The organism is Sphingomonas psychrolutea (genome assembly GCF_014636175.1).
Classification (GTDB): domain Bacteria; phylum Pseudomonadota; class Alphaproteobacteria; order Sphingomonadales; family Sphingomonadaceae; genus Sphingomonas; species Sphingomonas psychrolutea.
Window position 1 is genome coordinate 1 of sequence record NZ_BMDW01000002.1, and the last position, 115,343, is coordinate 115,343.

Below are 115,343 nucleotides of genomic sequence, written 5' to 3' on the forward strand. Positions count from 1 at the left end.
ATCCCACACGCAGGCACTCGACCTTGGGCTATCTCAGCCCCATGGACTTCGAGAAGCAGGCTCATGTAGTCTAACTTGGTGTCCATGGGACCGGCAGCAACTCAAAAAGACTTTCGGCGGCGACCACCGACACGAGGCGCTTGCCGCCATCGAGCTGGCACAGCGCGGTGATGTCGGATAATTTCCCTGCCGTGCCGAACAGCGCGGGCACGGTGCCGACATCAGCCCGGGCGACGCGGAGCACTTCGTTGACGGCATCGACCGCGACCCCGATCGTCGCCCCGGCGGCCGACACGACGATGATCCGGCTGGAATCGTCGAGCGGGCGGTGCGTCAGGCCGAAGATCACGCGCAGATCGACCACCGGCATCAGCCGGCCGCGCAGTGTCGTCACGCCGACCAAATGCGCCAGCGAGCGCGGCATATGCACGATCGCCTCGGGCACCTGGACGATTTCCTGCACTTCGCCGATCGCAAAGGCATATTCTTGGCCGTCGACTTCGAAGCTCACGAGTTGGAGTTCGTCGCCGACATCGCTATCGGCATCGGCATCGGTTTCGGCGTGCCGGGCGGTGGTGCGGCTGCCGGTCGACGGCGCGCCGCTGCCCGCGATTTCCGAGAATTCGGCGTCGATCAGCTTGCTGATGTCGAGCACCATGATCATCGCATGACCGCCGACATCCTTGATGATGCCCGACAGCAACGCGGTATCGATCGTGCTGCTCATGGCACCGATCGCTTCGATCTGCGCCGGATCGACGCCGATCACGGTGGCGACGCGATCGACCACGAAGCCGATCGGCTGGTCGATATCGACAACGATGGCGCGTGTCGCCTCGTCATGCGCATGATCGGGGAAACCGAGCAATCGGCGTAGCGAGACGATCGGCAATACACGACCGCGCAAATTGGCGAGCCCGTCGAGCGTGGCGGGGGCGAGTGGCACCCGTACCACATCGGGCAGCCGGATGATTTCGCGCACCGGGGCCATGTCGATCGCGAACACCTCCTCACAGGCGACGAAGGTCACAAACTGGCGGATGTTCGACTCCTCGGCATCGGTTTCATCGATGCTGCGCGTTGCGGTCACGCGCTCCTTGGTTGCAGTCATCAGATAATCCTCAGATTGCGCTTTGAAGTTCGTCGGCGAGCGCTGCGATCTCTTCGATCGCCGCCGCCAGCTGCTCGGCCCCTTCGGATTGCTGCTGCGCCTCGCTCGCCGCTTCGGTCGCGGCCTTGTCAGCTTGCTGGGCGGCAGCCGAGATTTGCTCGACGCTGTTCTTCACTTGCGCGATCGCCGTGGAAATTTCGGTCGATGCGGCGAGGATTTCCTGCGTGCCGGTTTCCATTACGCCGATATCGGTTTCGATGATCACCAGGTTGGCGGTGCAAGCCTTCGCCTTTTCGACCTCACTCAAAGCGGAGGCGACGATTTCGTTGAGATCGCGCGCCACCACGCCGATCTGGTCCTGCACTGCCCGGACGAGATCCTTGATGCGATCGGCGTTTTCAGCCGAGTCATGCGCGAGATTGCGGATGTCGGTGGCGACGACGACGAAGCCCTTGCCAAACTCGCCCGCGCGCGCCGCTTCCACCGCGCCGTTGACGGCCAGCATGTTGGTCTGGATCGACACGGTCGAAATCGCGTCGACAATCTTGTCGATCCGTCGCGACACCAGTTCGAGTTCCTGCATCTGGTCGATACTGGCGCGCGACGCGGCGGCCGAGGTCGAAATGCCCATCAGCATGGCATCGACGGCGGTCTTGTTGATGGCGAGCAAGTCGCGGATCGCGGCGACTTTTTGCGCGCCGACGGTGGCCAGCGCTTGGGCGATTTCGACGCCCTTTTCGATCAAGCTCGTCGCCGCCGACGCTTCCTCGGTGCCGGCCGACTGGACTTCGGCACCTTTGCGGATCTGCTCAATCGCCGCCATGATTTGCGTGCCCGATCGGCTGATCTCATGCACCGACGAGGAGAGTTCCTCGGCCGCCGAAGCGACTTCCTCGGCGCTCTTGGCGACGTCGGACGAGTTCTTCAAATCCTCGGCCAATTCGGACATGGTATGCGCAGCCTGCTCGCACTCGGTCAGCGCCTGGCTTTGCTCGGCGACGGTCTTGGCGGTTTCCTCGGCCGCGGCCGATTGCTCTTCGGCGGCGGCGGCAATGTCCTGCGTGCCCTTGAGCGCTTGCTGCGCGGCGGTATTGGACTGGGCGGCTCCGGCGGCGATCTCCTGCACGCCGCGGACGATCTCGGCGAAATCGAGCCGGATCTGTTCAAGTTGTTCGGTGATGGTCTTGCCCTTTTCCACTTCCTGTTCGACCGCGCGGGCCGAATCGTTGATTCCGCCGGCGATCGATTTCACGTCGAGCTGGATTTGCTCGATCAAGTCCTGGATCTTTTTGGCGCTCGTCTCCGATGTTTCGGCCAGCGTACGCACTTCGTCGGCAACGACTGCAAAGCCCTTGCCGTGCTTGCCAGCGTGTGCGGCCTCGATCGCAGCGTTGAGCGCGAGCAAATTGGTCTGGTCGGCGATCCGCGCCACCGCCTTGACGATGTCACCGATGTTGGCGGCTTGCTTTTCGAGCTCGACGACCATCGCCACCGAAGCGATCTGACGGTGCGAGGCGACGGCGACGTTGGCGATCATGTTGGCGATTTCGGCGCCGGTCTGGGCGATGACGACTTGCGACACTTCGCCTTTGGCCTGGCTCGCATCGGCATTGAGCAGCTGGCGCGTGATTGCCCCGGTGACGCGCTGAAACGCCTCGAGCGAATTCTGCGCAGCGGTCGAGGCGACTTCGGCGCCATTGGCGATCTGGTCGGACGCGCGCTTCAATTGCTCGGCGGCAGAAGCTGCTTCGTTGATGCCCGAGGACAACACTCCAGTCGCGGCGGCGATGCGCTCGGCAACTTGTTGCTGCTTGGCCAAGGTCCGCGCGCGCTTGCGTTGGGCATCGGCATCGCGGACGATGGCCGTCGATGGCCGCGCGTCTGCATGGTTCGAGGCAGACGTGACGGCTTTCTTGACAAGTGCCATGCAAAAGTTTCCCGGCTTATGATGATTAAAAAATAACGCTGAATCGCTGGATCTTTGATCGAGCCATAGAAATCTTGTGCGGCCCGATATCAATATAGATCATGTTTTTTTGTCGCGTGTTTCGCGGTGTAAAATAGTTTTTTGAGCCGTGGGCGATCATCAGCGATCTTTTATTTGTACGATGAAATTACGGATTTTGCCGTCGTCATTTTATATTTATGCGCTGACCCACACACCGGATACGGCCACCAGGCGATGTCGCGGCCAAGTCGGGTGCCCTTCCGCAAAGCCGATTGGAACCGACCCGATCGGGCATGGCCGTCGCGCCGAAAATCATGCCCGCACGAAAATGGCATAGACCGACTGGCGGCGTGTCCCTGAAAAGAGCCGCGCCGCGATCAGCCGACGCGCTGGATATGAGGTGCTCGCGCCCGACAAAGCGGGCTTTCCCCGCAGCGTCGCGCCGTTTGGGCTCAACCGAGCGAAGGCGTTCCATCGCGTAAGCACGGGACGCCGTCCTGCGCGGCGGCGTCGCGCAGTTCGGGCGGCAACACGCCTTGCGCCAGATTTTGGTAGGATACCGGCCGCAGGAAGCGATCGATCGCCAAGCTGCCGACCGAGGTCGTGCGTGCGTCCGAGGTGGCGGGATAGGGTCCGCCATGCACCATCGCATGGCCCTTGACGACGACGGGACACCCGGCCGCCAGCGCAGAGGCGGTGTCGCCACCGGCGGTCGAAAAGGCGAGCGGAAAATTCGATGCGCCGAACACCGCAACCGGCCCGAGCGGGATCATCCGCAGGCGAAGGTCGGGGCGTGGCAGCGGCTGGCGTTCGGGCATGGCGGGGTCCACGCGAAGGCCGAGCCACGCGCCGCTGCGCACGACGCCGGCGAACAGCTTCAACTGCCCGACGGTACGCCCGCGTTCGCCCTCCAGTCGCGCCCGCGGCAGGCCGCTCTCGCGCATCGCGGCAACGATCAGATCGTCGCCAATCGCGACGATCTCCTCGCCGATCCGCTCCAGAAAGCGCGCACGCGTCTCGCGGTCGGACGCGCGGTACGTATCGAACGCGGCCTCGGCCGACGCGCAGGCCGCCGCGACATCGACCGGACCATGCGTCGCAAACGCCGCGCCGACGGGCTCGCCGGTCTCGGCGACAACCGAGCGGAAGCTGTTGTCAGCGCGGTCGCTCGTGGCGGAATCGGCGGTCATATCACTCTCCTGGATTACTCGGACATATGATTGAGCCGAGCGAAACGCAATGATTTGTCTTTTGGACTTGGGGACGGCCCTGTTACGGATGCGGGTTGGAGGGTTGAGGAATGCGTGACGACAGTACCGGCGGCGATCCGAAGCAACCTCCGGTCAACCCCACGCGCAAGCCGCGCGGCACCGGCCGTCGCCTGAACGGCGCGGTGGCGCACAAACTTGGCCTTGCAATCCTCGCGGGCGAATATGCCCCTGGTGATATCTTGTCGGGCGAGATCGCCTTTGCCGAGGAATTGGAGGTCTCCCGCAGCGCGTACCGCGAAGCGGTGCAAGTGTTGACGGCCAAGGGGCTGGTCGAGAGCCGCACCAAGACCGGCACGCGCGTGCTGCCACGCAGCCGCTGGAACTTGCTTGATCCCGACGTCCTGGCGTGGGCATTCGCCGGCGAGCCCGACGTGGATTTCGTCCGTAATTTGTTCGAGCTGCGTGCGATCGTCGAACCGGCCGCTGCCGCACTCGCCGCCGAACGCCGCGACAAGGTGGATCTGAAGGTGATGAAGGACGCACTCGCCGAAATGCGTCGCCATACGGTGTCAACCGAGCTGGGTCGCGCGGCCGACCGCGACTTCCACACCGCAATCTTGCAAGCAACGCGCAACGATGCGCTGCTGACGTTGAGCGCGAGCATCGGCGCAGCGGTCAATTTGACCACCGAGTTCAAGCAGCGCGGTCGAACGCTGCCACGCAATGCGCTGCCCGATCACCTGCGCGTCTACGAAGCGATCGCCGCTGGCGATGCGAACGAGGCGAGCCAGGCGATGCGCGTGCTGGTCGATCTTGCGCTCGACGATACCCGCGCAGCGATGAGTCGAGGGTAGCAATCACGATCAAGCCAAATTCGGTGCGCGATGATCTCGATCATCGATCCGTGGCGCGTGCCCGCCGGCATTTCGACCGGCTTGCGCTCGATTTATTTGTCGGACTATATACGCAATAAGGATGCGTCGATGGCATCCGCGTCACGGGAGGTCGGCGTGTCTCAGCGAAATCCGATCATCTGCTCAACGCGTGTCGGCGCCCGGCCGCCTGCCCAGCGCCTCCTCAGCTCCATTCAGGCTTCCCCTTGCCCGTGACGGAACCCTTCATGACCGATATCCCCGCCCCCAAGCTTCGTTCGCGCGCCTGGTTCGACAATCCCGACAATATCGACATGACCGCGCTGTATCTCGAACGCTATCTCAATTTCGGGCTGAGCCTCGAGGAGCTGCGCTCGGGGAGGCCGATCATCGGCATCGCGCAGACCGGCAGCGATCTTTCGCCCTGCAACCGGCACCACCTCGTGCTGGCCGAACGGATCCGCGAGGGCATTCGCGAGGCGGGCGGGATCGCGCTCGAATTCCCGGTCCACCCGATCCAGGAAACCGGCAAGCGCCCGACCGCGGCGCTCGACCGCAACCTCGCTTATCTCGGGCTGGTCGAATCGCTGTACGGCTATCCGCTCGACGGCGTCGTGCTCACCACCGGCTGCGACAAGACCACACCCGCCTGCCTGATGGCTGCCGCGACGGTCAATTTGCCCGCGATTGCGCTATCGGTCGGGCCGATGCTCAACGGCTGGCACAAAGGCGAGCGCACCGGATCGGGCACGATCGTGTGGAAGGCGCGGCAATTGCTCGCCACCGGCGAGATCGACGATGAGGGCTTCATCAAGCTAGTGGCAAGCTCCGCGCCGTCGACCGGTTATTGCAACACGATGGGTACCGCGAGCACGATGAACGCGCTGGCTGAGGCCTTGGGCATGATGCTGCCGGGGTCCGCCGCGATCCCCGCTCCGTATCGCGACCGCCAGGAGGTCGCCTATCGCACCGGCAAGCGCATCGTCGCGATGGTCGCCGAGGATCTGAAGCCCTCCGACATTCTCACCCGCGAAGCGTTCCATAACGCCATCGTAGTCAATTCGGCGATCGGGGGATCGACCAACGCGCCGATCCACCTGTCCGCGATCGCGCGCCATATCGGCGTCGATCTGCCGCTCAAGGATTGGGAGACGATCGGCCATAAAGTGCCGTTGCTGGTTAATCTCCAACCCGCCGGCGATTATCTCGGTGAGGATTTTTACCGCGCCGGCGGCGTTCCTGCGGTGGTCGCGCAGTTGATGGGCCAGGGTCTGATCAACGAAGACGCGATGACGGTCAACGGTCGCACGATCGGCGACAATTGCCGTGACGCCACGATCGAAGATGACAAGGTCATTTGCAACTTTGACTCGCCGCTGCTGACCGATGCCGGGTTCCTGGTCCTGTCGGGCAATGTGTTCGACGCCGCGATCATGAAGACCAGCGTGATCGATGCGGCGTTCCGCGCGCGCTATCTGTCCAATCCCGACGACCCCAATGCGTTCGAGGGGCCGGCTGTCGTGTTCGACGGACCGGAGGATTATTATCGCCGGATCGACGACCCCGCGCTGGGGATGACTTCCGCGACGCTGTTGTTCATGCGCGGTGCCGGGCCGATCGGCTATCCGGGCGCGGCCGAGGTCGTCAACATGCGCCCACCTGCCTATTTGATCACCGAGGGCGTCGCCGCTTTGCCTTGCATTGGCGATGGCCGCCAGTCGGGCACCAGCGGCAGTCCGTCGATCCTCAACGCCAGCCCTGAAGCAGCTGCGATGGGCGGCCTTGCCTTGCTGCAAACCGGGGACCGCGTGCGCGTCGATCTGGGGCGGGGTACGGTGAACGTCGCATTGTCCGACGAAGAACTGGCGGCGCGGCGTGCGGCGCTGGTAGCGAAGGGTGGCTATGCCTATCCCGCGTCGCAAACGCCGTGGCAGGAAATCCAGCGCGCGATCGTCGGTCAACTCAATACCGGCGCAATCCTTGAAGGTGCCGAGAAATATCAGCGCATCGCCCAGCGCCAGGGACTGCCGCGCGACAATCATTGAGGGATCCGGCACTGCGGAACTCCACGTGCACGACCAATTGGGCGAAGGTGCCTGGTGGTCGCCGCGCGACTGGGCGTTCGATTGGGTCGATATCCTGGCCCCCGCGCTCAACCGGCTACCTCCCAATCACGGCGCGCTGTTCGAGGTCGATGCGGGCGCGACGGGGTTGGCCACGCACGGGTTTTTCGGCTAGTTCCGGTCGGAAGCGGCGTTGCCGCGCACCCGTTTTCCCCGAATAGTCTTTGGTTTGGCGATGATCCGCGTCGGCAAGTCGATCGTCATCACCGCGCCTTTGCCCGGTGGCGCGACCGACTGAATACGGACTTGTCCCGACATTTTCATGACGATTTGACGTGAAATATAAAGGCCAAGTCCGGTGCCGCTTTCGGCGGGCTTGGTGGTCTCAAACGCGCCGAAGGCGAGTTCCGGATCGATCTCGACCAGTCCGGTGCCGTTATCGGTAATCGAGATATGGACGCCGAGATCGTCGTTCGTCACCGTGACCAGGATTTCGCCGTCGAGTCCGTTATTCTCCGTGTCCCGTCGCGCAGCGATGGCGTCGACCGAATTCTGCACCGCGTTGACCAGCAATTGCTCGATGCCAACGCGCGGTGCCAACACGAGCAAGGAAGCCGGCGTATCCGCGCGCGCGCGAACGTTCTTCTGGATCATGAGCGGTCGCATCAAGATGAGCGCTGTGTTGATGACTTCACCCAGATCGACGGGGTGGGGATCATTATCCTCAACCCGGGAGTAGCGAGTAATTCGCGCCATGATGTCGCTCGCGCGGCTTACCTGTTCGATGATCCGTTCGAATTTGGCGCTGGCCCCCGTCACGCCCGCGTCGGTGCCTTGGCCGATCAGCAAGCGACCGTTCTCCGCCGACAGCGAGATGGTGAACAGCGGTTGTTTTAGTTCATGGCTCAGCGCCGATGCCATCCCGCCGAGTTCGATCAGGCGCGCCTGTTGCAGCAGACGGTCATTGGCCAGTTTCGATTGTCGCAAACGCACGATCCACCCCGAACGCCAGCATCCAGGCTCTTCCAAGCCACGCACCGAAAGGAGATACCAATCGTCGCCGGCGCTCCCATCGATGCGAAACTCGGCAAAGGCGTCGTCCTCGGATGCTATCCCGCTGAGCGCCAGACAGTCATTCGGATGAACCGCGATCGTCTCGAGCCGCGCCGGGCTGTCGATATTGATCTCGCGCATCCGCAGCACGCCCCGTTCGCGATCGAAGACAATCTCGGTCACCAGGCGCAAATCCATCTCGGCCTTCAGCTCTCGTGTCGCATCTGCGAGACGACGCCGCTCGTCGACCAAGCTTGCAAACCGATTGTTCGCATCGATGATCGCGGCAAGCGGACCTTCGAACTCATAGAACATCGGGCCGATCGGCTGCGAGATTCCCGGCCTGCCGAACGCTTCTACAACGTGCCGCCATGCCAGAATCGAATGCTTCACGCTCCGGGTCAGCAAAAATTGAAGCAGGAGCGACAGGATCAGGATGATACCCGGCCCAGTCATTTCCAACAGCGTGTCGCGATACCCGCGCTCCGCCAGCGATCTGGTCGCGTACAGATAGGCATAGTCCTGGCGGCCGACCCTGACCTGGCCAAGCTGACAGGCGGCAAGCCAAAAGGCGAACGTATTGCGGTCGTTCGGGCCGGTGACGGGAGAGCCGTCGTCAATTCGGGTGCAGCCGAGATGATTCATGACATTCGCGCGCAGCAGCTGCTCCGCTTGTGGCGCTATCATCATGTCCGGCAAGCGCAGACTATCATTCGGCGCGGATGGCAGAAGCACGGCACCAACCGCTGGGGTGCCCCGGCGAATTTCCAGCTCGGCGCGCTCCATCACCTCAGCGCGCGAGCGAGCAAAGTCCTCGGGAAACCGCCTGACCTCGGCGACAAAAAGTGCGACGGATGAGCAAATGGCGATTAAAGTGACGGCGGCGGGCAGCACGCTTGCGAGATGCACTGTTCTGCGGCGGATAATCGCGCCACGCGCCAAATCAATCCCCGTGACCGAGCAAACGAGGTCCGCCAGCGTCGCCATGAGGACGTCATTCAGCAGCTTGCGGATCAAATTCAACGCGATGACGACGTCGGGTGCGCCGTAATACAGGCTGAGAAACAAATATACGCCCGCAGCCCCCACCGTCGTTTGAAACGCCAGAGTTGGCACCGTCAGATTGTGGCCCCGCCCGAACCGATCGATAAAAAGCACATGCGCAACCGCGAGGACGATGGAAATAATATGTCCCCACCAGAAATACGACGGCACCATCACCAATAGCGCTACGCCAAGTGCGAGTTTCAGACCGCCAGCGCGATAGGCAATCAGGTAGAAAAAGGGTCCAAGATAGAGTTCGAACCCCGGGGCAAGAACGATCCGTAATGAACTCGCCGCCAGGCTGACGCCGAGCAGCAGCGCGAGTACGAACCATCCGCGGGCCGATCCGGGAGAGGTGCAGGTGTGGCTGGCCGCGCTAGGATCGAGGCCGATGTCCTGCAACGCTTTCATAGCGGTTCGTATGGCTGGGGCGGCCCCAGCATCGACAACAGCATCACCGCATCAAACGGCTTGATCAGCATCGGCAGCCGCTCATGATCCAGCGCATTGCGTACCTGATCGGTGAGATCGGTGTGCCCGGTCATCATGATGATCGGGGTGACGTTGACCCGAAGATCCTCATCGCGCCGGAGCGCGCGCACAAGATCGAGACCGCTGCCCCCAGGCAGGCGAAAGTCGGTAATCAATGCACAGGGCAACCAAGGCTCGTGCAGCACCCGCTCGGCTTCGCGCATGTCGGCAACCGAGCGGACATCATACCCCCGCAATGCGAGAAATTCGCAGAGCTCTTCACGGACGGCGGGTTCATCTTCGACGAGAAGGACGCGCATGTGATGTTCCCGCCACAGTGCATAGTATTCACCATGGCTAGTTACCGAAGCGTAACGGGTCACTTACGTGAAACCCCTTAGACACGCGCCGGTGTCCTAAGGTTACAAATTCCCAATCTCGCAATTGACCCGGTTTCGCAACGAAACTGTCACAGGTCGCTCATAGCGCATGCGGCAACGGGACGGACACCGCTCAAGGGGAAATCATCATGTTGAATCGTACCAAGGCGCACTCGCGCCGTGGCAGTGTCAGTGCGCTCGCGCTGATCGCAGCGTTTGCCGCCAGTGCAGCACAAGCCGAAACCGCTCCCGCCGCTCCCGCCGCACCCGCTGCAAATGCAACTGCGCCTGCCCCCGAGGACCAGACGCAGAAGAGCGACATCGCCGAAGGCTCCGACATCGTCGTGACCGCCACCAAGGCCAACGAACTCGCGCCAGTCACCGCCTCGCTCCAGACAACGCAGCCGCAGGCAATCGTGTCGCGCTCGTTCATCGAGGATTCGCTCCCCGCAACCGCCGACTTCAACCAGATCGCGCTGATCACGCCGAGCGTGTCGAACTATGGCGGTAATAACGGCATCGGCCTTTCTGAATCCAAGGCGCAGATCCGTGGCTTCCAGGACGGCGAATATAACGTCACCTATGACGGCGTACCGTTTGGCGACACCAACGATCCGACGCACCATTCGACCACCTTCTTCCCGTCGAACACGATCGAGACGCTCGTCGTCGATCGCGGCCCCGGCAATGCCAGCCAATTGGGTCAGGCAACCTTCGGCGGCACCTTCAACCTGTTCAGCCGCGCCACGCGCGACACGTTCGGCGGTTCGCTCGAAGCGACCTATGGCAGCTTCAACACCTATCTCGGCCGCGCCATCGTGCAGACCGGCAAGATCGACAAGCTCGGTGGTGCCAGCGCGGTATTCACCGGGCAGTACGTCCATAGCGACGGTCGCTCGAGCTATTCCAAATATGAAAATTACAATCTGTTCGGGAAGGTCATCGTCCCGATCGGTCCCGACGTGACGCTCACGCTGCTCGGCACCTATAACAAGAACCACTTCAACCAGGCCGACAGTGACGGCTCGACGCTCGGGCAACAGGCCTTGTTCGGCAAATATTATGCGCTGAACACCGATCCGAAAACGTCGGAATATTATGGCTATAATCGCACCGTGAAGACGACCGATTTCGAACTCGTCAAGCTCGAGGCCAATCTCGCCCCCGGCGTCGTGTTCGAAAACCGTGCCTACACCTATTATTACGACAATGAGACGCTGTCGGCGAACGACGTGACAACCCTGCCGGGCGCGATCTACACGACGACGACTAACCCGAGCGGTGCTGCGCCGGCCACGCCGAATGGAAACATTCCCGGCTATACCAAGACCAACAAATATCGCGTGTTCGGCGATATCATGAAGCTACGCGCCGATCTGACGTCGTTTGCGACGCTGACCGTTGGTGCGTGGCTCGAATTCAGCAACACCTATCGCCAGCAACGCGACGTCGACCTCACCACCGGTCTCCCCAACTATATCGAAAAGGGGGTCACGGCACCGGCAACGGGCGTGAACCCCGGCCAAGTGACGCCGCGCAACATCAAGTTCGACCAGAATTCGCAAGGCAACCATACCGAGGAATTCGTCGAGCTCGAACTGCGCCCGATCGCCGGGTTAAAGATCACGCCCGGCTTCAAGCATGTCGATTTCGGTCGCAAGATCGACGCGACCTACAATCAGACGACGCGCTATGCGCAGCGCAATGCGAACGATTACAGCGCCGATTTGCCGTTCGTGACGATCAATTATCAGCCGGTCTCGAACCTGTCGGTCTACGGCCAATATGCCAAGGGCTTCCTCGCCCCGGCGCTCAGCCAGCTTTACGTCGCCAACACCACTTTCTCGAACGCGGTGCCGCAGAAATCGACCAATTATCAAATTGGCGCGGTCTATCATGGCAGCCATCTGTCGCTCGATGCCGATGTCTACGTCATCAATTTCACCAACAAATTCTATAGCTATACCGACACGTCGGGCCAAGGGCTGGGGACGATCTTCACCAATATCGGCGGCGCGCTGTATAAGGGTGTCGAGGCGCAAGCGACCTATGCGTTTGGCAACGGCATCGCGGTGTTCGCCAACGCGTCGCGTAACTATGCCAAGACGACCGTCTACATCGACCCGGTCACCAATCTGAGCGTGCCGCGCACCGCAATCGGCAAGGCACCATTCGCCACGGCGGCGGGCGGCGTTCTGTTCAAGCGTGGGCCGTATCGCTTCTCGCTCACCGACAAATGGACCGGCGCGCAATATGCCGACCTCAAGAACACGATCCGGATCAGCCCGTACAACACCGTCAACCTCGCCGCGAGCTACGATGTCGGGCCGTTCCGCGTCGGCCTCGACGTGACCGACCTCCTCGATTCGCAGAAGGTCAATCAGGTCTCGGGTTCGCAAATCTATTACCAGCCGGGCCGCGCGATCACGGGCCAGGTGACGTACAAATTCTGATGCAACGGGGACTGATCGCCGCAGCGTTGCTTTGCCTCGCTGCGGCCCCTGCGCCGAAGACCCAATCGCTGCTCACCGCGCGGGATCTTGATCCCGCGCTGGTGTTGCCGCCCCCGCCTGCCACTGACAGCCCGCAAGCGGCGGCGGAACTCGTCGAACTCCGCGCGTTCGAGAGACGCGATGCCGCCACCGAAGCCGATGCGCGGCTGGACGGCGACACCAAGAATGCGACGATTTTCGCGGTCGTCCTCGGCCCAAAATTCGATCTCGCGCACTTGCCCGCAACCGCCGCGCTGATGGCGCTGGTGCGCGCGAGCGAGAAAGACACCGTCGACCGCGGCAAGGATCATTTCCGCCGCGCGCGGCCCTATGTGTCCGATCCGACGCTCAAGGCGTGCAAGCGCAATGACGATCCGCTGTCGAGCTATCCCAGCGGCCATACCTCGATGGCCTTCTCGATGGCCGAGACGCTTGCGCGACTGGTCCCGGAGAAGGCCGAAGCCCTGCTCGCCCGCGCGGCGCGCTATGGCCAGAGCCGGATCGTGTGCGAACAGCATTTCCGCAGCGACGTGAGCGCCGGGCAAATGCTTGGGCTGTTGATCGCCGAGCGGTTGATGGCCAAGCCCGTTTTCCGCACCGCATTCGACGCCGCGCGACGGGAGTTGGTCACGGCCGGGGTGGCCAGGTGACACGGCGGAGATGGTTTGTTGTCGGAGCCTTGGCTTCAGTTGGTCTCCTCGCAACTGGTCTCATCACGAGGTCTATGCCGTTTAAGTTGCACTGGGCGGCCTATGCAGACGATCCCGCAGGTTTCGTGCTGGGCGGGGCGCTTTACGCCGTAATGGCACTTTCATGCATGTACGGAGCGTTCAGGTCGCGCTGATTGCAGCGCGCTCATGGCCCGAAGCCCCACGCCGCCCCAGAACCGCAATCATCGCGGGGAGGAACAGCAGCACCAGCGGCACCGCAGCGGTCAGCCCGAAGATGATCGCGGTCGCCAGCGGTTTCTGCAGTCCTGCGCCTCGGCTGATGCCGAGGGCGAGCGGGGCAAGCGTCAGGATTGCGATCAGCGCCGACATCAGGATCGGGCGTAGCCGCTTCGCTCCTGCTTCCCGCAGTGCCGCGACGTCGACTGGTGCATCCAACGGCAATTCGGCGAGGAAGAAAATAACTAACTCGCTCACCATCCCGATCACCATCGTCAGCCCCATCAGCGCGGAAATGTCGAGCTCGATCCCGGTGAGCCACAGCCCGCCCAACACCGCCGCCGCCGACAGCAACACCGTCGCGATCGCCGCGAGCGTCCAGCTCAGCCGTTCGAACAGGAAGGTCAGCAACAGCGCGGTCAGCAGCAGCGCCGCGACGAACACGATCGTCAAATCGGCAAAGCTCTGCTGCTGCTGCGCATAGAGCCCACCATAGGCCACACGGATCGCGGCGGGCAGGTGCAGCGCCGCCACGACGCGGCGCACGTCCTGCATCCCCGACCCGAGATCGCGCCCCTCCAGCCGCGCCGTCACGCCGATGAACGGTGCGAGATCCTCGCGCGTAATCTGTTCCTGGCCAGCCGCAACCGAGACGCTTGCGATCTGCCCAACCCGCACCACATGCCCGTCGGGCGCGACCAGCGGGAGCTGCGCCAGATCGGCGGCTCGGCTGCGCAGCGCAAGCGGCGCACGGACTCGCGCGGTCACCAATTGCTCGCCGATCCGGACCTTGGTCGCCACCGCGCCGCCGATCAGCGCGTCGAGCTGGCTTGCGACCGCCGCCGGATCGAGCCCGTGCAGCAGCGCTGTCGCCGGATCGACCTTCACCACCAGTGCATCGCCAGCCACGCGCAGGCCGTCGACCACTTCGACAATCCCCGGCACTTTCGCGATTCCCGCGCCGACGCGCTTGGCCGCGTCCTTCAGCGCGGCGGGATCGTCGCCGAACAGTTTGATCTCGACGGGCTGCGGCACGGCGGTCAAATCGCCGATCAGATCTTCCATCAGTTGCGCGGTCTCGATCGCGAGGCCGGGAACCCTCGCCTGCACTTGCTGGCGGACATCGGCCATCACCGCTTCGATCGGCCGACGCGATCCGCCCTTCAGCCGGATGAAGTAATCGCCCTCATCGGCCTCGCTCAAGCCGCCGCCAAGCTGCACGCCGGTCCGCCGCGAATAGCTCGCGACCTCGGGCGTCGCGGTGATGATTTGCTCGACCTGGCGCAGCAGCCGGTCGGTGTCGGACAAGGCTGCGCCGGATTGCGCTTTGTAATCGAGAATGAAGCCGCCTTCGTCCATCGCGGGCATGAAACCCGATGGGACATGGCTCCACGCTGCAACGCCGAGCACCGCCATGCCGATGCCGAGCAAGGCGACGAACAGCCCCGGTCGCGCGAGCGTGTGTTCGGCGGCACGGGCATTGATCCGGTCGAGCCGGTGGAGCGAAGCCCCCGCCCGGTCCGCCGCCGCAATGTCGGCGGGCCGCACCCAGCGCGCGGCGACCAGCGGCAGCAAATAGCGCGCGAACAGCAGCGACAGCCCCAGCGCCGCGACCATCGTCAGCGCCAGCGCCTTGAAGAACCCGCCTGTCAGGCCGCTGACAAAGGCGAGCGGGGTGAACACGACGATCGTCGCTGCGGTCGACCCGAACAACGGGCGTGCCATTTCAGCGGCAGCGTCGGCGACCTTGGTCGCCCCCTCCTGCAAGCGCCGCATGATGTGTTCGAGCATGACGACGGCATCATCGACCACCAGCCCGACCGCCGCCGCCATCCCGCCCAGCGTCATCATGTTGAAGCTCATACCGAATGCGAACAGCAACAGGCACGTCCCCGCGAGCACCGCGGGGAGCATCAGCCCCGTGATCAGCATCAGCCGCCCCGAGCGCAGGAACACGAACAGCACGACGCCTGCCAGCACCGCACCAAGCAGGATCGCATCGCGCACCGCATCGGCGGCAGCGGAGACGAGTTCGGATTGGTCGTAGAACGGCGTGACCGTCACGCTCGGCGGCAATCCCAGCGCTTTCAGTCGCGCATCGACCTCCTGCACGATCCGCACGCTGTCGCCGTCGGGCGACTGGCGAATGTTGACCAGTACCGCCTCGCGTCCGCCCGACGTGACCTTGGTAAAACCCGGCGTGACCGACGGATGGATCTCGGCGATTTGACCCAGCGTGACGAGGCCGGCCCCTGCCGTGCCGCCAGCCCTTACCGGCGTCGCGGCGAGATCGGCGATACCGCTCAGCCGGTTTTCCGCCAGCACAAGATACAACCGGTGCCGATCCTCAAGCCGTCCGACGCCGGTGACGCTGTTCGCCTTGCCCAACGCAGCGGCGATCGCATCGAGCGAGAGGCCGAGCGCTTGCGCCTTCGCCGGATCGACATCGACCGCAAGTTCCCGCGGTGCGCCGCCGAGGATGTCGATCCCCGCAACCCCCGGCACCGCGCCGAGCGCCGGGCGGACTTGCAGCTCCGCAATTTGGCGCAGCGCATTCTGGTCGAGCGACGCCGAGGTCAGCGCGATCCCGAGCACCGGGAAGATCGTCGGATCGGAGCGACGGACCTCGAAGCGCGTCCCGGCAGGCAAATCGGGCAGCGCCGTCGCGAGCGCACCCTGCGTCGCGAGCGTGGCGGCGACCATGTCCTGCTTCCACGGAAAATCGAGCGCAACCTCGGCCGCGCCGCGACTGGTGGTCGAGCGAATCCGCGTGACTCCGGGAACGCTGCGCAGTGCAGTTTCGATTGGGCGAGTGATCTCCGCCGCCATTTGCGTCGCGTCGCGCTCGCCCGCATCGATCGAGACCACGACGCGCGGGAAATCGATGTGCGGGAACAGGCTGACCGGCAAATGCGTCGCCGCAAACACCCCACCCAGCACAACCAACACCGCCGCCAGCCAAAAGGCGCGGGCGTGCCGCTCGATCGCAGAAATCACTTGGTCCGCACCTTCATGCCGTCTTCGACCGCAGTCCCTCCGGCGACGATCACCGCCTCCCCTGCCCGCACCGCGCCCAATACTGCGACGCGGTCGCCGCGTGCTGCGCCGACGGTGATGTCCCGGCGATGCGCGACCCCGCCCGACACGACATAGACATAGGCCTGCCCGCCGTCATCGAGCAACGCGGCATAGGGGATGGTCAACTGCGCAGCCCCGGCGCCCGGTGCCGCGCCGTCGGCGGTCGCGCTCAGCGTTTGACCCGCGCCGATGCCCGTGCTCGCGGGAAGTCGCGCGAACACCGAGGCGAGCCGCGTCTGCGCGTCGGCTGCGGGATTGATGGTCTCGATCGGAACATCGAACGACGCTGCCGCTCCGCTGGCGGTAACGTGCAACACCGTGCCCGGACGCAAGCTGCGGGCGAGCGCGGGATCAACCCCGAAGCGTGCGCGCAGATCGCTCGCGCGCGTAATCGTCGCGAGCGCCGCGCCCGGCGGGACGAGGTCGCCCGGTGCCGCCGTCACCGTCTCGACGATTCCGGCGGCTGGCGCGCGCAGCGTCAGCCCGCCGGTGCGCGCGGTCATCGCGGCACGTGTGGCATTGGCGCTGGTCGCCGCCGCGCGTGCCGTCTCGACTTCGGCATTGCTGCCCAGACCATCGGCCTTTAGCCGCTCGGCACGCGCAAGCGCGGCATTGGCGGCCTGCGCGTCACTCCCTGCCTTGACCAGATCGACCCGCGTCGTCGGCGATGCGGCGAGCCGGGCGACCACCGCGCCGGCGGCAACGCGCGTTCCGACGGGGGCGACGATCGCGACGACGGTCGCCTCCGCCGGTGCGGCCAAAGTCAGTCTGCCGCCCGGCCCCGCCTCGGCCATGCCGTAGAGCGTCATTTGCTCGGCCAGCGCTCCCGGCTCGGCGCGCGCCAGCGTCACGAGCGCGACCGGTGCGGTCGTGGTTTCTTCCTCTCCGGCGCTCCCCGAGCAGGCACCGAACAGTAGCGCCGCAAACAAAACGATCGATTTCGGGGTCACGTCCAAGCCTCTCTCAGCGTGCCGGTGAGCAATTCCAGCGCAATCATTTGTTCGGCAATGTCCTGCTCGCTTTGCAAGAGCAGCGCCTGCTTGTCGCGTTCGGCTTGCTCGGCGGTCTCGGCGGTCGCGATCGACAGATCACCCCGCGTCGCCGCGCGCCGCGTCGCCTCGGCATAGCGGCGCGCGGCGGGCACATCGCGCAGCACCGCGTCGCGCTGCCGCCGCGCGATCGTGATCCCCGCAACGGCCGCCGCGATCTGGGCGCGCGTCTGGAACAGCCGCGCATCATACTCGGCCTTGAGCGCAGTACGGGTCGCGCGCTCAACCGCAATGCCGCCGCGATTGCGGTTCCACAGCGGCAGCGTGAAATCGACCGACGGCCCGACGATAACATTGCCCGACGTGTCGCGGCTTGACCCGATGCTGAGGCCAAGCGTTGGAAACTGGTCGAGCACCGCCTTGCGCACCACGGCCTCCTGCGCAGCATAGCCCGCTTCCAGCGCGCGTAAATCTGTCCGGTTGGTGCGCGCGATCTCGAACAGCCGTGCCGAGTCGAGCGGGCGATCGCCATCCTGCATCGGTGCGAGGCGGAGGATCGCGGTCGGCGGCAAACCCAGCAGCCGCGTCAGTTCGAAGCGCGCCGTGGCGAGGTCCTTCTCGGTGCCGCGCGCTTTGACCTCGGCATCGGCGGCGGCGAGCCGCGCGGTCTGCACTTGGTCCGCCGCGAGATCGCCGCGCCCCGCCGCCCGCGTCGTGCGGTCGAGCAGCGACCGCGCCATGTCGCGCGACGCAGCGGTCAGTCCGACGCCGCGTTCGAGCGCGATGATGCGCACCGCTTGCAGCCGCGCTTGACCCGCCGTCTGCCACTCGCTCCACGCCAGATCGAGCCGCACTTGCTGCGCCGCGGCGCGCGCTTGCGCCAAGCGAACACCGCGCGTGCGCAGCATGTTGAGATCGAAGCCGAGCGCGCTCGTCAGATCGAGCAACGGATCGGGCCCGGCGAGCACTTGGCTGACACCAAAGCTCAGCGTCGGATCGGGCAGCAGCCGCGCGGCAAAAGCTTGCGCGTCGGCAACCCCAGCCCGCGCCCGCGCCGCGCGCAGATCGGGATTGGCGAGCACCACCAGCGTCGCCAAGGCGTTACCATCGAGCGGTTGCGCGAGATCGATGCTGACCGGCGTCGGATTCGCGCGTTCGACAGGCGTGGTGGCGAGCGGATCAGGGGTGTAGGCGGCACACCCGCCGAGCAGCAGCAAGGGGATCAGCAACCGCTTCATCATGCGACTTTCGGGAAGGTCAGCGTGACGCACAAGCCCGGATCGTTATCGGCAACCGCAACGCTCCCGCCATGCGCCGCTGCCACTGCCGCAACCAGGCTGAGGCCTAGCCCATTGCCCGGCGTCGTCCGGCTTGCCTCGCCGCGCGCGAAGCGTTGCAGAATGCGCGCATGATCGGCGACCGGCACGCCCGCTCCGTTGTCGGCCACCGACAGCTGCGCCGTCCTGTCATCCGCAACAAGCCTGATCTCGATCCGCGTCCCCGGCGGCGTGTGCAGGCGGGCATTATCGAGCAGATTGACCAGCGCCTGCGCAATCAGTTCGCGCTCGCCGAGCACCGCGATCCCCGGCGCGACCGACCAGGTGAGACGACGACCGCCATCGGCAAAGGCGGGCGCGAAGCTCTCGGCGATGTCGATCGTGAGCGCGCTGACATCGGCCAGCACGAAACTGCGCGTGAGCCCGCCACCCTCGACCTCGGCGATGCGGAGCAGCGCCGCGAACAAGGCGAGCACGGCATCGCCCTGCTCGATCGCGCGGGCGGCGGCCCCCTCGACCGTGCCGACTTGCTCGAGCTGATTGCGCAAGCGCAGCAACGGCGTGCGCAGATCGTGCGCCACGTCGCTCGATACCTGGCGCAGATTGTCCATCAACTGCCCGATCCGATCGAGCATCGTGTTGAGCGCCGCACCGGCGGCGTCGAATTCGTCGCCGCGCACGCCGACCGGCACGCGCTGCGCCATATCGCCGGACATGATCGCACGCGCGACCCCGCTGATCCCGTCGAGCCGCTTTTGCAGATAGCCGCCCAACACCAACGCGCCCACCACGCCGAACGCGATCACCAAAACGAACGCGCTGCCGAACAGGAGGACGATCGTGCGATCAATGCCTTCCATAATTTCGGTATCGCGCGCGACAACGAGGCGATAGCCGTCGCGCAAATCGCGCGCATCGGCGCGGGCGCTGTCGGGGCCTTCGATCGGATCGCGGAAGGCGATCATGCCCAGCCCGAGCGTCGGTCGGGCGGTATCGAGCGCCCCCGCGATCCGTCGGCCGGAATGATCGAACAGCGCATAGCCAAAGGCTTTGATCGAGCTTCCGGCCTCGCGCGTTTCGATCGCACTGACGATATCGGGTAATCCCCCTTCGTCATATTCCTGCGCAAGGTTTGCCGCTTCCTGTTTGAGCAGCCCATCCTGCTGGCGTCGGAAATCCGCATCGGCCACTTGGTACATCGCGGCGCCGAGCAGAACGACGGCCAGCGCGAAAGCGGCGGAATAGGTAATGGCGATACGATAGGCCGCGCTGGACTTGACCTTAAGCATCGACGCGCATCCGATAGCCCGATCCGCGAATTGTCTCGATCGGATCGTCGGTAAAGCCTTCGCGCAGCTTGGTGCGCAGGCGGCTGAGATGGCTTTCGACGATGTTCGTTTGCGGATCGAAGTGAAAGCCCCAGACCAGATCGAGGAACATCGTGCGCGTCACGATCCGTCCGGCATGGCGCATCAGTTGCTCCAGCAGCGCAAATTCGCGTGGTTGCAGATACACCGTCCGACCGGCGCGCGTTACGTCGCGTCGTAACAGATCGAGCACGATATCGCCGACCTCGAGCCGGGTCGGCGCATCGGCCCCAGATGAACGCCGCGCGAGCGCATTCAGCCGCGCGGCCAGCTCGACCAAAGCGAACGGCTTGACCAGATAATCATCCGCCCCGGCATCCAGCCCGTCGACCCGGTCGGCAATGCCGCCAAGCGCGGTCAGCAGTAAGACCGGCACGCGGTTGGACCGCGCCCGGAGCTGACGCAGCACCTCCAGACCCTCGATCCCCGGAAGCATCCGATCGAGGATGACGGCGTCGAAACTGCCGTCGATCGTCGCTTGCAACGCCGCGTCGCCGGTCGTGACATGCGTCACGCCGTGCGCGAGCGCGCGCAACCCATCGGCGATGAATCCCGCGGTTTCGACATCGTCTTCGGCAAGCAGCACATGCATCCGCCGTCCATAGCGCGCCTCGATGTGCGATGCGCATAGGATTTCCCAATGTTCGTTAACGCAGGGGAATTTGGCCGGTCGATTTATGAAAGATCCCAACCTCGCGCCCGATCGGCGTTTCGGCCTCGCCGCAAGCCGTGGCGTCCGGCAAAGACGCAGCGTGTCTCCCTGTCCGAAAGGCTCCCGATGCCGCATTTCGCCCGTTGTCTGCTCGTCACCCTCGCCGCAGGGGTAGCGATGGCTGCAGCCCCGGCACCCACTTACAAGACCGAGCGCAGCATTGCCGGGCCGGACGGCGGATGGGACTATGTCCAGGTCGATCCCGCGACGCACCGCATCTATATCGCGCACGGCGATGTCGTGACCGAGATCGATCCGCTGCATGGCGATGCGGTGCGCTCGTTCGGTTCGATCATGAAGGCGCATGCCGTGGTGCCGATTCCCGGCGGCACGACGCTGCTCGTTACCAGCGGGCGCGATGACAGCGTCCGCCTTTTCGGCCTGAATAACGGGACCGAGCGCGCGAAGATCGCAGTCGGCAGCGACCCGGATGCGGCCCTCTACGATACGGCCCGACAGCGCGCGGTCGTCATGAACGCCAAGGCCGGGACGGTTTCGCTGATCGATGTCGCCGGTGCCAAGGTGACCGGCACGATCGTGTTGAAGCCCGGCCTCGAGTTCGGCGTGCTTGGCGCGGGCGATACGCTCTACGTCAATAACGAGGATGAAAATGAAATCGAGACGGCGAACTTAGCAACCGGCAAAGCGGGTCCCGCGATCGCCTTGCCGGGCTGTACCGGCCCGACCGGGCTCGGCTTCGATGCCAAGACCGGCTATCTTCTGAGCGCGTGCGGCAATGGTAAGGCCGCGTTGGTCGACACGAAGACGGGCAAATTGGTCAAGCTGCTCGCTATCGGGCTCGGGCCCGACGCGGTGATCATGGACTCCGCCCGCCGTCTCGCCTTCATTCCGTGCGGCAAGGATGGCACGCTGGCGGTGATCGCGCTCGACACCGCCGGGGGCAGCACGGTCGTACAGACGATCAAGACCGAAGTCGGCGCGCGCACCGGCGCGATCGATCCCGCCGACGGAACGCTGTATTTGCCGACCGCGCGCTTCGCTCCGCCAGCGACGGCAGGCGGTCGGCCCGTGCCAGTCGCGGGGTCGTTCCATGTCCTCGTCGTCAAGCGCGGGTAAGCGCGGGCGTTCACGCCAGGCGGTGCGGCACCGACACGGCTTCCGCGACGATCGTCTCGGCGGTGCCGACCGCCTCCCACGGGAAGACGAACCAGCGTTTGTCTTCGGCGCGATCGATCACTTGCGCGCGATACTCGACGCGCGCTTTTGAGCGGATGTTGTCGAGCAGCACCGCGAAGTGGATCTTGCTCGCGTCGCACCCATGATCGACCAGCAGGCGGCGAATTTCGTCGATCGTGCCGCCGCTATCGTTGATGTCGTCGATGAACAGCAGCGTCGTACCGGCCGCGCTTTTCGCGGCGAGCTTGCCGAGCAATTCGGTCCCGAACGCGGCGACCTTCGACGAATGATCGACCGAAAGCGCCGGGACGTTGAGCGCGTGCGAGACATAGACCGCCGGGACGAGTCCGCCGCGCCCGACGCCAACGACGAAATCGGGCTTCCAGCCATCCGCGACAACGCTGCGCACCACGGCGCGGACGTCGCGCAAAAAGTCGGCATCGGTCACATAATAGAGCTGCGGTTCGGCGGCGGTGCCCATAATGCGATGATTCCGTTGGCGAGAGGACAACGCCGCGTACCGGGGCGCTCCGATCCGGGCAACTGCCGCGCTAGGCGTTAGAATCCGAACGCGCTCAATCCCGGATGATCATCGGGGCGACGCCCGAGCGGCCAGTGGAATGCACGCTCGGTTTCGGCGATCGGATGTTCGTTGATGCTGGCGATGCGGCGTTCCATTAGCCCGTCGGCATCGAATTGCCAATTTTCATTGCCGTATGCGCGAAACCAGTGACCGCTGTCGTCGCGATATTCATACGCGAAACGCACCGCAATGCGGTTGCCGGCGTGCGCCCAGACCTCCTTGATCAGGCGATAATCGAGCTCGCGCGCCCATTTGCGCGCCAGAAAGGCTTCGATCGCGTCGCGTCCGACGATGAACTCGGCGCGGTTCCGCCACTGGCTGTCGACGGTATAGGCCAAGGCGACGCGCGCCGGATCGCGGCTGTTCCAAGCGTCCTCCGCCAGCCGCGCCTTTTGCGCGGCGGTTTCATCGGTGAAGGGCGGCAGCGGCGGGCGGCTCATGGCGTAATTCCTTTGAGCGCGGCATTTTCGGCTTCGAGCTCGGCGATCCGGGCCTGCAGACCGGCAAGCGCCGATTCGACATCGGCAATGTCGATCTTGCGGGGAATATGTTGCGGGCAATTGACGTCCCACGCTTCGATCTCGAACAGCACCGCCTGTTCGCCCTGCGCGCGATATCCCTCTGGCATCAATTGCGCGATGGTCGCGGGATCGTCGCTGATCCGCGCCCGCCCCCACAGCTTGATTCGACGCTTATGGGCATAATCCATCAGAAACAGGAACGCCTTGTCATTCTCGGCCAAATTGCCGGTCGAGACATATTGGCGATTGCCCTCATAGTCGGCCCAGCCGAGCGTGCGCGGACCAAGCACCCGGATGAACCCTTTGGGTCCGCCGCGGTGCTGGGCGTAAGGCTGTCCGGCGGCGTTCGCGGTCGCGAGATAGGCGGTGTCGACTTGCGCAAGGAACGCGATCAGCGTCTCGTCGATCTGCTCGCGAAAACCGCCGCGCGCCTCCATCTTGGCATAAGCAGCGCGCGATCCGCGTTCGCTCTGCAACGCTTTCACGGTGGGGGTGAAGGCAATGTCGCTGCTGGGTGTCATGCGAAATGCTCCCGGAAATGGGGTGCCCCAGGGAAGCGCTGCTTCCCCGGGGCAACTCGGCTACTTTGCCGCAACGTAATCGAATTTGCCGGGCTGGACGATGAAGAACAGGCAGTCGGTCTTCGACAGGCAGCGCGTGACATGATCCTCCTCGCCGCGCTGGAACCAATAGGAGCCGACCGCGAGCGGCTTCGGCTTGGCACCGACCGGATCATTGGCGCCCACGCCCTTCACCACCACCGCATAATAATCCTCGGTATGCGTGTGAACCGCGCTGATGAAACCAGCGGGCATATGGATGAAAGTGCCGTGATGGCCGGTCTGCAAATTGCCATAAGCCGGACCAGCTTCGAGTTCGCCGGCGGCCGCCTTCACTCCGGCCTTGAAGAACTTGATATCCTTGGCCGGGATGCTGACCGAGTTGGTTTCGTGAACCGGGTGGGTAGGCGCGTCCTGTGCCTTGGCAAGGCCGGAAAGGCCGATCGCGAATGCGACGATGGCCGTGCGGAAAGCGGTGGTGCGTATCATGACGATGCTCCTCCCTGCCCGGCTCAGGCGGCCTTGCGGGCCGTAACGACCGGGAAGTCGATCTCGGTCTTCAGCGCTTCGTTGACGTAATTGGTGAAGGTGTTGAGCGCGACGTGGAGGAAAATCTCGAGGATCTGGCCATCGCTATACCCGGCGAGCTTGACCTCCGAGAGATCGGCAGCGCCGACCTGACCGCGTTCGCGCACCAGCGTTGCGGCAAAGCGCACGGCGGCATCGGCCTTGGGGTCGTTCGACGCGCCCGAACGGTTGGCGGTCATTTCCGCATCGTCGAGCTTGGCGAGGTTGCGGCCAAGATAGGTGTGCGCCGACAGGCAATAGTCGCAACCATTCACCTCCGCGACGGCGAGCGCGATCCGCTCGCGCGTGGCGGCGGGCAGCGCACCCTTGGCGAGGGCGGCGCCAATGCCGAGATACCCCTCAAGCGTGGCGGGGCTGTTCGCAATCAGGCGGAACATGTTGGGGACGACGCCGAGCTGCGCATTGACCATTTCGAGCAGCGGCTGCGATTTGGCGGGGGCGTCGGCGATGGTAGCGGGGGTGGCGATGCGGGACATGGACTGGCTCCTTGGTCACGGCCGGGACTGGCCATGGCCGAGAAATAGGACCTTCCGCTTTCACCCAGTATCCGGTACTTTCACAACTCACCCTTCCGCTTTATGAGAGGTTTATGGACCGGTTCGAGGCCATCCGAACGCTGCTCGCCGCTGTGGATGGGGGCAGCCTGTCGGCTGCGTCGCGCAGCATGGCGCTGCCCTTGCCGACGGTCAGTCGCCGCGTGTCCGATCTTGAGGCGCATCTCGACACGCAGCTTGTCATCCGTACCAGCCGCAAACTCATCCTGACCGAAGCGGGTGCGGCGTATGTTACCGCGATGCGGCGCGTGATCGAGCAAATGGTGGAGGCGGAGCGCGCCGCATCGGGCGAATATCGCGCACCGCGTGGCGAATTGCTCGTCACTGCGCCGATCCTGTTCGGCGCGTTGCACGTCGCCCCGATCATTCATGATTTTCTGGGGGGGTATCCGGAGGTTTCGGTCCGGCTGGTCCTGTCCGACGCGCTGGTCGATCTGACCGAGAACCACGTCGACGTCGCGCTCAGGATCGGCAAATTGCCCGATAGCAGCCTGGTTGCACGCCGTGTCGGCGCGGTCCGCTGGGTGATCTGCGCAAGTCCCGACTATGTGCGCCGACGCGGGGAGCCCGCCACACCCGCCGCGCTGAGCGCGCACGACTGCATCGCGTTTGAGGGGCTGCAGACCTACCGAAGCTGGCCGTTTGGCGCAGGTGCGCAGACCGTCACCATCCGCCCCCGCTTTTCGGTCAACACCGCCGATGCTGTGATCGCAGCGGCAGTGGCAGGGCTCGGGATCGCCCGAGTCATGTCCTATCAGGCATCACGCGCCGTCGCCGATCGTCAGCTGGTCGCGCTGCTGCTGCAGGACACGGTCGATCGCTTGCCGGTGCATCTGGTCCATGCGCCGCAACCGCTGTTGCCGGTCAAGCTGCGCGCCTTTCTGGACTTCGTAGCGCCGCGCCTCAAAATTGCGCTGGACCAGATCGAGGACACCTACGCCTGAGCGAGCGCCGCGGTCCGTTCAATGCCCCGCTGGAACGCCGGGCGCGCTTCGAGATCGGCATACCAGCGCGCGACGTTCGGCGCAGCGTCGAGCGAAACCTCGGCAAACGCCCTCCGCCACAGCCACCCGAAATGCGCGATATCGGCGATGCTGAGCGCGTCCCCCGCGACGAAGGGCGATCGGGCAAGGATCGCGTCGAGCACCCCGACAATCCGCACGGCTTCGTTCCCGAAGCGCTCGATTGCGAGCGGGATCGGCTCTGGCGCGAATTTGCGGAAGAATCCGACATTGCCAAAGGCGGGGCTGAGGCCCGAGGCATGAAAGAACAGCTGTTCGAAGACGCGAGCCCGGCCCGGCCCGGCGACCGGCAGCAGTTTCCCCGTCTTCTCCGCCAGATAGACCAGGATCGCGGCGCTTTCGGTCAGCGTCAGATCGCCATCCACCAAAACGGGTACCTTGGCGTTCGGATTGAGCGCCACGAAAGCGGGCTCCTTTTGGCTCCCGCTGCGAATGTTGACCGCGTGGAGCGTGTAGTCGAGCCCGAGCTCTTCGAGCGCGATCGGGACTTTGACGCTGTTCGGGGTGGCAAAGGCATAGATATCGATCATGCAAATTCTCCTGAATTTCGGGCGGAAGCGACCGTCGCCATCGTCGCGCGTGCGACAATGGCGCGCTGGCCGGTTCAGGCGGCGTGCTTCAGATCGATCGGCGCGGTCCATTCGGCACCCTTCATGAAGGCGTCATTGGGCGTGTCGGCGAAATGATTAGTGTAATTCGAAATCAGCTTCGTCGCGGCCAGCACCAACACATCGAGCATCGCGCGATTGTCATACCCCGCAGCCTTGAAGGCGGCGACCTCGGACGCGCTGACCATGCCGCGCTCCCGCGTGACCGTGGCGGCAAAGGTGCGCAATGCCTGGAGCCGCGGATCGGCAATCGCATCGCCGGCGCGTATGGCGGCGATCACAGCGGGGTCGACCTTGGCCATTTTCGACAAATTGGTGTGGCCCGCCATGCAATAGGTGCAGGCGTTTTCAAAGATGATCGCGAGATACACGACATTGCGTTCAACGGGCGTGAAGCTGGTCTTTTCAGCAATCCCCCACAGCGTTCCATACGCTTCGAGAGCAGCGGGGCTCTCGGCCAAGACGCGGTGCAAATTGGGCACGAAACCCCAGCCCGCCTGGACCTGATCGAGGATTGCGGACGATGCCGGATCGGCGGTGGTCGCGTCGTGGAGGATGAAACCGTTGGTGGTCATGGTAAATCCCTTCGATGAAAGCTTCGCGCCGTGATTGGCGTGACACCCAGATGGACCATTCCAATACCTTGGTGTAGAGAGGCTATGGCGATATCATCCATTCCCGGAAGGAATAGATTTGGACCGGATGCACGCGATGGAAGTGTTCGTCCGGGTGGTCGAGACCGGCTCGTTTTCTGCCGCTGCACGCGCCTTGCGGATTGGCCAGCCCGCCGTTTCGAAACTTGTCGCCGCGCTCGAAACGCGGCTTGATGTCCGTCTGCTGATCCGCTCATCACGCCATGTCGCGCCGACCGAAGCGGGTCAGGCCTATTATGAGCGCGCCAAGCGCGCGATTGCCGAGGCGGACGAAGCCGATACGGCGGCGCAGGGTTTGGGATTGGGGATCGAAGGACGGCTGCGCGTGTGCGCGTCGGTTACCTTTGCGCGGCTACATATCGCGCCAAAGCTTGGGGCTTTCCTCGCGGCGCATCCCAAGCTGCAGCTCGACCTCGTGATGGACGATCACAATGTCGATCTGTTGTCGCAGAACATCGATGTCGCGCTGCGCCTCGGCGATCTGGCGGATTCGGCGCTCACCGCCCGCAAACTCGGGTCGACTGCGCGGGTCCTGGTGGCTTCACCTGCGTATATTGCTGCCCACGGTCGCCCGACGGAGCCGGACGCGCTGCGCGCGCATGAAGCCATAGTCTATGCACAAGGCGGCAACAGCGGCGACGTGTGGCGCTTTCGCAAGGGAACGACCGAGGTTTCGGTCAGCGTGCCGTACCGGCTGGCCTGCACAGCCGCCGAAGGTGTGCGCGAGGCTGTGCTCGCCGGGATCGGCATTGCGATCGCGTCGGAATGGATGATGCCGGAAATCGTATCGGGGGGAGTTGAAACGCTTTTGCCGGACTGGTCGCTGCCGCCAGCCGATCTCTGGGCGCTCTATCCCGCGGGACGCCTTCCTAGCGCCAAGGCGCGCCTGTTCATCAGCTGGTTCGAGGCAAATCTATGAGGCCGATGCGCCGCGAACCCGACCGCGCGTCTAGGCGGGCTTGCCATAATCCGTTGCACACGGCTAACGCAGGTCGCGGGGGCCTGTAGCTCAACTGGTTAGAGCTGTCCGCTCATAACGGATAGGTTGCGGGTTCAAGTCCTGCCGGGCCCACCATTTTGCGCCGTTTGCGAGACAAAAGAGCGCAGCTCTTTCGCACGCAAACCAGCACGGCCAGCGCAGCAAAGCCGCGCCACCGGGCGCAGCTTTGCTGCGTCTGACGGCGCGGCGTGAAGCCCGCCTCACCCTCGCCCCGCCGCCGTGATAATCTGATCGAGCGACGCCGCGCGCACGCCGCGCCGCGCGAGATCGGCGAGCACGGCATCCCACCACCCGTGAAAGCGCGCCAGATCGGCGGCATCGCGGACATAGGGCGTGAAGCCCGGCGCCACCGACGGCGAGTGAAAAGCGAAGTTGAGTAGCCGCAGCCCCTCCCCGACCGCGACGGCGATCGCCTCGAGCGCGTCCTTCACGGGCATATCCTCCGGGGTCAGCGCGACGCGCGAGAGCAGCCCGGCGCGCGCAAACAGCCCACGCCCCTTCGGGACCGCAGCGAGCAGCCGGTAAAGCCGTGTTCCGCCGGTCCGGGCGCGGCCGGTATAGACGGTGGTCAGCGGCACTTCGATCATCGCCCCGGCGCGAAACGCGTGGTTCGAAATCTCGGCGAAATCCGGCCCGCCATCGTCGACATAGCGGTAGCGCGACCGCATCGAGCTATCGAGCAGATACCCGCGCGCGGCGAGCAGGCGCAGGGTGTTGGGTCCGATGCCATAACGGCCAGCGCGATACGCCACCGGGCGCGTGCCAAAGGCTGCAGTAATGGCACCGGTCAGCGCGTCGATCTTCGCCGCCTCGGTCGCTTCGGGCAAGTTTCCGGCATAGCTGTTGGCGGGCGTCAGCGCTTCGTCGAACGGCGGGTTGACCCAGGGGTGCAACTGCGTGCCGATCGCCGACACGCCGTCGGCAAGACAAGTGGCGAGAATGTCGATCGCCCGCGCGTCGGTCGCAATCGGGTAATCGACCATATAGGTCAGGGCCACGCCGCGATCGGCGAATCGGCGGTGTGCATCGGGCAAAGCGGTGATCGCGGAAACGCCGTGGCTTTGACGCCCAAGCGGCGCATTCCAGTCGAATTCTTCTTCGGTATCAACCAACACCGTGAAGCGCGTTCCGAAGTCATCGGGCCAATCGATCAAATCGCCGGGCGCGGGCGCAGGCGGACGGTATCGCGCGACGAGAGCGGTGGCGGATGGCTTAGCGACGGCCACGATCAGTTAGAAGAAGCCTGCTCCATCGCGGCAGAGAAGGCGGCGGGCAGGTGCAAAGTCAAGGCCTTGTCGCCAATCGTCAGGCTTCCGCGCAATTCGGCCGCCAGATTGCGCGCCAAGCGCAGGGCAAACCCGGTACCAAGCAACGGTGCGCCATCTCGCTCGGCTTCGGCCTCGGCATCGATCGTCAGCAACGTTTCCTCGGCATAGGCGGCGAGCGCTACCGGTCGGTCGAAAACGAGCACGACCGTGCCGTCCTCGCCCGTCGCGGAGACGCCGATCCGCTCACCCGCACTACCCGATGCGACCAAAGTCGCCATCAGCCGCGCCATTAACCGCTCGACCGCGCGATCATCGCCCAGAATCGAGAGCGCATCGTCGCTGACATAACGATCGAGCACAGCGCCGCGCAGCGTCGCGAGCGGCGCCAGATCGGCGAGGATCCGGTCGAGTAACGGTGCGACCGGGACATCGCCCGGCCGCAGATCGAGCGCGTGCGTTTCGATCCGCGCGGCCATGTCGATGTCATCGATCGCGGTAAGCAGCCCGCTCGCCTGTCCCCGGATCGCAGCGGCGTGTGCGCGGTACGGAGCGGGCACCGGCCCGAGCATTTGCGATTCGATCATTTCGGCAAAGCCCGCGATCGCGTTGGTCGGCGTGCGCAGTTCGTGGACGAGCTGTCGCAGCGCGTCGGCGGCGGGGTTGCGCGTCTCGCGCACCGGCTCGGCACTTTCATCGGCGCGCGGGCGGCGCGCGGTGCCGCGATAGCCGGTGAAACGCCCGCTCGCCCGGTCGAAAACCGGGATTCCGGTGATTCGCCATTGGCCGGCAGCATCAGAATGCCCGTCGACCAAAAGCCGCGCATTGGCGAAACCGGCGCGGCGCCGGAAGGCACCTGCCGCAGTGCCATCGACGCACGATCCGCCCGGACGCGGAACCAGATCAAGTGACAGGCCGATCAAGGGCGCCCGCGCTGCGCCCTCGACCCAGCGCACGACACCGTTCGCGTCGGTTTCGAAGCGGAAGGATTCGGCCTGATACGGCTCGCGCGCGAACAGCTCGGGCTGAATTTCAAGCGTCGGGGCATCGGCTGGAATCTGCTCGCGCTGACGCTGGTACGCATCGATCCGCGCGACCAGTTCGGAGATCTGGAACGTGCCGTCGGCACGTTGGCGATTGCCTGCAGAAAACGGCGCAATCGCCGGCACGGGAACGGAGCGTTCCGCCTGACGCAGCGCCTCGGCCACGACGGGCAGACCCGCGGCAACGTCCGCAATCGACACGAATGGCGACACTGGGGCGATCGTCTCGGGAAGGTCGCGCGCTGGCTCAGATGCCGCTTCGTCGACCGCGATTGGGGTGACAAATATTTCCGGCATCACGGCATCGCCGACCAGATCGGTCCAGTCGATGACCAGCGGCGCGTCGGAGACGGTGGGCTGCACTGGGCTCGCGGGCGCAGTTTCAACCGCAGCCTCGCTCAGCGGCTCTGGATCGGCCGCAGACAAGGGAATGGCAGACGGCAGGATTTTCGTAACCGGCGCGCCAAGTACAAAATCGACGCTTCCAAACGTCTCGAGTGCGCGCTCGACATCGGGCGATAGATCGCGGCGATGGCGCAAGATCGAACGCGCCGCAGGCGATAGCCGTGGCAGCAAGCTGCGCCACTCAGCCCCGGATAGCTGCGCCGCACGCAATACCGGTGCAGCCACTGCAATCTCATCTTCGGCAAACACGGCGACCAGGCCGACCGGCGGCCTGGCAAACGCCAGCGCGCGCGCGCTCGCCGCGCGAATCGGCGGCGGCACATCGCCGCGAATCATCCGCAACCGCGCGATCGCCGCGTCGTTCGCGGACACGCGCCCACGCCCGATCAGATCGACCAACTGCCGCCAAGTCGACTGTGCGCCGAACGGCGATGACATTTCTGCCGAAAGAACCGTTTCCAGACTGTCGTCGAAGCGCAATGCGATCCATTCCCGATCCGGTCGCGAAAGCGCCGTAACGATTTCTTAACTGTGCTTGGGCGCCGTTGTAACCCCAAGTTTTCGATGCGTCGCAATGTGGGACAATTGCGTTCGTCAGCAATTATCTTATGTTGAAGCGAGATGCGGCGATGCGAAACACGCATACCGGGGGAGCGGACTGTAATGCCTTTCGATTCGATCGACCGACGTATCCTGGAACTGCTGCAGGACGATGGTCGCATGACCAACGTCGATTTGGCCGAACGGGTTGGGCTGACGGCGCCGCCTTGTCTCCGCCGGGTACGCGCGCTGGAGGAAACCGGGGCGATTCGCGGTTATCATGCCGAAATCGATGCGGCGACGTTGGGCTATCCGATCACGGTCTTTGCGATGGTCAGCTTGCGCAGCCAGGCCGAGCATGATCTCGCCGCATTCGAAGGCCATGTCGGGACAATTCCCGAAGTCCGCGAATGCCATATGCTCAATGGCGAGATCGATTTCATCCTGAAGATCGTGGCGAGCGACCTGAAAAGCTTTCAGGACATCTTGATGACGCACCTGACACCGGCGCCCAACGTCGCCAGCGTCAAGACATCGCTGACGATCCGCACCGCCAAGGCGCTGCCGGGAATTCCGATCCGGCACACCTGACGCAAGAAAGGGCGGCCCGCGAGCCGCCCTCCGTGTCGGTTGCGTTCGGCCTACGCTGCAATCGGCGGGGTGGTGACGAACACCGTCCACAACCGCGCGATGGCCTTGTTCGGCTCGGCGTTCACCCGCGCGAGCGCGGCCTTGGCGCCCTCGCGATCCCCCGACAGCGCCAGCGCCATGCCGAGGTGGAGATTGTTGCGATCGGCATCCGGCGCGCCCTTGGTCTCGCACAAACGGTACATCTCGATCGCCTTGGCAAAGTTGCGCGTGCCGAAATATGCGTCGCCTGCCTGCTGCGCGAGATCGCCCTTGGCCCCGGCCAGCGCATTCTTTTCCTTGACCGCGAGCGGGGCACTGCCAGCGATTCCGGTCTTCGCGCGCGCCAGCAACTCGTTTCCGGTGATGTTCCCAGTCGGGATAACGCCGGCGGAGAAGCCTTCCTCGATCACGGTCTTGGTTTCGTTCGGCAGGCCGACCGTCAGAGCGGCATCACCGTAATCGATATATTCCTTTTGGCCGGCCATACTCTTGGACGCCCACAACAGCCGATAGAGATCGATCTTGTTCTTGCTGTATTTGATCGCAGCCGGGCCCTGGAACCCGAACGTATAAATCGCCCCGCGCCAATTCGGGGCAGTGCCATATTCGGTCAGCCACGCTGCCGTCCATTGATCGGCACCTTCCTGATCGCCCGCCTTGCCCAAGCGGCTGAACGCATATTTATACCATGCTTCGGGGGCCTTGCGACCGGCGGCCTTTTCTGCGGCAATCGCAGTACCGAGTTCGGCAATGCCGCCTTTCACGTCGCCCGTCTCGACCTTTGACTGCACGATTTGCAACAGCAGATCGGGATTGTTCACGCCGAGTTCGCGCGCGCGCATGAAGTACCGCAGCGCATCTGGGTACTTCTTGAGCGCATAGGCCAAACCGCCGCGTTCATTGTTGCGAATCGCGAGCTCTGCGGCCGGCGTAGCGGGATTGGCCAACAAGGCATCGAGGATCGGGATGAGTGCGGTAATCCGCTGCGCTTCCGGCTGACTCTTGGTCTGGGCGTTGACCAGCGCCAGCCTTATGCCCTGCGCAAGATAGCGCTCATAGTCGGTTTTGGCGACGCTATCCATTGTGTTGAGCGCAGCCTCTGCCTTCACCAGATCCTTCGGTGTCGCGGCGAGTGCGGTCTGCGCCTCAATGGCGGCTGCTCGCGCTTCCTTTGAGATTGACGGCGCGGCGGGGGCCTCTTCCTTCTTCTTGGCAATCGCGGGCGCGACCAAGGCCGCACCGTTCAACGCAACGACCAACGCGGCGGATAAGGCAAGTTTGGAAACCATCTTCATTGCGAACTCTCCTCATGCGGCGCGGCGCGCGCGGCGGATTGCTGGCGCTGCTCTAGCGCCGCCGCTTGTACCGTCAAGCAACCGCGTTGCCGCCCGAAGCCTTAACGTCGCTTGAACCCGTCGGCTCCCATCTGCGATCCACAAGGCTTTGACGGGAGCGCGCCACCCGCCTAACCGGCTCCACGATGATTGCCTTGCTCTCCCCCGCCAAGACGCTCGATTACGAGCGCGCACTGCCCCCCCTCACTGCGACCGAGCCGCGCTTTGCCGACACAGCAGAGGCGCTCGCGCGGTCGGCGGCAAACCTGACGCAGAAACGGCTGGCGCAATTGATGCACATTTCGCCAACGCTGGCGAAGCTCAATGCCGATCGTTTCGCTGGGTTCGCCGGTGCCCCTACACGGCCCGCGCTCTTTGCCTTTGCCGGGGACGTGTATACCGGGTTTGAGGCGCGCTCGCTCGACGAAGCGGCGGTTGCGTACGCGCAGGATCATGTGCGGATGCTGTCGGGGTTGTACGGCCTGCTCCGCCCGCTTGACGCGATGAAACCGTACCGCCTGGAGATGGGGACGCGTTGGGCCCCGCGCCGCAAGAATCTTTACGAATTTTGGGGCGATCGTATCGCAACTGCGGTCCGCGCCGATCTCGTGGCCGAGGGATCGGGCGCCGTCCTCAACCTTGCCAGCCAGGAATATTTCGCCGCCGTGCTCGGTAAACTGGACGGCGTGCGCGTGATCGACGTGGATTTCCGCGAACCCGGACCCAACGGCCCGCGCTTCGTCAGCTTCAATGCCAAGCGCGCGCGCGGGATGATGGCGCGCTGGCTGTGCGAACATCGCATCCACGACATCGAGGACATGAAGGGCTTCGACAGCGACGGCTATCGATTCGATGCCGCCGAAAGCGAAGCCGATCGCTGGCGCTTTTCCCGCGCATGAGCGGCTCTGCAGTCATCATCGGCGCATCCGGCGGGATCGGCGCGGCCTTCGTCGCCGCGTTGGAGGACGAAGGTGCGTTCGACATCGTCCATGGCTTTGCGCGAAGCTGGAGCGGCGCGCGGCATATCGACCTGACCGACGAAGCGAGCATCGCCGCTGCCGCCGCGCACGTCGCCACCGGCCCGGCGCCGACGCTGGTGATTGTCGCGACCGGCTTGCTGCATGATACGGTGCGTGGCCCCGAAAAGGCGATGCGCGAGCTCGATCCCGTCTGGCTCGCCCGGAATTTCGCGATCAACGCGATCGGCCCGGCCCTGGTCGCCAAGCATTTCCTGCCGCTCGGAGCCAAGGGCAAGCCCGCTGTGTTTGCCGTCCTGTCGGCGCGCGTCGGGAGCATTTCGGACAATAAGCTCGGCGGCTGGTACGGCTATCGCGCCTCGAAGGCCGCGCTCAATCAACTGGTGCGTACGCTCGCGATCGAGGAAAAGCGTCGCAACGATCGCAGCATCGTCGTGGCACTCCATCCCGGCACGGTCAACACCGCGCTGTCGAAGCCGTTCCAGAGCAATGTCCAGCCCGGCCGCCTGTTCGATGCTGAGCGCGCGGCGCTGCAATTGCTCGACGTGATCGAGGGATTAAAGGTTCCCGACAGCGGCAAACTGTTCGATTTCGAAGGCAAGGAAGTGCCGTTCTAAAGCCCCCCGACGACATAAAACATGACGGATTTGTCACCATAGTGCCATCGATAGGTCAGCGGTACGGTCGCATTCTCTTCATCTTCGGGATCATGCCCGAAGTTCTTGAGAGGATTGCCATGACCCGGTTCCCGATCGCGCTCGCCGCCACCGCTCTGCTGTGCGGCACCGCTGCCGTCGCTCAGATGAAACCTGCAACAAAGCCGACGCCGACAAAGGTGATCGCTGCCACGCCAGTCGCAAAGCCCACGCCTGCGAAGATGATGGCAGCCAAACCCGCCCCCGCAATGGCTGCCAAGGCAGTCGCTGCTGCGCCCAAGCCGAAGCCAGCCGCTGCTCCCGGCGGTCGGATGGTTTCGGCCAAGCTCGCGAATGGCAAGACCGTGACCTACAATTGCGCGCTCGCCGGGAACAAGACAAAGAAGGCCTGCCAATAACCCTGAAAAATCCGCCCCCGCGCGCGCTCCTAACGCGCGTGGGGCTGGCATTCGCGTTCGCGCTCGGCTAGGGTTGTCGCATTCCCGTAACACAGCCGAAGGCACCGCAAATTGACCGACGAGACCGTGCTCGCCGACCCATCCGATATTGCTCCGATCTCGATCGTCGACGAGATGAAGTCGAGCTATCTCGATTATGCAATGAGCGTGATTGTCGCGCGCGCGCTGCCCGATGTCCGTGACGGGCTGAAGCCCGTTCACCGCCGCATCTTGTGGTCTGCGTCGGAAAGCGGCTTCCTGTACAACCGACCGTATCGCAAATGCGCGCGCATCGTCGGCGATACGATGGGTAAATATCACCCGCACGGCGACAGCTCGATCTACGAAGCCTTGGTCCGCATGAGCCAGGACTGGTCGATGCGCGTGCCGCTGATCGACGGTCAGGGCAATTTCGGGTCGATGGACCCCGATAAAGCCGCCGCGATGCGCTATACCGAGGCGCGCCTGGCCAAGGTCGCCGGTTCGCTGCTCGAGGATATCGACAAGGACACGGTCGATTTCATCCCCAATTATGACGGGTCGGAGCGTGAGCCCGCCGTCCTCCCGGCGCGTTTCCCCAATTTGCTGGTCAATGGCGCAGGCGGCATCGCGGTTGGCATGGCGACCAATATCCCGCCGCACAACCTCGGCGAAGTGATCGACGCTACGCTCGCCATCATCGATTCGCGCACCGGCGCGCGCGAAGTGCCAAGCGACGAGGAATTGCTCGAGATCGTCCCCGGTCCCGATTTCCCGACCGGGGCGATCATCCTCGGCAAGGCGGGCGCGCGCTCGGCCTATGAAACCGGACGCGGCTCGATCATCATTCGCTCGCGCTACGTGGTCGAGGAAGGCCGCGGCGATCGCCGCTCGATCGTGCTCACCGAAATCCCGTTCCAGACCGGCAAGAACGGCCTCGTCGAAAAGATCGCCGAAGCCGCCAAGGACAAGCGCATCGAAGGCGTCAGCGACATTCGCGACGAATCGAGCCGCCTCGGCGTGCGCATCGTCATCGACCTAAAGCGCGATGCGACACCCGAAGTCGTGCTCAACCAGCTTTGGCGCCACACCCCGGCGCAATCGTCCTTCCCGGCGAACATGCTGGCGATTCGCGGCGGGCGCCCCGAACTGCTCAATCTGCGCGACATCATCACCGCGTTCGTCGTCTTCCGCGAGGAAGTGATCACGCGGCGTTCGAAGTTCGAGCTCGCCAAGGCGCGCGACCGTGCCCATTTGTTGCTCGGCCTCGTCATCGCGGTCACCAATCTCGACGAAGTCGTCCGCATGATCCGCGGCTCCTCAAGCCCGGCGGCGGCGCGCGAAGCGCTGATCTCGCGCGAATGGCCGGTTGCCGAGATCGCACCGTACATCAAGCTGGTCGAAGCGGTCGAAGCCGAAGTCACCGGCGACACCTATCGCCTGTCCGAACTGCAAGTCCGCGCGATCCTCGATTTGCGCCTCCACCGCCTCACTGCTTTGGGCCGCGACGAGATCGGCAACGAGTTGCAAGGCCTCGCCGATTCGATCTCCGAGCTGCTCGCCATCCTCGGCGACCGCGCGAAACTCTACGCGGTGATGCGCGACGAACTGGTCGCGGTGCGCAAGGAATTCGCCACCCCGCGCAAGACCGACATTGCGGCTGCCGCCGACGGGATCGACGACGAGGATCTGATCGAGCGCGAGGACATGGTCGTCACCGTGACGATGCAGGGCTATATCAAGCGCACCACGCTCGACACTTTCCGCTCGCAAGCGCGCGGCGGCAAGGGTCGTGCGGGCATGGCGACCAAGGATGAGGACGCCGTCACCAATTTGTTCGTGACATCGACTCATACACCGGTGCTGTTCTTCTCAACCCTCGGCAAGGTCTACCGGATGAAGGTCTGGAAACTGCCCGAGGGTGGCGCTGCCACGCGCGGCCGCCCGATGATCAATTTGCTTCCGCTGGCCGAGGGCGAGACGATTTCGACCGTGCTGGCGTTGCCTGAGGATGAGGCGGAATGGGCCAAGCTCCACGTGATGTTCGCCACCGCCAAGGGCAGCGTGCGCCGCAACTCGATGGACGCCTTCACCAACGTGCCGACCGCCGGCAAGATTGCGATGAAGTTTGAAGGCATTGACGAGGACGATCGTCTGATCGGCGTCGCCTTGCTGAGTTCGGACGACGATGTGTTGCTCGCGACGCGCGCCGGCAAGGCAATCCGCTTCGCCGCCGATGAAGTCCGCGAATTCCAGAGCCGCAACTCGACTGGCGTGCGCGGCATGGCGCTGAAGGGCGACGATGCAGTCATTTCGCTGTCGATCCTCCACCGCGTCGGCGCGACGCCCGATGAGCGCGAGGAATATCTGAAGTTCGCGCCGTGGAAGGAGCGTGAGGGTGAGCCTGCGATGGACCCAGCCCGCTATCAGGAATTGATCGCGCGCGAACAGTTCATTCTGACGGTTTGCGCTAACGGCTACGGCAAATTGTCCTCGGCCTATGACTATCGCCGCACCGGGCGCGGCGGCCAGGGCATCACCAACATCGACAACATTCCGCGCAACGGACCCGTGGTGGCAAGCTTCGCCGCGACCAAGGGTCACCAGCTGATGCTGGTGACCGACCAGGCGAAGGTGATCCGCACGACCTTAGGGTCGATGCGCGTGATCGGCCGCAATTCGGCCGGCGTGAAGCTGTTCGATGTGGCCAATAACGAACATGTCGTCTCCGCCGCCCGCATCGAAGAAGCCGAAGGCGAGGCCGAGGCCGATGTGCGCGACCTGACTGCGGTCGAGCTCGCGCCCGACGACACCGCAGACACGAGCGATGACAGCGCGGCTGGGCCGGAGGGCGGCGAATGACCGACCTGCCGACCACCGCCTATAAGGTGCTGACCGCCGAACAGATGGCGATACTCGAGACAGAGGCCAGCTTTGCCGGGGCGCCCGTCGATCTCGCCGATGGCTACATCCATCTCTCGACCGCCGAGCAGTTGACCGAAACGGTCGACAAGCATTTTGCAGGGCAGGCCGATCTGCATGTCGCCGCGATTGATCTCGGGTCGTTCGGCGCTGGTCTCAAATGGGAAGAATCGCGCGGCGGTCAGCTCTTCCCGCACCTTTACGGCGGCCCGCTACTGCTGGAGACGGTGATCGCCTATGGACCGCTCGAGCGCGAGACGACGGGGCAGGTCAAGCTGCCGGTCGCGGGATAGCGCTAAGCATATAAATCGACGACCACCGCGCCCTGCCCCTCCGCCGCGAGCAACAGCGTGCGGTGGCAATGCTGCGGGTCACGCTCATAGCAGAGCAATGCGCTCGGCAACGCCGCCGCCAAGGCGAGCATCTGCGCCGCCTGCGCTTGCGCTTCAGGCAGCTCGAGCTGGTCGGCATAGACCGCCGCGAGCGTTGCCACGTCACCCCGCTTGGCGGCATCGCGCCCGCGCTTAGGCGTGCCGAGCGCTTTCAGGTGAACATAGCCGATCCCGGCTTCGGCGAGCGACGCCGCCAGCGACGTCTTGGAGAATCCCGGCCGCCGCGACAGTGGCAGCGCGCGGACGTCGATCACGCGCTGCACCCCCGCCCGCGTCAACGCAGCGAGGAAGTCGGCCATTGTCGAGGCTTCATAACCGATCGTGAAAACCTTCATCGTGTGCGCTCGCTCGTCACCACCCCGACCGCGATCATCGCTTGGCCGGCCAGATATAACGGCCAGACCAGCAGATCGGGTACGATCGATCCGGCCAGTGGCCCTATCTGCGCAAAGATCAGCAAGTCGGACACCGCGAACAGCACCGCCCCAGCCCCGACCAGGCCACGCGGGAACCGACTGATCCACGCCGTCGCCGCCATCGCGCCGAGCGCAAGCCCGTAGAGCAACACACCGGGGCTGCCGAAGAGCGCATAAGCGGTAAGCGGAACGCCGAGCATCAACAAGATCGCGGGCGCAGTCCCGTCTCGCCCGGTGCGGCGCCGCGACCAGTACAAGCCGGTTGCGAGCAGATGCCCGATCAGGAACGCCAGCGCGCCCACCGTCAGCCCCGAGGTTTCCAGCAACACGTCGCCCAGCGCGCCGAATGCCAGCACAAGCGCGATCCAGCGCCCGGCGGTCGTCGGCGCGGACGTCAGGGCCCATAGCGCGAGCAAACCGACGCCCGTTCCCTTCCAAGCCGCCAGAAGCGCACCGGCGGGGAGGATATGGCTCGCCGCCCAATAACTGAGCCCGGCGAGCAAGGCGGCGGCGAACAGGGCGGGTTTGGGTATGCGCGACATCATCCTGCTGAGATGCAGCACGCGAGGCACCGCTACAAGTGCGCCTCATCATCCCCACCATCACCGTCACCCCGGGCCTTGAGCCGGGGTCCATCAAGCGGCTTGGCGAGGTTCGGGAGCGACAAAGCAATCCTATCGGCACGATGGACCCCGGCAGAAGGCCGGGGTGACGGGTGTTTATGGCGCGCTGCTGCCCCCCGGCTGGGAGGTATGAGTGGACCAATTGACTCCCCAGCGAATCCTGTTATTTCTGTTTTTACAGAAATTGGAGTTATGCGTGACCCTGCTCGACCATCCCGACGCCAAGGCCTTCATCCTGCATTGGGGGGAAATGGGCACGCATTGGGGCGTCAACCGTTCGGTCGCGCAAGTCCACGCCCTCCTCTATCTCTCCGAAAAGCCGGTTGATGCCGAAGCGATCGTCGAGGCGCTCGGCCTTGCCCGCTCCAACGTCTCGACTGCGCTGAAGGAATTGCAGGGCTACGCGATTGTCCGCCGCGTCCATGTCGAGGGCGACCGGCGCGACCATTTCGTCGCCGAGGGCGATCTTTGGGAAATGCTGATGCGGATCGTGGCCGAGCGCAAGCGCCGTGAGATCGACCCGACGATCGCGCTCCTCGCCGAATTGTCCGAGCGGTTGAAAGCCGATCCCGCAGCCCCCGCCTATCTGCGTGATCGCGTGGTGCGAATGCACGAATTCCTCTCCACGCTCGGCACCTGGTACGAACAGGTCAAGGCGCTCCCGAAATCGACGCTCGTGACGCTGATGAAGCTCGGCGGCAAGGTCGCGCGCTTCATCCCCGGCGCGAAGAAGGGCTGATCCGATGTGCCTGCCCATTGCTCCCCCTTAGCTACGCCCAGTTGTTTCATTTTTTACAGAAATAACAGGCATTGGAGTTTGTCATGGTCGAGACTGCCTCTCCTCCCACGCGCGACCGGCGCGCCGCCACGATCCGCGTCTCCGCCGCGTTCGGCTTCGCCCTCGCCTTTGCGCTCGGCGTGTACCTCCTGCTGGAGGCCGCGCGGCCCGACGTCGGCCTGATCAGCTTCTCCTTCCTGTTGATCTTGCCCGCCGCAATCTCCGCGTTCGTGGCCTATGTCGCCGATCCGTGGAAGGAACGCACCCGCCGCGCCTATCTGATGGTGCCGGTCTGGCTGTTGCTGGTCGTGATCGTCGCGTCGCTGGTAATCCTGCGCGAAGGGGTCATCTGCGTTCTGATCCTGTCACCGCTGTGGATGATCAGCGGCCTTATCGGCGCAGAGATGACTTACCGGCTGCGCCGCCGCATAGGCTCCAACGACAAGACCTATTGCAGCGCGCTCCTGCTATCGCCGCTGCTGGCGATGCAAGTCGAGCCATACATCCCCTTGCCGCAAACCGAAGCGACCGTGACGCGCAGCACCGTGATTGCAGCAACGCCCGAAAAGATCTGGCCCTTGCTCCGCGGCATCCCCGACGTGCAGCCGGGCGAAGGGCAATGGAATATCTCCGAGGACGTGATCGGCATCCCCCGCCCGCTCGGTGCGCAACTGGTCGGCAGTGGCGTAGGCGCCGAACGGCGCGCGAACTGGGGCGACAATGTCCGCTTCCGCGAACGCGTTATCGAGTGGCAGCCGGAGCGCCGGATCGGCTGGCGCTTCATCTTTGACGATATCGACGGGTGGAAATTCACCGACCGGCATCTGATGCCCGACAGCCCCTATTTCCGCGTCACCACCGGCGGCTATACGATGCAACCGCTTCCCGATGGACGAACGCGCGTCACCATCCATACGCGCTATTGGATCCAGACCCCGGTCAACGGCTACTCGCAACTGTGGGGTGAGCTGTTCCTCGGCGACCTGGAGGACAATCTGCTGACGCTGGTCAAGGGGCGGGCGCGAGCGGCCGGGTCCGCGGAGGGCTGATCCCCGGATATCTGGATATCCCGACCAAGCAAATCCGGCCCCGGGTTTAGCAATTGCGTTCACCTGCAAAGGATTGCATCATTGCCTTGGTGAGGCTTGCGGATAGGCAGAAAATGGCGCGGATCGAGCGGCTGGTGATCCTGGGCGGGGGCACTGCAGGGTGGATGACCGCAACTGCGCTTTCCAAGACCCTTGGCCCGACGGTGGCGATCGACCTGCTCGAATCCGACGCGATCGGCACGGTCGGGGTGGGCGAGGCGACAATCCCGACGATCCACTGGTTCAACGATCTGATCGGCCTCGACGAAGCCGAGTTCGTCCGCGCGACCAAGGCAAGCTTCAAGCTCGGTATCGAATTCGTCGATTGGGCGCGGCCCGGCCACCGCTATTTCCATCCGTTCGGGCGTTACGGTGTGGATTTCGGGCACGTGCCGTTCCACCAATGCTGGCTGAAGGGGGCAAGCGACGGCGGCACCGCACCGCTCTCCGCCTTTTCGCTGGCCACCCAACTCGCTGCGGCAAACCGCTTTGCCAAGCCGTCCAGCGATCCCGGTTCGATCCTGTCGACGCTTGGCTATGCCTATCATTTCGACGCATCGCTCTACGCGGCGCATTTGCGCGGCCTGGCCGAGGCGAGCGGCGTGGTTCGGCATGAGGGTCAGCTGGGATTGGTGGAGCGCGACCCCGCCACCGGCTTCGTCACTGCGCTCACCACCGACCGCGGCAAGCGGCTCGCGGGCGATCTGTTTATCGATTGCTCGGGCTTTCGCAGCGTGCTGATCGGCGACGAACTGGGCGCAAAATTTGAAGATTGGTCACACTGGCTGCCATGCGACCGCGCCGTCGCGGTGCCGTGCGTGCGCGCCGCCGAAACCACGCCCTTCACCCGCTCGACTGTGCGATCCGCCGGATGGCAGTGGCGCATCCCGCTGCAGCACCGCACCGGCAACGGCTATGTCTATTCGAGCAGTTTCATCTCCGACGACGAGGCGGTAGCCACGTTGCTTGCCAATCTCGACGGCGAAGCGCTCGCCGAGCCGCGGCAACTGCGTTTCAAGGCGGGGTTCCGGCGCGAAACCTGGGTCAAAAACGTCGTCGCGATCGGGCTATCGTCGGGGTTCCTCGAACCGCTTGAATCGACCAGCATCCACCTTATCCAGAGCGGCATCGCCAAGCTCATCGCGCTCTTCCCCAACAGCGATTGTGATCCCGCCCTCGCCCGCCAGTTCAACGATCTGTTCGGACGCGACATGGACGACATCAAGGACTTCCTGATCCTGCATTACCACGCGACGAAGGGCCACACGGCACCGTTGTGGGAGTATACCCGCACGATGACATTGCCCGACAGCCTGATCGAAAAAGAAGCGCAATACCGCCGCTCGGGTCGCCTGATGCTGTCGAGCGACGCGCTATTCCGCGAGGCGAGCTGGCTCGCGGTGCTCAACGGCCAGGGCATCGTCGCCGCCGATCACAGCCCGATTGCCGATACGCTGGATGCAGCGGCAAATCGCCATCAGCTCGATCAGCTCGCCGCGATCATCGCGCGCGCCGCGCCGACGTTGCCGAAGCATGACGCCGTGATCGCCGCCCTGATCGGGCGCGCGGTGGCGTGACGGCGAGCGTCACGGTCCACCGGATCGGGAATGAGCAGGAACCCGTCGCGGCCATCGAGAATTTCGCGCCCGACCCTACGGCATTGCGAAAAGCGGCGCGGACTGCCGTGTTCGCGGTTGCGGGCGAACATTATCCCGGCATCCGCGGTGAACTTCCGCCCGACTATCTGGCTGGCGTGCGCCCCTTGCTCGGTGCGGTCTTCCGCGACGTGTTCGGCGTAAGCGAAGCGGTTTCGGTGCTCGATTTGCGCTGGTCGATGGTCATCGCGCCGCCCGCGTCGCTGTCGGTCGAACAACGCCTGCCGCATGTCGATGCGCTGGAGCCGGGACGGCTGGCGCTCGTGCATTTTCTGGGCGCTGACAAGGAAGACGGCACGGCCTTTTACCGCCATCGCGGCACTGGTTACGAGACGATCGATCAGAACCGCAGCACGACCTATTTCGCCGCGCTCAACGAAGATATACGGCGGCATGGCCCGCCGCCGTTTGCTTTTCCAAATGGCGACACGCCGATCTTCGAGCGGATCGCGCGCTTCGAGGGTCGCCCCAACCGCGCCTTGGTCTATCGCGGGCGGCTGCTTCACTCCGGCGACATCGCGCCAGGCAGACCGCTCTCCGCCGATCCCTTGATCGGACGCCTGACCGTTACCGGCTTTTTCGCCGCGCGCTAACGGCCGCCGGTGGCCGCACCGCCAGATACACCGTGCTCCACAATTGCGCGGCGTTCGATTCGTCGACATCGGCCTTCCCCGCGCCGAACGCGACAGTCTGATACCGGCCGTTTGCATATCGCCAAGACCATAGTTCGGAGCTTTGCAGGCCGCGCGTCGCACCGATCACGCGCCACAAAGCGGCCTGCGCCGAGACCAACCGCGCGCGGACCGGCGCTGGCAGGTCCCGCCTTGCAAGCTGGCGCTCCAAACCGGCGGCGAGCAGCGCCTGCTGCCACGACCAGATCACCGCGCCGTGATACGCCCCTGGCGTGAAGCGCGCCTGCGCTTGCGGCCCGGCAAAGGCGGCATTGGCCACGACCAGCCCGGCATCGGTCATCAATCCGGCTGGAAACGGGCGCATCATCGCCGCGACATCGCGGTCGAGTTCCGCGGGGGCGGGGTTGCCGAACAGCAGCGCAAAGCCCTCGTCCGAGTTGAGGATCGGCACCGGCTGTCCGCCCGCATTGATCGACAGCGCGTGAAAGCTAAGCGGCGTGCCGCCAAGCGAAGCAACCGCAGACGCGGCAGGCACGCCCAAGGTTGCGGCATAGGCGGTGATCGCGCTTGCCGCTTGCCGGGCTGCAAGCTCGACGCGGAACAGAGGCGGGGCCTTGTTTTGCCAAGTCGTGGCCATGCTGGCGGCACCCGCCAAGGCTGCGCGGTCCTCGGCCGTTACGTACGGGTCCAGGCGACCCGAGCGATAGAGCCGGTCGGCGGCGGCGAGTGCCGCGGGCACCAGCGCTGCGTTCACATCATAGGGGTAGATACCGCGGCCAAGCCCCTCGTCGCTGTCGCGCCATTCGCCCGACATCCGTCCCGGCTTGATCGCGATCAGCGTGGTAACCGAGGGCGCTTCGGCAAAGCCACGCGCCTGGCGCAACACAAAGCGCAGGTTTCGCACCAGCAGCGTACCAACGGCATCGCGCTCGCCCGGGCGTGCCGCACTCTCAAGCCGGGTGGCGAGGAACGCCGCGGTGCGCGCCTTGCCCGGCCCGTCAAGATAGTGGGCAACGATCGGGGCGAGCATGTAATCATCGTCGATCATGCCGTAATCGAGTTCGGCCCCGTCGCCGGAGCCACCAGCCTTCCGGTTCTGCAGCACCGCGAACTCGCCGACGCCCTCTTCATGCGCGACCTCGCCGCCGGGTGAAAGTCGCGCGAATACCGACCCCAGCCCCGCCTCGACCGCCGCCGGCTGCAGCACCGGCATTAGCAAGCGCACCGACATCAGCGTATCGCGTCCGAAATAGGTGTCGAAGCGCCACGAACCCGCCAGGAATTTCTCCCGGTAGCTGAGGAACGCAAGCGCATTCCGCGCGGCGGGATCGGGCGCGGCGCGCGCGTTGAGCAATTGGCCGAGCGGGAGCGGGGTCAAGGGTGCATCGCCGGTCAGCGCGATAATTTCGATCCGGATGCGACCGCTCCGCCCCGCGACGATCGAGCTCCCGTCGATCCGGCCCTCGATCACGCGCACGCTCAGTTCGTACCCCGGCGAGCCATCCAGTCGCTTGCGCGCATAACGGATCGTGTCGCGGCCATACTGCGCTTCGGCGGCGACCTCGGGCGGAAAGCGACCGACCGCCTGATAGTCACGCAGATAGCGCACGTTGGACAATACCGCCCGCTCCGGCGTCAGCCGTGCCGCATCGATGCTGGCGACGGTCGTAATGCCATGCTTCGTGCCGGCGGCGTTCGTCAGCGGGGTCGGCATACGTTCGATCGTCCAGGTCGCCGCACGCTCGAGCGGCGCGAACCACAGGCCCACCCCACTATTGCCCGCCGGAAACGCGACCAGGATGCGCGGCTCGCGTCCCGAGCGCAGCAGCAGATGCGCCGCCACCTTGCCGTCCCGGACGAAGGCGTTGAGATTCTTCCCCTCGACCAGCCGATAGCCGAGTTCCGTCTTCGGCACCGGTGCCGCGCCGAATGAAAGTGCCGCCACCACGGTGACGGTGGCGAGTCTCAGCGCGCGCGCCATCTGCTGTCCTTCGGGCGTCAGAATTTCAGTGTCACCGATCCGCCATAGGTGGGCCCGGCGATGCCGCGTGCATAGAAGAACCCCGACGCCGCATTTTGCGTCTGGCCCTGGCGCGGATTGCCTTCGGTCAGGCCGACCACGTCGAACACATTGTCGGCGTTGAAGCCCACCTGCAGCCGCTCGGTCACGTTAAGGTTCACGCCCAGACTGGTAACGCCGTACGCCGGCAGTGATACGCCATTGCCCGAATCCGCGAAAATATTGCCGATATATTTGTAGCGTCCATACACTTCGCCAAGTTTGTGCGGCAGCGTGACGGTTGGCGTAATCGTGATCAAGGTCGCCGGCGTGCGTTCCGGGCGGTTGCCGTCGAACGTCGGCTGCGCCACGCCGTTCAGTCGCAAATTATTGAGCTTCGGCTTTTGGAAAACGCCCGAAAGATCGACCGCGAACCAGCTGATCGGACGGATTAGGGCATCGACCTCGACGCCGGTGGTGCCCAGATCGGCAAGGAACGTGGTCTGGATCGTCGGGTTCACCGGATCGATAAAGTTATAGAATTGATCGCGGAAATTGGTGCGGAACACCGTCACCGTCGCATCGATCAGGCGGCGGTATCTGTAGCGTATCCCGGCTTCATACAGCTCGATTCCGGTGGTCGGATTGACGCCATTGGTCTGGAAGCCATCGGCATAGCGGGCATAGACCGATAGATTAGGGGTGAAAAGATAGTTCGCGCCGATCGTCCAGGCGAGCTTGCGCTGCGTCTTCTTGGTGACCGTATAGGTGCCGTTGAAGGTCGACCCCACCGTCGGCACCACGGCTGCGTTGATCAACCCTGGCTGCACCGGCTGGTTTACCGCCGCGCTATTGCCATCGTAAAATTCCGCGCTGTCGCTTTCCCAGCGCAGACCGCCGTCGATATGGAGATGATCGCCAATCGAAACCTCGTCATTGGCATAGATCGAGACCGAACTGTCCTTGCTCTGCCGGATGCCCGCACCCCAATTGCCGTACGAAATCTGGCCAGTGTCGGTCAGCGTGCCGATGACGTTGTTCGCGGCGTTTAGCGCGACGATGTCGTAAATATCGCTATTGGTCTTGACGTCGTTAACGACGGCTGACGTTGCCGACTGGTTCTGGAAACGGCTGACATCGTAATAGAGAATACCGGCGGTCAGCGAGTTGGTAAAGCCGCCGCCCTTATATTCCCAGCGTGCGCCGAAGTTCGATCCGAAATCATGCCCCGACTGGAAATCATGGTTGAGCGTGGTTTGCTGCAGGAAGCCGTTGCCGTTGAGCGCGTTGAGCACGCCCGTCTGGTTCGACCCGGTCACCGTCCCGGTGCGCAAGTTGCGGATGCCAAAGCGAACAGTCGTCGGGAATACCGCTTGCCCTGCTGCCAGCAGCCCGCCGATCGGCGACGCGGCACCCGGCGTCAGATAATCGACCGCGCTGGCCAACCCGGCATTACCCGTACCGGATCCCGGAAACAGCCCGTTGAAATCATCGGTCAGCCCCAGATAGCGCGCGCGAGCGAACAGGTCGATCGTATCGGTCAGCGGCTTTTCAAAATCGAGCCGGATCTGCTTGGTCTTGACGCGGACGCCCTGATCGTAGCGGAAATCGCGGAAGCCGTCGGCCTCGACAAAGGTCGATACCGGCACCGAAATGCGGGAAAAAGCCGTGCCGCCGACATTGCCAAACTGCGTGTCGAGCCCGGTGATGCTGCTCGGCGTGCCATTGTTATAGGCATAAGGCTGATCGGCGTAATAGGCCGCCTTGATGTCGCCGATCTTGCCGGTCAGCCGCACATAGCCACCCCCGTCGAAGCGATATTCGAGCATCGCCTTCAGGCGATAGCCGTCATAGTTGAACGGATTTTGGCGCACGCCCGGATTGGTCTGGATATAACCACCGATGTTGAAGGCGAGCTTGTCGCTGATCGGCGCGGAATAATAGAAATCGCCGCGCCGCTGCCCGTAATTGTACGCCGTAAAGCGCGCAAGCCCTTCGGATTTGGTGAAATTGGGGGTGCGCGACAGGAAATTAATCGTCGCGCCCGCACCGTTGACCGTCAGCACGCCCGACGACCCGCCCTTGACTGCTTCCAGCCGGTCGATCGTGATGTCGTTGGAAAAGAAGAAATCCGCCCCGCCGCCGCCATAGATGATCGGCAGGCCGTCCTCTTCGAGCTGAATGAAACGCTGCCCGCCACCCTGCAGGCCGCGCACCGAATAATTGTTCGACAGCTCCCCCGCCGTACCCTCGACGAAGATGCCCGGCACCAGCTCGAGCAGATCGGCGGTCGAGCGCGGTGCCTTGCGGGCGATATCTTCGGCGGTGGCGAAAGTGATGTCGGCAGACGAGGTGATGAGCGGGCGATTGCGCGTCGTCTGGCCGGTCACCACGATATCGGGAGTCTCCTGCGCCGCGACCGGCACCATGGCGGCATCGGGCGTAGCCGTCGCCGGATCGGCAGGGGGCGCGCTCTGCGCAAAGGCCGGCAACGCGAAGCAGGCTGATCCGGCCAGCAATACGGCCCGAATGGTGATCCGCGAGTTCATAAACCCTCCCAAGGTAATTTTATGGCTGCACCGCCTTGAAAAGCGGTTGCGCTGAGAGCGTGTTTAAATCGATTGCAGTGCCGTTGCAATCGATTGTTTCAGCTGTGCGTCAGGCTCGTCGGATCAAGCGGAATCGCGGACGATCAGTGTCGGTTGCATGATCGTCGAGGGCGTATCCGCGCCTGCCATGCGCCGGAACAGCGTATCGACCATTGCTGCCGCCCCCGGCGCGATGTCCTGTCGCACGGTGGTGAGGCGTGGCACGGTCTGGCTGGCAAGCGGCAAATCGTCGAACCCGACGACCGCGACTCGATCCGGCACGGCGACGGCGCGATCGGCCAGCGCGCGCAGCGTCCGCATCGCGATCATGTCCGATGCGGCAAACACGCCGTCGAACTGCCCGTCGATCAAACCGGCATGATGGCTGATATCGGCCTCCATCTCATCGACGGCGAGGTGCGTTGGAAGCAACGCGACGCGAAGCCCCGCGCTGACCGCGGCCGCCGCGAATCCGGCATGGCGCGCAGCGATCTCGGGTGCGCCGACATCGCCCAGAAAGGCAAGGCGTCGCGCGCCGCGACCGATCAGATGCTCCGCCGCGAGCCGCCCGCCCGCCGCATTGTCCATGCCGACGGTGCAATGGACCTGTCCAGCGCGATGATGCCCCCATGCAACGAGCGGGCGGTACCGACCGGCGGTCTGTTCGATGGCGTCGAACTGGTCCGACTGGCCGATCATCAGCACCCCGTCGAGCATGCCCGATTCGACAATCCGCGTCAGCCAGTCGGGCGATTCAGGGATCACGCGCGACAGCAGAATGTCATAGCCATTTTCGGTAATCAGGTCGGCAAGCTGGCCCAGCATCGTCATGAAGAATGGGTCGGAAAGGTGCTGGCGGCGTTCGTGACCGAGCGGGATGACAACACCGATCAAGCCGGTCCGCTTGGTCCGCAGCCGACTTGCCATCTGGTTCGGGCGGAAATCATGTTCGCGCGCGATCGCCTCGATCTTCTCGCGGGTTTGGACATTGACGAGCGGATTGCCAGCAAGCGCACGCGACACGGTTCCCGCCGAGACGCCCGCGAGCCGGGCCAGATCGACCAGATTGCGGACGCGGACGACCGGTGCCTGCCCCTCACCGGTCATGCGATCTTCAAAATCCCCCATAGCTGCTCACGATAGACTGACTGAAGGCAAGCGCAACAAGGTCGCCACGCGCACTCATCGCTGCGCCAGCCTGGCGGTCGCACCATCGAGCAGCAGATGGAGGACGGGTGCGGGGCCCCCGACGAAAGCCGCGCGACGTTCGCCGACGCCCTGCGGTGGTTCCCGACGCTTTGGCATATCAGCGAAGCTCCACACCGACAGATCGGGCAGGACCTGAAAACTGTACGCCTGCAAGGGGGCACTCGGCGGGTTGGCGAAAACGAGCCCCGATCCGTTGATCGGCCGCCACGGCGCGCCCCAGCGCTCTGCAACCAAGCCGTACAGGCCGGTCGGCCCGACTGGCCCGGCGGGCGCGAAGACTTTCGCTTGGGTCGACCAGAACAGATAGACGGATCCACTATGCGCGACAACGTGCGGCCGTTCGAGCTCGTTATTCAGCCCCGCAGCCGATACAATCGGCGGTTGCAGCAACCAGCCGCCGTCACCTCGGCGGGCGGCGCCGACGATGCCATTCCACGGCGATACCGCGCTAGCGTCCGATGCGGTAAACAACAGCCAATCCTCGCCACCGCAATCGCGAAAGAAGAAGGGATCGCGAAAGGCCTTGATCGTTCCGATCGCAGCGGCCCCTGTCATGTCGGTCTCATAGCAAACGCCATCGGGGCGGACGCATTCGACCGGCGTGCTCCACGCACCGAGCTGCGGCGTGTCGTCGATTACGGACAGCGACGCGGAGGCCTCGAATAATCGCTGCGTGACGCTCGGAAAATGCTCGCCCCGCATACCGACGCCGGTAAAGAACAACCGCACCGCATCGGCTGAATCGCTCAGCACGGCAGAACCCGACCATTGCCGACTGCCGGGCGCATCGTCCTCCCGAAAAACCGGCCCCAGATCACGCCACCCGGCTTGGGTACGGTGAAACAGGCGCAGGCGCGCGACTCCGTGCCGATCCTCGGGATCGGGCGATGCGGGTGCGACCAACGCGATCACCAGCAGGCCACCCGCACTCTCGGCCAGCGCGCCGGCGGTCGTCAGCACCGGCCAATGATCCCATACCTCGAACCCAGGCAGAACATCGGGCACCACTGCCGCTGTAAACCCCGGCGCGACCGCCATCGCATCAGGGTTTATTGTCGCGACATGATCGGGCAGCCACGGAAACGGGATCATGGTTGCGATGGCCTGCTCACGCAAAGAGGGGACGAATGCGCCACGAATAGACACGTTGCAAACCTTTGCAATGACAAAAGCCGTCGTGCTAGCACTGTCGCGCAGGCTGGCCGAAACCCCGCCGCGAGGAGAGAGCATGCCAGCAGATCCCGCGCCCAAACCCAGGCTCAGCCTCGGCCGAATTCTGCAGATGAATCTGGGATTCCTCGGGCTGCAATTCAGTTTCGGTCTGCAACAGGCCAATATGGGGCCAATCTACAGCTTCCTGGGCGCGAGTGAGGCGAGCATGCCATTGCTGTGGCTAGCCGGGCCGATCACCGGCTTGTTGATCCAGCCGATCGTCGGCGCGCTCAGCGACCGTACCGTCACGCGGATCGGCCGCCGCACGCCCTATTTCCTGACCGGCGCGGTGTTGTGCAGCATCGCGCTGTTTGCGATGCCGTACAGTCCCGCGCTGTGGGTTGCGGCAAGCTTGTTATGGCTGCTCGATGCCGCCAACAATATCACGATGGAGCCGTACCGCGCCTATGTCGGCGATCGGCTCGACGTCACACAGCGACCGCTCGGATTCCTGACGCAAAGCGCGTTTACTGGTCTTGCCCAGACGCTTGCATATCTCGTCCCGTCGATCTTCGTGTGGATCGGCATCAACCCCGATGCGGTCGATATCAACGGCATTCCCGATACCACGCGGCTCGCCTTCGCGATCGGCGCGGTGCTGTCGCTGAGCACGATCCTGTGGTCGGTGTGGCGCGTGCGCGAACTGCCGCTCACCGCCGCGCAACTTGCGCAAATGCGCGAACACGCGGTTTCAATCCGCACCACCTGGCGCGACTTTACCGAAGCGGTGCGCGACATGCCGCAGCCGATGCGGCGCCTTGCGCTGGCGATGTTCTGCCAGTGGTTCGGCATGTTTTGCTATTGGCAATATGCGGTGTTGTCGCTCGCACACGCGCTGCACGAGAGCATCAGCACGGCGGCGGTGCGCGACGCGGCCTTGGTCAACGGGCGGCTCGGCGGGTTCTACAACGCGATCGCCTTCTTCGCGGCGCTGGCGCTGGTGCCGCTGATCCGGCGGCTCGGCGCTGGCCCGGTCCATGCCGCCGCGATGATCGCGGCGGGCGGCGCGATGCTGGTGCTGCCGTCGATCGGCAGCGAAGCATATTGCTATTTACCGATGCTCGGGATCGGGCTCGGCTGGGCGAGCCTGATGGGCACGCCGTACATCATGCTCGCCGACTGCATCCCGCCCGAACGCACCGGGATCTATATGGGCATCTTCAACATGTTCATCGTCGTACCGATGCTGATCGAGAGCCTGACGCTTCCGTTTTTCTACACGCCTGTGCTTGGCGGTGATCCGCGCAACGTCATCATGCTCGGCGGCGTGATGTTGTTGCTGGCGGCGGTGGCAACCCTGCGGGTGGGGCGTGCTGCGGCGCCACAGCGGCTTCGAGCGGCGATCTGATCCTGCCGGTCGGGATCGAGCTCGGGATAATATGCCGACAGCGCGCTCGCCACGCGCTTGGTGGTGCCGAACGCGTCTTGCAGCGGATATTTACCACCACCGCCGGCCCGTCACGCCTCGACCCGAGCATCTTGCCGGTCTCGCGGCTTCCTCGACCCACACATCGGGCCTGCGCGATCAGGGTTCGCACCCTGACTATGCCGGGCGAATCCTTGCCGATCCCGGCCATGTGTGGACGCGCGCCGAGCAAATCGAGCTCGCAATGACATTTGGACCGCCGTTGACCGCGCCGGGGGTGCAATTTTCCTATTCAGATACTGGTTACGTCGTGATTGGCGAGCTTATCGAAAATATCACCGGCTTGCCGCTCGCAACCGCCGTGCGGACGTTGCTGGACTTTGACCGGCTGGGGCTGACCCGAACCTTCTGGGAAAAGGTCGAGCCAGCACCTGAAGGACTGGCGCGTGCCGGTCAATATTTTGGCGATTTGCCGGTTGCGAGGATCGAGCCGAGCGCTGATCTGTTCGGTGGTGGCGGGCTGGTATCGACGACAGAGGATCTTGTCCGTTTCCTGCGTGCCCTGCTGCGCGGCGGGCTGTTCGCCTATCCTGAAACGCTCGCCGCCGGTCTGATGACACCGGCCGTATCCATCGGCGACGCAAGCCACATCCACTCGGCGTTGCTGCGCAGCAAAGTCATTGGCGGTCGGCCGTGCTGGTCGCATGGCGGGTTCTGGGGCGTGCAGGTGGTGCACTTCGCCGATGCCGATGTGACGCTGGCGCTAAGCTACAATCAGGTCAAATGTGATGCGCAGACTTCGGGGGAAATCGGGCGCGATGGACTCGTTGATCGGCTCGCACGGATCACGCTGACAGGTCGCTCCGGATGACGCGGCGTGAAGACCGGCTGCGGAGGGGCATCTCGGCCAGGAGACACCCGCTCGTGCCCGAAGATGCGGTGGCCTTAAGGGGTCGACCATCAACAACGCTGTTCCGCATTCAGCGTCTCTGCGATTTCCTCAGGGTCAGCGCGCAGACATGACCTTGCTCGCTCATGCCCGTTCGGCGCTCGCGCAATCGAACGGGGCCCATGGCGGCCCGCACATGCATAATGCTACGCAGAAACGCCCGTCCCTGATTTACCAAACCGACACTAAGGAGTTTGGCGAATTCTCGTTACTGAATACCTGAGATGGGGCGACCACTCGTTGGCCCGAGTCGACAGCGACAAAGCGAGGAAAGTGAGATCGGAACGTTAATCGCAGTCACCGCCATCGTTGCTTATGGTGCGGTGCTGTTTGCGATTGCGTATTGGTTCGATCGTCGTGGCATGCCGTCGGGGCTTGGTCGCCTCGCCTATCCGATGTCGCTAGCCGTCTATTGTAGTAGTTGGACATTTTTCGGCGGGGTCGGCACGGCCGCAACGACCGGTTGGACCTATCTGTCGATCTACCTTGGCCCGGTTCTGCTGTTTTTGATTGCGCCAGGCTTATTCGACCGGGTTGTGAAACTTTCACGTGAAGCGGGGTCCACGTCGATCGCCGATTTCATAGCAGCATGCTATGGACGGAGCCGCAGCATCGCCGCGATCGTGGCGGGTTTCGCGTTGCTCGCCGCGCTTCCCTACATTGCGCTGCAATTGCGTTCGGTTTCCGCCAGCTTCGCTGCTTTGGTCGGACTTGAACATGCAGTCTGGGTCGGGCCGATGACGGCCGCACTGCTCTGCATTTTCGCAATCAGTTTCGGCGCGAGGCGGTACGAAGTGGCCGGGCGAAATCAGGGATTGGTCGCGCTTATCGCCGGCGAATCAGTGGTCAAACTGGTGAGCTTTACCGCGCTCGGAATCTTTGCCGTGATCGTGTTCAGCCACGCACCGCCGATAATGCAGGCACGCGGTTCGGGAATGCTGCTGGCGCATTTCCGGCCCGGAGACCTGTCGCCCGAGTTCGCCGTGCAAACGCTGTTGTCGGCCATCGCCTTCTTTTGCTTGCCGCGGCAATTCTATGTCGGTGTCATCCAAGCGACCGGCGACAACCCGATGCGTTCGGCTCGTTGGCCGCTGATTTTCTATTTTCTCGCTATCTCGATTCTTGTCCTGCCATTGGCGCTGGCCGGCTTAACGGTGTTACCCGCCGGCGCCGCGCCTGATCTCATCGTGCTCAATCTGCCGCTGGTATATGGTAATCGGACGATTGCCCTGTTGGCGTTTATCGGCGGATTTTCCGCCGCTACGGCGATGGTTATTGCGGAAACCATCGCTTTGTCGACGATGGCAACGAACGACTTGCTGGCACCGCTGCTGCTGCGGATCAGGCCGTCGAGCGGTGAGGCCGATGTCGGGCGCTTGATGCTCGGCGCACGCCGCACCATCATCATCGCGATCATCGCGACGGCGTTGTGGTATGGTCAGGAAAGTGAATCCGGGCACTCGCTCGCCTCGATTGGGCTGATAGCGTTTGCCGGCGTCGCGCAATTCGCACCGGCCATGATTGGAAGTGTAAGCTTCCACTTCAACGATGCGCGGGCTGCGCGCGCCGGTCTGATCGGCGGCTTATTGTGCTGGACCTATTGCCTGTTCTTGCCGTCCATCGGTGGCAATTGCATCGGGATTGTTTTTTCCGAGGCCAGCAGTGGCCTGCTCGACCCGCAGGCACTTGGACGCGTCGATCTGGGATCGCCACTCGTCAACGGCTGCGTCTGGAGCATCGGCCTCAATGTCGGCCTAATGCTCCTCTTCCGCTTCGTCGTACCACGCCATTCGACCGTCGCACCGGCCGCAATTGAAGGCAGCTTCGGCTCCGTCGCGACGATGGGCCAGCTCAAAGCGCTGGTCGCGCGGTTTGTTGGAGAGGCGCAAGCGGCCGAAAGCTTTGACGGGATGCGCACCGGCCCAAACGCACCCGGTGACCCGGAGGCACCGATCGGGGGGCCTGCGGCACGGCTTGCCGAGCGTCTGATCGCCAGTGTGATAGGCGGATCGTCGGCACGGCTGATCGTGACTTCCACCATGGCGGGCGCCGCGCTTGATGTCGGCGATGTGGTGCGGCTGCTCGACCATAGCGGACAGAGCCTGCAATTCTCGCGCACGTTGTTGTCGGGTACGTTAGCGGCAATCGATCCGGGGGTGAGTGTCATCGACGCCAATTTGCGGCTCGTCGCGTGGAATCCACAATATCTCGAAATGTTCGACTATCCAGAGGATTATGTCGTCGTCGGCCGACCCGTCGCCGATCTCATTCGTTATAATGCGGAGCGCGGCGAGTGTGGGCCAGGCGAGGTTGAGCAGCATGTCGAGCGGCGGTTAGCGCACATGCGGCGGGGCACGGCCCACAGCTTTGAGCGCCAGCGCCCGTCGGGCCGATGGATCAAAACGGTTGGCCGTTCGATGCCCGGTGCGGGCTATGTGATGAGTTTCACCGATATAACGACCGAAAAAAATGCCCAGGCTGAACTCGAATCCCGCGTCGAGGCGCGGACACGAGACCTTGAGACGATCAATATAGCGCTTGCCGAGGCGAAAACCTTCGCAGAAGCCGCGACACGCGACAAGACGCGGTTCCTCGCCGCTGCGAGCCATGATCTGCTGCAGCCACTCCATGCAGCGCGACTGTTTTGCTCAGCGCTCGACGTCGCGGCGGGCGATCCCAATTGGCCGCTCGTCCGCAATATCGACCGCGCGATCGAATCGGCAGATGGTCTGCTACGGGCGTTGCTGGATGTGTCGCGGCTGGATTCTGGCGGAATCGTCCCACGACCTGCCCGGTTCGACTTGGACACACTGATCGACGAATTGGTGGCGGAGTTCACGCCTTCGGCCACGGAGCGCGCGCTTACGCTTCATGCACATCCCGCACATTTCGTGGTTCAGACCGACCGATTGCTGCTCCGTTCGATCTTGCAGAATTTCCTGTCGAACGCGGTTCGCCATACGGCCTCCGGACGGGTGTGGATCGGATCCCGCCGCCGCGGCCATGACGTGCTGATCGAAGTGCGCGACACCGGGCCTGGAATTGCGGCACATGATCAGATGCGAATTTTTCGCGAGTTTGAACGGCTCGAGACGCCCGGCAGCGGCGGCGGGGGCGTCGGGCTCGGGCTGGCCATCGTCGAACGCACTGCACGTTTGCTCGGGGTTTCCCTGTCGCTGCGATCGGCGGTCGGTCGCGGGTCAACCTTCGCGGTGTCGATCCCGATTGCAGCAGGCGCAAGAGCGATCCGGGTATCTCGGCCCTCGCCCGATCCACAGCCCAAAGTCGATATCACCGGGCTGAACATCCTGTGCCTCGATGATGATCCGCTTGTGCTGGAGGCGCTCGGCGTCGCGCTCCGAGCCCGCGGCTGCATACCATGGCTGACCGCGACGGCGAATGCGGCGATCGCGCGAGCGTCGGCGGCGCGTCCGGCGGCGGGGTTGATCGACTTCCATTTGGGCAATGGCCGCGACGGGCTCGACGTCGCCGAAGCGCTGCGCCGAGCGCATCCTGGGTTGGCGATCGCGCTGATAACGGCCGACAACCGTATTCGGGACGATGTTCGGTTTGGTGCGTCGGGCGTTACCCTGCTGCCCAAACCGGTCGATCCGCCGCAGTTGTGGCAATGGTTACAGACAGCCGCGCGCACGGATGCAGGCGCGCCGCCAACGCCGCTTTAATCGGGCAGCTGGATATCAAGCGCGCGCGCGGCGAGGACCGCCTGGGTGCGGTTGCTGACGTTCATCTTGCGCATAATCACCGTCATGTGGCCCTTGACCGTCGCTTCCGAGATCTTGAGGTCGAACGCGATTTGCTTGTTGAGCTGACCGCGCAGCACGCCCAGTAACACGCGGATTTCAGCCGGTGTCAGCGCGGCGATCTTATCGGCCATCTGCTCGAGTTCGGGGTCGATCGCTGACAGGACGGCGGGATCACGAGCGCCCGAAAGCGCACGCTCGACCGAGTTTTGCAGCGCGCCAAGGTCTGCGGTCTTCGGCACAAAACCGATTGCGCCATAGGCGCGCGCGCGCGGGGCCGCGTCGAGCTCATCGGCCGACGATACGACTAGGATCGGCGTATCAGGCCTCTCGGCGTGCATCACCGCGACACCCGAAAATCCTTCGGCCCCTGGCATACGCAGATCGAGCAGGATCAGATCGAGCGGCCCCGCGTCACGCGCGATCCTCGCGGCATCCCCCAATTGCCCGGCTTCGAGGATCACGGCGCCCGGCGCCGCCCGCGAGACAGCGAGCTTAAGCGCCTCGCGAAATAGTGGGTGATCGTCCGCCACAAGGATGGTTGGTGGGATCATGCGGCGAGCGGCACAGCGTCGGCTCGCCCCGCGACCAGGACATCGACCACGCCGGGGTCCGCGAGCGTCGAAGTGTCGCCGAAACTGCTAAAATCCCCTTCGGCAATCTTGCGCAATATGCGGCGCATGATCTTACCTGACCGGGTCTTGGGCAGAGCGGGTGCAAACTGGATTGCGTCGGGGGTCGCGATCGGCCCGATTTCGGTGCGGACCCAGCGGACGAGCTCTGCGCGCAGCGCGGCATCACCGACCTCATGGGCGTTGAGCGTGACGAAGGCGTAAATGCCCTGGCCCTTAATGTCGTGGGGCATCCCCACGACCGCCGCTTCGGCAACCTTCCCATGCGCGACCAGCGCGCTCTCGACCTCGGCCGTCCCCATCCGGTGGCCCGACACGTTGATGACATCGTCGACGCGTCCGGTGATCCAGTAATAGCCGTCGGGATCGCGGCGACAGCCGTCCCCGGTAAAATATTTACCGGGATACGTCGTAAAATAGGTTTGAAAGAAGCGGGCATGATCATTCCAGATCGTGCGCATCTGCCCCGGCCAGCTATCGGCAATGACGAGGTTGCCCGATGCCGCGCCGTCGAGCACAACGCCGTCTGCGTCGACGATTTCCGGTAATACGCCGAACAGCGGAGTACTGGCCGAACCGGGCTTTAGGGCGGTTGCGCCCGGCAGTGGCGAGATCATCGCACCGCCGGTCTCGGTCTGCCACCATGTGTCGACGATCGGGCAGCGCCGCTCGCCAACGACGCGGTGATACCATTCCCACGCATCTGGGTTGATCGGTTCTCCGACGCTGCCGAGCAGCCGGAGCGAAGCGCGGCTGGTGCGCGTCACCGGCGTGTCGCCTTCGCGCATCAACGCGCGCAGCGCGGTCGGCGCGGCGTAGAAAATGTTGACCTGGTGCTTATCGACAATGTCCCAGAACCGGCTGAAATCGGGATAGTTTGGAATACCCTCGAACATCAGCGTCGTCGCGCCATTGGCGAGCGCCCCATACACGATATAGGTGTGTCCGGTCACCCAGCCGATATCGGCGGCGCACCAAAATACCTCCCCCGGACGATAGTCAAAGATATAGTCGTGCGTCATCGCGGCCCATAGCAGATAACCGCCCGAAGTGTGCAGGACGCCCTTGGGCTTGCCGGTACTGCCCGAGGTATAGAGGATGAACAAAGGATCCTCTGCGTTCATCGGCTCCGGCGGGCAATCGACGGCGGCCTCGGCGATCGCGTCGTGATACCAGATATCGCGATCCGGCTGCATGGCGATAGCGCCACCGGTACGACGGACCACGATCACACTGGTCACGCCCGCGCAATGCACGTGGCGCAGCGCTGCATCGACATTGCCCTTCAACGTGACGCGCTTACCACCCCGGCAGCCCTCATCGGCGGTAATGACCAGTTTGGAATCGCAGTCCTCGATTCGGCTGGCAAGGCTATCGGGCGAGAACCCACCGAACACGACCGAATGAATCGCGCCGATCCGAGCGCAGGCTAGCATCGCCACCGCGGCCTCGGGGATCATCGGCAGATAGATTGTGACACGGTCGCCCTTGGCGATACCCTGGCCTTTGAGCACATTGGCGAAACGGCACACTTCCTCAAGCAGCTCGCCATAGCTGATCGCGCGACTTTCGGCTGGATCGTCGCCTTCCCACAGAATCGCGATCGCTGCGGGGTTTCGTGCGGCATGCCGGTCAATACAGTTCGCGCTGACGTTGAGCGTGCCGTCCTCGAACCATTTGATACCGAAATCGCTTTCGTTAAACGAAGTGTTCTTAACGCGCGTGAACGGCGCGATCCAGTCGAGCCGTTGCGCCTCGTCACGCCAGAACATATCTGGATCGGTCGCCGCCAGTTCGGTGCGCCTGGTATAACCCGCGCTGTCGATCTTGGCGCGCGCCGCCCATTCGGCCGGTACGGGGTACAGGGTCTCGGTCGTCATGGACGTTCCTTTTTTTTGAGATCCTAGGCCAATCACGGTGGGCGGCCAACCGGACCATGGTCGGGTCCATCACCCGACCATGGTCTGACTGGCGTGACCGGCACTTGAGGCCGAGATGCAGCACTCATCCGCACAACGTTTGCATGAATGTGGCGGATCGGAGGGGATGAAGATGACCATCAACCGATGGATGCGCGGGATGTTGCTCGGTGCGACCACGCTGGCCGCCAGCCCGGCTTATGCCGATGCCGCGCGGGAGGCCAAACTCGAGGCGCGACTGAACGTGCTCGAGGCAGCCATCTTCGATATGCGCGCCGAACTCGCCGCAGCACATCGCCAGCAGGTAGCGGCAATCCCGACAAGCATCGCTGCGGTCGCAATGCCACATGCTGCTGATCCGGCCAGAATATCCCCCGCTATACCCACGCTTCCTGCGACCGACGGTTTTCGTGTCGGGGCGACGACGGTCAAGATCAACGGATATTTCAAGCTGACCGCGATCGGCAGTCGGTATAGCGATGGAGCGGTCCCGACCACCTCGCTAGGCCGCGACTTTTATCTCCCCGGCACGATCCCGATCGGTGGGTTGCGGCGTGGCCAGACGTTCGAGGCAAGCGCGAAGCAGACGCGGATTTCGCTCAGCACGGCGACCCCGATCGGCAGCCATCTGCTCAAGGGCTATCTCGAACTCGACTTCCAGACTTCGCCCGGCGCGCAAGGCAGCGAACGCACCACGAACGGCTACAATCCCGCTTTGCGTCGCGGCTTCATCACCTATGACAATTTCCTGTTCGGGCAGGATTGGACCAATTTCCAATATGTGGCCGCGCTGCCCGAATCGACCGACTATGTCGGGCCTACCGAGGGCACCGTATTCGCGCGCCAGCCGCAAATTCGCTACACCCGCGCGGTATCGAAAAAGCTGGTGATTTCGGTATCGGTCGAGAACCCAAAGACCGCGAGTGCTACGCTTCTTGCTCCGGCGCTGATCGACAATGGCAACGACAATTTGCCCGATGTCACCGCGCGGCTGACCTACGCCTCGCCGGTTGTGGAGCTTTCGCTAGCCGCGATCGGACGAAAACTGACCGTCGACAACGGCGTTAATCGCGCCAGCTCAGCCGGCTTCGGTGCGTCCTTCGCCGGCAAACTGCCCTTTGGCCCCGACAAACGCCACGACCTGCGCTTCATGATTTCCGGCGGCGACGGTATTGGCCGCTATATCGGCCTCAACTTTGCACCGGACACCGTCTATGCCGGGCTACCGAACAGCAAACTGGGGAACGTCCGCGCGGTCGCCGGGTTCGCCGCGCTGCGGCTTGGCTGGACGGCGTCGTTACGCTCGACGTTCGTCGGAAGCTTCCAGAAGGTGGATTATGCCAGCGGCTTCGTACCGATTGGCGCGAACGCATCCGCGTGGAGCGCATCGGCCAATCTGTTTTATTCCCCGGTCAAAAATTTCGACCTCGGCTTCGAACTGCGGCACGGCGAACGCACGTTGGTCACCGGCGCGAAGGGTTTGCTCGATCGCGGCGAATTCGCGGCGAAGTACAGCTTCTGAAATCCATACCTCGATTTCGTTTTCGCAAGGAACGAAACATCAATCGGCGACAGGGAGTATCCGCACATGGCAAGCCTACCAATCGAGACTTTAGGCATACCAGCCAAGAAACAGAGTGAGAAGCTGATCATCTTTGCGTCCTCACTCGGTACTGTTTTCGAATGGTACGACTTTTATCTGTACGGTTTGCTGGCGACGATCATCACCGCACAGTTTTTTTCCGGCGTGAACGAAACCACAGGTTTTATCTTCGCGTTGGCCGCCTTCGCCGCAGGGTTTGCGGTGCGTCCGTTCGGGGCGCTGTTCTTCGGGCGGATCGGTGATCTCGTCGGGCGCAAAAACACCTTTCTTGTAACGATGGGCATCATGGGTTTGTCGACATTTCTCGTGGGTGTGTTGCCAAGCTACGCGGCCGCCGGCGTCGTCGCGCCGATTGCGCTGGTTGCGCTACGTTTGCTGCAGGGGCTGGCGCTAGGCGGCGAATATGGTGGGGCCGCGACCTATGTCGCCGAGCACGCGCCCGAAGGCAAACGCGGACTCTACACCAGCTTCATTCAGACCACGGCGACCGTCGGCCTGTTTGCCGCGTTGCTGGTCGTGATCGGAGTCCGCACATGGATCGGCGAAGCTGCGTTCGCCGAATGGGGCTGGCGCATTCCTTTTCTCGTCTCGATCGTCCTGCTTGGCGTGTCGATGTGGATTCGAATGCAGCTTGCTGAAAGCCCGGTTTTTCAGAAGATGAAGGACGAAGGCAAAACATCGAAAGCGCCGTTGACCGAAGCGTTCGCGCAATGGGGTAATCTTCGGATTGTCATCATCGCGCTGATCGGGGCGGTCGCGGGCCAGGCGGTGGTGTGGTACACTGGCCAGTTCTATGCGCTGTTTTTCCTCGAGAAAACGCTCAAGGTCGATGGTGCTACGACCAATATCTTGATCGCGATCGCTTTGCTTCTGGCGACTCCGGCATTCGTCGCTTTTGGCTGGCTGTCGGACAAGATCGGTCGCAAGCCGATCATTCTCACCGGTTGCCTGCTTGCGGCGTTGACCTACTTTCCGCTGTTCGATGGCCTGTCGAAATATGGCAATCCGGAACTCTACGCCGCCCAGCGCAGCGCGCCGGTGACGGTCACGGCGGCGCAGGACGAATGCTCGGTTCAGTTCGATCCGATCGGCAAGAACAAGTTCGACAGCCATTCGTGCGATATCGCCAAGTCGTTCCTGGCCAAAGCTGGCGTATCCTATACCAACGTCGCCGCCCCGGCCGGCACGATCGCCGAAATTCGGGTCGGCGCCACGACCGTTGCAACGCTTGACCCGACCATGGTTACTGGTCCTGCGCGCAAAGATGCGATCAAGGCCTTCCAGGACCGCGCCAAAGCGGCGCTTACGTCGGCTGGCTATCCCGAAAAAGCGAAGCCGGCGACGATCAACAAGCCAATGGTCGTGCTCATCCTGTTCGTGCTCGTCCTCTACGTAACGATGGTCTACGGTCCGATCGCGGCGCTGCTGGTCGAGCTTTTCCCCACGCGCATTCGCTATACCTCGATGTCGCTGCCCTATCACATCGGCAATGGGTGGTTCGGTGGCTTCTTGCCAACAACAGCGTTTGCGATGGTCGCGGCAACGGGGAATATCTACTTTGGACTGTGGTATCCCGTCGTGGTCGCGGCATTGACTGTCGTGTTCGGGCTGTTCTTTCTGCCCGAAACGTTTCGTCGCAAGATCGACGACTGACGCCTTTGAAACGAAACCGACAGCGGCGGCCTTTATGGGCCGTCGCTTCGGTTCGGGACCGCGCGAATTTCGGCAGCCTCGCTGTAATTTCCCATTCGCCTCGAGTCAGTCCCAACATGCAGCGCCCCATGTTCGCTTCCCGAAAACGACCGCTCGTTCAGTTTGCGTTTTACCTTGGCTACCATCGCTCCACTTGTTCCCGACCACCACTGCTCCGTTCCAATCTCCCAAGGGGACGACCTATGGCCGGTTCGACGGATTGAGCGCACTTCCTGGCTTCCATGAAGGCGGCGCATCCTTGTCCGCCACGCGCCCCACCAGCGTATAGAAGAAGCGGTTGAAATCGGCGGCTGCTTTCCAGTCCATCCGTTGATCGAGATCGTCCTGCGGCTTGTGATAACCGGACTTGTACCATTGCCGGTAAATCCGCTCACTCTCGCTCCCCGGACGGTATCCGAACACGAAGGCGGTGGCAGGGATGCCTGCTGCGATGAAGTTCCACTGGTCAGACCGGCGAAGCAGATTCCGCTCGGGCTCGGGATCGTGCTGGACGGCGATGCCCATGACCGCCGCGACCGCGCGGGCATCGTCACCCAGACTCGTATCATCGAGTGCGTGGATGGTCAGTAGATCGAGCGGGAAGATCGGGCGCAACTGATCGAGATTGATGTTCGCCGCGATCCGCGACCTGGGAAAAGTCGGTGCCCGCAGGAAAGCGATGGATCCGAGCAGCCCCTTTTCCTCGCCCGTCCATGCTGCAAAGATCACTGGTCGGCGAAACCCCTTGCCATGGCGGCGCTCGGCAAGGCGGATCAATAACGCGACATAGGCGGCATCGTCGAGCGTGCCGTTATACAGTCGGTCGCCGTTCACCGGCGTGCCATAGCCATAGCCGTCGAGATGGGCAGACAGGACAATCGCTTGGTCGGCAAGCGCAGGATCGGTGCCGGGCAGAAAACCGATAACATTGGGTGAGGTGAGCGCACGCGTCGTGATCGTGAAGCCGGCACGGAAGGCGTCCGCAGGGTCGAAGTCAGGCAAGGGCTGACCGTTGCTGCCTTTGACGATCAGCTTGGCGGCGTCATGACCGCCACCGATTACCGTCGCCAGCGCATCGGCATTGAGCCGCAGGCGCAGGAATGAATCGGTATTGCGCGTTGCGCTTGCGAGCGACACGTCGCGCGCATAGGCGAAGGGCCAACGCGGCGGCTCGACGGTAAATCCGGGATCAGCGATGGTAATGATGCCGATTCCGCCCGCCGCTTTCACCGCGCTATCGCGCTGTGCGGCGGTTGGCAGACCAGCGCGGGTGGCACCATGACAGAGGACGAGCTTGCCCGTCACATTGCCAAGCGCAGCCGCGTCGCAATAGCCGCGGTACGCGAGCAGCGCTTCGACCCGCTGCGGCATTGCGGGCGCGGGGCTGACGGTGAAATCGTAGAGAAATTTGAGCGGTCGGCCGCCGATGCTGACCTCAGCGCGCGCGACCTTGGTCTCGTTCATCGAGACGCTCTGGAACCAGCCGCCTTTCTCGCCGAGCGGGGTAAGACCAGCCGCCTTGAACTTTGCAGCCACGACCTTTGCGGCGCGGTCATAACCGGCTGAGCCAGTGTCGCGCCCTTCCATCGTGTCGTCAGAAAGAGCCGTGGTGATTGTCCACCAGGCCTGGGTATCGGGGTCTGACGCGGGCGGGACAGACGCGGAGGCAATCGTTGCTGCAAATGCAGGGATCGCGAAGACTTTTCTCAAATTTTTGCGCATGCTTGGCCCCTGCGAATGGCTTGAAACTATTGCGGCATCGCTACCAACGATGCCCGTTTTGGGTTGATGGGGTAAATCGTTCAAGTGGACAAATAACGAACGGTGCGGTCGGTCGGGGGGATGCTCGCATTGCGCTGCTGCCGGTCGCATGGACGACGTCCCCCCGGTTTTTGTCGGATGAACTCTGAGGGTTCGAGACCGCTTTCCGAGGTCGAACGCCGGAACGTAGCTTGCGCTCTCCTCGATCGCGCGCGACGATGCGGTTATGCTGTCATCTCTGCTTTTGCTGCTCGCCCAGGCCACCGCCGTTCCAACGCCACCGTTGACCGTTGCGCCGACGCCGACCCCGCCCGCGGCGGCATGGCCGGCCCGCGACGCGCAGTTCACCATCCACAATTTCCGCTTTCGCTCCGGCGAGACGATGGAAGCGTTGCGGATCAACTACACGACGCTCGGCAAACCGCACCGCAACGCGCAGGGCGAGATCGACAATGCCGTCATGGTGCTCCACGGCACTGGCGGCACGGGTCGCCAATTCCTTAGCCCGCAGTTTGCTGACGAACTATACGGCCCCGGCCAACCGCTCGACATAACACGCTATTGGATCATTCTCCCCGACGGTATCGGGCATGGCAAATCATCCAAGCCGTCAGACGGCCGGCACATGCGCTTCCCGCATTACGACTATGACGACATGGTCGAGGCGCAGTATCAGCTGCTGCGTGACGGGCTTGGCATCCGGCGCATGCGGCTCATCATGGGCACCTCGATGGGGTGCATGCACAGCCTGGTCTGGGGCGAAACGCATCCCGACTTCGTCCGCGCCCTGATGCCGCTCGCCTGCGAGCCGGTCGAGATTGCCGGCCTCAACCGCATGTGGCGGCAACTGACGATCGACGGGATCGAGGCCGATCCCGCTTGGGCGGGTGGCGAGTATCGTACCCCGCCCACGCAGGGCCTGCGCACCGCCGCCAGCCTGTTATTCGTGGCGGGCGCGGCACCGCTTTATTTCCAGGCACAGTATCCGCGGCGCGCGACGGCCGAAGCATTCGCGCGCGAGCGGGTCGCGGCGTCCATCGCCGGAACCGACGCTAACGATCTCATCTACCAAATCGATGCGTCGCGCACCTATGCGCCGTGGTCGCAATTGGAAGCGATCACCGCGCCGACGACATGGGTCAATTCGGCCGATGATTTCATCAACCCGCGCAACCTCGATCTGCCCACGCGCGCCGTCGCCCGCATGAAGGACGCACGGTTCAGGCTGATCCCCGAGAGCGCCGAAACGCGTGGCCATGGCACCCACACCGCCGCCCGCTTTTGGAAACGGGATCTTGCCGATCTGCTTCAACGAACGCAGTGATCTGGAAGGCCGAAATGCTGCACGCCACGATCAAGGTCGCGATCGGCAACTTTACCCGGTCTGGCTTCAGCTGGACGGCCAACATATCCGGCGTCGGCCTGTTGGCCGACCAATTCACCACCCCAGCGTTGAAAATCTGGTCTTACGACAGCGCGACGCCGCGCCCGGCGACAGCACCGAATGCGTCAGCATCATCACCCCGAGCACCGAAATCGCCGTTACATTTTACGTCGTGCCCGCTTCCAAAAACGGTAAGGTCGCGCGACCGAACCCTGTTGAGGCAAAACCCAATGTTGCGATCCCTGGTGTGTTTCCTCGCCCTGATGCTCGCGACCGTTGGGCCGGCACTGGCGGCAGACGGTGACCGGCATGCCTTCGTCATCAAACAGTTCCAGCTCGAAAACGGCGCGGTTCTGCCCGAAGCAAAGGTCATGTACGCGACGTACGGCACGCTCAACGCCGCGCGCGACAATGCCGTGCTACTGCCGTCGCATTACATGGCCGATTCGCATGGCTATGAATGGTTGATCGGTCCCGGCAAGGCGCTCGATCCCAAGAAAAATTTCCTCGTCGCCACCGAATTGTTCGGCAACGGCAAATCGTCCTCCCCAAGCAATACGCCAGCGCCGTTCGACGGCCCGCGTTTCCCGGTCACCAGCATCCGCGATAATGTCGCAGCGGTCCACCGGTTGCTCGGCGACGCGCTCGGCGTGCGCCATTTACGCGCGGTGATCGGCTTTTCGATGGGCGGGGAGCAGGCATTCCAATGGGCCGTGACCTATCCCGACTTCATGGACCGCATCGTCGTCACGTCGGCGACGGCAAAAACCTGGCCGCATGGCATCGTCCGGTTGGAAAGCCAGGTCATCGCGATCGAGAGCGATCCGATCTTTGCCGACGGCGATTACAAGGTGCAGCCGAAGAAAGGCCTACAAACCTTCGGCGCGATCTGGGCCGGATGGCTGTTTTCGCAAGGGTGGTGGCGCGAAGAATTGTGGCGCGCTGGTTCGCCTCCCGGCACGACATTCCGTACCGTGTTCGATGGCCTGTATAAGGATTTCATTCCGGGCGCCGATGCCAACGACCTGATCCTGCAAATGCACACATGGGAAGCACACGATATCGGCACGACGCCGGGATTTGGCGGGGACGTGAAGAAGGCGCTCGCGTCGATTAAAGTGCCGGTACTCTACATGCCGTCCGAGACAGACCTGTATTTCCCGGTCGATGATGCGCGGTATGAAGCGAGGTTCATCCCGCACGTGACGCTGCTGCCGATCCCGTCGCTTTGGGGCCATACCGCGGGTGCCGCCAGCAATCCCGCCGATGCGAAATTCCTGAACGAGCATATCTCAGCGTTCATCCACGCCACGGACGCAGCACGGTGATGCAGCGACGTTACATTGCGGCGGTCAACTTGGTCGGATTGCGGGTGCGGCCGGCGGCCGATCCATTCACGCTGTCGTCGGTCGCGCCGGGCGTCTATGCCGCAGTCGATGGTCCGGCGGCGCTGCCAGGATCGATCCCCGGCCCCACGCTCGCGCCGTAACACCCCGCTCGGCCCGTATTTTCCGAGCGTCCGCGTCAGCCGCTCGCGCCGACCATTTACCCTGTAGTCGAGCTTGAACGACACCGTTCCGTTGGTGGTGACCGGCACATACATCGTGTCCCGGTCTGTGATCGGGCACACCTTATCTTTTGGTTCAAAGATTAAAGTACAGTATCCGTTAGCATTTACCCTTCTCTGCGGAAACGACCGCCACTTGCTTTGGAGAGCCTGACAGTACTTCGAAACGCGACGCCATCAACAGTAGCGCAACCGTCAGAACCGCCGTCAGGCGCGAATGCTGCCTAACGAATGTAGTCGAAGGTCTTCAAACGCGCAGAATCGTTCCCCCCTGCGCTTCTCGCGCGCTACCCCTAGAACGGCAAAAAATACCGTCACAATCTTGCTGAGGGTAGTTGGGCACCGTAAAGATATCGTCACAACACGTCGAAATCTCGGAATTGTCGCGCATCTGAGATGCGCGATAATTCCGCAGTTTAGGTCGATGTAAGCGCTTCAGCCACGGCGTCATCGCACCGATTCTCGACACCCAACTTTGCGTCAGCGACGGCGTGCTTGAACATCAGCTGCGAGATCTGACCGGGATCAGTCGGGCAGTCTCCCCTCCAGACCCGCCGCCCTTCGGCATCGATCACGCAGATCGCGGTTGTCTTCTGTGAAACATCCAAACCTACTTAGTGCGGCATCGGATCCTCCAATGGTGCTCACCACCGGGCACAGCGCCCGGATCGCGGCACTATCGATACATCGACACGTCCACCGCGATTACCCGAGGTCCACACATGTCCGCCGGACCGAGGATCGCTAACGCGCCGCCACGATCCCCGAAGCGATGAACCCGCCATCGACGGGTAGCGTTGCCCCATTGATATAGGATGCAAGCGGGCAGTTGAGGAACAAGAGCGGCCAGGCCTGCTCTTCGGCTGACGAACGGCGTCCGATCGGCTGTGCGACAACGTCGATCAGCGCGGCCGGCGTCACTTTCTGGATCTCGTCGAGCATCGGTGTCTGCACCGCACCGGGACTGGTGCAGTTCACCCTGATCCCACGCTTTATCCAATCGCCAGACGCGCGCATGGTCCAAACGATCACGGCCTCTTTCGAAACGCTGTAGGCCGATGGTAGCGCAGGAGCATTCTGCTCATACCAAGCCGCAGCCGCCTCAAATGACTCGGTCGCGGTCAATTCCTTCAGCAACGCGAGACGTTGTGGCCAGCCTGCGCCGCCATTCGACGCAACATTTGCAACGGCCGAACCCGGTGCCATCTTGGGCACTAACAGCTCGGTCAGATACCGCGTCCCGACGAAGTTGACCTTCATGACATCGATTGGCGAAGGCCCGGGGGGAATTCCAGCGCAGTTGAATAAGGCATCGATGGGTCCGCTGATCGACAAGGCCGCAGAATCGATCGATCGAAGGTCGCGCAAGTCAAGATAACGAAAGGACGCCAGATCAAGTTCGGCGGGTTTGATATCGAGACCGTGCACGTCGGCACCAGCCTCCACCAAGAGCCGTGCCGTAGCCTGACCGATTCCCGACGAGCAGCCCGTGACTACGACCCGTTTTCCCAGATAGTGGGCACCGATGTTCATACTCTTCTCCGTCTGGCACGCGTTTGCGGCACCGGCCCGACCTTGGACAGCCTGGCACAATTCCCAAAGGCGCTTGCCTTGCCCTGCATCACGACCGCGTTCGTTGCCGTCGTCACGACGCCAGGGCCGGTCACGAACAACCCATTCGCTAAGCCGTCATAAGCATCATTCGAGATAACGCGCCCGAAGCGCCTTCTTGTCGGGCTTACCCAGGGGAGACAGCGGGATGTAATCGACAAAATCGACGCTTTTCGGTGCCTGCACCGAGCCCTTGCGGTCGCGGACGAGCGCAATCAACTCGTCGGACGTGACGCATTGTTCGGGGTCAATCACCACCACGGCCTTCACTGTTTCACCCCACTTTGGATCGGGAATGCCAATCACTGCGGCCTGACGCACGGCGGGGTGGGTGACGAGGACATCTTCGACCTCGCGCGCGAACACGTTGAACCCCCCCGTGACGATCATGTCCTTCTTGCGATCGACGATGCGCAGGAAGCCGTCATCGTTACGGATCGCAACATCGCCCGTGTGCAACCAGCCATCCGCGAACGCCGCCTCGGTTTCCTCCGGTTTATTGAGATAGCCTTTCATCAACAGCGGTCCCCGAACACAGATTTCGCCGGGTTCACCGTCCGCGACTTCGTGCATCGCGTCATCCATAAGCGCGACACGCACCCAAGGCGTCGGTCGCCCGCACGATGCGAGGCGCAACGGGTCATCGACCAGATGTTCCGCGCGGCGCAGCAACGTGACTGACATCGGCGCTTCGGCCTGGCCATAGAATTGGAAGAAGATCCGCCCGAGTTTGCCGATGGCATCCTTTAACCGGGCGGCCGGAAAGGCCGACGCACCGTAAAAGATGATTTCGAGGCTCGACAGGTCGAATTCGCCGAAGCGCGGATGATCGATCAACGCCAGCACCATTGTCGGGACCATCAGCACCGATGTGATCCGGTGCTGTTCGATCGCCTCCATGACACGAACGGGGTCGAAACCGGGCAGGACCACCATCGACCCGCCCTTCATCAGGATCGCGGTGAGCACGGCGGCACCCGCATGGCTAAGCGGCGCACAGATCAGGTGGCGGATTTCGACGGGCCATTCCCATTCGGTCAGCTGGATCAGCGCGGAGGTCACGATGCCGCGATGCGTAATCATGATTCCCTTTGGCTTGCCCGTCGTGCCCCCCGAATAGGCGATGCGCGCCAGATCCTCTGGATCGGCGGTCGGGGCGACAAGCGCGCGCGGATGATAGGCCGCTGCAATCTGGTCGAGCGACCCTGCGCCCTCCCCGCCCAGCGCAACAACATGACGCAGACCGGGCGCCCGTTGTTTCAGCTCGGTGGCGACGGCCTCATAATGGTCGCCGTCGTAGATGAGCAGGTCGATCGATGCATCGTCGAGGACATAGAGATAGTCCTCAATTGCACCCATCGGGTGCAGCGCCGTCGCGACGATCCCGGCGAACGCTAGCGCCGTCATCACGCCGGGGACTTCGATCCGGTTGCGAGCGAGCACGGCGGCGCGCACCGGGCGCGGCGACATCGCCTCAAAAGCCTGCTGGCATCTGCTGACCGAGTCACGCAGCGCGCCCGCCGTCAATTTGGTGCCGTCCGCGAGCATCAGGACGGTGCGGTCGAGATCGCGGTTCAGGGCATGGGCAAGCAGGTCGGTGCCGAGCACTGCACGGTATAATTCTGGAGCCATGATTCATCCTCACCCAACGTCGGGCCAAATTATGCATAGCCGTGCGCGCATTAATTTCAAGCGCGACTAGCGGATCTTATAACGCAATGCACATCACGCATTTAAATTCTATTGCGCATTGCGTGTGCCTTTAATACAAATCCCTCAAATCGGGCGTCAGAACCGAACAAAACGCGAAAGCGTTGCGTAACAATAAAACAGGGATCGGGATCGAAGCATGGCAAACGAACAGATTGGCAAAAACATTCTGACTGGGCTGCAGATCGGCATTGCCGTGTCGGCGCTGATTGCAGGGGCCGCGTACGCCCAGACCTCGCCCGCGCCAGCGCGAACCGAGCCCCAGACCAGCGATAGCGGCGAGCCCGGCGATATCATCGTCACAGCCCAGCGGCGCGCCGAACGACTCGAGAACGTACCGGTGGCGATTGTTGCCCTATCGGGTGACACATTGGCCAAGTCCGGGGTCCAGCGTATGACCGACCTCGGCCAGATCGCTACCAGCGTGCAGATCAATCGCGCCGGCGCCTTTACGCAACCGGCAATCCGCGGGATCACCACACTGACGCTGGGTTTTGGGTTTGAAAACAACGTGGCTGTCTATGTCGACGGTTTTTATCAGCCGGACATGGTCACGATCAACGGCGACCTCGCAAACCTCGCCAGCGTACAGGTCCTCAAAGGGCCGCAAGGCACGCTGTACGGACGCAATGCGACCGGCGGCGCGATCGTCCTCGAGACGCTTGCCCCGTCGAAGCAATTCACAGCAAACGGTCAACTGTCCTACGGACGCTTCAACGACGTGCGTATGCAGGGCTATGTCTCCGGCCCGCTCGCCGAGAATGTCGCGCTGGGCATTGCCGCCTATTACCGCGCCGGCGACGGTTACATCCGCGACATCGGCAATGATCCTGTGTCGACTGCCGACGATACCAATGCCGCCCCGCTGAAGAACCTTTCACTCCGCGCGAAATTGCTGCTGACGCCAACCGAAAACCTCAGCGTTACGCTCGGCCTGAATCACGGCTCTGTCGAAGATTCACGCGGGCTACTTTACACGATCAATGCACATCCCGCGTCGTTCATCCCCACCCCACCTGGACGTGCGACGCAGCGCGATACCGCATCACCCACAATTCCGGCCGATGCCAAGGCGCGCGCGACCGAGGCTACCGCCAAGATCGTGCTCGAAACCGGCATCGGCACGCTGACGTCGTACACCGGCTACGCGAAGCGTCTGAGCCATTCGACCTTCGATTTCGACGCCAGCAAACCCGTCATTACCCAGTCGGTCTCGAACCATATCAACCAATACACATTCCAGCAGACGCTCGATTATTCGATCAAGGCGATCGATGATCTCGACCTCATTGTTGGTGCGTTCTTCTACGACGACAAGCTCCGCGTGGATGGAGGCGAAAGCTATGCCGGATCGGTCTCCCCAGCCGGGCTTCAGCGCACCCAGTTCGTTCGTTTGACATCGCGGTCTTATGCGTTTTACATCGACGGCACATGGCATGTCGCTGACCGGTTGTTTCTGACCGGGGGCCTGCGTTACAGCAACGAGAAGCGCGGGATCAGCTATTACGAAGTGCCGGGCACCGTCACCGCGATCGCACCGCCCGCCAGCAATAGCGCGACATTCAACTCGGTTACGCCACGCGCCGTGCTGCGCTACGAAATTGCGCCGCGCACCAACATTTACGCTTCTTATTCGGAAGGATTCCGCGCGGGCGTTTTCAACCCGACGGTGCTGCCCAACCCCGGACTTGTGATCCCGATCAGACCCGAAAAGCTGCGTGCCTTCGAATTGGGTTTCAAGACAGCCTCATCGACGTGGCGCCTGGATGCCGCGATCTATTATTATGATTTCCGCGACCTGCAGGTCGGCGTCTCGATTCCCAACCCGGTCATCCCCAACAGTGTAGTCCAGCTGATCAGCAATGCCAAAAAGGCCGTGAGCTACGGCGCCGAAGCACAGCTGACGTACACGCCAACACGAGATCTCAGCGTGCGGGCCGGTGCATCTTACATCCACGCGCGCTACACCGACTTTTCGAACGCGACCGGCACTGGCTTCAACGCGACGAGCGGCTTCAATGCGACCGGGCAGGTGCAAAACTGGAACGGGCAGCAAATGGCACGCGCACCTTCGTTCACGGCCAATGTCGGATTCAACTATGAAACCGATCTTGCCAAGGGGAAGCTGGCGCTGTCAGCGAACGGCAGCTACACCTCGTCCTACGTCGTCGCCAATCCGTCGCTTTACGGGCCGCTGGCCAATCCGGCGCTCGCCAATACGCAGCGTTATCGCCAGGACGGATATGCGCTGCTGAACGCACAGGTAAACTGGACTGACCCGAGCGGCCATTACACGCTCGGGCTGTACGGCGACAACATCACCAACACGCGCTACGATTTCGTTCTGTCGGGCGGCGCGTTCGGCGATTATTCGCAAGGCAATGAGCCCGCTACTTACGGCGTCCGCGCGGGCTTCAAGTTCTAGCGTCGCGTAATCTCTGCCGAAGGGGGATGTTGGGCTGGCCGGTATGGGCAGTCACGCCTCCGTCGGCGGTGAGGATCGAGCCGGTCATATAGGCGGCGTCGTCCGACGCCAGGAAGGCAACGACGCTTGCCATTTCTTGCGGTGTTCCCGGTCTCCCCAGCGGGATTGGCGTGAGCCACGCCGCGCGCCCCTCTTCGGTAGCCAGCGTTGCGCCAATGATCGCGGTTTCGATCAAACCGGGGCACAGCGCATTGACGCGGATGCCGTAGCGCGCACAATCGAGCGCCAACGAGCGGGTGTAGTTGATCACCGCGCCCTTCGATGCATTATAGGCGCCCATGCCATAATCGCCGCCGAGGCCGGAGATCGACGCGATATTGACGATGGCACCGCCCTGCCCCCGCATCGCCGGAATCGCCGCGCGGCAGAACAAATAGACCGACCTGATGTTGACCGCGAACACCCGGTCCCACAACTCCTCTGCCATGTCCGGCGTTTCGGCGAGCGCGCCGATCCCGGCATTGTTGACGAGCACGTCGAGGCGGCCCCATGCGTCGAGCGTTGCCGTGACGGTGGCGTGTACATCGTCAGCGATGGACACATCGGTGCGGACAAAGCGGACGGCGGCACCCATTGTCGCAGGCGGCGCAAGGTCGGCGATCATGACCTTCGCCCCTTCCGCTACGAGCCGCGCCACAATCGCCGCACCGATACCGTTCGAGCCGCCGGTGACGATGGCTACCTTGTCCTGGAATCTGTTCATGCCGGTTCCTTGCATCCTTCCGCGGTAACTGGGCAGATATGGGATTATCGTCAATGCTCTTGTGCATTGTCGTTTTTCGACATAGCCAAAACATAGAAAATCCGAGGATTCGTGCATGACCGAGAACCTTGCCGCTGCGGTCCGCGCTGCCGAGCAGCTGCGCTGCGCCGCCATGCTCGCCAATGACGCAGAGGCGCTCGATGCGATCCTCGACCCGCGCCTGCACTTCGCCCATGCGACCGGTCTGGTCGACGACAAGGATGCGTATCTCTCCAAGATGGCCGGTGGGCGGATCGTCTATGTCGGCATCGATTGGTCGGAAGAGGTCGTCACCGAACTCGCCCCCGGGGTGGCCTTGCTTGCCGGACGGATGGCGACCGACGTCAAGGTCGAAGGGGTCGACAAGGCGCTCAAGAACCGCGTGATGAGCGTCTGGGGCCTGACCGACGGAAAGTGGCGGTTGATCGCGTTCCAGTCGACACCGATGGCGGGATGAGGAGAGACACCATGAACAAGAAAAGGGTGAACGACCTCGTCGGCAGGTCTCTGACACTTTTGGCGGCGGCTTGCGTGGCCACGGCGAGTTCGAGTGCGCGGGCCCAACCGGCAGATGCCTCTGCATCCGGCAATCCGTGCGCCGACGTCGCGGCTAACGATCCACAGGACTTGATCCTGCTGTCCGACCTGATGCTCAAACCGCACAAATTTTCGAGCGTGGCGGACTTGCTGAACGCATTTCCCCCCGAGGCCATGGGCAAAATTGCAACACTGCAAAAGCGTGCGGCAGAACGGCAAGCGAAGGACTGGCCAAACCTGTGCCGCTACGCTGCCGAGAACGCGCAACTTGTTGCCAGCGGCGTGCGTCCGCAAACCGTCTTTCTCGGCGATTCGATCACCGAAAACTGGAAGCTGGGCGATCCTGCGTTATTCAACGCCAGCGTGCTCGATCGCGGGATCAGCGGGCAAACGACGCCGCAAATCCTGCTTCGCTTTTATCAGGCGGACGCGGTCATCGGCCGGGCGGGTGGTTGAGGCCATGCACGCCAACATTTCGATCAACACCTTGTGCTTCACGCCCGCCGCGCTGGATACGCTTGCGGAAAAAGTTGCACGGATCGGCGCGCAGGCGATCAGCCCCGATATAGCGCAAGTTTTGCCGTTTGGTGCGGCCGCGGCCGCGCGCCTGTTTCGCGATACGGAGCTGAAGGTTGCCGCTCTCACCCACCGCGCGTTCGCGTTTGCCACGCCTGAAGATGCGACGGCGGGGCGCGAGCGGCTGGACCGGACCATCGATGTCGCAGCGGACATCGGCGCGCGGTCGATTGTCATGACGACCGGCGGACGCGGAGTGCTCGCATGGGCCGATGCCGCTGACCGGTTCGCCGAAGCCATCGCGCCCTGCGCCGCCAAGGCGGTCGCGGCAGACATTGCACTCGGGGTCGAGCCCACCTCGCATCTCTACGCCGATGCCTCCATCGCGCACCGCCTTTCCGACACCGTGCGAATCGTCCGCGCGGCGGGTATCTCGGTCGTGATCGACCTGTTCGCCTGCTGGTTCGATGCCGATATCGAAGCAGCCATTGCCGAAGCCGCGCCGCTGACGGCGCTCGTGCAGGTCAGCGATTATGTTTACGGTGATCGCGGGCTGCCCTGCCGCGCGGTACCGGGCGACGGCGCGCTGCCGCTCGACCGCCTGATCCCCGCGATTGTCGGGGCGGGCTATCGCGGGTATTTCGATCTCGAAATCATCGGGCAACGGCTGCAAGCAGAAGGCGAGGAAGCCGGACTGCGCCGCGCAGGCGATGTCCTCGGCGCATTGCTGGGCCACGCCAGGGCGAACTGAAGATGTCGAACCCGGACGACGCTAAAGCGGTTCTGGCGGAAGTCGCCGACGGGATCATGACGATCACGCTCAACCGCCCGGACCGGGGCAATGCGTGGAACGGGCCGATGGCGTGGGAGTATTTCGCTCTGCTCGAACAAGCCGCGCGCGCATCGGACGTGCGTGCGATCATCGTGACCGGCGCGGGCAAGGCGTTCTGCGTCGGCGGCGACGGGGAGAAGCTGGCGGTCATGGCCGAGACTGGCGATACAAAGCCTGCTGCCGCGCAACCCTATTGGTTTCCGCTCAGCATCGGCAAACCGATCATCGCTGCAATCAATGGCGCGTGTTTCGGCATCGGCCTACAACAGGCGCTGGTCAGCGACATCCGCTTCGCCTCCGAAGACGCCAAGTTTTCGACTGCCTATGCACGGCGCGGGCTGGTGGCCGAGATGGGGATGAGCTGGCTCCTGCCCCGCCTCGTCGGCACCGGTCATGCGATGGACCTGCTGATCTCCGCGCGACTGGTGCGCGCCGCCGAGGCGGAGCGGATGGGACTGATCAATCGCGTCGTTGCGGCTGGCGATTTGCTCGCCGAAGCCCGCGCCTATGCCAAACAACTCGTCGATCATTGCGCGCCGCGGTCAATGCGCGCGATCAAGGAACAGTGCTTCCGCGACCTGACGAACAGCTTTTTTGACGGCTTTGCGCGGTCCGAAACCCTGCTGAACGAAGCGTTCGGGCACGCCGATTTCAAGGAGGGCATGCGGAGCTGGCAGGAAGGCCGCGCACCGGCCTTTCCCGCCCTGCCCGACGAACTGGCATTGCTCGATCTGAAAGCATGAAAGCGACGTCGACAGGACGAAGCGGGAATTTCTGGGGATGGCGAGCGTTTGCGTCGTCGCAGTCGCGCTGGTCGGACGCGCTGCCCTGACACACAGCGCCCCCGAAACCGCGAACGGGTTTCCTCAACAGCTTCATGGCGAACGACAAGCAATCGGCGCTGTGCGGCACACTCCTCGCGCTGGTTGGCGCAGGCCAGATCGTGTGGAGCACCACGCGCGCGGCCTATTACAAGGGCAAGTGATTTCCCGCGCCGGTTAGCTCGGCTTCAGAACAGCCTCGATGAAGCGGCGGAGTTCCTTGTCGATTTCCGCACCCTCCGGTCCGCCGGGGAAGCCGGTGTGCGGCCCCGCCTCGGTGACGTGCAAGTCCGCCGCCACGCCCACCGCGCGCAGGGCACGGTGCATGCGAACAGTGTTCGACAGGTACAGGTCGCGCGTCCCCGTTGTCAGGATCGTCGGTGGAAAGCCGCTCAGGTCGCCAAACAGCGGCGAGAGATAAGGGTGCGCGAGATCATGCCCGTCGGCGTAGAGCAGGTTGACGTGCATCAGGCTCCGCAGGCTGGGATCGACACCGAGATTGGTGCGAAAGCTGTCGCCCGATTCGGTCAGGTCGATCTCGGGCGTACCGAGGATCAGGCCCGCTGGCATCGGCAGCCCCTCGTCCCGCGCACGCAGCATCAAGGCGGCAGCGAGATTGCCGCCCGCAGAGCCGCCGCTGACGATGATCTCGTTCGGCGAACGTTCGCCAAGCAGCGCGCGATACGCGGCGATGCAATCATCGAGTGCCGCCGGATATGGGTAATCGGGTGCCATCCGGTAATCGACCGCCCAGACGCGCCGCTGCAACCGCATCGCGGTGCCGACGCCCATCATCCGGCACATCTCGCCGCCGCACAGGATGAGCGCGCCGCCATGGAGATCGAGGACAACGCTCGGGTCGTTCGGGTCCAGCCCTGACGGCACGATGTCGAAGACGCGCGCGCCACCGGCGTCACGGTGGTCTGCCCGCGCTCCGCTCGCCTCGCTCCATGCCGGAAAGCGCGACAGCACCGCCGCGTCGACCGCCGCGACATAGGCCCGCCACGCGTCCTTGTCGTCGAGCGGGGGATAATCTCCCCATGTCGGCAAGGGCGTCAGATAGGCGCGCGCAATGGGGCTGAGATAGTCTGGTACCGGGATATCCCGTGCCGGAACATGAAACGCTCCACTATGATCGCCTTCTTGCACAACCTTCTCCTTTGTCCGCGGCACCACGCGCCACGCATTATAACAGGGCGTCCGCCAGCCTGCGCCAGACAGGGCGTAGCGCGCTGAGGTCATGAGCGCCCGGGGTGGCCGTGCCGACCACTTGCAAGCAAACATGATCCGCGCCGGCGTTGAAATGGGCATCGACCCGCGCCGAGATTGCGTCCGCATCGCCGCACGCGAACACGGCATCGACCAGCCGGTCGCTGGTGCACGCAATATCGTCATCGGTAAAACCCAGCCGCCGCCAGCTGTTCGCGTAGTTTTCCAGCCGACCATAGCCCCGCACATAGGGTCGCGCGAGATCGCGGGCACGCGCAGGGTCCGCGTCGAGCACGACCCCCTGTTCCGGCGCAAGAATCGGTCCCGGGCCGAGGCTGGCGCGCGCAATTGCGGTGTGTTCCGGCGTGACAAGATAGGGATGCGCGCCCGCCGTCCGGTCGCGCGCAAGCTCGGTCATCTTGGGCCCGAGCGCGGCCAGCACGATCGCGTCGCCAGGCACACCTGCGTCGGATAGCTGGTCGAGATAGGCCTTCATCGCGGTCAGCGGCTTGGCATAGGCGGCACCAACGGCCTCACCATGGCTCACCCCGAGACCGAGCAGGAACCGCGCGCGCTGGTCGTCGGGCAGTGCGTGCCACCAGCGCGCCACGTCCTTGGCGTCATGCTTCCAGATGTTGAGGATGCCGCTGGCAATCGTGGCGCTCCGCGTGGCCGGCAGCAAGTGGGAAAGGTCACTCAGCAGTTCACCGCCCGTCGCCCCCGGAATCCACAACGCGCCGTAACCCAGTTCGTCCAGTTCCGAAGCTGCCTCAGCCGTCTCGACGCGATCGCCGAACCGCAACTCCATTGACCAGATGCCGATCCGCCCGATCCGCGGCGTCGCGGCTGTCCTCATGCCTCGACCTCATAAAATTTCTGATACTGGCGGCGATAGGCCAGAATCGGTCCATCACCCTTGACCAGCAGCGGCTCGGTCCGGAAAATCTTGGAATTCCAGATCGGGATGTCCTGATTAACCTGTTTTACCAGATCGCGAATGCGCGCGTCGGTGACACGCAGGCGGCCTTCGCTAAGGCCCGGCGCATGGTACATTTGCCAGCGCAGATGCGTATGTTCCGCGTCGATCGGCGTCTGCTGCTGATTGTGGACGACGTGGGTCACGTCCTTGAACTCGGTGATCGACTGGCCGGGACCGGTGGCCGTGACGTCGATGATGCCCGTCATTGGCCCGCGCGGGGTGACCATCTCGGCGACGACCTTGTTCGACCGCACCCAGCCATCGATCTTGAAGTCGCCCTCGGCAGGCCCGGTGACGCCGTGAACCGCATTGAAATGCGCATGGTCCTGACCGTTCTCGGTGATTTCCTGGACATGGATGTTGATGACCCAGTCATAGGTCGAATGCAGGATCCACGCGCCTTCGGGACACGTCGGCATCATCGCGACATCCCATTTCGGTGCCGCTTTTGTAGGATGATACCATACATACGCCACCCCTTCGGACTCCTTGACCGGCCAGGTCGGCAAGCATTGCCGTTTCAGGCGCGGCGCGATGACATCGGTATAGGGGATATCGGTGACCGCGCCCCCGCCGCTGAAGCTCCAATGATGGAACGCGCATCGCAGGTCGTTGCCGTTGACCGTGCTTTCCACACCCAGATGCGCGCCGAGATGCGGGCAATAGGGATCGACCGCGTTGAGCACGCCATCGCCCCCGCGCCACATCACGAACTCGGTGCCGAAATAGCGCATCGTCTTGATCTCGCCGACCGCGATCTCGCTCGACATCGCAACACCGAACCAGCCGAACGGAATCGGCAGGCTCGTATAGCCGCGGTCGGATCTTGGGTTGGTTGCCATCATCATCTCCCGGTCGGAATTTCGCGGAACGGCACCGCCTTGTCGACGCGGACATCGCCCGGCAGGCCGAGCACGCGCTCCGCAATGATATTCTTCATGATCTCATCGGTCCCCCCGCCAAGCCGCAGCGCGGGTGCCCACATGAAGCGGTGCTGAAAGCCGCCATTCAACAACGCAATATCGGGATCGTCGATCAACCCGAATGCATCCTGGATATCAAGCGCCTGATTGGTCAGCTCCTGCGTCTGCGTCGCCCACAGCAGTTTGCCTGCCGAACCTTCCGGCCCCGGTGCCTTGCCATGCGATAGCGCGGTCAGCGTGCGGAAGCTGAGCAGGCGGATCGCCTCGGCATTGACGTAATAATCGGCCAACCACTCGCGGAACGCCGGATCGTCGAGCGTCGAGCCGTCGAACGCAGGGCTGTTGCGGGCAATATCCATCACGTCGCGCCAGCCAAGCCCGGTGCCCGACCCCAGCGCCGCGCGTTCGTTCATCAGGGTAGAGATCACAACCTTCCAGCCGTCCCCCGTCGCGCCAACCATCTGGTTGGCTGGGACACGGACGTTTTCAAGGAAGACTTCGTTGAGCTCGCTGTCGCCCGACATCATCTTGATTGGGCGGACTTCGAGGCCAGGCGTCTTCATGTCGAGCCAGAACGCCGACAGCCCCTTGTGCTTGGGCACATCGGGATCAGTGCGCGCGATGACCATGCCATAATCGGCAGCATGCGCGCCGCTGTTCCAGACCTTTTGCCCGTTTAGCACCCAGTGATCGCCGTCGCGCACGGCCATCGTCCGGGTCGCTGCGGAATCGGACCCGCTCGATGGTTCCGAAAACAGCTGACACCAGATCTCATCACCGCGCACCGCCGGGGCAACGCGCGCGAGCGACGCTTCATCGCTGCTGAATTCCATCAGCGGCGGCAACAGCATGTGCAGCCCGGTCATGAAATAGGTGAACTGCACCCCGGCGCGCGCTTCTTCCTGGTTGAAGATTGCTTCGTCGATTGCGGTGCCGCCCGCGCCGCCACGCTCCTTCGGCCACGAGATGCAGGCATAGCCGGCATCGGCTTTGGTCGCCTGCCAGACGCGCGCAATCTCCTTATGCTTGGCGTGCCAGGCGCGGCGCTCCTCGGGTGCGAGGACGGACAGATCGGGGCCGTTCGCCTCGATCCAGGCGCGCACCGTGACGCGGTATTCGGCTTCAGTGGGGCTGTCGTCGAAATTCATGCCGCTTGCTCCGCTTCGACGCGTTCTTCGAGCCGGTCGGCGAGCCGCCGTTTCCAGTCGCGCGGCGCCCCGATGACGAGTCCGAGATGGCGGGCGCGACGGAAGAAGAAATGGCAGTCCGCCTCCCACGTCACGCCGATGCCGCCATAGGTCTGAATCATTTCCTTTGATGCCATCCAATAGGCCGCACATCCCGCGACGCGCGCCGCCGCCGCCGCCAGCGGCAGTTCGGGCGCGTCGGTCGAGAGCGCCCATGCGCCGTAATAGGCGTTGGCGCGGGCGACCTCGTTCTTGACGAAGACATCGGCGAGCTTGTGCTTGATCGCTTGATAGCTGCCAATGGGACGTCCGAAGGCGTAGCGTTCGAGCGCATAGTCGCGCGCCATTTCGAGGCAGCGGTCTGCGCCGCCCAATTGCTCGAACGCGAGCAGGATCGCGCCGCGTTCGTGGATACGCGCGAGCAGCGCCAAGCCTTCACCGGGCGTGCCGAGCGGTTCCGCCGGCGCGCCGTCGAAGCTTACCCGCGCCATGCCGCGCGTCGGGTCAAGCGTCGACACGGCTTCACGGGTGACACCGGGGCCGCGCAGATCGGCAAGGTAGAGCCCGAGCCCCGCCTCGCCCTGCGCCAGCACTACGGCCTTGCTTGCTGCCATGCCGTCGGCAACTGGCAGCTTTACCCCCGACAGCAAACCGCCCGTCACCTGCGCCGCAATCCGTTCCGTAGTGAGCGCGCCCGGACCTTCAGACACGGCGAGCGTACCGATCAATTCACCGCTGGCGACCAGCGGCAGCAGCGCCGACTTCTGCGCCTCCGACCCTGCCAGCAGCAGCGCCTCGGCGAACAGATAGATACTCGACGCAAACGGAATGGGCGCAAGGGCCCGCCCCAGCTCCTCGGCCAGCGCACACAGCTCGACATAGCCAAGACCGAGGCCGCCATAGCTCTCCGGGATCGCTGCCCCGCACCAGCCCTGCTCACCAATACGCGCCCACAGCGCCGCGTCATATCCAGCGGCGGGATGCTCGAGCACGCCACGCGCGACCGATAGAGGTGAGGCAGCGAGCAGGAACCGCCGCGCTTCGTCCTTCAGCGCCTTCTGGTCGTCGGTATAATCGAAATTCATGCGCTAACCTCGTCATATTCGCGGGCGAGGCGGTCGATCACTGCTGCCGCCGGTTCGATCGCGTGCGCATTGCCAATGCCCTGCCCGCATCCCCAGATATCGGTCCAGGCCTTGGCGGCATTGTCCTGCGCGGCCACGTTGGTCGCCCGCCGCGTCGTCGGCAGGTCGTCGGGATCGAGTCCTGCGGCGACGATCGAGCTTCGCAGATAATTGGCCGGCGTGCCGCTGAACGCGGGCGTGTAGACGATGTCGTCTGCGCCGGATGCCACAACCGCGTCCTTTTGCGCCTCGGCACAACTGGCTTCCTCGGTCGCGATGAAGGCCGACCCAACATAAGCCAAATCCGCGCCCAGCAGCCGCGCCGCCGCAATCGCGCGCCCGGACGAAATGGCCCCGGCAAGGACCAGCGGCCCGTCGAACCAGACACGTAATTCCTGCATCAGTGCGAAGGGCGATACTGCCCCCGCATGTCCACCCGCACCTGCCGCGACCGCGATCAGCCCCGTCGCGCCACGCTCAATGGCTTTGCGCGCATGCGCCTGATTGATGACATCGTGCAGCGTAACCCCGCCATAGGCCTGCACCGCCGCGTTGACCTCGGCACGCGCGCCCATCGAACTGATAACCAGCGGGACGTGATGCTTCGCGCACTGCGCCAGATCGTCATCGAGTCGCGGATTGCTGCGGTGGACGACCAGATTGACGCCGAACGGCGCAGCGAGCTTGTCCGGATTGCGCCGGTTCCACTGGCTGAGCGTCTCGATAATTTCGGCCAGCCATTCGCCGAACTGTGCCGAGGGACGCGCGTTCAGGGCGGGCAAGGTGCCGATAACGCCAGCCACGCACTGGGCAATTACCAGCCTCGGATTCGAAATCAGGAACAGCGGTGCGGCGATGACGGGCACACGCAGCCGGTCGCGCCAGCCGCGCAATGTTGCGCCGCCGCTCACGTCCGCCGATGCCAGTGCCGGTCCCAATGCCAATCCCGTACCTTATCTGTAACGATATTAATGTAACGCGTCTGTTGCATTACACTCTTTTTCTGTCGGAAAAAGCCGCTTGGGGCAAGCCCCCACAGCACATGCTTTACAATGCACATGCCCTGCCGCAATAGCTTACGAAACGCGCGCTAGCGAGAGGAAAACCATGCCCCGTCCCCGCGACATTGGCGTCATCGATACGCTGATCGGCTTTCGTGACCGCACCCATGCGCCGCTTGTCGCCAGTGAGAAGGTGAAGTGGGACCGGCATCCGGCGGAATATATGTTCAAGGATTTGCCTGGCGAATTGGCCGCAGGGCAAACGCGTGATTCCTCGATCGAGGAAACGCTCGCCAAGATGGACGCATTCAATATCCGCGTCGGCGTGATCCACACCAATGACGACCGCACCGCCGAGGCACTGCGCCGTTACCCCGACCGGTTCGTCGGCATCATGCCGACCAATCCGCACCGCGGTATGGACGCGGTGCGCGATATCCAGCGCGCGTACGACGACTACGGACTGAAGGGCGTGTCAATGTTCCCCTCGGGCCAGAACCCGCCCTGCCCGATCAACGACAAGCACTGGTATCCGGTTTATGCCAAATGCTGCGAACTCGACATCCCGGTATTTTGCACCACCGGGGTACCGGGGCCGCGCATCCCGCTAGCGCCGCAGAAGATCGAGCTAATCGATGAAGTCTGCTATGATTTTCCCGAGCTGAAGTTCGTCATGCGCCACGGCGCTGATCCATGGGTCGAACTTGCGGTCAAGCTGCTGCTCAAATGGCCGAACCTGTATTACTCGACCACAGCCTTTGCGCCGAAGTATTGGCCGAAGGAGATCATCGACTTCGCCAACACGCGCGGCAGCGACAAGATCATCTATGGCGGCTATTTCCCAATGGGGTTGGACCTCGAACGCATTTTCCGCGAGATGGACGACGTACCGTTCAAGGATGAAGTGTGGCCGAAATTCCTGCATGATAATGCGGCTAAGGTGCTTGGCCTCACCGCATAGCGGCACATGATGGAGAGCCGCATGAGCGGGAGCGTAAGGAATGGCGACGTCATTCTGATAACGGGGGCCACCGGTGCCATCGGCTTCGAGATCGCGGCGCAGGCCGCCGCTGCCGGCGCGATTGTCGGCGTCCATGGCGCGAGCGCCGAAAGCGTCGCCAAAACGTGCGAACGCCTCAGGCAGCAAATGCCCGACGCGCGACTGGTCGCGGCTCCCGCGGATTTCCGAACAACAGGTGCCCTCGAGGTAATGGTGAACACTGTTGCGTCAACGCAAGGCCGTCTCGACGCGGTGATCCATTGCGGCATTGCGGCTGCGCGCGGCATCACTGGGCCGTTCGCCGGCACCGACCCAGCCGCCTTCGGCGATCACGCCGCATTGGTGCTTGGCAGCTTTCAGCGTCTGTGTTTTGCCGCGTTGCCGCACCTCTCCAAGCAGGGTGGCACCATCATCGGCTTCGCGTCGGACGCCGGTCGCTTCGGCGCGGCGCGTCAAGCGGTCATCGGCGGCGCGTTTGGCGGAATCATGAGCTTCGTTCGCAATCTGGCGCTGGAGGTCGCGCGCGACGGTGTCCGCGTCCATTGTCTCTCGCCAAGCTTCGTTTCCAACACCCCGGCCTTTGCCGCGCACGCCGCGCGCGCTGAGGCCGCCAGCGCCCGCGCGGGTCTCGGCTTGCCGACCCCGGCCGACATCGCGCCGATGGCGTTGTTCCTGTGTAGCCCCGGCGCGGCGCGGATCACCGGGCAAGTGATCAGCATCAATGGCGGATTGAATGCGTGATGCCCATTCAAATGGAAATCCGACGACCATTATGGGGCATTCACCCTGGGGGGCACAGATGACGACCCAAGACGCCGCCCTGCGGTTCCAGCTTTCCGCCGCCCGGCAAACAGATGCCGCTAACAGCTTTGCGCGCACCGGCCTTATCCGAATCACCGAACCCTTTCCCGCCGATGTCGCCGAGCGGCTGCACCATCATCTCGACTCCGGGATTTCGTGGGGCCGGACGGTCAGCCAAGGGGAAAAAAGTGCCTGGGACCTCACACCGGAGGCGATCGCCGCGTTGGACGGCGACAAGGAGAAAGCATTTCTCGCCGCTGTCCACGAAACAGCCCGCGACGGCTTTCAGTTCCTGTTCGATTCGCTGCTCGTCTCCGACGACCCGAGCGCACGCAATGCCCGTGGTTTGTTGCTCGACCGCGTGATCGACGCGCTCAACCACCCCACCTCGCTCGACACCTTCCGAACGATCACCGGTGCGCCGGATATTCGCCGCGTCAACGGTCAGGCAACACGGTATTTGCCCGGACATTTCCTAACCAGCCATGACGACGGAATCGACGGCGAAAACCGCGTCGCGGCCTATGTGATCAACCTCACCAAGGGCTGGCGGACTGACTGGGGCGGGCTGCTGCAATTCCAGACGGGTTCGGGTGACGTACCGCTCGCGCTCAAGCCCGGGTTCAATACCATCCACCTGTTCCGCGTGCCGCAACTGCACAGCGTCTCCTATGTTGCCCCGTTTGCCGGCGTTCCGCGCTATGCCATTACAGGCTGGCTCTGCCGTTGAGATTGGCTGCGGCGCAGCCTGCTTACCGGGCGCTGCGGTACCGTGCCGCCGCCAAATCGAGAATTTCCTGGCGATCCGCGGGCAAAATGAAGCGCGCCTGGATCGAACGATCCAGCGCGACAGAGAACCGTTTCAGATATTCGGCCTTCCCGCCTGGGTAGAGCCGAACCAATGTCTGCGCATCGAAAAGCTCGCCCGATCCGAACAGCGATGCCATGATGCCGATGCCGCCGCTGGCACCGGATGTCCGCGCGGACGGCACGTCGATCCATGGGGTTCGGATGCCGCCGGTTGCAAGAGCATTGGCGTCGAGCACCGGCTGTGGCGTGGTTCCTTGAGTCAGCGCCATTCGCGGCGCTTTGGAAGGAGCCTTGCCAGTACTCACCCACCGGTCGAGTGCAACGATCGCGGCCTGCAGCACATAATGATGCTGCGGCGCGAAGTTGAACGGCTTGGTCAGCTTAGCGCCCATCAGGTTGGTCGTTGGCGTGTAGGCGGCTGCCAGTCTATCGATCAGCAACAATCCCGAATCGATCGGTGCGACTTGAAGCGTGTAGATGTCGGCGTGTGCCGTTCCCGGGACTTCCCAGACCCGCAGCCGAGCCGTGTCCGGTTGGCGGGCTGCCCAATAGCCGGATCGGGCACCCCCGACCAGGTCGGTCTCGGTGATGAAGGTCAGGACTGGGACGCGCAGGTCAGATCGAAATTTCACGACGGCTGGCATGCGAGGGTCGACCCGCCCGATGATCGAGCTGCCGTCGAGCGGCGCAGAGCCGCTGAAGCGTGAGTGGATCAGGAAACCGTCGAAGACGCGGGCCACCGGATCCACCGCATTCACGTACGTTGTCATGAAATGCGCCGACTGCGATTCTCCGGCGGCGAGAACATGTTTGGCGATCAGCGGACCCAATATGCCCGCACCGGCACCGGCACCGGCACCGGAACTGGCACTGCCGCGCACGAGGCGGCCCGCCTGAGAAAAAATGTCATACGCAAAAGCATCGCCGGGATGATGAAGCGACCGGTAGCGTTCGGGCGCAATCTTCTTGAGTGACATGTCGTAGCCAAGACTTGCTCCGCCTTCGACACCCACACGCTGCGCGGAAACCGCGACATAAGCGTAGCCTGCACGAATGAGTTCGCGATGCGCCATGAACCAGTCCGCTGGCGCATCCAGCCCGCCGCTGACATTGAGCCATTCCACCAGAACCGTGCCGTTGAATTTGGCGGGATCGCTCGGGCGCATGACAACGAGCCTGGTCGTGTACTCCGCCTTGCCAGAGGATGAGACGGTCCAGCGACCATCCTCGCGCATCGGATTGACCGAGGTGTAGGAGGTCGCCTCGCCAGAAACGAAATATTCCTCCTGCAAATATCCGAGGCTGGCCAGATCGTACGCACCCGTGATCAACGTGGGTTTGCCGGGTTCGAGTGTGACGCTTGGCTGACCGGGGCGTGAGCTTGTCGGCGAAGCGGATGCCGCCAACGCTATTGCTGCACTCGCCATGGTCAGGATGGAAGTGAGCCGCGCCAAGGTCGTTCTGATCATTGTATTCCCCCCGGCACGGACGCAGGCGCGCGCTTGTTCAAGTCGGTACGTTCGAAATGCCCTACCCCGCAGGCCGCACCAGCGATCCGACCCCATGCAACAACTGGTTCGCGATAATCGCATAGTGCATTTCGGACGCGCCCTCGGCCATGCACTTTGCCTTGGCGTCGCGCATGTAACGGTTGACGCCGGTGGCATCCATGATGCCGCTGCCGCCCCACATCTGGAGCAATTTCGCGCAAACCTCGAACGCGGTGTCCCCGATCCATGCCTTGCAGACACTGCCCATGGCCGGTTCCATCGCACCTGCATCGAATGCGCGGGCATTTGCGTAGAGCAGCGCGCGACCCGCCACCAGCTTGGCGTGCGCCTCGGCGAGCCAGTAGCTGATCGGCTGGAGTTCGGCCATGTCCCGGCCGTAGAGGCGGCGTTCCTTCACATAGTCGAGCGTCTTGTCGAGCATGCCCTGCGCGCAACCGAGCGATGTCGCGGCATGGGCGAGCACATTGGCGTGATTGGCCGGGCGGTGCGAAAAGCCCCCGGTCAGCACATCCCCGAGGATATCGTCATCCTCGATCCGAATGTTGTTGTAATTGATCGACCCGGTATTGGTCCCGCGCCAGCCGAGCTTGTGCTCATAGGGCAGAATTTCCACGCCCGCGCGGTCCATATCGACGGCTATGCAGCCATAGCCTTCCTTGCCATCGCGACCGTGCGTCTTGCACATCACCAGCACGACCTTGGCGTTCGCCTGTGTGCAATAGAGTTTGGCCCCGTCGAGCCGCCAGCCGTTCCCATCGGGCGTCAGCTTGGTCAGATGCGACGCGACATTCGCGGCACCTGCGGGTTCGCTTTGCGAATAGGCGATGACGCGTTCACCGCTGGCCGAGGCCGGAAGCAAGCGCTGCTTCTGTTCGGCGGTACCAAGCAGTTCGACCGTGCGCGGCGATAGCACCATCTGCACCGTCAGCGCGCCCGCGAATGCCGGACTCGCCTTGGCGATCTCCTCCGACACCAGACAGGCCGACACTAGGTCCGCGCCCGATCCGCCGTAATCGGCCGATGTGTAGAGGCCGAACAGGCCGACCTCCGCTGCTTTTGCAATCAGTGCGTCGGGTGTGTGCTCTTCGCGGTCGATTTGCACCGCAAGCGGCTCGACTTCCTTCACCGCAAACGCCTGCGCCATGTCGCGCAACGCGCGCTGGTCGTCGTTCAGCCAATCGAGCACATTATTCTCCTAAATGTTGCGCGCGAGGTAAGCGGCCTCGTGGATCGCATTGCCGTACGAGCGAGGCGTCCGGGCATCGCCGACCACTTGCAACCGGATGCCCGATTTGTTGAGCTTGCCGCTGAACGGGTCATAGGCGACGCGCCCCGGCGCGATGATCAGGGCGGCGCAGGCGATTGTTTCGCTACGGCCATCGGCGTGACTGACAACCACTTCGCCTTGACGGATTTCTTGCAAGGTGACGCCCTGTTCCGGGGCAAGATCTGCCGTCGCCATCCATATGTTTATCGCATTCATGCGCGAGCCGAGATAGTTGGCCGGGAGCAGCTTTGCGTCCGGATCGAGCAAGCGGATCGTCCGGCCCGCTTGAGCAAGATCGAGGCCGAGCTCAATACCTTCGCCCGCCCCCCAGACAATCACATTGCCCTGTGGCAGCGGATCGGACGCGCTGCCCAGCACCCGGTCAATCGTTCGAGCAAAACCGCTGGCGAGGGCGGCGCTGAGCCCAGGAACATCAGGCAACGCAGGCTTTGCGCCGGTTGCGGTGACGACCACATCGGGCTTGTCGGCGAGAATCATCTCGACTGTCAGTTCAGTATTCAGCCTCACCGCAATGCCGGCCTTGGCGACCATCAAGCGGTGCCATTGGGGCTGATACGCGATCTGTTCCATATTGCGCAGCGTCTTGTAATTTCCCGCCCAATTCATCACCCCGCCGAGCGCGCCGGACGCCTCGAACAGAGTGACATCATGGCCTGCCGCATGTGCGGTAATCGCATATTCCATCCCGCCTGAGCCGCCGCCTGCGATATAGACGCGCTTGGGAGCTGGGGTTTTCTGGATGCGATATTCGCGGTCACGCCCGAATGCGGCATTCTGGGCCGACCCTGCCATGCCCTTCGCAAAGATGTTGCCGGTCATCAGCGATGCGCCGGTGCGTGTCGATTTCCGAATTTCCTCTTCGCGGCCTTCGGTGATCTTGCGCGGAAAATCGGGGTCTTCGAGCGACTGTCGGCATGAGGCGAGGAAATCGGCGGCACCTTCGCCGATCATCGTCCGCATCTGATCAGGCGTGTTGACGTTGCACGACCCCATCAACGGCATGTCGATGCCGCGCTTGATCAGGCCGGCACGCATTTGCTTGATGCTGGGGAGCGTGACCAGATTGCGAACATAGAAACCGCCGCCGATATATTGGCCCGAGGATGTCTCGGGATCGCGGCTTTCGGCTGGGAGCATCGAACCGAAAGTGCAATCGATCCCATCGACACCAAGCGCGTGCAAACGCGGCGCATAATGATCGAGGAAGTATTCGATATCGAAGCCTCCCTTGTAGTTCTCGTCGCAGACCATCCGCGGGATCAACGGAAAATCCTTGCCGCACAATTCCTGGGTGCGCTGCAGAATCTGCTCGCAGAACAGGAAATGATCGGCATATTCGTCTTCCCGCCCCTGATTTTCGAGCAGCGACAATGTAACATGCGGCAGCGAGCCGTGGCAGAAATGGTATGACAGATAATCATAGCCGGCCTCACGCGCGCGGCGTCCGGCCTGGGCAAATTCTTCGACCAGGCTCTTGTAAACCTCGGTCGGCACGATCCCTGGTTGCTGGTTGCCGATCGGATATTTGCCGCTTGGCCCCCACGCGACCGTCCCGGGAATCCAGCCCTTGCCCGGCTCCAGCGGAAACGACGTGCCGACGCCGGGAATCAGTCCGCCGTAGAAAAGCTGGATGCCGGCAAGCGACTCATTGTGATGGATGACCTCGACCAACTCGCGGTGGCTGATGATGTAGGTGTCGTCATACATGCCCAGCATGCGTTCATTGATGAGCCCATCCCATCGCACATTGGTCGCACCGACGCACACCGCCCCGAAACCGCCCGCCGCCAGCGCTTCATAGGCGCCCACGGCCTGAGGGGTGACATAGCCCTTGTCGTCCGCCATGTTCATCGTGGTTGGCGCATGGACCATCCGGTTCTTGAAGGTCAGATGCTTGGTCTGAAAGGGTTCGAGCAGGGGATCGTTCACGGAGGACTCCGGCATAAGGGTCAGGCGCTTGCCGCGCGGTCGATGACGATGGATGCGCCTGAGATGAAACTGGCGCGGTCCGAAACGAGGTAAAGGATCAGATCGGCGACTTCTTCGGGCCGACCGGGTCGGCCGGTTGTAAAGGCCGAGCGCACACCATCAGCCGAACCGAGCTTTTCAAAGATGTCGTAAAAATCGCCCGCCATCGCGGTTTCGATGAGCCCCGGAAGGACGGCATTTATCCGTATGTCATGGCCGCTGCGCGCGTTTTGCAGTGCCGCGCTGCGTGTGAAATGCGCGACAGCTGCCTTGCTCGCCCCATAAGAAGCCATAATCGGATTGCCCTTGAGCGATGCGGTCGAGGACAGGTTGACGATCGTCCCCTTGCCCGCGCGCCGCATGAAGCGCAGCGCCACCGCCATCCCCAGCAAACTGCCCGCGACATTGATGTCGAAAGTCTTGCGATACGTATCGACCGAGGGATCGCCTACGCTGTCCTTGAGCGCGACGCCCGCGCTGTTGACGAGGATGTCTAGCTGCCCGAACTCGGTGTCGATCCACGTTGCAAAGTCTTCCCAGGCGGACTCGTCGGCAACGTCGAGCGAGCGTGCCGTACCGTTGCTCTCCCGGGCAACCGCCTGAGCACCTTCCAGGTCGCGATCAACGGCGACGATCTTTGCCCCCGCGCCTGCCAAGGCAATGGCAGTCGCGCGCCCGATGCCCGACGCAGCACCCGTCACGACGGCAACCCGTCCGGTCAGGTCAATCCACGGCACCATCATGTCACGCCTTCTCGAAAATGTGGACGCCGGCGGCCGACGAGCCGCCAAAGCCGAGGACATGCGTCATTCCGATGCGCGCGCCGCTCACTTGCCGCGCGCCGACCTCACCGCGCAACTGCTCGACGATTTCCACCATGTTGGCGACGCCCGTCGCGCCGATGGGGTGACCTTTCGACAGCAAACCGCCCGAGACATTGACGGGGATGCGCCCGCCGAGCGCGGTCACGCCCGAGGAGACCATGCGCCCGCCCTCGCCATCGGCGCACAGCCCGAGATTTTCGTAATGCAGGATTTCAGCCGTCGCGAAGCAATCGTGCAGTTCGACAAGGTCGAGGTCTTCGGGACCGACGCCCGCCATCTCATAGGCGCGCGCCGCCGCCAGCCGCGTGACCGAATTGGGCTCGAGTATCTCGGGGCTGCGCGGCTCGAACACGTCCGATGCCATTGCCGAGCCGCGGATGCGGACGGCGCGGGCCATACCGAGTTCGCGCGCTTTCTTGTCCGACACCAGCACCAGCGCCGCCGCGCCGTCGACATTGGCCGAACACATCAGCTTGGTCAGCGGATACGCGATCATCTCGCTGGCCAGCACCATATCGAGCGGCGTCTCCTTTTGATAGGCAGCCTTCGGGTTCATCGTCGCGTGATGGTGGTTTTTGACCGCGACCTGCGCGAATTGCTCGAGCGTCGTCCCGTAAGCATTGGCGTGGACCATCCCCGCCTCAGCGAACAGCGCGGGCATCGTGACCGATCCGAACAACCCCTCCGGCGGCGGTCCAGCGACCGGCGACCCGCCGAGCATGCCGCTTGGGTTCTTCTCGGCACCGACGACGAGAACGATGTCATAAAGGCCGCTCTTGATGCCGGTAAACGCCTCGCGCACCGCGCTCGCGCCCGACGCGCACGCGTTCGAGACGTTGATGCACGGCACGCCGGTCTGGCCGATCTGTTGCAGGATTTTCTGACCGAGCATCGAGGCGGCGTTGAAGGTGGACGAGGCGTAGACCGCCCCTACGTCCTTTATGCTCACACCCGCATCGTCGAGCGCCATGAGCGCGGCCTCGGCCCCGAGCTGAAAATACGTGCGGTCGGGATAGCGCCCGAATTTGATCATCCCGGCGCCGACGACGAAAACATCGGTCATTCAGAGACTCCTTCGGGCACGAAATGATAGCCGACATAGGGCGCACCGTTCTGGTCGTGGGCGCCGCCCGCATCGTCGAAGACAAGGACAACGGGCATACCGAGCCGCAGCGTGGTGGCATCGACGTTCCGAAGCGTCCCCTTTAGCGACAATCCGTCGTGGAGATCGACGATTGCCGAGACGAACGGCACCGCGATCCCAGGATAGCTGCGATGGACGACCGACCAGGAATACAGCGTACCGTGGTCCGTCGCGCGAAACGGCGCGGGCGGGGTACGCGAGGCACAGTTCCGGCAGGCCATGGTGGCGACCGTCACGACGGCACCGCATTCATCGCAGCGATACCCCTCGATCCAGGCAGCCCCGTCCGGTCCGACCCGAACCACCTTGGTGCCCGGCTTCGCCAGCGTCGTATTTTGCATCGTCAAAGCCGCTTTCTCCTGCCGCACAGCGACGTATTGCACATATGGCAATGCATTATCAAAGGCGAGTCATAACTTGGCTTTCTGCGCCTTCAAAAAGGTGCCGCGATCGACCTTGCCGGACGCGGTGCGCGGCAGCGGCTCGCGCGACACGGCGATGTTGCGTGGCACCTTGTAAAGCGCCAGTCGCCCGCGACAATATGCCTTCAGGTCTTCCTCGCTGACCTTGGCATCGGCCTCGGCAACTACGGTCGCGACCAGCCGCTCGCCCAGCCGTTCGTCGGGGATGCCATAAGCGATGGCATCGCGGAGCTGCGGATGATCCGACAAGACACGCTCCACTTCGGCGCAATAGATATTCTCGCCGCCAGAGATCACCATGTTCTTCTTGCGATCGACGATGGTAAAGATGCCGTTCGCATCCTCGATGCCGACATCGCCCGATGCCAGCCACCCGTCGTGCATCGCCTCGGCCGTTGCCGCCGGATCACCGACATATTCGGTCATCAGCCCGGCGCTGTGCACCCAAAGTTCGCCCGGCTCGCCGATGTCGGCGGCGCGGCCGTCGTCGCGGCGGACCTGCACGTCGATCGTCGGGCAGGCCCAGCCGCACGACGCCGGATTGTCGAGATAGGCACGCCCGCTGATCGTACAGGTCCACGCTGTCGTCTCGGTCTGGCCGTAGGTGTTCGACATCAGGCAATCGGGCATGCGCTTCCGAATTTCGGCAAGGAGCGCCGGGTTCAGCGCCGCCGCGCCATTCGCCATATAGCAGACCTTACCGAGCATCTCGGGCGTCGCGCGCGGACTTCGCAGCATGTCCCACAGCATGGCGGGCACGAACGACAGTCGCGTCATCCCGACGCGCTCGATCATGTCGAACGCGATATCGACGTTCCATTTGCCCATGATGTGGATCGCCGTGCCGACGCTTACCGAGCGGAAAATCGGCACCATCCCGCTCAAGTGGAACATCGGCCCAAGAATGACCGTGGGCGTCGCCATCGAACGCCGGTCTTCGGACAGGGTCTTGCCGGTTTCCTCCTCGTACCGGATGTCCTGCAACGTCCCCATGAAGCGCGACAGCGACACCGAATGCGCAATGGCCCCGTGGCTGAGCAGCGCACCCTTCGGAAACCCGGTCGTGCCCGAGGTAAACAGGATCACGGCGCCGTCGCCGGGATCCATGTCCAGCGGCGAAAAGGCGACCTGCCCTGCGGTGATGCTGTCGAAGTCGCCGTCGCGTTCCGTCAGCAGAGGGGCATCGGGTGCGCCGATGACAATCCGGCGAAAACCGGGATTAGGGGTTTCGACGGCAATGGCATTTGCCAGCGCGGCATCGAGGATCGCGACTTCGCATCCGACAGTCGCAATGGCGCGCACCATTTCCTCGGCTGCACCTCGGCTGTTGACCAGCGCGGCGATACCGCCCGCCGCGGTGACCGCGATCAGGCCGATGATCCATTCGGGTCGATTGCCGGCAACGATGGCGACTTTGGTCCCGCGCGTGACACCGAAGCGGTTCTGCAAGGCATCCGCAAGCGCCGCCGCCTTGGCAAAGACTTCATCAAAGGTCAGCACAACCTCGTCCTGCACAATCATCGTCCGACTGCCGAACGCCATGCCCTGACGGTACAGCGCCGCCAGATTGCGCGGCGCGCCCTTGAACACACGCAGCCGCCCATTGGCGACCTGTGTGTCGACCAGTTCAAAGACCTTGCCGGGCCCGATCAACCGGTGGACCAGCGGGTCGCGGACATTGGGTCGGGTGTTTCGCGCTGAATTCGCCTCGTGCGTCACCCGTCACTCCATCCCCATCGCTCGTCCAAACGGACTAGCTTACCGTTACTGTGACACACCCGCATTGTCATCGCATTATTGCAATAAGTGCTGGTCATTTCATCAGGACAGATGGGCGCGGGCACGATATGCTGCCCCAAAAGAACAGTAAGGCAGAGGATGACAATGGCGACACGGGTCGAGGGCAATGCCGCTGCTGAATGGCGCGCGCACTGGACGGTCGTTCTGGCCGCGTGTGCAGGCTTTGGCGCATCGACGATCATCTCCTATTCAAGCAGTCTTTTCATACAGCCGCTCCAGCATGATTTCGGCTGGAGCCGCGCACAGATCATGTCTGGCCATAGCATCGCGTCGATCACCGGGGTGATCGCTGCCCCGTTTACCGGCTTGCTTGTCGACCGGATCGGTCCACGGCGCCTCGGCATTTTTGCCGTCGCGGCTATGTGCCTTGCCACCGCGTTGTTCAGCGTTGCCGGACCCGACATCTGGATGTGGCGAGCATTATGGGTGCCGATGTCGCTGGCCATCGTGATCATCCAGCCGTCGGTCTGGACGGCGGCGATTACTAGCCTGTTCTCTGCGGGTCGCGGTCTTGCCCTGGCGGTGATCCTGTGCGGCGGTAGTATCTCGTCGATTATCACACCCACTCTAACCTACTATTTGATCGAATTATATGGCTGGCGGATGGCGTGGATCGGCATTGCCGCCTTCTGGGCGACTCTGTCCCTGCCGCTCATCTGGCTGTTCTTCACCAGCGCGAAGGACAGTGCCAGACGGTCGTCAACGCCCGCTGCCGCCGCACCGCCGCGCCGCTCGCTGAGAGAAAGCGGCATGCTGACGCGCCGTTTTGTGCAGTTACTCTTGGGCGGCGTCGGGATTGCCGCCGTTGTAGTAACGCTGGGGACCAGCCTCGTCCCAGTACTTTCCTCGAACGGCCTCACGCGCGGGCAGGCAGCGGGCATAGCGTCGCTGCTCGGCGTTTCCGCGATCGTCGGGCGGCTTGGAATCGGCGCGCTGCTCGATCGGATTCACGGCCGCTATCTTGCCGCATTCTGCGTACTGCTGCCGGTTATCGGCGTGCTTATCCTGATTTATTTCCCTGGCTCGATCGCTGCTGCGTCGGCCGCGGTGCTGATCATCGGATTTTCGCTCGGAGCCGAGCTCGACATCATCGCGTATTTGACGTCGCGTTACTTCCGGCTTGAAAATTTCGGGTTCCTCTTCGGCACGATCGCCGGATTTCTCGGGCTGGCCGCCAGCAACGGACCTGTCCTGCTCAATGCCGTTTTCGACGCAACGGGCTCGTACATTCCCGCCCTCTGGGCGGCGATCCCGATCTGCGGGGTCGCAGCACTATTATTTCTACTGCTCGGTGCCTATCCTGGCGCCGACCGAACCGAACCGGCGGGACCCTAATCATGGCACGCTTCCAATATGTTATCCTGTCGCGGTCCAAGCCCGGCCACGAAGAAGACTATATCCGCTGGTACAGCGAACGGCACCTGGCTGATGTCTGCCGGATCGAGGGCGTGGTCAGCGGCAAACTGCACCGGCTCGCCCTGCAGAAAGTCTATGATCTCGACGCGCCGCAGTGGACGCTGATGACGATCTACGAATTGGAGGGCGATGACCCTCAGGTGGTCATCAATGCTATTCTCGCGGTATCGGGCACCGACGTGATGCCGCTCAGCGATGCGTTGGACAAGTCGGGGATGATTCAGGCCGTCGGTCGGCAGATTGCAGCAGTCGGGTAACGCTCAGCGCACCTCGCACCGTTCCATCGCCGCACGCGCCAGCCGAGCAAGACGCGGGAACGCCTCTGCACGCTCGCGCGCGGTGGCGGACGAGGCAGTGCCGCGCAGCACCCGTCCCTTGATGCCGTGGAAAATCGCGGCCAGCCGGAAGAAGCTGAACGCCATGTAGAAATTCCAGTTGGCAATGTCCGCGCGCCCCGTCCGGCGGCAATAAGCGGCAATGTAATCGGCCTCGGTCGGCAGGCCAAGCGCGACCGGGTCGGCACCACCGATCCCCGCCACGATATCGCGCGGCATGTGGTACATCATCGCGTGATAAGCAAAATCTGCGAGCGGATGGCCGAGCGTCGAAAGCTCCCAATCGAGCACGGCCAAAATGCGCGGCTCGGTGGGGTGGAAGATCATGTTGTCGCAGCGGAAATCGCCGTGCACCAGCCGCGTGTCATCACTGGCCGGAATGGCCGTCGGCAGCCACGCGACCACCGCGTCCATGTCCGCATCGCGCCCGGCAAGATCGTCCGCCAGATATTGTTTGGACCAGCGGCCGATCTGCCGTTCGAAATAATTGCCCGCTTTGCCATAGTCCGCCAACCCGATGTCCGCCGGATCAAGCGCGTGCATGGCGGCGATCACAGTGTTCATGGCGTCGAAATAGGCGGCGCGCTCTGCCTGCGGCACGTCCTGAAAACTCGCATCCCAGAAAATGCGGCCCTCGACCATTTCCATGACGACAAAGTCCGACCCCAGCACGGCGGCATCCGCACACGTAGCAAAGATGCGCGGCACCGGCACATCGGTCGTCTCCAGCGCCGCCAGGACGCGCGCCTCGCGTAGCACGTCATGCGCGCCTTTCAGGATGTCGCCCGCGGGTTTACGGCGCAGCACATAGGTCGCGGTTGGTGTCGTGAGCCGATAGGTCGGATTGGACTGGCCGCCGTTGAACTGCCCGATCGTCAGCGGCCCTGCATAGCCAGCGACATTGGCCGAAAGCCATGGCTCGAGCGCACGCGCGTCGAGCGCCGTGCGGACTGCGCCGACGCCTTCATTGACGGATATGTCAGCCGCCATGCTTCGTTTTCCAGTCGCGCTTGATCTTCTTGGCGAGGCTCCATTTATGGACCTCGGTCGGGCCGTCATAGATGCGGAAGGCGCGGACTTCGCGGAACACCTGTTCGACGATGGTCTTGTCGGTCACGCCGGTGCCGCCCATCACCTGCACGCAACGGTCGGCGATCCGCATCAGTGCCTCGGACACCGCAACCTTCGCCATCGAGCTTTCGACCGTGCCGAGCGACCCGGTGTCGAGCACGCCCGCGCACCAGTCGATCATCAATTCGCACTGTTTCAGGTCAATCATGTTCTCGGCGAGCATGAAGCCGACGCCCTCATGATCGATCAGCGTCTTGCCGAAAGCGGTGCGGCGGTTGGCATAGTCGGTCGCGATTTCATGCGCGCGAATGCAACTGCCGAGCCAGCGCATGCAGTGCGACAGGCGTGCCGGACTGAGGCGAATTTGTGCGTATTTGAACCCCTCGCCCGCCACGCCGAGCATCTGGTCAGCGGGCACGCGCAGATTGTCGATGGTGAGCGTCGCATGGCCGCCGGGCATCGAGCTGTCGATGGTATTGGGCACATGGTCGATGCGGATCGCCGGATCGGGCAGTTCGATCAGGAACATGCACGCCCCCTCCTCCGCCTTGGCCATGATGATCCCGACCTTGGCCCCTTGCGCGCCGGTGATGAAGGTCTTGCGACCGTCGATCACCCAGTGATTGCCGTCGAGGCGGCAGGTGGTCTTCATCATCGACGGATCCGAGCCCGCGCCACCCTCCTCGGCGGGTTCGGTCATGAAGAAGGCCGAGCGCGCGCTGCCATCGATCATCGGCGCAAGGAACCGCGCCTTCAGGTCGGCGCTGCCGACATGGCCGAGCAGGTACATGTTACCCTCGTCAGGGGCCATGGTGTTGCAGGCGAGCGGCCCGAGCGGCGACAACCCCGACTTGATGAGCACCACCGCCGTTTCGCGCTGGGTCAGGTGGCTGCCGTCGGGCAGGATATGCGGTGTTAACACGCCAGCCGCGCGCGCATGCCCACGCATCTCGTAAACCAGCGCGTCCAGCGGTGCCCCATGATGGTCGCGACGCGTATCGGTTTCATAGGGGATGATGGTTTCGCGGACGAAGGTTTCGACCCTGCCGGCAATTTCGAGGGCACATGCACTGATCGTCAAAGGCTCTGTCCATCATCAATGGTGAAAACTGCGCCCGTCATATGCGCTGACTCGTCGCCGCAAAGATAGAGCAGCGGGGCGTCGAGCGCGCCGATCGGCTGCAACCTGCGCCTGGGGAAAGCGGCAATCTGGGCGCGTCCGCCGTCGGTATCGAACCAATCGCCCGACAGTTCGGTGCGGATATAACCCGGTTGGATCACGTTTACGTTGATGCCCTGCCGCACCCATTCCCGTGCCAGATTACGGCCCATATGCGCGACCGCCGCCTTGCTCGCGCTGTACATCGTTTCGCCTTGGCCAGTCATGTCCGCCGTGATCGAGCCGATCAGGACGATCCGCCCGCACCCGCTGCCTTGCGCACCCGCGGCGATCAGGCGTCGTGCGCCCTCGCGCGCGGTCAGCATTACCCCGAGCACATTGGTGTCGAGCACCGCGCGCAATTCCGCCACGGGAATCTCAGTCGACCGACCCGGCGCGGAGATACCCGCGTTGGCGATGATCGTATCGACCGGTCCGAAAGCGGCTTCGGCGATATCATAGGCGGAGCCAACCGAGGTTTCGTCGGTGACGTCCATGGCAACGCCCAAGGCTATGCCCCCGTCCGCCGCGATCTGCTCGGAAAGCGCCGCGACCCGCTCGACGCGCCGCGCTGCCAGCACGACACGCGCACCATTTCGCGATGCGAGCCGGGCGAAATGGGCGCCCAATCCGGACGACGCACCCGTGATCAGGCACGTTCGTCCTGCAAGAGGCAACATCAAATCGTTCCGACCGGCATAGGATGGCTCGACCCTTTAAAAGGCATATTCGGCCCGAACACCGAAGGTGCGTGGCGGCGCATAGCTGCCGACGTCCGCCAGGGTAGAAGCGAGCGTCGATCCAAGATAGGCCGCGTCGCCCAGATTCTTGCCCCAGATGGCGAGGCGCAGGCCGTTCATGCCCGTGGGCGCGAACGACAGTTCAGCGTCAAAGGTCGTGTAGCCATTCTGGCGAAGCCGGTTGGACGGCTCCATGCCGTAGCTGCTCGTATGGTAGGCCGAGGCAAAGGCACCCAAACGTCCGGCGGCGATGTCCATATTGTAATTCGCCGACACGTTGCCGCTGAATTGGGGCGCGCGGAGCAACGGCTTGCCGCTCAGATCGGTCGTTATCTGAAGATTACCCGTACCCGTCGGCAAGAACGCGGCGGCGTTGCGGAAATCCCGATATTTCGCGTCGAGGAACGCCGCACCTGCGGTCAGCGCAAAGGCAGGGGTCGCCTGCCATCTCAAGTCGACATCGATCCCCTTGACCCGCGCCGACGCCGCATTCTGGGTGATATAGGCCCGACCGGGGACAAACACGACGGCCTGCAGGTTGGTGTAATCGTAAAAGAAGGCCGCAACATTGACGCGAAGCCCGTCGGCAACCTTGCCCTTGGCACCGATTTCATAGGCCGTGATCGTTTCGGGCTTCACGGGGTCGAGCGTGAAGTCGGTGGTGTTGACCACGCCGCTTTTGAAGCCCTGACTCCAGCTCGCATAAACATTGGCGTCGGGCGTGAGCGCATAGCGTGCAGTTACGCGCGGCGTGAACTTGCTGAACGTCACTGGGTCGCGCGGATATCCCACGTTGCTCGCCTGGGGGACGCCGTTCAACAGGTTGGAGAAGGTCCGCTGCTGCTCACGGGTGTAGCGCCCACCTGCCGTCAACGTAAGCTGATCGATCGGCTTCAGCGTTATCTCGCCATAGCCAGCGATGATCTTCTTTTCGACGCGGGCATACTGGTTGCTGACGAACAGCGACATTTTCGCCGCCGGTGGTACATTCGGGAACTGCAAGTCGAAGATATTTTCGCCGAAGGTTTCATTGCCGTCGAGGTAAAAGACTCCGGCCAGAAACTGAATAGGACCCAAAGCCTTAGATACGAAATTGGTATCGTGGACCACGAACTTTCCCGTCAGCGGCGAAGCGCGCGACTCACCGATATTTACCGCTGTCCCGTCGACATCGGCAATGTAATTGATCGCGTTGTGGAAATAGCTCGTCGTGGAGGTAAGCGTCCCCGCCCCGAGGTCGAATTCGCCGCGGATGTTACCGCCATAGGACTGGATCGCTGTGAATACGTCGGGCGAGGTAGAGAACTGGCCTGGATTGGTCACACGCGGCGATGTTGGCACCGGCAACGGAACGCCGAGCGCGGAAAGGTCGGCACCATAGCCGATCGAATTGTTGGCGATCGCAAACCCGGCATACATCGCGGAATCGGAGCGCTCGGAATAATAGCCCGAGACCGTGATGCGCTGACCGTGGGCCGGCTCGAACAGGATCTTGCCCCGCACAACCTGGGCATCAAGGCCTTTGTCGCGCGCGCCGGTCACAACATGGCGACGAAACCCGTCCCGTCGCTGGAATGACCCCGAAAGGCTCGCTGCCACTGTTTGGCTGAGCGGTCCGGATACATAGCCGCGCAGTTGCACATCGTTGAAATTGCCATAGCTCGCGCTCAGCTTACCGGTCAGGTCGAAGCTCGGTGCCATGCTGGACACAAGGATCGCCCCGCCAGTCGCATTTTGGCCGTAGAGTGCCCCTTGCGGCCCTTTGAGTATTTCGATCTGCTGGACATCAGGCAGGTCGATCAGCGTCGCGATCTGCTGCGGCTGGTAGACGCCGTCAATGTACATCGCGACGTTTGAATTTTCGCCGAGATTGGCACCGGTCGAGGTGATGCCGCGGATCGACGGCTGGAGGAACGAGCCAAAAAACGTCATTGTGACGCCGGGCGCAACTTTGGCGAGTTCGGACGTACTGGTAACGCCTGCCTGGGCCAGCGACTGAGATGAAAGCGCGACGATCGACATCGGCACGTCGGTCAGGTTTTCGCTTCGACGCTGCGCGGTTACGATGATGTCGGGAGATGCCGGCTCGTCGGCCTGCGCTACGGCGACACCCGGAATGCCCAGCGTCAGAGCCGTGATCATGACCAATGCGGATTTTCGACTCGGGATCGTCGTCGATTTCATGGCATTCCCTCCTGGCCCTATTTTGCCCGGACTTATGCCCTGATTGAATACAATGCAACGATGCAGTTGCGTTAAATTAGGCGCAGTAAAGGCATATCAGATGTAATCTGTTAGCGCATAAGTCCGCCAGGAAAGTCGTGGTTTTATAGCGCAATACCGGGGGTACCAACGCAAACCACGCTGGTTAGCAATTCACGACTGGCAATGCATTGATCGAAGCGATAAAAGGTCGTGAACCTACCGCCGATCGCGGATGATAATTGGAGTGGTGATTATGGCGTCGACCGTGGCAACCGACCGTGAGCCTGTCCCCTTTGCAGTAACCGACCCGGAGATGATCCCGGTCGAGCGCTACTATGACGAAGCGTTCTTCCAGCTCGAGAAGGAAAAGCTCTGGCCGCATGTCTGGCAGATGGCGTGCCGGCTTGAGGAAATTCCCGAGGTCGGCGACTATGTCGAATACTCCATCCTCGAAAAGTCGGTCATCATCGTTCGCACCAAGACCGGGGTGAAGGCGCTGCACAACGCCTGCCGCCACCGCGGTGTGCGGCTCGCGACTGGGCCGGGCAATTGCAAGACAACCGGCTTCATCTGTCCGTTTCACGGCTGGCGTTACAATATGGACGGCGTCAACACGTTCGTGTTCGGCAAGCAGGTGTTTAACGCCGCGCTGCTCGAACACGCCGAGATCGATCTTGCCCCGTGCCGCGTCGAATTCTGGGCGGGCTGCGCGTTCATCAATTTCGACGACAACGCACCGTCGCTGCTCGACAGCCTCGGTCCGGTCGTCGACAGGCTCAACGCGCGCAACGTCGACAAGCTGAAGATGGACTGGTGGTACGCCACCGTGCTGCCGACCAACTGGAAGCTGGCGATGGAGGCCTTTCAGGAAGGCTATCATACAATGAAGACTCACCCGCAGCTCAATACGCTGTCGGCGCTGGGCAATCCATATGGCAATGATGCTGAAGGCATGACCCCGAACAAGGGCATCAGCGCCAAAGATACCGTCAAACTCAACATCGAATTTATGGCGCGGCTGAGCTCGGGCATGGCAGGGATGGTCCACGAGAGCGAAGTCGCGGTGATCGAGAAACTACACGACATGGAAGTGCCTGATGATCCTGTTCAGGCGACGATGATGTTTTACGGCAAAGCGAATGAAGCCGTAACCGCGGACGGTTTTGCCCGCGGCGTACCGATGTTCGACGTCAACAAAGTCATGCAAGAACAGCCCTTCCACGCGGTGGAATATATGTTCCCGCACTTCTTCCTGCTGCCGATGATCAGCGCCATGTCGTCCTACCGCATCCGGCCGCTGACGCCGGAAACCTGTCTATTCGAAATCTGGTCGCTCGCGTTGCGCCCAGAGGGCGAAGATTATGACACGCCGCGCGCGCCGACCGTACTGCCCTATAACAGCGATCAATTTCCCGAAATCCCGCGCCAGGATTACTATAACCTGCCGCTGCAGCAGTTGGGCCTGCACGCAGGCGGCTTTACGCACATGCGCCTGTCTCATTCGCACGAGGGGTTGATCAGCAATTACCAGCGGCTGATCGACGGCTATCTCGCCGGACGCGATCCGCAGTTGCTCGCCAAGGCCGCGCATGTCGTCAACAGCGGGTTCGAAGCGCCGATTGCAGATATCGGATTATGATGGCGCTTTGTGCAATGCACATTGCGTGATACATTCTTTCCGAAGAGCGGGGCTATCCCGCCGACTCGGAGAGCAGCATGATCAGAGAACGCACTTACGATCTCGTGATCAAAGGCGGCACGGTCATCGACGGCCTGCGAACCCCGCGCTATCGTGCCGACATCGGAATTGCGGGCGGCAAGATTGTAGAGATTGGGGGGAACATCCCGGTCACCGGCGCGAAGCGCGTTATCGACGCCGCGGGCAAGATGGTGGCCCCCGGCGCAGTCGATCTTCACACCCATTATGACAGCCAGATCTTCTGGGACCCATGGTGCACCATCTCCGGCTGGCATGGCGTGACCAGCGTGGTGATCGGCAATTGCGGATTTGGCTTTGCGCCGTGCAAGCCCGAAGACCGCGAGCGGACGATGCTGTCGCTGGTCCGCAACGAGGCAGTGCCGCTGGAGACGATGCGCCAGGGGATGCCGTGGGACTGGGTGAGCTTCAAGGAATATCTCGATAGCGTCGAACGCACCCCAAAGGGCATCAATGTGATGTCCTTCGTGCCGCTCGCGCCGCTCTATGGCTATGTCGTCGGCACCGATGAAGCCAAGCGCCGGCAAGCAACCGAGGAAGAGTTGCAGCAGATGTGCGACCTGTTGACCGAAGGCATGGAAGCGGGCGGCTGCGGTATCAGCGCGCAGATCCTTGGCGTCGAAGGCAACGTACAGCTCGACCATGACGGCACGCCGATGGTCACCGACCTGATGAGCGAGCGCGACCTGACGGCGTTCTGCCGGACGATGGGGAAGCTCGGACGAGGCGTGTCGCAGATCACGGGAGACATGGACCTCGCCGAAATCATGGCGCGCGAAAGCGGGCGTCCGGTCATCTGGAACGCGTTGATCGCGGTTGGCGCACTCAATCAGCATGGGGGCTTGAAAATTCTGCCTGGTGTTGCGCTCGAGCGGCTGAAACAGCTCAACGAGCGCGACGGATTACGTGTGTTCGCGCAGGCGCTGACCACCAATTTCGCCTCGCAATTCACGTTCGAAGATTACAATCTCGCCGACGCGATCCCGGCGTGGAAAGACCTCTGCATGGGGACAATCGCGGAGAAGACCGCGAAATTCAACGACCCCGCGCGCCGCGCCGCGTTGAAGGCGATTCATGAGGAACGCGGCGGACTGTTCGGTGCCGGCTATGTCGTCGACGAGATCAAGGTCGGCTGGATTCCGCTCGATGTGCCCGATGGGCTTGCCCTCCAGGACAAGTATGAAGGCTTTACGATCGGCGAAATTGCCGCGCGCGAGGACAAGCACCCGCTCGATGTGCTGCTCGACATTGCGCTCTATGGCGAGTTGAAGAGCGGGTTCGAAACCAAATTGATTATCACGCCGCCTGCGGCAATGAAGGAAATCGCCAACGGCACCGTCTCGCTGCCGGGTGTCAGCGACGGCGGCGCGCACACCAAGTTCGTGACCACCGGCCGTTTCCCGACCGAGCTGATCAGCTACTGGGTGCGCGAGCACAACATCATGTCGCTCGAAGATGCGCACTGGCGGCTGTCGGCGATGCCCGCGCAGGCCGCCGGTTTGAGCGGGCGCGGGTCGCTGGCCGTAGGCATGCCCGCCGATATCCTCGTCTATGACTATGAGAATCTCGATAGCCTCCCCGCTGAACGCGCGTGGGACTATCCGGCCGGCGAGTGGCGGCTGATCCAGAAAGCGACGGGCTATAACTTTATCATCGTCAACGGCGAAATCACGTTCATCGACGGTGAATGCACACAGGCGACGCCGGGCAAACTGCTTCGCCACGGCGTGGCCTGAACTTAGGGACCGATGCGATGCGAAACAGCGAATTCGGCACTATATTCGATACCGACAATCATTATTGGGAAGCGCACGATGCCTTCACCCGGTATCGCGACCCCAAATTCAACGATCGCGGGCTGAGGCTGGTCGAGAAAGATGGCGTCGTTCGCTATTATATCGGCGATAAAGTCCATCCGATTTTGCCCGGCCCCGGCGATCTGCACGGTCGCCCGGTTCCAGGATCGCTGTTCGATTACTTCGCCGGCAAAGCAGCCAGCGACCCGCATCAGCATTCGCTGTGGTCCGAACAGCCAGCCGAACATCCCGAATGGTATAACCGCGACGCCCGCCTGACATGCATGGATGCGCAGGGCATCGAGGCGTGTTGGCTGTTTCCGTCGCACGGCGTCTGTATCGAAGGGCCGATGCAGCCTGACATTGAGGCATCGCTTCACATCCTCGGCGCGTTCAACCGCTGGATCGAAGAGGATTGGGGCTTTGCCTATCAGGACCGCATCTTCGCCGCGCCGCTGCTGTCGCTGTCCGACCTCGACGGTGCGATCCGCGAGCTTGAATGGGCGATCGCGCGCGGCGCGCGGATCATCACGATCCGCAACGGACCGGTGTTCACGGCGGGGGGCATGCGGTCGCCCGCAGATCCGGTCTTCGACCCGTTCTGGGCGCGGGTCGAAGAGGCCGGGATTACCGCCACGGTCCATGCCGGGTTCGACGATGGCTATGGCTCGGTCGATACCGCCGTCAGCAAGGTTTGGAACCTCGACCTAGACGGCAAGAGCGCGACAATGTCTGTCGGCGTTGGCACGTCGTCCGATTTCCAATCGCAGCTGGTCAATATGCTCCAGAAGCACCGGCTGGTGCGCGATTTTGCGGCTGTTCTGGTCGCGCACGGCCTGTTCGTCCGCTTCCCCCGCCTGAAATTCGCCTTTATCGAAAACGGCGGCACCTGGGTCGCATCGCTCCTTCACGACCTGTCCGTCGCGCATGTCCAGCATCCCGGCATGTTCGCGCAGCACCCCGTCGATCAGTTCCACCGCAATTGCTGGGTTGCCCCGTTCGTCGAAGACGACGTCGCCGATCTCGCCAAACACCTGCCAGTCGAACGCATCCTGTTCGGGTCGGACTGGCCCCATGCCGAAGGCGTCGGCGATCCGCGCGATTTCTTCGACAATCTGACCGGCTTTTCCGAAGCCGACAAGCGCAAGATCATGCTTGAGAATGCCCGCGAACTGACCTCGCCCTGATCGGGCACTTAATCCGCCATCCTATTTCGCAGCCGCCACCTTCATCGCTGCGGCGTACTGTGCCGAAATCCATCGGCCTGAAAGCAGACGGTCGGTCGCTGCTGAAAACGTCGCCAGATAGGCTGCGTGATTGGCGTAAAGCGCCTTGAGCCGTTCGGGCGCGAAGGGCTTCTTCGCGCCCGTCACACCGCCCATGCCGCCTGCCGATAAATAGCCCGTATAGGTAGCGATGGGCGCATCAATGTAGGGCAACCATACCCCGCCCAAGGGGTTGCCATTGCTGTCGCGCCGGACTTCGTGGTTTGCATCGATGACGATGCCGGGTGCCTGCGGGACTGCGCCATCGTCAACGCGGGCTGCTGCGTCAGCAGTGCGATGCCCAAAGCAACGCCTGCGCCTGTCGCTTGGATTTTCATCGCACATCCTCCTTGATCAGATCGGCAGCCTTTTCACCGACCATGATTGCCGGTGCATTCGTATTTGCCGCGGGCATGATTGGCATGATCGAAGCATCGGCGACACGCAGGCCGGTGACACCGCGCACCCTGAGCCGGGGATCGACCACGGATGCTGCATCGCCGCCCATCCTGCAGGTGCCGACGGGATGGTAACCGATACCGGCGGTCGAGCGGATACGATGCTCCCACGCTTCATCGCTCTGCGGTTTGGAATCTGGGTAGAGCCGGCCCCGGAGATGTGCTGCAAACGACGGCGCGTTGAGGATATCCTCGACTTGTTTCAGTCCCCGGATCAGTGCCGCAACATCGCGCGAGTCGCCTAGCAACCGGTGGTCGATCACCGGCGCTTCTGACGGATCCACGCTTCGCAAGCGAATCGCACCGCGACTGCGCGGTTTGGCGACATTGGCGAAGACCATCACCCCCGGGCGTTTGTGCGGGCCACGTGTTGCCGGGTCGAAAGCGAGCGGGCCGAACTGGAGCTTGATGTCGGGTTCGGTCAGTTCGGGCTGAGACCGCAGATACGCCATCGCTTCCACAGGAGTCGCCGACAGCGGCCCCCGCCCGAACGACAAATAGTTCAGTAAGTTGAGCGGCATCCGCCCGAAGTTGAGCATCGTGTTATAGGTCGGCACATCGACGAAATAGCTGGTCTGGACGCTGGCATGTTCCTGCAGATTGCACCCGACCTCAGCCGCATCGACCTCCACCTTGATCCCAAGAGCCTGCAGTTGCGCCGCTGGCCCAATGCCCGAGCGCATGAGGATCGCGGGCGATTGCAGAGTGCTGGCGCTGACAATCACGTCGCGCCGGGCACTGATGTCGTGGACTTGTCCATGCTTGATGTAGCGCACGCCGGTGGCACGCCCCTCAGCGATCAGCACCTTATCGACCAGGGCGCCGGTGATAACGGTCAGGTTCGGCCGCCGCATCGCCGGTTCGAGGAAGGCGCGTGCCGCGCTCGACCGCTGACCATTCCGTTGGGTTACCAGATTGACGAACGCGCCGTCGATATCGCCGCTGCAATAATCCGCGATCTCGCGTAACCCCCGCTCCGTACAGGCGGCAATGAAGGCACGCGACAGTGGATGCACGTTGCGCGGGGGTGATACGCCGAGCGGTCCCGAGGTCGCGTGTGCGGGGCCAGCTTCGCCCGCATAGTCTTCTGACTTCATGAAATAGGGTTGGAGGTCGTCCCACCGCCACCCGGTGCAGCCGAGCCGGTCGGCCCAGTCGTTATAATCCGATCGGCTTCCGCGAATGTAGACCATGCCGTTGATGGCCGAGCCGCCGCCGAGCAACTTGCCGGCCGACCATATGCTTGTCCGCCCCAGCAGCGACGGGTCGGGTTCGGTCGTGTAAAGCCAGTCGGTCGCGGGCTTCCCAAGCATCCGGTACGATCCGACCGGCATCTTCACGAGGAAACCATCGCTGCGCCCGCCTGCTTCGAGCAGGACCACGGTATGCGCCGGGTTTTCTGAAAGCCGCGCGGCCAGTACGCAGCCTGCCGCACCTCCTCCAGCAATGACGAAATCGGCTTCCGCCGGAATCATTTACCGATGATCATTCAGACTGGAAAAGCGGGAAGGCGTCCCCTTCGCCTCTCCGTACACGGACGCGCATGCCCGACTTGACCGCATCGGGCGCGATGCCGGTGATCCGCGTGTGAAAATACGGCCCCTCGTCCAGCCGCACGACCGCGACCACATAAGGCACGTCGCCCGCCAGTTCCTTGACATAGGCGCGGTAGAAGATCGTGTAGGTATCGATCGTTCCGGCCGCGGACGTCGGCACCCATGCCATCGGTGCCTGACCATGGTCGATACAGCATGACGCAGGCCAGTCGTGGCGACCGCATGTGGCGCAGCGGTGCAGCAAGAAAGTCTCATCGGCTTTCCACGCATCCCAGAACGGCGCGTCGAGTTCGCCCGCGACAAGGTCTCCGATCATGCCTCGGCTCCCAGAATGAGCGTGCCGTGCGACCAGGTGTTCTGCACCCCGCCGTTGAGGCCATGGCCACTGGTCAACGCGATCCGCGCGTCCTTGACCTGCGTTGCCCCGGCTTCGCCGCGCAGCTGTTTCATCGCCTCGATCAGCGGCGTGAACCCCGCTGCGTAGAAGCCGGAAATCTGTCCGCCACCCGTGTTCGACGGGATTTTCCCATCGAGCGCGATACCGCCATCCGCCACGAAGGGCCCGCCCTGCCCCGGCGCGCAAAACCCGTAATGTTCAAGCTGCATGATGACCGAAATAGTGAACGGATCGTAGAATTGCGCAGTGTCGATAGCGTCGAGCGACACGCCCGACTGCGCCAGCGCGCGACCGATCGCCGGGGCGATGGCGTCGTGATGGGCATAGACATCGCGTTGATGCCAATTACCGATATTGTGCCCCATCCCTGCGCCAAGCAGGTAGACCGGGTGCGTCTGCGCCATCGACTTGGCACGTTCGGCGCTGGTTACGATAAACACGGCCCCGCCATCGGTATCGCGGCAGCAATCGAGCATGCGGAACGGATCGACGATCATCGGCGAGGCCTGATGCTCCTCCAGCGTAATCGGCTGGCCATATCCCATCGCATCGGGGCGGTTGAGCGCATGGTTCCGGAGTTGAACCGCGACAGCGCCCAGATGTTCGCTCGTGGTGCCATAATGGTCCATGTGCCAGCGCGCGTGCAGTGCATGGGCACTGGCCGCACCGATCATGCCGACTTGCGCGGGATAGCCATAGCCGAGCGATCCGAACGACATCTTGCCGCCAAACCCTGGCATCCCGCCCGACGACGGGGCCATGGCATAGGCACAGGCGACCATTTCGGCCTGTCCCGACAGGATCGCGCCGGCCGCCATGATGAACGTGCACGGCGCGGTCGCCCCGCCGGTCTGCACCGGCCAGGAGAAATTGGGCGAGAGACCGAGATAGCGCAAATCCTCGCGCTCGTGCGAGGCGAGGATGTACCCATCGATGGCGTCGCGTTCGACCCCTGCATCGGCCAGTGCAATTTCGAGTGCCTGTCGCCGCAACTCGACTTCGGTGACGCCGAGCGCACGGCCTTGTTTGGTCACCCCCATGCCGACGATCGCGATGCTGCCGCGTTTCATCGTCAGACTGCCGAGCCGAGGTTCATGACCTGGATTTCCTGAAACGCCCTAAAGCCCTCGATCCCCTTTTCACGCCCGACACCACTCATCTTGTGCCCGCCGATCGAGGCCGTGGGGCTCGAAAAGAACGCATTGACGTTGATCGTACCGGTGCGGATCCGCTTGGCGACGTCGAGCGCCGCCCGCGCATCCTTGCCGTAGACATAGCCCGACAAACCGAGCGAGGAGTCATTCGCCATCTCCACCGCATGATCGACATCGCGGTAGCCGATCACACAGACGACGGGTCCGAAAATCTCGTCCTGCGCGGCAGGGTTCTTGTTGTCGGGCACGTCGAGGATGGTCGGCTCAAAGTAAAATCCCGGCCGGTCGGGGCGCTTGCCACCGGCAACCACCGTCGCTCCGGCATCGACCGCAAGCTGCACATAGCGTTCGCAACGCGCCGCCTGAGCCGCGCTGATCACAGGCCCCATCGTCGTGGTCGGATCGGTTGAGTCGCCAATCTTGGCATAGGCCAAGCTCGCCGCCATCGCCGCAAGCACCTTGGGCTTGTCCGCTTCGGGCACGAACACTCGGGTTCCCAGCACACAGCCCTGCCCGGCATGGGCGAGGCACACGCCGATCGCCGCCGAGAACGATGCCTCAACCCGGTCGGGCAGATAGATCTGCGCCGACTTGCCACCCAGTTCGAGTTGCAACCGCTTCATCGACGGCGCAGCTTGCGCGGCGACCTTGCTGCCAACCTCGGTCGAGCCGGTGAAGCTGACCATATCGACTGCCGGATCGCTGGTCATCAGCGTCGCACCCTCCGGCCCCGCTTCGGCAACGATATGGAGCACGCCGTCCGGCAGCCCCGCCGCCAGCGCAGCCTCGCCCAAAGCAAGCGTAGCGAGCGGTGTGAGCGGACTGGGCCGCAAGATAACGCAATTTCCAGTGACAAGAGCGCTCATCAGCTTCCACAGGCTGATATGCAACGGGAAGTTGTAAGCCGAAATCGCCGCGACGACGCCGACCGGAACATAGCGCTTGATGCTCTGAACAAAGCCGCCCGAACTGTTGATCCGCTCGTCCAGAGTCAGTGGATTTTCCTCGATCTCGGGCAGTTTTGCGTAAAGATCGAACATCTGCCCGATCTGGCGCAGCGGCCCGGCAACCTGCGCTTCGATGATGAACCCACCCACCGGCGCACCGGTTTCAAGGGTGATGAGCGCCTTGAGCATGTCAGTCTGCTCGACCAACAATGCCAGGAATCGGCGAAGCACCGCGACACGCTCGCTCGGCTTCAGCGCCGCCCAGTCGCCCTTATCGGCAGTCGCACGGGCCGAGGCGATAGCGCTTGCGAACTGGTCGATCGAGGCCCCGGCGAAGGTCGCGGCCACTTCGCCCGATGAAGGATTGTGCACCGTCACCGGTGCGCCTGCGCCCTTCACGAGCCGGCCGTCGATCAACATGTCGGTCATCATCGTGAAATCTCTCCTACGCGGACGACCACTTTGCCCGTCACGCTGTTGTCGAACAGTCCCGCCATGGCATGCGGCAGACGCTCGATCCCGTCCTCGATATGCATGGCAACCTTCATGCGTCCGCTCGCGACCAGTTCGGCGAGCTCGGCTTCGAACGCGGGACGAAGGGCGTCCCGGCCGACCTGCGTGAAGCCCTGAAACCGCAAGCTGTTGAACATCACCGCGCGCAAGACGTCGGGCAAATGATCTACGCCCGATTCTGCATCCCCCTGATACTGCGCCATCAAGCCGCAAATCAGCACCAGTCCGCCGCGCGCCAGCAGCGGCACTACCGACGCCAGCAGCGGCCCGCCGACATTGTCGAAATACACATCCGCGCCGGTGGGCAGCGCCTTTGCGAGCTGTTCCATGAAGTCGGGCGCGTGCCGGTCGACCGCCACATCATAGCCGATCTGGTCGACCAGATAGCGGCATTTGGCCTCTCCCCCGGCGATGCCGACCACGCGACCGCCGCGTGCATGGATCAGTGCACCTGCGGCCGACCCGACCGCGCCCGCGGCGCCGCTGACGAGGAAGGTCTGGCCGGACTTTACACCGCCCGCAACATTCAGCCCGACATAGGCGGTGAAGCCGGGCAGGCCGCCGATGCCCAGCGCATTTTCTGGTCCGCCGAGTTTCGGGTTGACGCGCTGCACGCCTGCCCCGTTCGACACGGCATGATGCTGCCAGCCAAAGCGTCCCTCGACAATCGTCCCGACCGAGAATTCCGGGTGGTTGGACTGGACAATTTCGCCGACCGCTGGACCCGGAATCGTCGTACCCAGCGGCATAGGTGGCATCTTGCCGCCGAGCGGGGCGGGGTCGATGAACAACCGCAGCATCGGATCGACCGAAACGTACAGCGCACGCACGAGGAATTCGCCGTCACCGGGGACCAGTACGACCTGATCCTCGATAGCGAAATTGGACGCGCGCATTGCCCCCTGCGGGTAATGGCGCAGGACAACACGCTGTCCGCTAGGCATCGATTTCTCCAGTTTTGTCAGATAGGTCAGAGATTGTAGAGAATCTTGGCCCGACCGCCGATGATCATGTTCTTGTCGGCCTCGGGCACGCCCGCAAACAGCTCCTCGATCTTGTCCATCGAGTGCGGGAACGTCGTTTCCGAATGCGGATAGTCCGACGACCACATGATGTTGCCCGCCCCCGGCATCTCGCGCGTCAGGATACCGACGCGATCATGGATGAACGAACCGTAGATGTTTCGGTCCATGAAAAAGCTCGGCGGATTTTTGAGGACGCTGTTCACCCAATGACGCTGCTTGTGCCAGGTTTCATCCATGTAATTCGCCGCGAAAGCGAGCCAGCCGACGCCGCTTTCGACCGAGACGAGCTTGAGGTCGGGGAAGCGCTGGAACACGCCGCCATAGATCATGATCGCAATCGGCTCGGCCATACCGAATTTCGACATCAGCAGATCGGACAGGAAAAATTTCGGCTCGGTGAAGCGCACGGCGCGACCGCCGAGATGGATGGTGATCGGCACGCCAAGATCGCACGCCGCCTTCCAGAACGGATCGAATTCGGCATCGGCATAGCTGCGCTCGCCAGTGACGTCACCGGTCAGCGCCATCATCTGCGATTCGCTGCTTTTCAGCGACTCAAGCTTCTTCATCGGGAAGGCAGGAATGTTAATCGCCTTAAGCCCGCGCTTCACGCAGTCGCGCATCAGTGCGATCGCGACATCGACATCCTGCATCGGAATATAACCGACACCGACGAAGCGTTTGGGATCGTGCGCGCAGAAATCGGCGAGCCAGTTGTTATACGCGGTAAAGCTGGCGGTGAAGAGTTCGATGTTCGACGTGCCGAGCGGGCCGCCGCCGAACAATACGGCGGTGTCGATGCCGTCTTCGTCCATGTCGGCGATCCGAGCCTTGGGCATCCAACCGCCGGCACGCGCATCGGCGACGCGCCCTTCCATCTTAAACTCTTCGCCCTTGCGGCCGGCCTGCGCGCTGATCAGGTTAACCTTCCGCCGCTTGCCTTCAAAAACAATATAGTCGCAATCCTCGCCATGCTCGACCTGCGGCGCGTGTTCGCGCAGGGACTCGGGCAGATAGTCCGCCCACATATCGTGCGACGGATTCACATGCGCGTCGGCATCGACGATCAGCGCCTTGGGACGGGTATCGGGCCGGGGGGCAACGAGCGTATCGGTGTGGTCAGCCATGCAGTCTCTCCTTCGTTGCCCTCGAGTACCTGACGCGAGTCCATCGACGCAAATATGAAAAAACGGCATTTTGATATCATAGAGATATCAATAGCCGGTCAGTTTATCTGGGCTGGTGGTCCCCAGCCGTCACTCGCAGGTTGAGCCGTGCGGGCTTCAGACCCGCCGCCTTTGCAGTCAGCACCAGCCAGCCCGTTTGCTTGCCTGGGCGCACGATCGCCAGCGCCTGACCGTGCCAGGTCCAGCGTCGCGGGCGCTTGAAACTGTCGACATTGTGCGGGTTGCCGTTGGCCACTCCGGTGAGTTCACCCGCCCCCTCCACCGCGAAATCGACCTTGAGCGTAGCATCGGGCACGACCCGGCCGCGATCGTCCAACACTTCGACGAGCACATGCGCAAGGTCGGCGCGGCTGGTCGTCAAGCCGCGCACGTCGGAAGTAAGCCGCAGCGCGGCGGGCTTGCCCGTGGTCGCCAGCGTCTTGCGCGCGAATACCAGCGACTGGGCTTGCCGCGATTGTCGACCCGCACCGCAAGGACGTTGTTGCCAGACGGATCGAGATGCGGCGTCAGATCATAGGCGAAGGATGTATAGCCATTGGGGTGGAACCCGAGATGGACGCCGTTGAGCCAAATATCGGCATTGCGATACACACCGTCGAAGCAAAGCGCGACGCGCTGCGTGGCGGCGTCGACGGGTAGTTTGAAGTGCTTGCGATACCAGCCGATATTGCCGACCGTATAGCCCTGCCCGCGTCCGCCCGGCATCAGGACGCGCCCGAAACCGGGAATGGTCACATCCACATCGGGCTTGGGATCGGCATTGAGATCGAATGGGCCGATCACCGGCGGCGCAACGCCGTCGGGCGAGGGCAAGGTGTGAAAGGCATAAAGCGACGGATTTGCGGTCGCGCCTCCGTCATCCGAGCCACCCGGCAAGTCCTCGATGCGCCAATCGTGCGGCAGATCGATCGCCCGCCACGTGCCGTCGGCAAAACCCGGTGCCTGTGCAGCCTGGGGATCGCCAAGGAAAAATCTCCAATCGCCATCGAACGACACGTCGCGTGCGGGCGATTTGCCGCGGCCGGACGCAGCGTGGAGGCGCGGCGCGGCCAAGGCGGCGGCGGCGGTTACCGACGCTTTGAGGGCGGAGCGTCTGGAAATGTCTGTCAAACGACTCACGGCGTCATGCCATGATCGTCCAGAAAGCGCAGCATCGATTGCCGCACCAGCTGATTGCCGATGCTGCCGCTGCCGAGATCGAAGGCATGTTCGGCATAGGGCATTTTGATCAGCCGCGTCGGAATGCCTGCTGCCCGCGCCTGAGCCTCGAACGCATAGGCCGCTTGCGGATCGACTAGATGGTCGGACTCGGGGATGATCAGCAGCGTCGGGGGCGCTTTGGCATTGATATGCGTCGCCGAGGCAATGGCGGTGTAGCGATCGGGAAACGTCTCGGGCGAACCGCCGGTATAATGGTCGCCCATCATCCGTCCGAACACACCGAGCAAGGGGTCGACCGGGCGGTACATGCGCGCCGGATCGACAACGGGGTACAGCGCGAGCGTCGCAGCGATGTGCGGCACGGTGCCTGCGCAGGATGGCTCGAGCGTTCCCGCACTGGC

Annotated in this window: 98 protein-coding genes, 1 tRNA gene and 1 pseudogene (1 of these 100 running past the window's edge); 41 read left to right on the forward strand and 59 right to left on the reverse strand. The window is 63.2% G+C overall.

Annotated features, from left to right (window positions below; genetic code table 11):
* Positions 1-70: 70 nt before the first annotated feature.
* The 3 genes and pseudogenes from IEV62_RS01550 to IEV62_RS01560 form a co-directional block, all read right to left on the reverse strand.
* Positions 71-1,111 (reverse strand): chemotaxis protein CheW, encoded by a 1,041-nt coding sequence (locus IEV62_RS01550; protein ID WP_188445025.1) that lies wholly within the window; start codon positions 1,109-1,111, stop codon positions 71-73.
* Positions 1,112-1,121: 10 nt separating this feature from the next.
* Positions 1,122-3,038, reverse strand: a complete 1,917-nt coding sequence (locus tag IEV62_RS01555; protein ID WP_188445026.1) for a methyl-accepting chemotaxis protein — start codon at positions 3,036-3,038, stop codon at positions 1,122-1,124.
* Between the two features lie 608 nt (positions 3,039-3,646).
* Positions 3,647-4,249: pseudogene (locus IEV62_RS01560) on the reverse strand (aldehyde dehydrogenase family protein); the annotation flags it as partial.
* A gap of 110 nt (positions 4,250-4,359) precedes the next feature.
* On the opposite strand from IEV62_RS01560, the gene IEV62_RS01565 reads away from it, so the two are divergent.
* The 4 genes from IEV62_RS01565 to IEV62_RS18340 are packed head-to-tail and all read left to right on the forward strand — an operon-like array spanning position 4,360 to position 7,380.
* Positions 4,360-5,124, forward strand: coding sequence for a FadR/GntR family transcriptional regulator (locus tag IEV62_RS01565; protein WP_188445027.1), 765 nt, complete (start codon positions 4,360-4,362; stop codon positions 5,122-5,124).
* A gap of 30 nt (positions 5,125-5,154) precedes the next feature.
* On the forward strand, positions 5,155-5,379 hold the full coding sequence (locus IEV62_RS01570) for a hypothetical protein (RefSeq protein WP_188445028.1): 225 nt from the start codon (positions 5,155-5,157) through the stop codon (positions 5,377-5,379).
* Positions 5,380-5,390: 11 nt separating this feature from the next.
* Positions 5,391-7,187, forward strand: a complete 1,797-nt coding sequence (locus IEV62_RS01575; protein WP_188445029.1) for an IlvD/Edd family dehydratase — start codon at positions 5,391-5,393, stop codon at positions 7,185-7,187.
* A gap of 25 nt (positions 7,188-7,212) precedes the next feature.
* Entirely contained in the window at positions 7,213-7,380 is a 168-nt protein-coding gene (locus IEV62_RS18340) for a hypothetical protein (RefSeq protein ID WP_188445348.1), read from the forward strand.
* On the opposite strand, the gene IEV62_RS01585 is transcribed toward IEV62_RS18340, so the two are convergent.
* Together IEV62_RS01585 and IEV62_RS01590 are read right to left on the reverse strand one after the other, a co-directional pair.
* The gene (locus IEV62_RS01585; RefSeq protein ID WP_188445030.1) at positions 7,377-9,713 is read right to left on the reverse strand and encodes a sensor histidine kinase; all 2,337 of its coding nucleotides are present in this window, start codon (positions 9,711-9,713) and stop codon (positions 7,377-7,379) included. The genes IEV62_RS18340 and IEV62_RS01585 overlap by 4 nt on opposite strands.
* Positions 9,710-10,093, reverse strand: a complete 384-nt coding sequence (locus IEV62_RS01590; RefSeq protein WP_188445031.1) for a response regulator — start codon at positions 10,091-10,093, stop codon at positions 9,710-9,712. Before IEV62_RS01590 ends, IEV62_RS01585 begins: the two co-directional genes overlap by 4 nt.
* Before the next feature lie 209 nt (positions 10,094-10,302).
* Between IEV62_RS01590 and IEV62_RS01595 the strand changes: the two genes are divergently transcribed.
* Positions 10,303-12,606: a TonB-dependent receptor gene (locus IEV62_RS01595; RefSeq protein WP_188445032.1), complete on the forward strand. Its 2,304-nt coding sequence runs from the start codon at positions 10,303-10,305 to the stop codon at positions 12,604-12,606.
* On the forward strand, positions 12,606-13,295 hold the full coding sequence (locus IEV62_RS01600) for a phosphatase PAP2 family protein (protein WP_188445033.1): 690 nt from the start codon (positions 12,606-12,608) through the stop codon (positions 13,293-13,295). The genes IEV62_RS01595 and IEV62_RS01600 overlap by 1 nt, the downstream gene beginning before the upstream one ends.
* Before the next feature lie 180 nt (positions 13,296-13,475).
* Here IEV62_RS01600 and IEV62_RS01605 read toward each other — a convergent pair whose 3' ends face one another.
* Genes IEV62_RS01605 through IEV62_RS01625 form a run of 5 tightly spaced genes read right to left on the reverse strand, consistent with a single transcriptional unit; the run spans position 13,476 to position 20,835 of the window.
* The gene (locus IEV62_RS01605; protein ID WP_188445034.1) at positions 13,476-16,529 is read right to left on the reverse strand and encodes an efflux RND transporter permease subunit; all 3,054 of its coding nucleotides are present in this window, start codon (positions 16,527-16,529) and stop codon (positions 13,476-13,478) included.
* Positions 16,526-17,560 (reverse strand): efflux RND transporter periplasmic adaptor subunit, encoded by a 1,035-nt coding sequence (locus IEV62_RS01610; protein WP_229732752.1) that lies wholly within the window; start codon positions 17,558-17,560, stop codon positions 16,526-16,528. The genes IEV62_RS01605 and IEV62_RS01610 overlap by 4 nt, the downstream gene beginning before the upstream one ends.
* On the reverse strand, positions 17,557-18,840 hold the full coding sequence (locus tag IEV62_RS01615; protein WP_229732753.1) for a TolC family protein: 1,284 nt from the start codon (positions 18,838-18,840) through the stop codon (positions 17,557-17,559). Before IEV62_RS01615 ends, IEV62_RS01610 begins: the two co-directional genes overlap by 4 nt.
* The gene (locus IEV62_RS01620; protein ID WP_188445035.1) at positions 18,837-20,165 is read right to left on the reverse strand and encodes a HAMP domain-containing sensor histidine kinase; all 1,329 of its coding nucleotides are present in this window, start codon (positions 20,163-20,165) and stop codon (positions 18,837-18,839) included. Before IEV62_RS01620 ends, IEV62_RS01615 begins: the two co-directional genes overlap by 4 nt.
* Complete coding sequence (locus tag IEV62_RS01625) at positions 20,158-20,835, reverse strand: response regulator transcription factor (protein ID WP_188445036.1); 678 nt, start codon at positions 20,833-20,835, stop codon at positions 20,158-20,160. Before IEV62_RS01625 ends, IEV62_RS01620 begins: the two co-directional genes overlap by 8 nt.
* 186 nt (positions 20,836-21,021) lie before the next feature.
* Between IEV62_RS01625 and IEV62_RS01630 the strand changes: the two genes are divergently transcribed.
* On the forward strand, positions 21,022-22,032 hold the full coding sequence (locus IEV62_RS01630; protein WP_188445037.1) for a YncE family protein: 1,011 nt from the start codon (positions 21,022-21,024) through the stop codon (positions 22,030-22,032).
* A gap of 10 nt (positions 22,033-22,042) precedes the next feature.
* Here the strand turns inward: IEV62_RS01630 and IEV62_RS01635 are convergent, their stop codons facing one another.
* The 5 genes from IEV62_RS01635 to IEV62_RS01655 form a co-directional block, all read right to left on the reverse strand.
* Positions 22,043-22,573, reverse strand: coding sequence for a phosphoribosyltransferase family protein (locus IEV62_RS01635; protein WP_188445038.1), 531 nt, complete (start codon positions 22,571-22,573; stop codon positions 22,043-22,045).
* A 77-nt stretch (positions 22,574-22,650) separates the two neighbouring features.
* On the reverse strand, positions 22,651-23,115 hold the full coding sequence (locus IEV62_RS01640; protein WP_188445039.1) for a nuclear transport factor 2 family protein: 465 nt from the start codon (positions 23,113-23,115) through the stop codon (positions 22,651-22,653).
* Positions 23,112-23,717 carry a pyridoxamine 5'-phosphate oxidase family protein gene (locus tag IEV62_RS01645; RefSeq protein ID WP_188445040.1) on the reverse strand — a complete coding sequence of 202 codons (606 nt, stop codon included), beginning with the start codon at positions 23,715-23,717 and terminating at the stop codon, positions 23,112-23,114. Before IEV62_RS01645 ends, IEV62_RS01640 begins: the two co-directional genes overlap by 4 nt.
* Positions 23,718-23,777: 60 nt before the next feature.
* Positions 23,778-24,245, reverse strand: coding sequence for a DUF4437 domain-containing protein (locus tag IEV62_RS01650; protein WP_188445041.1), 468 nt, complete (start codon positions 24,243-24,245; stop codon positions 23,778-23,780).
* Positions 24,246-24,268: 23 nt separating this feature from the next.
* Complete coding sequence (locus tag IEV62_RS01655; protein ID WP_188445042.1) at positions 24,269-24,820, reverse strand: carboxymuconolactone decarboxylase family protein; 552 nt, start codon at positions 24,818-24,820, stop codon at positions 24,269-24,271.
* A 113-nt stretch (positions 24,821-24,933) separates the two neighbouring features.
* Between IEV62_RS01655 and IEV62_RS01660 the strand changes: the two genes are divergently transcribed.
* Entirely contained in the window at positions 24,934-25,842 is a 909-nt protein-coding gene (locus tag IEV62_RS01660; RefSeq protein WP_188445043.1) for a LysR family transcriptional regulator, read from the forward strand.
* Here the strand turns inward: IEV62_RS01660 and IEV62_RS01665 are convergent.
* Entirely contained in the window at positions 25,833-26,450 is a 618-nt protein-coding gene (locus IEV62_RS01665; RefSeq protein WP_188445044.1) for a glutathione S-transferase family protein, read from the reverse strand. The two genes, IEV62_RS01660 and IEV62_RS01665, sit on opposite strands and share 10 nt — an antisense overlap.
* Before the next feature lie 74 nt (positions 26,451-26,524).
* Positions 26,525-27,103 carry a carboxymuconolactone decarboxylase family protein gene (locus IEV62_RS01670; protein ID WP_188445045.1) on the reverse strand — a complete coding sequence of 193 codons (579 nt, stop codon included), beginning with the start codon at positions 27,101-27,103 and terminating at the stop codon, positions 26,525-26,527.
* A gap of 127 nt (positions 27,104-27,230) precedes the next feature.
* Between IEV62_RS01670 and IEV62_RS01675 the strand changes: the two genes are divergently transcribed.
* Together IEV62_RS01675 and IEV62_RS01680 are read left to right on the forward strand one after the other, a co-directional pair.
* The gene (locus IEV62_RS01675) at positions 27,231-28,100 is read left to right on the forward strand and encodes a LysR family transcriptional regulator (protein WP_229732780.1); all 870 of its coding nucleotides are present in this window, start codon (positions 27,231-27,233) and stop codon (positions 28,098-28,100) included.
* 79 nt (positions 28,101-28,179) lie between these two features.
* Positions 28,180-28,256, forward strand: a tRNA-Ile gene (locus IEV62_RS01680).
* A 125-nt stretch (positions 28,257-28,381) separates the two neighbouring features.
* On the opposite strand, the gene IEV62_RS01685 is transcribed toward IEV62_RS01680, so the two are convergent.
* Complete coding sequence (locus tag IEV62_RS01685; protein ID WP_229732754.1) at positions 28,382-29,407, reverse strand: polysaccharide deacetylase family protein; 1,026 nt, start codon at positions 29,405-29,407, stop codon at positions 28,382-28,384.
* Positions 29,408-29,409: 2 nt separating this feature from the next.
* Positions 29,410-31,374 (reverse strand): histidine kinase dimerization/phospho-acceptor domain-containing protein, encoded by a 1,965-nt coding sequence (locus IEV62_RS01690; protein ID WP_188445047.1) that lies wholly within the window; start codon positions 31,372-31,374, stop codon positions 29,410-29,412.
* A 183-nt stretch (positions 31,375-31,557) separates the two neighbouring features.
* Between IEV62_RS01690 and IEV62_RS01695 the strand changes: the two genes are divergently transcribed.
* Complete coding sequence (locus IEV62_RS01695; protein WP_188445048.1) at positions 31,558-32,025, forward strand: Lrp/AsnC family transcriptional regulator; 468 nt, start codon at positions 31,558-31,560, stop codon at positions 32,023-32,025.
* Positions 32,026-32,075: 50 nt separating this feature from the next.
* On the opposite strand, the gene IEV62_RS01700 is transcribed toward IEV62_RS01695, so the two are convergent.
* On the reverse strand, positions 32,076-33,359 hold the full coding sequence (locus IEV62_RS01700; protein WP_188445049.1) for a hypothetical protein: 1,284 nt from the start codon (positions 33,357-33,359) through the stop codon (positions 32,076-32,078).
* 185 nt (positions 33,360-33,544) lie between these two features.
* Here IEV62_RS01700 and yaaA point away from each other — a divergent pair, with 185 nt between their 5' ends.
* The 5 genes from yaaA (at position 33,545) to IEV62_RS01725 (ending at position 38,662) form a co-directional block, all read left to right on the forward strand.
* Positions 33,545-34,297: a peroxide stress protein YaaA gene (gene yaaA / locus IEV62_RS01705; protein WP_188445050.1), complete on the forward strand. Its 753-nt coding sequence runs from the start codon at positions 33,545-33,547 to the stop codon at positions 34,295-34,297.
* Positions 34,294-34,992 carry an SDR family NAD(P)-dependent oxidoreductase gene (locus tag IEV62_RS01710; protein ID WP_188445051.1) on the forward strand — a complete coding sequence of 233 codons (699 nt, stop codon included), beginning with the start codon at positions 34,294-34,296 and terminating at the stop codon, positions 34,990-34,992. The genes yaaA and IEV62_RS01710 overlap by 4 nt, the downstream gene beginning before the upstream one ends.
* A gap of 119 nt (positions 34,993-35,111) precedes the next feature.
* On the forward strand, positions 35,112-35,429 hold the full coding sequence (locus IEV62_RS01715; protein WP_188445052.1) for a hypothetical protein: 318 nt from the start codon (positions 35,112-35,114) through the stop codon (positions 35,427-35,429).
* 111 nt (positions 35,430-35,540) lie between these two features.
* Positions 35,541-38,309 carry a DNA gyrase subunit A gene (gene gyrA, locus IEV62_RS01720; RefSeq protein ID WP_188445053.1) on the forward strand — a complete coding sequence of 923 codons (2,769 nt, stop codon included), beginning with the start codon at positions 35,541-35,543 and terminating at the stop codon, positions 38,307-38,309.
* Positions 38,306-38,662 carry a DUF952 domain-containing protein gene (locus IEV62_RS01725; RefSeq protein ID WP_188445054.1) on the forward strand — a complete coding sequence of 119 codons (357 nt, stop codon included), beginning with the start codon at positions 38,306-38,308 and terminating at the stop codon, positions 38,660-38,662. Before gyrA ends, IEV62_RS01725 begins: the two co-directional genes overlap by 4 nt.
* A gap of 2 nt (positions 38,663-38,664) precedes the next feature.
* On the opposite strand, the gene IEV62_RS01730 is transcribed toward IEV62_RS01725, so the two are convergent.
* The gene (locus IEV62_RS01730) at positions 38,665-39,096 is read right to left on the reverse strand and encodes a DUF488 domain-containing protein (RefSeq protein WP_188445055.1); all 432 of its coding nucleotides are present in this window, start codon (positions 39,094-39,096) and stop codon (positions 38,665-38,667) included.
* A complete protein-coding gene (locus tag IEV62_RS01735; protein WP_188445056.1) occupies positions 39,093-39,722 on the reverse strand; it encodes a lysoplasmalogenase family protein in 630 nt (209 codons plus the stop codon). Before IEV62_RS01735 ends, IEV62_RS01730 begins: the two co-directional genes overlap by 4 nt.
* A gap of 274 nt (positions 39,723-39,996) precedes the next feature.
* Here IEV62_RS01735 and IEV62_RS01740 point away from each other — a divergent pair, with 274 nt between their 5' ends.
* From IEV62_RS01740 to IEV62_RS01755, 4 genes are all read left to right on the forward strand, one after another.
* Positions 39,997-40,539 (forward strand): GbsR/MarR family transcriptional regulator, encoded by a 543-nt coding sequence (locus IEV62_RS01740; protein ID WP_188445057.1) that lies wholly within the window; start codon positions 39,997-39,999, stop codon positions 40,537-40,539.
* Positions 40,540-40,622: 83 nt separating this feature from the next.
* Positions 40,623-41,627: an SRPBCC family protein gene (locus IEV62_RS01745; RefSeq protein WP_188445058.1), complete on the forward strand. Its 1,005-nt coding sequence runs from the start codon at positions 40,623-40,625 to the stop codon at positions 41,625-41,627.
* Between the two features lie 113 nt (positions 41,628-41,740).
* Entirely contained in the window at positions 41,741-43,243 is a 1,503-nt protein-coding gene (locus IEV62_RS01750) for a tryptophan halogenase family protein (protein ID WP_188445059.1), read from the forward strand.
* Positions 43,240-43,914 carry a DUF6445 family protein gene (locus tag IEV62_RS01755; protein WP_188445060.1) on the forward strand — a complete coding sequence of 225 codons (675 nt, stop codon included), beginning with the start codon at positions 43,240-43,242 and terminating at the stop codon, positions 43,912-43,914. Before IEV62_RS01750 ends, IEV62_RS01755 begins: the two co-directional genes overlap by 4 nt.
* Here IEV62_RS01755 and IEV62_RS01760 read toward each other — a convergent pair.
* From IEV62_RS01760 to IEV62_RS01775, 4 genes are all read right to left on the reverse strand, one after another.
* Complete coding sequence (locus tag IEV62_RS01760; protein WP_188445061.1) at positions 43,889-45,934, reverse strand: hypothetical protein; 2,046 nt, start codon at positions 45,932-45,934, stop codon at positions 43,889-43,891. The two genes, IEV62_RS01755 and IEV62_RS01760, sit on opposite strands and share 26 nt — an antisense overlap.
* A 17-nt stretch (positions 45,935-45,951) precedes the next feature.
* Complete coding sequence (locus IEV62_RS01765; protein ID WP_188445062.1) at positions 45,952-48,501, reverse strand: TonB-dependent receptor domain-containing protein; 2,550 nt, start codon at positions 48,499-48,501, stop codon at positions 45,952-45,954.
* Positions 48,502-48,624: 123 nt separating this feature from the next.
* Positions 48,625-49,668, reverse strand: a complete 1,044-nt coding sequence (locus tag IEV62_RS01770) for a LacI family DNA-binding transcriptional regulator (RefSeq protein ID WP_229732755.1) — start codon at positions 49,666-49,668, stop codon at positions 48,625-48,627.
* A 54-nt stretch (positions 49,669-49,722) separates the two neighbouring features.
* Positions 49,723-50,841, reverse strand: a complete 1,119-nt coding sequence (locus tag IEV62_RS01775) for a glycoside hydrolase family 68 protein (protein WP_188445063.1) — start codon at positions 50,839-50,841, stop codon at positions 49,723-49,725.
* 136 nt (positions 50,842-50,977) lie between these two features.
* On the opposite strand from IEV62_RS01775, the gene IEV62_RS01780 reads away from it, so the two are divergent.
* The 3 genes from IEV62_RS01780 to IEV62_RS18400 all read left to right on the forward strand — a co-directional run bounded on the left by IEV62_RS01780 (position 50,978) and on the right by IEV62_RS18400 (position 56,959).
* A complete protein-coding gene (locus IEV62_RS01780; protein ID WP_188445064.1) occupies positions 50,978-52,309 on the forward strand; it encodes an MFS transporter in 1,332 nt (443 codons plus the stop codon).
* Between the two features lie 31 nt (positions 52,310-52,340).
* Complete coding sequence (locus IEV62_RS01785; protein WP_188445065.1) at positions 52,341-53,198, forward strand: serine hydrolase domain-containing protein; 858 nt, start codon at positions 52,341-52,343, stop codon at positions 53,196-53,198.
* Positions 53,199-55,315: 2,117 nt separating this feature from the next.
* Positions 55,316-56,959: a PAS-domain containing protein gene (locus tag IEV62_RS18400; RefSeq protein WP_373868535.1), complete on the forward strand. Its 1,644-nt coding sequence runs from the start codon at positions 55,316-55,318 to the stop codon at positions 56,957-56,959.
* Here IEV62_RS18400 and IEV62_RS01795 read toward each other — a convergent pair.
* Positions 56,956-57,591, reverse strand: a complete 636-nt coding sequence (locus tag IEV62_RS01795; protein WP_188445067.1) for a response regulator transcription factor — start codon at positions 57,589-57,591, stop codon at positions 56,956-56,958. The genes IEV62_RS18400 and IEV62_RS01795 overlap by 4 nt on opposite strands.
* Positions 57,588-59,549, reverse strand: a complete 1,962-nt coding sequence (acs, locus tag IEV62_RS01800) for an acetate--CoA ligase (RefSeq protein ID WP_188445068.1) — start codon at positions 59,547-59,549, stop codon at positions 57,588-57,590. The genes IEV62_RS01795 and acs overlap by 4 nt, the downstream gene beginning before the upstream one ends.
* A 172-nt stretch (positions 59,550-59,721) precedes the next feature.
* Between acs and IEV62_RS01805 the strand changes: the two genes are divergently transcribed.
* Together IEV62_RS01805 and IEV62_RS01810 are read left to right on the forward strand one after the other, a co-directional pair.
* Positions 59,722-61,110, forward strand: coding sequence for a DcaP family trimeric outer membrane transporter (locus tag IEV62_RS01805; RefSeq protein ID WP_229732757.1), 1,389 nt, complete (start codon positions 59,722-59,724; stop codon positions 61,108-61,110).
* Between the two features lie 66 nt (positions 61,111-61,176).
* On the forward strand, positions 61,177-62,844 hold the full coding sequence (locus IEV62_RS01810; RefSeq protein ID WP_188445069.1) for an MFS transporter: 1,668 nt from the start codon (positions 61,177-61,179) through the stop codon (positions 62,842-62,844).
* A 240-nt stretch (positions 62,845-63,084) separates the two neighbouring features.
* On the opposite strand, the gene IEV62_RS01815 is transcribed toward IEV62_RS01810, so the two are convergent.
* Positions 63,085-64,470: a M28 family peptidase gene (locus IEV62_RS01815; protein ID WP_229732758.1), complete on the reverse strand. Its 1,386-nt coding sequence runs from the start codon at positions 64,468-64,470 to the stop codon at positions 63,085-63,087.
* Between the two features lie 400 nt (positions 64,471-64,870).
* Between IEV62_RS01815 and IEV62_RS01820 the strand changes: the two genes are divergently transcribed.
* The 3 genes from IEV62_RS01820 to IEV62_RS01830 all read left to right on the forward strand — a co-directional run bounded on the left by IEV62_RS01820 (position 64,871) and on the right by IEV62_RS01830 (position 67,517).
* Positions 64,871-65,968: an alpha/beta fold hydrolase gene (locus IEV62_RS01820; RefSeq protein WP_188445071.1), complete on the forward strand. Its 1,098-nt coding sequence runs from the start codon at positions 64,871-64,873 to the stop codon at positions 65,966-65,968.
* 290 nt (positions 65,969-66,258) lie between these two features.
* On the forward strand, positions 66,259-67,356 hold the full coding sequence (locus IEV62_RS01825; protein WP_188445072.1) for an alpha/beta fold hydrolase: 1,098 nt from the start codon (positions 66,259-66,261) through the stop codon (positions 67,354-67,356).
* Positions 67,353-67,517, forward strand: a complete 165-nt coding sequence (locus IEV62_RS01830) for a hypothetical protein (protein ID WP_188445073.1) — start codon at positions 67,353-67,355, stop codon at positions 67,515-67,517. The genes IEV62_RS01825 and IEV62_RS01830 overlap by 4 nt, the downstream gene beginning before the upstream one ends.
* 822 nt (positions 67,518-68,339) lie before the next feature.
* On the opposite strand, the gene IEV62_RS01835 is transcribed toward IEV62_RS01830, so the two are convergent.
* Both IEV62_RS01835 and IEV62_RS01840 read right to left on the reverse strand, forming a co-directional pair.
* Positions 68,340-69,128 carry a coniferyl-alcohol dehydrogenase gene (locus IEV62_RS01835; protein WP_188445074.1) on the reverse strand — a complete coding sequence of 263 codons (789 nt, stop codon included), beginning with the start codon at positions 69,126-69,128 and terminating at the stop codon, positions 68,340-68,342.
* 165 nt (positions 69,129-69,293) lie between these two features.
* Positions 69,294-70,838 carry an AMP-binding protein gene (locus IEV62_RS01840; protein WP_188445075.1) on the reverse strand — a complete coding sequence of 515 codons (1,545 nt, stop codon included), beginning with the start codon at positions 70,836-70,838 and terminating at the stop codon, positions 69,294-69,296.
* A 217-nt stretch (positions 70,839-71,055) separates the two neighbouring features.
* Here IEV62_RS01840 and IEV62_RS01845 point away from each other — a divergent pair, with 217 nt between their 5' ends.
* Complete coding sequence (locus IEV62_RS01845; RefSeq protein ID WP_188445076.1) at positions 71,056-73,341, forward strand: TonB-dependent receptor; 2,286 nt, start codon at positions 71,056-71,058, stop codon at positions 73,339-73,341.
* Here the strand turns inward: IEV62_RS01845 and budC are convergent.
* Entirely contained in the window at positions 73,331-74,104 is a 774-nt protein-coding gene (gene budC / locus IEV62_RS01850) for a meso-2,3-butanediol dehydrogenase (protein ID WP_188445077.1), read from the reverse strand. The two genes, IEV62_RS01845 and budC, sit on opposite strands and share 11 nt — an antisense overlap.
* A 115-nt stretch (positions 74,105-74,219) precedes the next feature.
* Between budC and IEV62_RS01855 the strand changes: the two genes are divergently transcribed.
* From IEV62_RS01855 to IEV62_RS01870, 4 genes are read left to right on the forward strand one after another with little or no spacing between them, the layout of a single operon-like run.
* Positions 74,220-74,600, forward strand: coding sequence for a nuclear transport factor 2 family protein (locus tag IEV62_RS01855; RefSeq protein WP_188445078.1), 381 nt, complete (start codon positions 74,220-74,222; stop codon positions 74,598-74,600).
* 11 nt (positions 74,601-74,611) lie between these two features.
* Positions 74,612-75,136 (forward strand): SGNH/GDSL hydrolase family protein, encoded by a 525-nt coding sequence (locus IEV62_RS01860; RefSeq protein WP_188445079.1) that lies wholly within the window; start codon positions 74,612-74,614, stop codon positions 75,134-75,136.
* Positions 75,137-75,140: 4 nt separating this feature from the next.
* Entirely contained in the window at positions 75,141-75,947 is an 807-nt protein-coding gene (locus IEV62_RS01865) for a sugar phosphate isomerase/epimerase family protein (protein WP_188445080.1), read from the forward strand.
* 2 nt (positions 75,948-75,949) lie between these two features.
* Complete coding sequence (locus IEV62_RS01870; protein ID WP_188445081.1) at positions 75,950-76,771, forward strand: enoyl-CoA hydratase-related protein; 822 nt, start codon at positions 75,950-75,952, stop codon at positions 76,769-76,771.
* Positions 76,772-77,026: 255 nt separating this feature from the next.
* Here the strand turns inward: IEV62_RS01870 and IEV62_RS01875 are convergent, their stop codons facing one another.
* Genes IEV62_RS01875 through IEV62_RS01900 form a run of 6 tightly spaced genes read right to left on the reverse strand, consistent with a single transcriptional unit; the run spans position 77,027 to position 83,209 of the window.
* Complete coding sequence (locus IEV62_RS01875) at positions 77,027-77,998, reverse strand: alpha/beta hydrolase (RefSeq protein ID WP_229732759.1); 972 nt, start codon at positions 77,996-77,998, stop codon at positions 77,027-77,029.
* 37 nt (positions 77,999-78,035) lie between these two features.
* Positions 78,036-78,914: an LLM class F420-dependent oxidoreductase gene (locus tag IEV62_RS01880; RefSeq protein WP_188445083.1), complete on the reverse strand. Its 879-nt coding sequence runs from the start codon at positions 78,912-78,914 to the stop codon at positions 78,036-78,038.
* On the reverse strand, positions 78,911-79,885 hold the full coding sequence (locus IEV62_RS01885; protein WP_188445084.1) for a Rieske 2Fe-2S domain-containing protein: 975 nt from the start codon (positions 79,883-79,885) through the stop codon (positions 78,911-78,913). Before IEV62_RS01885 ends, IEV62_RS01880 begins: the two co-directional genes overlap by 4 nt.
* Positions 79,882-81,108 carry an acyl-CoA dehydrogenase family protein gene (locus tag IEV62_RS01890; protein ID WP_188445085.1) on the reverse strand — a complete coding sequence of 409 codons (1,227 nt, stop codon included), beginning with the start codon at positions 81,106-81,108 and terminating at the stop codon, positions 79,882-79,884. Before IEV62_RS01890 ends, IEV62_RS01885 begins: the two co-directional genes overlap by 4 nt.
* Complete coding sequence (locus IEV62_RS01895) at positions 81,105-82,232, reverse strand: acyl-CoA dehydrogenase family protein (protein ID WP_188445086.1); 1,128 nt, start codon at positions 82,230-82,232, stop codon at positions 81,105-81,107. The genes IEV62_RS01890 and IEV62_RS01895 overlap by 4 nt, the downstream gene beginning before the upstream one ends.
* The gene (locus IEV62_RS01900; protein ID WP_229732782.1) at positions 82,229-83,209 is read right to left on the reverse strand and encodes an NAD(P)H-dependent flavin oxidoreductase; all 981 of its coding nucleotides are present in this window, start codon (positions 83,207-83,209) and stop codon (positions 82,229-82,231) included. Before IEV62_RS01900 ends, IEV62_RS01895 begins: the two co-directional genes overlap by 4 nt.
* A 169-nt stretch (positions 83,210-83,378) precedes the next feature.
* On the opposite strand from IEV62_RS01900, the gene IEV62_RS01905 reads away from it, so the two are divergent.
* Genes IEV62_RS01905 through IEV62_RS01915 form a run of 3 tightly spaced genes read left to right on the forward strand, consistent with a single transcriptional unit; the run spans position 83,379 to position 85,803 of the window.
* Complete coding sequence (locus tag IEV62_RS01905) at positions 83,379-84,233, forward strand: amidohydrolase family protein (RefSeq protein WP_188445087.1); 855 nt, start codon at positions 83,379-83,381, stop codon at positions 84,231-84,233.
* 21 nt (positions 84,234-84,254) lie between these two features.
* Positions 84,255-85,013, forward strand: coding sequence for an SDR family NAD(P)-dependent oxidoreductase (locus tag IEV62_RS01910; protein ID WP_188445088.1), 759 nt, complete (start codon positions 84,255-84,257; stop codon positions 85,011-85,013).
* A 58-nt stretch (positions 85,014-85,071) separates the two neighbouring features.
* Positions 85,072-85,803 (forward strand): 2OG-Fe(II) oxygenase, encoded by a 732-nt coding sequence (locus tag IEV62_RS01915; protein ID WP_188445089.1) that lies wholly within the window; start codon positions 85,072-85,074, stop codon positions 85,801-85,803.
* A 22-nt stretch (positions 85,804-85,825) separates the two neighbouring features.
* On the opposite strand, the gene IEV62_RS01920 is transcribed toward IEV62_RS01915, so the two are convergent.
* The 7 genes from IEV62_RS01920 to IEV62_RS01950 form a co-directional block, all read right to left on the reverse strand.
* Entirely contained in the window at positions 85,826-87,352 is a 1,527-nt protein-coding gene (locus tag IEV62_RS01920) for an alpha/beta hydrolase domain-containing protein (RefSeq protein ID WP_229732760.1), read from the reverse strand.
* A gap of 61 nt (positions 87,353-87,413) precedes the next feature.
* The gene (locus IEV62_RS01925) at positions 87,414-88,580 is read right to left on the reverse strand and encodes an acyl-CoA dehydrogenase family protein (protein ID WP_188445090.1); all 1,167 of its coding nucleotides are present in this window, start codon (positions 88,578-88,580) and stop codon (positions 87,414-87,416) included.
* Between the two features lie 9 nt (positions 88,581-88,589).
* Positions 88,590-90,611: an oxidoreductase gene (locus tag IEV62_RS01930; RefSeq protein ID WP_188445091.1), complete on the reverse strand. Its 2,022-nt coding sequence runs from the start codon at positions 90,609-90,611 to the stop codon at positions 88,590-88,592.
* A 20-nt stretch (positions 90,612-90,631) separates the two neighbouring features.
* On the reverse strand, positions 90,632-91,393 hold the full coding sequence (locus IEV62_RS01935; RefSeq protein ID WP_188445092.1) for an SDR family NAD(P)-dependent oxidoreductase: 762 nt from the start codon (positions 91,391-91,393) through the stop codon (positions 90,632-90,634).
* A 1-nt stretch (position 91,394) separates the two neighbouring features.
* On the reverse strand, positions 91,395-92,537 hold the full coding sequence (locus IEV62_RS01940) for a thiolase family protein (RefSeq protein ID WP_188445093.1): 1,143 nt from the start codon (positions 92,535-92,537) through the stop codon (positions 91,395-91,397).
* Positions 92,534-92,959 carry a Zn-ribbon domain-containing OB-fold protein gene (locus IEV62_RS01945; RefSeq protein ID WP_229732783.1) on the reverse strand — a complete coding sequence of 142 codons (426 nt, stop codon included), beginning with the start codon at positions 92,957-92,959 and terminating at the stop codon, positions 92,534-92,536. Before IEV62_RS01945 ends, IEV62_RS01940 begins: the two co-directional genes overlap by 4 nt.
* A 69-nt stretch (positions 92,960-93,028) precedes the next feature.
* Positions 93,029-94,759 (reverse strand): class I adenylate-forming enzyme family protein, encoded by a 1,731-nt coding sequence (locus IEV62_RS01950; RefSeq protein ID WP_188445095.1) that lies wholly within the window; start codon positions 94,757-94,759, stop codon positions 93,029-93,031.
* Positions 94,760-94,924: 165 nt separating this feature from the next.
* Here IEV62_RS01950 and IEV62_RS01955 point away from each other — a divergent pair, with 165 nt between their 5' ends.
* Both IEV62_RS01955 and IEV62_RS01960 read left to right on the forward strand, forming a co-directional pair.
* A complete protein-coding gene (locus IEV62_RS01955; RefSeq protein ID WP_188445096.1) occupies positions 94,925-96,175 on the forward strand; it encodes an MFS transporter in 1,251 nt (416 codons plus the stop codon).
* Between the two features lie 2 nt (positions 96,176-96,177).
* Positions 96,178-96,513: a hypothetical protein gene (locus IEV62_RS01960; RefSeq protein ID WP_188445097.1), complete on the forward strand. Its 336-nt coding sequence runs from the start codon at positions 96,178-96,180 to the stop codon at positions 96,511-96,513.
* 3 nt (positions 96,514-96,516) lie between these two features.
* On the opposite strand, the gene IEV62_RS01965 is transcribed toward IEV62_RS01960, so the two are convergent.
* From IEV62_RS01965 to IEV62_RS01980, 4 genes are read right to left on the reverse strand one after another with little or no spacing between them, the layout of a single operon-like run.
* Entirely contained in the window at positions 96,517-97,581 is a 1,065-nt protein-coding gene (locus tag IEV62_RS01965) for a phosphotransferase (RefSeq protein ID WP_188445098.1), read from the reverse strand.
* A complete protein-coding gene (locus tag IEV62_RS01970; RefSeq protein WP_188445099.1) occupies positions 97,571-98,743 on the reverse strand; it encodes an acyl-CoA dehydrogenase family protein in 1,173 nt (390 codons plus the stop codon). The genes IEV62_RS01965 and IEV62_RS01970 overlap by 11 nt, the downstream gene beginning before the upstream one ends.
* Positions 98,740-99,501, reverse strand: coding sequence for an SDR family NAD(P)-dependent oxidoreductase (locus IEV62_RS01975; protein WP_188445100.1), 762 nt, complete (start codon positions 99,499-99,501; stop codon positions 98,740-98,742). Before IEV62_RS01975 ends, IEV62_RS01970 begins: the two co-directional genes overlap by 4 nt.
* Before the next feature lie 36 nt (positions 99,502-99,537).
* Positions 99,538-101,703 (reverse strand): TonB-dependent receptor, encoded by a 2,166-nt coding sequence (locus IEV62_RS01980; protein WP_188445101.1) that lies wholly within the window; start codon positions 101,701-101,703, stop codon positions 99,538-99,540.
* Positions 101,704-102,019: 316 nt separating this feature from the next.
* Between IEV62_RS01980 and IEV62_RS01985 the strand changes: the two genes are divergently transcribed.
* The 3 genes from IEV62_RS01985 (at position 102,020) to IEV62_RS01995 (ending at position 106,466) form a co-directional block, all read left to right on the forward strand.
* The gene (locus IEV62_RS01985; RefSeq protein WP_188445102.1) at positions 102,020-103,405 is read left to right on the forward strand and encodes an aromatic ring-hydroxylating oxygenase subunit alpha; all 1,386 of its coding nucleotides are present in this window, start codon (positions 102,020-102,022) and stop codon (positions 103,403-103,405) included.
* A gap of 77 nt (positions 103,406-103,482) precedes the next feature.
* Positions 103,483-105,219: an N-acyl-D-amino-acid deacylase family protein gene (locus IEV62_RS01990; RefSeq protein WP_188445103.1), complete on the forward strand. Its 1,737-nt coding sequence runs from the start codon at positions 103,483-103,485 to the stop codon at positions 105,217-105,219.
* A 17-nt stretch (positions 105,220-105,236) separates the two neighbouring features.
* Entirely contained in the window at positions 105,237-106,466 is a 1,230-nt protein-coding gene (locus tag IEV62_RS01995) for an amidohydrolase family protein (RefSeq protein WP_188445104.1), read from the forward strand.
* Between the two features lie 21 nt (positions 106,467-106,487).
* Here the strand turns inward: IEV62_RS01995 and IEV62_RS18155 are convergent, their stop codons facing one another.
* The 10 genes from IEV62_RS18155 to IEV62_RS02045 form a co-directional block, all read right to left on the reverse strand.
* Positions 106,488-106,889 (reverse strand): alpha/beta hydrolase domain-containing protein, encoded by a 402-nt coding sequence (locus IEV62_RS18155; protein WP_229732761.1) that lies wholly within the window; start codon positions 106,887-106,889, stop codon positions 106,488-106,490.
* Positions 106,879-108,477 carry a GMC family oxidoreductase gene (locus tag IEV62_RS02005; RefSeq protein ID WP_188445106.1) on the reverse strand — a complete coding sequence of 533 codons (1,599 nt, stop codon included), beginning with the start codon at positions 108,475-108,477 and terminating at the stop codon, positions 106,879-106,881. Before IEV62_RS02005 ends, IEV62_RS18155 begins: the two co-directional genes overlap by 11 nt.
* Positions 108,478-108,487: 10 nt before the next feature.
* Entirely contained in the window at positions 108,488-108,874 is a 387-nt protein-coding gene (locus IEV62_RS02010) for a Zn-ribbon domain-containing OB-fold protein (RefSeq protein WP_188445107.1), read from the reverse strand.
* Positions 108,871-110,025, reverse strand: coding sequence for a thiolase family protein (locus IEV62_RS02015; protein WP_229732762.1), 1,155 nt, complete (start codon positions 110,023-110,025; stop codon positions 108,871-108,873). The genes IEV62_RS02010 and IEV62_RS02015 overlap by 4 nt, the downstream gene beginning before the upstream one ends.
* A gap of 2 nt (positions 110,026-110,027) precedes the next feature.
* A complete protein-coding gene (locus tag IEV62_RS02020; RefSeq protein ID WP_188445108.1) occupies positions 110,028-111,488 on the reverse strand; it encodes an aldehyde dehydrogenase family protein in 1,461 nt (486 codons plus the stop codon).
* Positions 111,485-112,513: an MDR family NADP-dependent oxidoreductase gene (locus IEV62_RS02025; protein ID WP_188445109.1), complete on the reverse strand. Its 1,029-nt coding sequence runs from the start codon at positions 112,511-112,513 to the stop codon at positions 111,485-111,487. Before IEV62_RS02025 ends, IEV62_RS02020 begins: the two co-directional genes overlap by 4 nt.
* Positions 112,514-112,539: 26 nt before the next feature.
* The gene (locus IEV62_RS02030; protein ID WP_188445110.1) at positions 112,540-113,721 is read right to left on the reverse strand and encodes an amidohydrolase family protein; all 1,182 of its coding nucleotides are present in this window, start codon (positions 113,719-113,721) and stop codon (positions 112,540-112,542) included.
* Between the two features lie 103 nt (positions 113,722-113,824).
* The gene (locus IEV62_RS02035) at positions 113,825-114,151 is read right to left on the reverse strand and encodes a hypothetical protein (protein ID WP_188445111.1); all 327 of its coding nucleotides are present in this window, start codon (positions 114,149-114,151) and stop codon (positions 113,825-113,827) included.
* Positions 114,139-114,900 carry a glycosyl hydrolase 2 galactose-binding domain-containing protein gene (locus tag IEV62_RS18380; RefSeq protein ID WP_308510427.1) on the reverse strand — a complete coding sequence of 254 codons (762 nt, stop codon included), beginning with the start codon at positions 114,898-114,900 and terminating at the stop codon, positions 114,139-114,141. The genes IEV62_RS02035 and IEV62_RS18380 overlap by 13 nt, the downstream gene beginning before the upstream one ends.
* On the reverse strand, positions 114,897-115,343 hold the 3' end of the coding sequence (locus IEV62_RS02045; protein ID WP_188445112.1) for an alpha/beta hydrolase. The gene runs 720 nt beyond the window's last position; only the last 447 of its 1,167 coding nucleotides appear in the window; its start codon lies beyond the right edge, outside the window; the stop codon is at positions 114,897-114,899. The genes IEV62_RS18380 and IEV62_RS02045 overlap by 4 nt, the downstream gene beginning before the upstream one ends.

Excerpts from the sequence above, each read along its gene's own strand:
- IEV62_RS01695 (WP_188445048.1), top strand. The coding sequence starts at position 31,558 with ATGCCTTTCGATTCGATCGACCGACGTATCCTGGAACTGCTGCAGGAC.
- IEV62_RS01975 (WP_188445100.1), bottom strand. The coding sequence starts at position 99,501 with ATGTTGCCTCTTGCAGGACGAACGTGCCTGATCACGGGTGCGTCGTCC.
- IEV62_RS01625 (WP_188445036.1), bottom strand. The coding sequence starts at position 20,835 with ATGCATGTGCTGCTTGCCGAAGACGATGTCGAAACCGCGGGATTCATC.
- IEV62_RS01620 (WP_188445035.1), bottom strand. The coding sequence starts at position 20,165 with ATGCTTAAGGTCAAGTCCAGCGCGGCCTATCGTATCGCCATTACCTAT.
- IEV62_RS01815 (WP_229732758.1), bottom strand. The coding sequence starts at position 64,470 with ATGGAAGGGCGCGACACTGGCTCAGCCGGTTATGACCGCGCCGCAAAG.
- IEV62_RS02020 (WP_188445108.1), bottom strand. The coding sequence starts at position 111,488 with ATGATGACCGACATGTTGATCGACGGCCGGCTCGTGAAGGGCGCAGGC.
- IEV62_RS01600 (WP_188445033.1), top strand. The coding sequence starts at position 12,606 with ATGCAACGGGGACTGATCGCCGCAGCGTTGCTTTGCCTCGCTGCGGCC.
- IEV62_RS01960 (WP_188445097.1), top strand. The coding sequence starts at position 96,178 with ATGGCACGCTTCCAATATGTTATCCTGTCGCGGTCCAAGCCCGGCCAC.
- IEV62_RS01885 (WP_188445084.1), bottom strand. The coding sequence starts at position 79,885 with ATGATGATGGCAACCAACCCAAGATCCGACCGCGGCTATACGAGCCTG.
- IEV62_RS01895 (WP_188445086.1), bottom strand. The coding sequence starts at position 82,232 with ATGAATTTCGATTATACCGACGACCAGAAGGCGCTGAAGGACGAAGCG.
- IEV62_RS01785 (WP_188445065.1), top strand. The coding sequence starts at position 52,341 with ATGCCGACAGCGCGCTCGCCACGCGCTTGGTGGTGCCGAACGCGTCTT.
- IEV62_RS01660 (WP_188445043.1), top strand. The coding sequence starts at position 24,934 with ATGGACCGGTTCGAGGCCATCCGAACGCTGCTCGCCGCTGTGGATGGG.
- IEV62_RS01595 (WP_188445032.1), top strand. The coding sequence starts at position 10,303 with ATGTTGAATCGTACCAAGGCGCACTCGCGCCGTGGCAGTGTCAGTGCG.
- IEV62_RS01565 (WP_188445027.1), top strand. The coding sequence starts at position 4,360 with ATGCGTGACGACAGTACCGGCGGCGATCCGAAGCAACCTCCGGTCAAC.
- IEV62_RS01855 (WP_188445078.1), top strand. The coding sequence starts at position 74,220 with ATGACCGAGAACCTTGCCGCTGCGGTCCGCGCTGCCGAGCAGCTGCGC.
- IEV62_RS01725 (WP_188445054.1), top strand. The coding sequence starts at position 38,306 with ATGACCGACCTGCCGACCACCGCCTATAAGGTGCTGACCGCCGAACAG.
- IEV62_RS01805 (WP_229732757.1), top strand. The coding sequence starts at position 59,722 with ATGACCATCAACCGATGGATGCGCGGGATGTTGCTCGGTGCGACCACG.
- IEV62_RS02010 (WP_188445107.1), bottom strand. The coding sequence starts at position 108,874 with ATGATCGGAGACCTTGTCGCGGGCGAACTCGACGCGCCGTTCTGGGAT.
- IEV62_RS01650 (WP_188445041.1), bottom strand. The coding sequence starts at position 24,245 with ATGATACGCACCACCGCTTTCCGCACGGCCATCGTCGCATTCGCGATC.
- IEV62_RS01630 (WP_188445037.1), top strand. The coding sequence starts at position 21,022 with ATGCCGCATTTCGCCCGTTGTCTGCTCGTCACCCTCGCCGCAGGGGTA.
- IEV62_RS01945 (WP_229732783.1), bottom strand. The coding sequence starts at position 92,959 with ATGCAAAATACGACGCTGGCGAAGCCGGGCACCAAGGTGGTTCGGGTC.
- IEV62_RS01995 (WP_188445104.1), top strand. The coding sequence starts at position 105,237 with ATGCGAAACAGCGAATTCGGCACTATATTCGATACCGACAATCATTAT.
- IEV62_RS01730 (WP_188445055.1), bottom strand. The coding sequence starts at position 39,096 with ATGAAGGTTTTCACGATCGGTTATGAAGCCTCGACAATGGCCGACTTC.
- IEV62_RS01820 (WP_188445071.1), top strand. The coding sequence starts at position 64,871 with ATGCTGTCATCTCTGCTTTTGCTGCTCGCCCAGGCCACCGCCGTTCCA.
- IEV62_RS01935 (WP_188445092.1), bottom strand. The coding sequence starts at position 91,393 with ATGATGGTGCCGTGGATTGACCTGACCGGACGGGTTGCCGTCGTGACG.
- IEV62_RS01670 (WP_188445045.1), bottom strand. The coding sequence starts at position 27,103 with ATGACCACCAACGGTTTCATCCTCCACGACGCGACCACCGCCGATCCG.
- IEV62_RS01715 (WP_188445052.1), top strand. The coding sequence starts at position 35,112 with ATGACCCGGTTCCCGATCGCGCTCGCCGCCACCGCTCTGCTGTGCGGC.
- IEV62_RS01765 (WP_188445062.1), bottom strand. The coding sequence starts at position 48,501 with ATGAACTCGCGGATCACCATTCGGGCCGTATTGCTGGCCGGATCAGCC.
- IEV62_RS01645 (WP_188445040.1), bottom strand. The coding sequence starts at position 23,717 with ATGACACCCAGCAGCGACATTGCCTTCACCCCCACCGTGAAAGCGTTG.
- IEV62_RS01845 (WP_188445076.1), top strand. The coding sequence starts at position 71,056 with ATGGCAAACGAACAGATTGGCAAAAACATTCTGACTGGGCTGCAGATC.
- IEV62_RS18155 (WP_229732761.1), bottom strand. The coding sequence starts at position 106,889 with ATGTGCGATGAAAATCCAAGCGACAGGCGCAGGCGTTGCTTTGGGCAT.
- IEV62_RS01860 (WP_188445079.1), top strand. The coding sequence starts at position 74,612 with ATGAACAAGAAAAGGGTGAACGACCTCGTCGGCAGGTCTCTGACACTT.
- IEV62_RS01840 (WP_188445075.1), bottom strand. The coding sequence starts at position 70,838 with ATGGCTCCAGAATTATACCGTGCAGTGCTCGGCACCGACCTGCTTGCC.
- IEV62_RS02005 (WP_188445106.1), bottom strand. The coding sequence starts at position 108,477 with ATGATTCCGGCGGAAGCCGATTTCGTCATTGCTGGAGGAGGTGCGGCA.
- IEV62_RS01990 (WP_188445103.1), top strand. The coding sequence starts at position 103,483 with ATGATCAGAGAACGCACTTACGATCTCGTGATCAAAGGCGGCACGGTC.
- IEV62_RS01615 (WP_229732753.1), bottom strand. The coding sequence starts at position 18,840 with ATGATGAAGCGGTTGCTGATCCCCTTGCTGCTGCTCGGCGGGTGTGCC.
- IEV62_RS01920 (WP_229732760.1), bottom strand. The coding sequence starts at position 87,352 with ATGATCAGAACGACCTTGGCGCGGCTCACTTCCATCCTGACCATGGCG.
- IEV62_RS01555 (WP_188445026.1), bottom strand. The coding sequence starts at position 3,038 with ATGGCACTTGTCAAGAAAGCCGTCACGTCTGCCTCGAACCATGCAGAC.
- IEV62_RS01675 (WP_229732780.1), top strand. The coding sequence starts at position 27,231 with ATGCACGCGATGGAAGTGTTCGTCCGGGTGGTCGAGACCGGCTCGTTT.
- IEV62_RS01955 (WP_188445096.1), top strand. The coding sequence starts at position 94,925 with ATGGCGACACGGGTCGAGGGCAATGCCGCTGCTGAATGGCGCGCGCAC.
- IEV62_RS01550 (WP_188445025.1), bottom strand. The coding sequence starts at position 1,111 with ATGACTGCAACCAAGGAGCGCGTGACCGCAACGCGCAGCATCGATGAA.
- IEV62_RS01750 (WP_188445059.1), top strand. The coding sequence starts at position 41,741 with ATGGCGCGGATCGAGCGGCTGGTGATCCTGGGCGGGGGCACTGCAGGG.
- IEV62_RS01880 (WP_188445083.1), bottom strand. The coding sequence starts at position 78,914 with ATGAGGACAGCCGCGACGCCGCGGATCGGGCGGATCGGCATCTGGTCA.
- yaaA (WP_188445050.1), top strand. The coding sequence starts at position 33,545 with ATGATTGCCTTGCTCTCCCCCGCCAAGACGCTCGATTACGAGCGCGCA.
- IEV62_RS01735 (WP_188445056.1), bottom strand. The coding sequence starts at position 39,722 with ATGATGTCGCGCATACCCAAACCCGCCCTGTTCGCCGCCGCCTTGCTC.
- IEV62_RS01865 (WP_188445080.1), top strand. The coding sequence starts at position 75,141 with ATGCACGCCAACATTTCGATCAACACCTTGTGCTTCACGCCCGCCGCG.
- acs (WP_188445068.1), bottom strand. The coding sequence starts at position 59,549 with ATGACGACCGAGACCCTGTACCCCGTACCGGCCGAATGGGCGGCGCGC.
- IEV62_RS01795 (WP_188445067.1), bottom strand. The coding sequence starts at position 57,591 with ATGATCCCACCAACCATCCTTGTGGCGGACGATCACCCACTATTTCGC.
- budC (WP_188445077.1), bottom strand. The coding sequence starts at position 74,104 with ATGAACAGATTCCAGGACAAGGTAGCCATCGTCACCGGCGGCTCGAAC.
- IEV62_RS01905 (WP_188445087.1), top strand. The coding sequence starts at position 83,379 with ATGCCCCGTCCCCGCGACATTGGCGTCATCGATACGCTGATCGGCTTT.
- IEV62_RS01985 (WP_188445102.1), top strand. The coding sequence starts at position 102,020 with ATGGCGTCGACCGTGGCAACCGACCGTGAGCCTGTCCCCTTTGCAGTA.
- IEV62_RS01775 (WP_188445063.1), bottom strand. The coding sequence starts at position 50,841 with ATGATCCCGTTTCCGTGGCTGCCCGATCATGTCGCGACAATAAACCCT.
- IEV62_RS01665 (WP_188445044.1), bottom strand. The coding sequence starts at position 26,450 with ATGATCGATATCTATGCCTTTGCCACCCCGAACAGCGTCAAAGTCCCG.
- IEV62_RS01570 (WP_188445028.1), top strand. The coding sequence starts at position 5,155 with ATGATCTCGATCATCGATCCGTGGCGCGTGCCCGCCGGCATTTCGACC.
- IEV62_RS02030 (WP_188445110.1), bottom strand. The coding sequence starts at position 113,721 with ATGGCTGACCACACCGATACGCTCGTTGCCCCCCGGCCCGATACCCGT.
- IEV62_RS01965 (WP_188445098.1), bottom strand. The coding sequence starts at position 97,581 with ATGGCGGCTGACATATCCGTCAATGAAGGCGTCGGCGCAGTCCGCACG.
- IEV62_RS01700 (WP_188445049.1), bottom strand. The coding sequence starts at position 33,359 with ATGAAGATGGTTTCCAAACTTGCCTTATCCGCCGCGTTGGTCGTTGCG.
- IEV62_RS01640 (WP_188445039.1), bottom strand. The coding sequence starts at position 23,115 with ATGAGCCGCCCGCCGCTGCCGCCCTTCACCGATGAAACCGCCGCGCAA.
- IEV62_RS18400 (WP_373868535.1), top strand. The coding sequence starts at position 55,316 with ATGGCGGGCGCCGCGCTTGATGTCGGCGATGTGGTGCGGCTGCTCGAC.
- IEV62_RS01575 (WP_188445029.1), top strand. The coding sequence starts at position 5,391 with ATGACCGATATCCCCGCCCCCAAGCTTCGTTCGCGCGCCTGGTTCGAC.
- IEV62_RS01770 (WP_229732755.1), bottom strand. The coding sequence starts at position 49,668 with ATGGGGGATTTTGAAGATCGCATGACCGGTGAGGGGCAGGCACCGGTC.
- IEV62_RS01890 (WP_188445085.1), bottom strand. The coding sequence starts at position 81,108 with ATGAATTTCGACGACAGCCCCACTGAAGCCGAATACCGCGTCACGGTG.
- IEV62_RS01590 (WP_188445031.1), bottom strand. The coding sequence starts at position 10,093 with ATGCGCGTCCTTCTCGTCGAAGATGAACCCGCCGTCCGTGAAGAGCTC.
- IEV62_RS02025 (WP_188445109.1), bottom strand. The coding sequence starts at position 112,513 with ATGCCTAGCGGACAGCGTGTTGTCCTGCGCCATTACCCGCAGGGGGCA.
- IEV62_RS01710 (WP_188445051.1), top strand. The coding sequence starts at position 34,294 with ATGAGCGGCTCTGCAGTCATCATCGGCGCATCCGGCGGGATCGGCGCG.
- IEV62_RS01635 (WP_188445038.1), bottom strand. The coding sequence starts at position 22,573 with ATGGGCACCGCCGCCGAACCGCAGCTCTATTATGTGACCGATGCCGAC.
- IEV62_RS01870 (WP_188445081.1), top strand. The coding sequence starts at position 75,950 with ATGTCGAACCCGGACGACGCTAAAGCGGTTCTGGCGGAAGTCGCCGAC.
- IEV62_RS02015 (WP_229732762.1), bottom strand. The coding sequence starts at position 110,025 with ATGAAACGCGGCAGCATCGCGATCGTCGGCATGGGGGTGACCAAACAA.
- IEV62_RS01745 (WP_188445058.1), top strand. The coding sequence starts at position 40,623 with ATGGTCGAGACTGCCTCTCCTCCCACGCGCGACCGGCGCGCCGCCACG.
- IEV62_RS01835 (WP_188445074.1), bottom strand. The coding sequence starts at position 69,128 with ATGAACATCGGTGCCCACTATCTGGGAAAACGGGTCGTAGTCACGGGC.
- IEV62_RS01825 (WP_188445072.1), top strand. The coding sequence starts at position 66,259 with ATGTTGCGATCCCTGGTGTGTTTCCTCGCCCTGATGCTCGCGACCGTT.
- IEV62_RS01980 (WP_188445101.1), bottom strand. The coding sequence starts at position 101,703 with ATGATCACGGCTCTGACGCTGGGCATTCCGGGTGTCGCCGTAGCGCAG.
- IEV62_RS01760 (WP_188445061.1), bottom strand. The coding sequence starts at position 45,934 with ATGGCGCGCGCGCTGAGACTCGCCACCGTCACCGTGGTGGCGGCACTT.
- IEV62_RS01915 (WP_188445089.1), top strand. The coding sequence starts at position 85,072 with ATGACGACCCAAGACGCCGCCCTGCGGTTCCAGCTTTCCGCCGCCCGG.
- IEV62_RS01940 (WP_188445093.1), bottom strand. The coding sequence starts at position 92,537 with ATGACCGATGTTTTCGTCGTCGGCGCCGGGATGATCAAATTCGGGCGC.
- IEV62_RS01810 (WP_188445069.1), top strand. The coding sequence starts at position 61,177 with ATGGCAAGCCTACCAATCGAGACTTTAGGCATACCAGCCAAGAAACAG.
- IEV62_RS01910 (WP_188445088.1), top strand. The coding sequence starts at position 84,255 with ATGAGCGGGAGCGTAAGGAATGGCGACGTCATTCTGATAACGGGGGCC.
- IEV62_RS01780 (WP_188445064.1), top strand. The coding sequence starts at position 50,978 with ATGCCAGCAGATCCCGCGCCCAAACCCAGGCTCAGCCTCGGCCGAATT.
- IEV62_RS01655 (WP_188445042.1), bottom strand. The coding sequence starts at position 24,820 with ATGTCCCGCATCGCCACCCCCGCTACCATCGCCGACGCCCCCGCCAAA.
- IEV62_RS01585 (WP_188445030.1), bottom strand. The coding sequence starts at position 9,713 with ATGAAAGCGTTGCAGGACATCGGCCTCGATCCTAGCGCGGCCAGCCAC.